The sequence below is a fragment of the Rhodococcus sp. T2V genome (assembly GCF_029269925.1).
In the GTDB taxonomy this organism is placed as follows: Bacteria; Actinomycetota; Actinomycetes; order Mycobacteriales; family Mycobacteriaceae; genus Rhodococcus_F; species Rhodococcus_F koreensis.
In genome coordinates, this window is record NZ_JARJBD010000002.1 from 1 (window position 1) to 111,285 (window position 111,285).

Annotated in this window: 122 protein-coding genes, 3 pseudogenes and 1 riboswitch (1 of these 126 only partly in view); of the genes and pseudogenes, 31 read left to right on the forward strand and 94 right to left on the reverse strand. The window is 68.3% G+C overall.

What is annotated here, in order from left to right:
• Positions 1-43 precede the first annotated feature (43 nt).
• On the reverse strand, positions 44-649 hold the full coding sequence (locus tag P3H15_RS02205; protein WP_276135768.1) for a pentapeptide repeat-containing protein: 606 nt from the start codon (positions 647-649) through the stop codon (positions 44-46).
• Positions 650-692: 43 nt separating this feature from the next.
• Between P3H15_RS02205 and P3H15_RS02210 the strand changes: the two genes are divergently transcribed.
• A complete protein-coding gene (locus P3H15_RS02210; protein WP_095861070.1) occupies positions 693-1,160 on the forward strand; it encodes a tRNA (cytidine(34)-2'-O)-methyltransferase in 468 nt (155 codons plus the stop codon).
• Here the strand turns inward: P3H15_RS02210 and P3H15_RS02215 are convergent.
• Positions 1,141-2,085 carry a LysR family transcriptional regulator gene (locus tag P3H15_RS02215; protein ID WP_276135769.1) on the reverse strand — a complete coding sequence of 315 codons (945 nt, stop codon included), beginning with the start codon at positions 2,083-2,085 and terminating at the stop codon, positions 1,141-1,143. The genes P3H15_RS02210 and P3H15_RS02215 overlap by 20 nt on opposite strands.
• Before the next feature lie 89 nt (positions 2,086-2,174).
• Here P3H15_RS02215 and P3H15_RS02220 point away from each other — a divergent pair, with 89 nt between their 5' ends.
• The gene (locus tag P3H15_RS02220) at positions 2,175-3,224 is read left to right on the forward strand and encodes a TDT family transporter (protein WP_276135770.1); all 1,050 of its coding nucleotides are present in this window, start codon (positions 2,175-2,177) and stop codon (positions 3,222-3,224) included.
• 21 nt (positions 3,225-3,245) lie between these two features.
• On the opposite strand, the gene P3H15_RS02225 is transcribed toward P3H15_RS02220, so the two are convergent.
• The 7 genes from P3H15_RS02225 to P3H15_RS02255 all read right to left on the reverse strand — a co-directional run bounded on the left by P3H15_RS02225 (position 3,246) and on the right by P3H15_RS02255 (position 11,446).
• Positions 3,246-3,554, reverse strand: coding sequence for a rhodanese-like domain-containing protein (locus P3H15_RS02225; protein ID WP_276135771.1), 309 nt, complete (start codon positions 3,552-3,554; stop codon positions 3,246-3,248).
• Complete coding sequence (locus tag P3H15_RS02230) at positions 3,551-4,444, reverse strand: DUF4349 domain-containing protein (RefSeq protein ID WP_276135772.1); 894 nt, start codon at positions 4,442-4,444, stop codon at positions 3,551-3,553. Before P3H15_RS02230 ends, P3H15_RS02225 begins: the two co-directional genes overlap by 4 nt.
• Positions 4,445-4,468: 24 nt before the next feature.
• The gene (locus P3H15_RS02235) at positions 4,469-7,723 is read right to left on the reverse strand and encodes an error-prone DNA polymerase (protein WP_276135773.1); all 3,255 of its coding nucleotides are present in this window, start codon (positions 7,721-7,723) and stop codon (positions 4,469-4,471) included.
• Positions 7,724-7,856: 133 nt separating this feature from the next.
• Positions 7,857-8,600, reverse strand: a complete 744-nt coding sequence (locus tag P3H15_RS02240) for a (2Fe-2S)-binding protein (RefSeq protein ID WP_276135774.1) — start codon at positions 8,598-8,600, stop codon at positions 7,857-7,859.
• Positions 8,593-9,369, reverse strand: a complete 777-nt coding sequence (locus tag P3H15_RS02245; protein ID WP_276135775.1) for an ABC transporter ATP-binding protein — start codon at positions 9,367-9,369, stop codon at positions 8,593-8,595. Before P3H15_RS02245 ends, P3H15_RS02240 begins: the two co-directional genes overlap by 8 nt.
• Positions 9,366-10,454, reverse strand: a complete 1,089-nt coding sequence (locus P3H15_RS02250) for an iron ABC transporter permease (RefSeq protein ID WP_276135776.1) — start codon at positions 10,452-10,454, stop codon at positions 9,366-9,368. Before P3H15_RS02250 ends, P3H15_RS02245 begins: the two co-directional genes overlap by 4 nt.
• A complete protein-coding gene (locus P3H15_RS02255; RefSeq protein WP_276135958.1) occupies positions 10,451-11,446 on the reverse strand; it encodes an ABC transporter substrate-binding protein in 996 nt (331 codons plus the stop codon). The genes P3H15_RS02250 and P3H15_RS02255 overlap by 4 nt, the downstream gene beginning before the upstream one ends.
• A gap of 98 nt (positions 11,447-11,544) precedes the next feature.
• Positions 11,545-11,687: riboswitch (cobalamin riboswitch) on the reverse strand.
• A 92-nt stretch (positions 11,688-11,779) separates the two neighbouring features.
• On the opposite strand from P3H15_RS02255, the gene P3H15_RS02260 reads away from it, so the two are divergent.
• Positions 11,780-13,900 (forward strand): MMPL family transporter, encoded by a 2,121-nt coding sequence (locus P3H15_RS02260; protein ID WP_276135777.1) that lies wholly within the window; start codon positions 11,780-11,782, stop codon positions 13,898-13,900.
• A 32-nt stretch (positions 13,901-13,932) separates the two neighbouring features.
• On the forward strand, positions 13,933-15,927 hold the full coding sequence (locus P3H15_RS02265; RefSeq protein ID WP_276135778.1) for an SDR family oxidoreductase: 1,995 nt from the start codon (positions 13,933-13,935) through the stop codon (positions 15,925-15,927).
• Between the two features lie 5 nt (positions 15,928-15,932).
• Here P3H15_RS02265 and P3H15_RS02270 read toward each other — a convergent pair whose 3' ends face one another.
• From P3H15_RS02270 to P3H15_RS02305, 8 genes are all read right to left on the reverse strand, one after another.
• On the reverse strand, positions 15,933-16,811 hold the full coding sequence (locus P3H15_RS02270) for a sucrase ferredoxin (protein ID WP_276135779.1): 879 nt from the start codon (positions 16,809-16,811) through the stop codon (positions 15,933-15,935).
• 29 nt (positions 16,812-16,840) lie between these two features.
• Positions 16,841-17,419: a YdeI family protein gene (locus P3H15_RS02275; protein WP_276135780.1), complete on the reverse strand. Its 579-nt coding sequence runs from the start codon at positions 17,417-17,419 to the stop codon at positions 16,841-16,843.
• Between the two features lie 10 nt (positions 17,420-17,429).
• Positions 17,430-17,942, reverse strand: coding sequence for a hypothetical protein (locus P3H15_RS02280; protein WP_276135781.1), 513 nt, complete (start codon positions 17,940-17,942; stop codon positions 17,430-17,432).
• 35 nt (positions 17,943-17,977) lie between these two features.
• Entirely contained in the window at positions 17,978-18,952 is a 975-nt protein-coding gene (locus tag P3H15_RS02285) for a R2-like ligand-binding oxidase (protein WP_276135782.1), read from the reverse strand.
• A gap of 92 nt (positions 18,953-19,044) precedes the next feature.
• Positions 19,045-19,830: an alpha/beta fold hydrolase gene (locus P3H15_RS02290; RefSeq protein ID WP_276135783.1), complete on the reverse strand. Its 786-nt coding sequence runs from the start codon at positions 19,828-19,830 to the stop codon at positions 19,045-19,047.
• A gap of 40 nt (positions 19,831-19,870) precedes the next feature.
• Positions 19,871-20,254, reverse strand: coding sequence for a VOC family protein (locus P3H15_RS02295; protein WP_015889979.1), 384 nt, complete (start codon positions 20,252-20,254; stop codon positions 19,871-19,873).
• 164 nt (positions 20,255-20,418) lie between these two features.
• Positions 20,419-21,972, reverse strand: coding sequence for a DNA polymerase Y family protein (locus P3H15_RS02300; RefSeq protein ID WP_276135784.1), 1,554 nt, complete (start codon positions 21,970-21,972; stop codon positions 20,419-20,421).
• Positions 21,969-22,808 (reverse strand): hypothetical protein, encoded by an 840-nt coding sequence (locus P3H15_RS02305; protein WP_276135959.1) that lies wholly within the window; start codon positions 22,806-22,808, stop codon positions 21,969-21,971. Before P3H15_RS02305 ends, P3H15_RS02300 begins: the two co-directional genes overlap by 4 nt.
• Before the next feature lie 211 nt (positions 22,809-23,019).
• Between P3H15_RS02305 and P3H15_RS02310 the strand changes: the two genes are divergently transcribed.
• Positions 23,020-24,231, forward strand: a complete 1,212-nt coding sequence (locus P3H15_RS02310; RefSeq protein WP_276135960.1) for a serine/threonine-protein kinase — start codon at positions 23,020-23,022, stop codon at positions 24,229-24,231.
• A gap of 12 nt (positions 24,232-24,243) precedes the next feature.
• Here P3H15_RS02310 and P3H15_RS02315 read toward each other — a convergent pair whose 3' ends face one another.
• Positions 24,244-24,903, reverse strand: a complete 660-nt coding sequence (locus P3H15_RS02315) for a response regulator transcription factor (protein WP_009479420.1) — start codon at positions 24,901-24,903, stop codon at positions 24,244-24,246.
• A 298-nt stretch (positions 24,904-25,201) separates the two neighbouring features.
• Positions 25,202-26,578 carry an ATP-binding protein gene (locus P3H15_RS02320; RefSeq protein ID WP_276135785.1) on the reverse strand — a complete coding sequence of 459 codons (1,377 nt, stop codon included), beginning with the start codon at positions 26,576-26,578 and terminating at the stop codon, positions 25,202-25,204.
• A gap of 68 nt (positions 26,579-26,646) precedes the next feature.
• Between P3H15_RS02320 and P3H15_RS02325 the strand changes: the two genes are divergently transcribed.
• Entirely contained in the window at positions 26,647-28,113 is a 1,467-nt protein-coding gene (locus P3H15_RS02325) for a PspC domain-containing protein (protein WP_276135786.1), read from the forward strand.
• A complete protein-coding gene (locus P3H15_RS02330) occupies positions 28,106-28,333 on the forward strand; it encodes a hypothetical protein (protein WP_276135787.1) in 228 nt (75 codons plus the stop codon). Before P3H15_RS02325 ends, P3H15_RS02330 begins: the two co-directional genes overlap by 8 nt.
• Before the next feature lie 60 nt (positions 28,334-28,393).
• Here the strand turns inward: P3H15_RS02330 and guaA are convergent, their stop codons facing one another.
• From guaA to guaB, 4 genes are all read right to left on the reverse strand, one after another.
• Positions 28,394-29,965 carry a glutamine-hydrolyzing GMP synthase gene (guaA, locus tag P3H15_RS02335; RefSeq protein ID WP_276135788.1) on the reverse strand — a complete coding sequence of 524 codons (1,572 nt, stop codon included), beginning with the start codon at positions 29,963-29,965 and terminating at the stop codon, positions 28,394-28,396.
• Positions 29,966-30,029: 64 nt separating this feature from the next.
• Entirely contained in the window at positions 30,030-31,772 is a 1,743-nt protein-coding gene (locus tag P3H15_RS02340; RefSeq protein WP_276135790.1) for a GMC oxidoreductase, read from the reverse strand.
• A gap of 210 nt (positions 31,773-31,982) precedes the next feature.
• Entirely contained in the window at positions 31,983-33,122 is a 1,140-nt protein-coding gene (locus P3H15_RS02345; protein WP_072945780.1) for a GuaB3 family IMP dehydrogenase-related protein, read from the reverse strand.
• 33 nt (positions 33,123-33,155) lie between these two features.
• Positions 33,156-34,679, reverse strand: coding sequence for an IMP dehydrogenase (guaB, locus tag P3H15_RS02350; protein WP_005239781.1), 1,524 nt, complete (start codon positions 34,677-34,679; stop codon positions 33,156-33,158).
• Between the two features lie 242 nt (positions 34,680-34,921).
• On the opposite strand from guaB, the gene P3H15_RS02355 reads away from it, so the two are divergent.
• Positions 34,922-35,326 carry a DUF5319 domain-containing protein gene (locus tag P3H15_RS02355; protein ID WP_005239778.1) on the forward strand — a complete coding sequence of 135 codons (405 nt, stop codon included), beginning with the start codon at positions 34,922-34,924 and terminating at the stop codon, positions 35,324-35,326.
• Between the two features lie 100 nt (positions 35,327-35,426).
• Here P3H15_RS02355 and P3H15_RS02360 read toward each other — a convergent pair whose 3' ends face one another.
• The 5 genes and pseudogenes from P3H15_RS02360 to P3H15_RS02380 form a co-directional block, all read right to left on the reverse strand.
• On the reverse strand, positions 35,427-36,467 hold the full coding sequence (locus tag P3H15_RS02360; protein ID WP_276135791.1) for an anti-sigma-D factor RsdA: 1,041 nt from the start codon (positions 36,465-36,467) through the stop codon (positions 35,427-35,429).
• Positions 36,451-37,029: a sigma-70 family RNA polymerase sigma factor gene (locus P3H15_RS02365; protein ID WP_276135792.1), complete on the reverse strand. Its 579-nt coding sequence runs from the start codon at positions 37,027-37,029 to the stop codon at positions 36,451-36,453. Before P3H15_RS02365 ends, P3H15_RS02360 begins: the two co-directional genes overlap by 17 nt.
• 159 nt (positions 37,030-37,188) lie before the next feature.
• Positions 37,189-38,022, reverse strand: a complete 834-nt coding sequence (locus P3H15_RS02370) for a hypothetical protein (protein WP_276135793.1) — start codon at positions 38,020-38,022, stop codon at positions 37,189-37,191.
• Between the two features lie 34 nt (positions 38,023-38,056).
• A complete protein-coding gene (locus P3H15_RS02375) occupies positions 38,057-38,704 on the reverse strand; it encodes a transcriptional regulator (protein ID WP_276135961.1) in 648 nt (215 codons plus the stop codon).
• Positions 38,705-38,824: 120 nt separating this feature from the next.
• Positions 38,825-39,010, reverse strand: a pseudogene (locus tag P3H15_RS02380) (MerR family transcriptional regulator); the annotation flags it as partial.
• Between the two features lie 306 nt (positions 39,011-39,316).
• Between P3H15_RS02380 and P3H15_RS02385 the strand changes: the two are divergent.
• From P3H15_RS02385 to P3H15_RS02395, 3 genes are all read left to right on the forward strand, one after another.
• A complete protein-coding gene (locus P3H15_RS02385) occupies positions 39,317-39,610 on the forward strand; it encodes a WhiB family transcriptional regulator (RefSeq protein WP_005239766.1) in 294 nt (97 codons plus the stop codon).
• Positions 39,611-39,740: 130 nt separating this feature from the next.
• Positions 39,741-40,409, forward strand: a complete 669-nt coding sequence (locus tag P3H15_RS02390; protein ID WP_276135794.1) for a sigma-70 family RNA polymerase sigma factor — start codon at positions 39,741-39,743, stop codon at positions 40,407-40,409.
• A 1-nt stretch (position 40,410) separates the two neighbouring features.
• The gene (locus P3H15_RS02395; protein WP_276135795.1) at positions 40,411-41,130 is read left to right on the forward strand and encodes an anti-sigma factor; all 720 of its coding nucleotides are present in this window, start codon (positions 40,411-40,413) and stop codon (positions 41,128-41,130) included.
• Positions 41,131-41,228: 98 nt separating this feature from the next.
• Here the strand turns inward: P3H15_RS02395 and groL are convergent, their stop codons facing one another.
• The gene (groL, locus tag P3H15_RS02400) at positions 41,229-42,842 is read right to left on the reverse strand and encodes a chaperonin GroEL (protein ID WP_276135796.1); all 1,614 of its coding nucleotides are present in this window, start codon (positions 42,840-42,842) and stop codon (positions 41,229-41,231) included.
• A 92-nt stretch (positions 42,843-42,934) separates the two neighbouring features.
• A complete protein-coding gene (gene groES / locus P3H15_RS02405; RefSeq protein WP_003940763.1) occupies positions 42,935-43,234 on the reverse strand; it encodes a co-chaperone GroES in 300 nt (99 codons plus the stop codon).
• 230 nt (positions 43,235-43,464) lie between these two features.
• Between groES and P3H15_RS02410 the strand changes: the two genes are divergently transcribed.
• Complete coding sequence (locus tag P3H15_RS02410; RefSeq protein ID WP_276135797.1) at positions 43,465-45,183, forward strand: TIGR03767 family metallophosphoesterase; 1,719 nt, start codon at positions 43,465-43,467, stop codon at positions 45,181-45,183.
• On the opposite strand, the gene P3H15_RS02415 is transcribed toward P3H15_RS02410, so the two are convergent.
• Positions 45,180-45,716 carry a potassium channel family protein gene (locus P3H15_RS02415; protein ID WP_276135798.1) on the reverse strand — a complete coding sequence of 179 codons (537 nt, stop codon included), beginning with the start codon at positions 45,714-45,716 and terminating at the stop codon, positions 45,180-45,182. The genes P3H15_RS02410 and P3H15_RS02415 overlap by 4 nt on opposite strands.
• Before the next feature lie 205 nt (positions 45,717-45,921).
• Between P3H15_RS02415 and P3H15_RS02420 the strand changes: the two genes are divergently transcribed.
• The gene (locus P3H15_RS02420) at positions 45,922-47,571 is read left to right on the forward strand and encodes an Hsp70 family protein (protein WP_276135799.1); all 1,650 of its coding nucleotides are present in this window, start codon (positions 45,922-45,924) and stop codon (positions 47,569-47,571) included.
• On the opposite strand, the gene tsaD is transcribed toward P3H15_RS02420, so the two are convergent.
• From tsaD to P3H15_RS02455, 7 genes are read right to left on the reverse strand one after another with little or no spacing between them, the layout of a single operon-like run.
• The gene (gene tsaD / locus P3H15_RS02425; protein WP_276135800.1) at positions 47,564-48,601 is read right to left on the reverse strand and encodes a tRNA (adenosine(37)-N6)-threonylcarbamoyltransferase complex transferase subunit TsaD; all 1,038 of its coding nucleotides are present in this window, start codon (positions 48,599-48,601) and stop codon (positions 47,564-47,566) included. The two genes, P3H15_RS02420 and tsaD, sit on opposite strands and share 8 nt — an antisense overlap.
• Positions 48,598-49,077, reverse strand: a complete 480-nt coding sequence (gene rimI / locus P3H15_RS02430) for a ribosomal protein S18-alanine N-acetyltransferase (protein WP_276135801.1) — start codon at positions 49,075-49,077, stop codon at positions 48,598-48,600. Before rimI ends, tsaD begins: the two co-directional genes overlap by 4 nt.
• On the reverse strand, positions 49,074-49,733 hold the full coding sequence (tsaB, locus tag P3H15_RS02435; protein WP_072945761.1) for a tRNA (adenosine(37)-N6)-threonylcarbamoyltransferase complex dimerization subunit type 1 TsaB: 660 nt from the start codon (positions 49,731-49,733) through the stop codon (positions 49,074-49,076). The genes rimI and tsaB overlap by 4 nt, the downstream gene beginning before the upstream one ends.
• 49 nt (positions 49,734-49,782) lie before the next feature.
• Entirely contained in the window at positions 49,783-50,271 is a 489-nt protein-coding gene (gene tsaE / locus P3H15_RS02440) for a tRNA (adenosine(37)-N6)-threonylcarbamoyltransferase complex ATPase subunit type 1 TsaE (protein WP_072945759.1), read from the reverse strand.
• Positions 50,261-51,325 (reverse strand): alpha/beta fold hydrolase, encoded by a 1,065-nt coding sequence (locus tag P3H15_RS02445; protein ID WP_276135802.1) that lies wholly within the window; start codon positions 51,323-51,325, stop codon positions 50,261-50,263. Before P3H15_RS02445 ends, tsaE begins: the two co-directional genes overlap by 11 nt.
• Positions 51,326-51,327: 2 nt before the next feature.
• Positions 51,328-52,551: an alanine racemase gene (gene alr, locus P3H15_RS02450; RefSeq protein ID WP_276135803.1), complete on the reverse strand. Its 1,224-nt coding sequence runs from the start codon at positions 52,549-52,551 to the stop codon at positions 51,328-51,330.
• Between the two features lie 17 nt (positions 52,552-52,568).
• Positions 52,569-54,050 (reverse strand): NAD(P)H-hydrate dehydratase, encoded by a 1,482-nt coding sequence (locus tag P3H15_RS02455; protein ID WP_276135804.1) that lies wholly within the window; start codon positions 54,048-54,050, stop codon positions 52,569-52,571.
• A gap of 81 nt (positions 54,051-54,131) precedes the next feature.
• On the opposite strand from P3H15_RS02455, the gene P3H15_RS02460 reads away from it, so the two are divergent.
• Positions 54,132-54,506 carry a cupredoxin domain-containing protein gene (locus tag P3H15_RS02460; RefSeq protein WP_276135805.1) on the forward strand — a complete coding sequence of 125 codons (375 nt, stop codon included), beginning with the start codon at positions 54,132-54,134 and terminating at the stop codon, positions 54,504-54,506.
• A gap of 33 nt (positions 54,507-54,539) precedes the next feature.
• Here the strand turns inward: P3H15_RS02460 and glmS are convergent, their stop codons facing one another.
• Complete coding sequence (glmS, locus tag P3H15_RS02465) at positions 54,540-56,402, reverse strand: glutamine--fructose-6-phosphate transaminase (isomerizing) (protein WP_072945749.1); 1,863 nt, start codon at positions 56,400-56,402, stop codon at positions 54,540-54,542.
• 97 nt (positions 56,403-56,499) lie between these two features.
• Between glmS and P3H15_RS02470 the strand changes: the two genes are divergently transcribed.
• A complete protein-coding gene (locus P3H15_RS02470; protein ID WP_276135806.1) occupies positions 56,500-57,336 on the forward strand; it encodes a dienelactone hydrolase family protein in 837 nt (278 codons plus the stop codon).
• A 9-nt stretch (positions 57,337-57,345) separates the two neighbouring features.
• On the opposite strand, the gene P3H15_RS02475 is transcribed toward P3H15_RS02470, so the two are convergent.
• The 8 genes from P3H15_RS02475 to ddaH form a co-directional block, all read right to left on the reverse strand.
• Positions 57,346-57,570 (reverse strand): hypothetical protein, encoded by a 225-nt coding sequence (locus tag P3H15_RS02475; RefSeq protein ID WP_276135807.1) that lies wholly within the window; start codon positions 57,568-57,570, stop codon positions 57,346-57,348.
• Positions 57,567-59,732: a hypothetical protein gene (locus P3H15_RS02480; RefSeq protein ID WP_276135808.1), complete on the reverse strand. Its 2,166-nt coding sequence runs from the start codon at positions 59,730-59,732 to the stop codon at positions 57,567-57,569. The genes P3H15_RS02475 and P3H15_RS02480 overlap by 4 nt, the downstream gene beginning before the upstream one ends.
• Positions 59,729-60,037, reverse strand: coding sequence for a hypothetical protein (locus P3H15_RS02485; RefSeq protein WP_276135809.1), 309 nt, complete (start codon positions 60,035-60,037; stop codon positions 59,729-59,731). Before P3H15_RS02485 ends, P3H15_RS02480 begins: the two co-directional genes overlap by 4 nt.
• Before the next feature lie 91 nt (positions 60,038-60,128).
• On the reverse strand, positions 60,129-61,466 hold the full coding sequence (gene glmM, locus P3H15_RS02490) for a phosphoglucosamine mutase (protein ID WP_072945738.1): 1,338 nt from the start codon (positions 61,464-61,466) through the stop codon (positions 60,129-60,131).
• Between the two features lie 137 nt (positions 61,467-61,603).
• Complete coding sequence (rpsI, locus tag P3H15_RS02495; protein ID WP_043825651.1) at positions 61,604-62,140, reverse strand: 30S ribosomal protein S9; 537 nt, start codon at positions 62,138-62,140, stop codon at positions 61,604-61,606.
• Positions 62,137-62,580, reverse strand: coding sequence for a 50S ribosomal protein L13 (gene rplM / locus P3H15_RS02500; protein ID WP_005239728.1), 444 nt, complete (start codon positions 62,578-62,580; stop codon positions 62,137-62,139). The genes rpsI and rplM overlap by 4 nt, the downstream gene beginning before the upstream one ends.
• 168 nt (positions 62,581-62,748) lie before the next feature.
• Complete coding sequence (gene rocD / locus P3H15_RS02505) at positions 62,749-63,975, reverse strand: ornithine--oxo-acid transaminase (protein ID WP_276135810.1); 1,227 nt, start codon at positions 63,973-63,975, stop codon at positions 62,749-62,751.
• Between the two features lie 6 nt (positions 63,976-63,981).
• Positions 63,982-64,887, reverse strand: a complete 906-nt coding sequence (ddaH, locus tag P3H15_RS02510) for a dimethylargininase (RefSeq protein WP_276135811.1) — start codon at positions 64,885-64,887, stop codon at positions 63,982-63,984.
• An 81-nt stretch (positions 64,888-64,968) separates the two neighbouring features.
• Here ddaH and P3H15_RS02515 point away from each other — a divergent pair, with 81 nt between their 5' ends.
• Positions 64,969-65,421 (forward strand): Lrp/AsnC family transcriptional regulator, encoded by a 453-nt coding sequence (locus P3H15_RS02515; RefSeq protein ID WP_276135812.1) that lies wholly within the window; start codon positions 64,969-64,971, stop codon positions 65,419-65,421.
• Between the two features lie 131 nt (positions 65,422-65,552).
• On the opposite strand, the gene P3H15_RS02520 is transcribed toward P3H15_RS02515, so the two are convergent.
• Positions 65,553-67,361 (reverse strand): zinc ribbon domain-containing protein, encoded by a 1,809-nt coding sequence (locus P3H15_RS02520; protein ID WP_276135813.1) that lies wholly within the window; start codon positions 67,359-67,361, stop codon positions 65,553-65,555.
• 965 nt (positions 67,362-68,326) lie between these two features.
• On the opposite strand from P3H15_RS02520, the pseudogene P3H15_RS02525 reads away from it, so the two are divergent.
• The 5 genes and pseudogenes from P3H15_RS02525 to P3H15_RS02540 form a co-directional block, all read left to right on the forward strand.
• A pseudogene (locus P3H15_RS02525) lies at positions 68,327-68,764 on the forward strand (transposase); the annotation flags it as partial.
• A gap of 166 nt (positions 68,765-68,930) precedes the next feature.
• Positions 68,931-69,593 (forward strand): transposase, encoded by a 663-nt coding sequence (locus P3H15_RS02530; RefSeq protein ID WP_276135814.1) that lies wholly within the window; start codon positions 68,931-68,933, stop codon positions 69,591-69,593.
• Positions 69,594-69,939: 346 nt separating this feature from the next.
• The gene (locus P3H15_RS55465) at positions 69,940-70,182 is read left to right on the forward strand and encodes a type VII secretion protein EccE (protein ID WP_346348741.1); all 243 of its coding nucleotides are present in this window, start codon (positions 69,940-69,942) and stop codon (positions 70,180-70,182) included.
• Positions 70,143-70,415 carry a hypothetical protein gene (locus P3H15_RS02535; RefSeq protein WP_276135815.1) on the forward strand — a complete coding sequence of 91 codons (273 nt, stop codon included), beginning with the start codon at positions 70,143-70,145 and terminating at the stop codon, positions 70,413-70,415. The genes P3H15_RS55465 and P3H15_RS02535 overlap by 40 nt, the downstream gene beginning before the upstream one ends.
• A gap of 149 nt (positions 70,416-70,564) precedes the next feature.
• Entirely contained in the window at positions 70,565-70,816 is a 252-nt protein-coding gene (locus tag P3H15_RS02540; protein ID WP_276135816.1) for a hypothetical protein, read from the forward strand.
• Here the strand turns inward: P3H15_RS02540 and P3H15_RS02545 are convergent.
• The 9 genes from P3H15_RS02545 to infA form a co-directional block, all read right to left on the reverse strand.
• Positions 70,813-71,379, reverse strand: a complete 567-nt coding sequence (locus P3H15_RS02545; RefSeq protein WP_276135817.1) for an NADPH-dependent FMN reductase — start codon at positions 71,377-71,379, stop codon at positions 70,813-70,815. The genes P3H15_RS02540 and P3H15_RS02545 overlap by 4 nt on opposite strands.
• 49 nt (positions 71,380-71,428) lie before the next feature.
• Positions 71,429-72,241, reverse strand: a complete 813-nt coding sequence (gene truA / locus P3H15_RS02550; RefSeq protein WP_276135818.1) for a tRNA pseudouridine(38-40) synthase TruA — start codon at positions 72,239-72,241, stop codon at positions 71,429-71,431.
• An 86-nt stretch (positions 72,242-72,327) separates the two neighbouring features.
• Positions 72,328-72,924 carry a 50S ribosomal protein L17 gene (gene rplQ / locus P3H15_RS02555; RefSeq protein ID WP_276135819.1) on the reverse strand — a complete coding sequence of 199 codons (597 nt, stop codon included), beginning with the start codon at positions 72,922-72,924 and terminating at the stop codon, positions 72,328-72,330.
• Positions 72,925-72,951: 27 nt separating this feature from the next.
• The gene (locus P3H15_RS02560) at positions 72,952-74,013 is read right to left on the reverse strand and encodes a DNA-directed RNA polymerase subunit alpha (RefSeq protein WP_005239684.1); all 1,062 of its coding nucleotides are present in this window, start codon (positions 74,011-74,013) and stop codon (positions 72,952-72,954) included.
• 116 nt (positions 74,014-74,129) lie between these two features.
• The gene (gene rpsD / locus P3H15_RS02565) at positions 74,130-74,735 is read right to left on the reverse strand and encodes a 30S ribosomal protein S4 (RefSeq protein WP_005253863.1); all 606 of its coding nucleotides are present in this window, start codon (positions 74,733-74,735) and stop codon (positions 74,130-74,132) included.
• 22 nt (positions 74,736-74,757) lie between these two features.
• Positions 74,758-75,171: a 30S ribosomal protein S11 gene (gene rpsK / locus P3H15_RS02570; protein ID WP_005239680.1), complete on the reverse strand. Its 414-nt coding sequence runs from the start codon at positions 75,169-75,171 to the stop codon at positions 74,758-74,760.
• The gene (gene rpsM / locus P3H15_RS02575; RefSeq protein WP_005239677.1) at positions 75,171-75,545 is read right to left on the reverse strand and encodes a 30S ribosomal protein S13; all 375 of its coding nucleotides are present in this window, start codon (positions 75,543-75,545) and stop codon (positions 75,171-75,173) included. The genes rpsK and rpsM overlap by 1 nt, the downstream gene beginning before the upstream one ends.
• 221 nt (positions 75,546-75,766) lie before the next feature.
• Positions 75,767-75,880 carry a 50S ribosomal protein L36 gene (rpmJ, locus tag P3H15_RS02580; protein WP_003938068.1) on the reverse strand — a complete coding sequence of 38 codons (114 nt, stop codon included), beginning with the start codon at positions 75,878-75,880 and terminating at the stop codon, positions 75,767-75,769.
• A gap of 87 nt (positions 75,881-75,967) precedes the next feature.
• A complete protein-coding gene (gene infA, locus P3H15_RS02585; protein WP_003418601.1) occupies positions 75,968-76,189 on the reverse strand; it encodes a translation initiation factor IF-1 in 222 nt (73 codons plus the stop codon).
• A gap of 265 nt (positions 76,190-76,454) precedes the next feature.
• Between infA and dtd the strand changes: the two genes are divergently transcribed.
• Positions 76,455-76,892 (forward strand): D-aminoacyl-tRNA deacylase, encoded by a 438-nt coding sequence (gene dtd / locus P3H15_RS02590; protein ID WP_276135820.1) that lies wholly within the window; start codon positions 76,455-76,457, stop codon positions 76,890-76,892.
• 19 nt (positions 76,893-76,911) lie between these two features.
• On the opposite strand, the gene map is transcribed toward dtd, so the two are convergent.
• From map to rpsJ, 24 genes are all read right to left on the reverse strand, one after another.
• On the reverse strand, positions 76,912-77,709 hold the full coding sequence (map, locus tag P3H15_RS02595) for a type I methionyl aminopeptidase (RefSeq protein ID WP_072945709.1): 798 nt from the start codon (positions 77,707-77,709) through the stop codon (positions 76,912-76,914).
• Positions 77,709-78,254 carry an adenylate kinase gene (locus P3H15_RS02600; RefSeq protein ID WP_072945707.1) on the reverse strand — a complete coding sequence of 182 codons (546 nt, stop codon included), beginning with the start codon at positions 78,252-78,254 and terminating at the stop codon, positions 77,709-77,711. Before P3H15_RS02600 ends, map begins: the two co-directional genes overlap by 1 nt.
• Positions 78,251-79,564, reverse strand: a complete 1,314-nt coding sequence (gene secY, locus P3H15_RS02605) for a preprotein translocase subunit SecY (RefSeq protein ID WP_072945705.1) — start codon at positions 79,562-79,564, stop codon at positions 78,251-78,253. The genes P3H15_RS02600 and secY overlap by 4 nt, the downstream gene beginning before the upstream one ends.
• A 190-nt stretch (positions 79,565-79,754) precedes the next feature.
• The gene (rplO, locus tag P3H15_RS02610; protein ID WP_015889922.1) at positions 79,755-80,195 is read right to left on the reverse strand and encodes a 50S ribosomal protein L15; all 441 of its coding nucleotides are present in this window, start codon (positions 80,193-80,195) and stop codon (positions 79,755-79,757) included.
• Between the two features lie 2 nt (positions 80,196-80,197).
• Complete coding sequence (gene rpmD, locus P3H15_RS02615) at positions 80,198-80,377, reverse strand: 50S ribosomal protein L30 (protein ID WP_005253859.1); 180 nt, start codon at positions 80,375-80,377, stop codon at positions 80,198-80,200.
• Entirely contained in the window at positions 80,377-81,033 is a 657-nt protein-coding gene (gene rpsE, locus P3H15_RS02620) for a 30S ribosomal protein S5 (RefSeq protein ID WP_276135821.1), read from the reverse strand. The genes rpmD and rpsE overlap by 1 nt, the downstream gene beginning before the upstream one ends.
• A 37-nt stretch (positions 81,034-81,070) precedes the next feature.
• Positions 81,071-81,478, reverse strand: coding sequence for a 50S ribosomal protein L18 (rplR, locus tag P3H15_RS02625; protein ID WP_015889921.1), 408 nt, complete (start codon positions 81,476-81,478; stop codon positions 81,071-81,073).
• A 1-nt stretch (position 81,479) separates the two neighbouring features.
• Positions 81,480-82,019 carry a 50S ribosomal protein L6 gene (gene rplF, locus P3H15_RS02630; protein ID WP_276135822.1) on the reverse strand — a complete coding sequence of 180 codons (540 nt, stop codon included), beginning with the start codon at positions 82,017-82,019 and terminating at the stop codon, positions 81,480-81,482.
• A 14-nt stretch (positions 82,020-82,033) separates the two neighbouring features.
• Positions 82,034-82,432: a 30S ribosomal protein S8 gene (gene rpsH / locus P3H15_RS02635; RefSeq protein ID WP_005239657.1), complete on the reverse strand. Its 399-nt coding sequence runs from the start codon at positions 82,430-82,432 to the stop codon at positions 82,034-82,036.
• 152 nt (positions 82,433-82,584) lie between these two features.
• Positions 82,585-82,770: a type Z 30S ribosomal protein S14 gene (locus P3H15_RS02640; protein ID WP_005239644.1), complete on the reverse strand. Its 186-nt coding sequence runs from the start codon at positions 82,768-82,770 to the stop codon at positions 82,585-82,587.
• Positions 82,771-82,774: 4 nt separating this feature from the next.
• On the reverse strand, positions 82,775-83,341 hold the full coding sequence (gene rplE / locus P3H15_RS02645; protein WP_005239642.1) for a 50S ribosomal protein L5: 567 nt from the start codon (positions 83,339-83,341) through the stop codon (positions 82,775-82,777).
• A 1-nt stretch (position 83,342) separates the two neighbouring features.
• Positions 83,343-83,660, reverse strand: coding sequence for a 50S ribosomal protein L24 (rplX, locus tag P3H15_RS02650; RefSeq protein ID WP_005239640.1), 318 nt, complete (start codon positions 83,658-83,660; stop codon positions 83,343-83,345).
• Positions 83,660-84,028: a 50S ribosomal protein L14 gene (gene rplN / locus P3H15_RS02655; protein WP_005239639.1), complete on the reverse strand. Its 369-nt coding sequence runs from the start codon at positions 84,026-84,028 to the stop codon at positions 83,660-83,662. Before rplN ends, rplX begins: the two co-directional genes overlap by 1 nt.
• A 170-nt stretch (positions 84,029-84,198) precedes the next feature.
• Complete coding sequence (rpsQ, locus tag P3H15_RS02660; RefSeq protein WP_005239638.1) at positions 84,199-84,480, reverse strand: 30S ribosomal protein S17; 282 nt, start codon at positions 84,478-84,480, stop codon at positions 84,199-84,201.
• Positions 84,477-84,713: a 50S ribosomal protein L29 gene (rpmC, locus tag P3H15_RS02665; protein WP_005239637.1), complete on the reverse strand. Its 237-nt coding sequence runs from the start codon at positions 84,711-84,713 to the stop codon at positions 84,477-84,479. Before rpmC ends, rpsQ begins: the two co-directional genes overlap by 4 nt.
• Entirely contained in the window at positions 84,713-85,129 is a 417-nt protein-coding gene (gene rplP, locus P3H15_RS02670; protein WP_005239636.1) for a 50S ribosomal protein L16, read from the reverse strand. Before rplP ends, rpmC begins: the two co-directional genes overlap by 1 nt.
• A 3-nt stretch (positions 85,130-85,132) precedes the next feature.
• Positions 85,133-85,939 carry a 30S ribosomal protein S3 gene (rpsC, locus tag P3H15_RS02675; RefSeq protein ID WP_005239635.1) on the reverse strand — a complete coding sequence of 269 codons (807 nt, stop codon included), beginning with the start codon at positions 85,937-85,939 and terminating at the stop codon, positions 85,133-85,135.
• Positions 85,939-86,343, reverse strand: a complete 405-nt coding sequence (gene rplV, locus P3H15_RS02680; protein ID WP_005239634.1) for a 50S ribosomal protein L22 — start codon at positions 86,341-86,343, stop codon at positions 85,939-85,941. The genes rpsC and rplV overlap by 1 nt, the downstream gene beginning before the upstream one ends.
• Entirely contained in the window at positions 86,340-86,621 is a 282-nt protein-coding gene (gene rpsS / locus P3H15_RS02685) for a 30S ribosomal protein S19 (RefSeq protein WP_003940820.1), read from the reverse strand. The genes rplV and rpsS overlap by 4 nt, the downstream gene beginning before the upstream one ends.
• Before the next feature lie 13 nt (positions 86,622-86,634).
• Positions 86,635-87,471 (reverse strand): 50S ribosomal protein L2, encoded by an 837-nt coding sequence (rplB, locus tag P3H15_RS02690; RefSeq protein ID WP_015889918.1) that lies wholly within the window; start codon positions 87,469-87,471, stop codon positions 86,635-86,637.
• Positions 87,472-87,510: 39 nt separating this feature from the next.
• Positions 87,511-87,816, reverse strand: a complete 306-nt coding sequence (rplW, locus tag P3H15_RS02695; protein WP_005239632.1) for a 50S ribosomal protein L23 — start codon at positions 87,814-87,816, stop codon at positions 87,511-87,513.
• Positions 87,813-88,502 (reverse strand): 50S ribosomal protein L4, encoded by a 690-nt coding sequence (rplD, locus tag P3H15_RS02700; RefSeq protein WP_072945699.1) that lies wholly within the window; start codon positions 88,500-88,502, stop codon positions 87,813-87,815. The genes rplW and rplD overlap by 4 nt, the downstream gene beginning before the upstream one ends.
• Positions 88,499-89,155, reverse strand: a complete 657-nt coding sequence (gene rplC / locus P3H15_RS02705) for a 50S ribosomal protein L3 (RefSeq protein WP_009479366.1) — start codon at positions 89,153-89,155, stop codon at positions 88,499-88,501. The genes rplD and rplC overlap by 4 nt, the downstream gene beginning before the upstream one ends.
• Positions 89,156-89,175: 20 nt before the next feature.
• Entirely contained in the window at positions 89,176-89,481 is a 306-nt protein-coding gene (rpsJ, locus tag P3H15_RS02710; RefSeq protein WP_003938093.1) for a 30S ribosomal protein S10, read from the reverse strand.
• 464 nt (positions 89,482-89,945) lie between these two features.
• Between rpsJ and P3H15_RS02715 the strand changes: the two genes are divergently transcribed.
• From P3H15_RS02715 to P3H15_RS02730, 4 genes are all read left to right on the forward strand, one after another.
• Complete coding sequence (locus tag P3H15_RS02715) at positions 89,946-90,422, forward strand: hotdog fold domain-containing protein (protein WP_276135823.1); 477 nt, start codon at positions 89,946-89,948, stop codon at positions 90,420-90,422.
• A 288-nt stretch (positions 90,423-90,710) separates the two neighbouring features.
• On the forward strand, positions 90,711-91,679 hold the full coding sequence (locus tag P3H15_RS02720; protein WP_276135824.1) for an ATP-binding cassette domain-containing protein: 969 nt from the start codon (positions 90,711-90,713) through the stop codon (positions 91,677-91,679).
• Positions 91,676-92,491, forward strand: coding sequence for an ABC transporter permease (locus P3H15_RS02725; RefSeq protein WP_276135825.1), 816 nt, complete (start codon positions 91,676-91,678; stop codon positions 92,489-92,491). Before P3H15_RS02720 ends, P3H15_RS02725 begins: the two co-directional genes overlap by 4 nt.
• A complete protein-coding gene (locus P3H15_RS02730; RefSeq protein WP_276135826.1) occupies positions 92,488-93,336 on the forward strand; it encodes an ABC transporter permease in 849 nt (282 codons plus the stop codon). Before P3H15_RS02725 ends, P3H15_RS02730 begins: the two co-directional genes overlap by 4 nt.
• A 9-nt stretch (positions 93,337-93,345) precedes the next feature.
• Here the strand turns inward: P3H15_RS02730 and P3H15_RS02735 are convergent, their stop codons facing one another.
• The 10 genes from P3H15_RS02735 to P3H15_RS02780 all read right to left on the reverse strand — a co-directional run bounded on the left by P3H15_RS02735 (position 93,346) and on the right by P3H15_RS02780 (position 103,308).
• Positions 93,346-94,533, reverse strand: coding sequence for an MlaD family protein (locus P3H15_RS02735; protein ID WP_276135827.1), 1,188 nt, complete (start codon positions 94,531-94,533; stop codon positions 93,346-93,348).
• A complete protein-coding gene (locus P3H15_RS02740; RefSeq protein ID WP_276135828.1) occupies positions 94,530-95,579 on the reverse strand; it encodes an MCE family protein in 1,050 nt (349 codons plus the stop codon). The genes P3H15_RS02735 and P3H15_RS02740 overlap by 4 nt, the downstream gene beginning before the upstream one ends.
• The gene (locus P3H15_RS02745; RefSeq protein ID WP_276135829.1) at positions 95,576-96,667 is read right to left on the reverse strand and encodes an MCE family protein; all 1,092 of its coding nucleotides are present in this window, start codon (positions 96,665-96,667) and stop codon (positions 95,576-95,578) included. Before P3H15_RS02745 ends, P3H15_RS02740 begins: the two co-directional genes overlap by 4 nt.
• Positions 96,664-97,704, reverse strand: coding sequence for an MCE family protein (locus P3H15_RS02750; RefSeq protein WP_276135830.1), 1,041 nt, complete (start codon positions 97,702-97,704; stop codon positions 96,664-96,666). Before P3H15_RS02750 ends, P3H15_RS02745 begins: the two co-directional genes overlap by 4 nt.
• Positions 97,701-98,720, reverse strand: coding sequence for an MCE family protein (locus P3H15_RS02755; protein ID WP_276135831.1), 1,020 nt, complete (start codon positions 98,718-98,720; stop codon positions 97,701-97,703). The genes P3H15_RS02750 and P3H15_RS02755 overlap by 4 nt, the downstream gene beginning before the upstream one ends.
• Positions 98,717-99,772, reverse strand: a complete 1,056-nt coding sequence (locus tag P3H15_RS02760) for an MCE family protein (protein WP_276135832.1) — start codon at positions 99,770-99,772, stop codon at positions 98,717-98,719. Before P3H15_RS02760 ends, P3H15_RS02755 begins: the two co-directional genes overlap by 4 nt.
• Positions 99,769-100,629 carry an ABC transporter permease gene (locus P3H15_RS02765; protein WP_276135833.1) on the reverse strand — a complete coding sequence of 287 codons (861 nt, stop codon included), beginning with the start codon at positions 100,627-100,629 and terminating at the stop codon, positions 99,769-99,771. Before P3H15_RS02765 ends, P3H15_RS02760 begins: the two co-directional genes overlap by 4 nt.
• Positions 100,629-101,438 carry an ABC transporter permease gene (locus P3H15_RS02770; protein ID WP_276135834.1) on the reverse strand — a complete coding sequence of 270 codons (810 nt, stop codon included), beginning with the start codon at positions 101,436-101,438 and terminating at the stop codon, positions 100,629-100,631. Before P3H15_RS02770 ends, P3H15_RS02765 begins: the two co-directional genes overlap by 1 nt.
• Positions 101,439-101,467: 29 nt before the next feature.
• On the reverse strand, positions 101,468-103,060 hold the full coding sequence (gene fadD5 / locus P3H15_RS02775) for a fatty-acid--CoA ligase FadD5 (RefSeq protein ID WP_276135835.1): 1,593 nt from the start codon (positions 103,058-103,060) through the stop codon (positions 101,468-101,470).
• A gap of 116 nt (positions 103,061-103,176) precedes the next feature.
• Entirely contained in the window at positions 103,177-103,308 is a 132-nt protein-coding gene (locus tag P3H15_RS02780; protein WP_276135836.1) for a hypothetical protein, read from the reverse strand.
• A gap of 264 nt (positions 103,309-103,572) precedes the next feature.
• On the opposite strand from P3H15_RS02780, the gene P3H15_RS02785 reads away from it, so the two are divergent.
• Entirely contained in the window at positions 103,573-104,811 is a 1,239-nt protein-coding gene (locus tag P3H15_RS02785; RefSeq protein ID WP_346348742.1) for a TetR/AcrR family transcriptional regulator, read from the forward strand.
• A 38-nt stretch (positions 104,812-104,849) separates the two neighbouring features.
• Here the strand turns inward: P3H15_RS02785 and P3H15_RS02790 are convergent.
• Together P3H15_RS02790 and P3H15_RS02795 are read right to left on the reverse strand one after the other, a co-directional pair.
• Positions 104,850-105,436: pseudogene (locus P3H15_RS02790) on the reverse strand (hypothetical protein).
• Positions 105,437-105,453: 17 nt separating this feature from the next.
• The gene (locus P3H15_RS02795) at positions 105,454-106,995 is read right to left on the reverse strand and encodes an aldehyde dehydrogenase family protein (RefSeq protein WP_276135838.1); all 1,542 of its coding nucleotides are present in this window, start codon (positions 106,993-106,995) and stop codon (positions 105,454-105,456) included.
• A gap of 158 nt (positions 106,996-107,153) precedes the next feature.
• Here P3H15_RS02795 and P3H15_RS02800 point away from each other — a divergent pair, with 158 nt between their 5' ends.
• Both P3H15_RS02800 and P3H15_RS02805 read left to right on the forward strand, forming a co-directional pair.
• A complete protein-coding gene (locus tag P3H15_RS02800) occupies positions 107,154-108,296 on the forward strand; it encodes an acyl-CoA dehydrogenase family protein (RefSeq protein WP_276135839.1) in 1,143 nt (380 codons plus the stop codon).
• Between the two features lie 47 nt (positions 108,297-108,343).
• Positions 108,344-109,039, forward strand: a complete 696-nt coding sequence (locus P3H15_RS02805) for a GntR family transcriptional regulator (protein ID WP_276135840.1) — start codon at positions 108,344-108,346, stop codon at positions 109,037-109,039.
• A 27-nt stretch (positions 109,040-109,066) separates the two neighbouring features.
• Here P3H15_RS02805 and P3H15_RS02810 read toward each other — a convergent pair whose 3' ends face one another.
• Positions 109,067-110,002, reverse strand: coding sequence for a triacylglycerol lipase (locus P3H15_RS02810; protein WP_276135841.1), 936 nt, complete (start codon positions 110,000-110,002; stop codon positions 109,067-109,069).
• 232 nt (positions 110,003-110,234) lie between these two features.
• Between P3H15_RS02810 and P3H15_RS02815 the strand changes: the two genes are divergently transcribed.
• The gene (locus P3H15_RS02815) at positions 110,235-110,684 is read left to right on the forward strand and encodes a chorismate mutase family protein (RefSeq protein WP_346348744.1); all 450 of its coding nucleotides are present in this window, start codon (positions 110,235-110,237) and stop codon (positions 110,682-110,684) included.
• Positions 110,684-111,285, forward strand: partial view of an aminodeoxychorismate synthase component I gene (gene pabB / locus P3H15_RS02820; protein ID WP_276135962.1) — the 5' portion only. Its footprint extends 1,471 nt past the window's final position; 602 of the gene's 2,073 nt are visible here — the first part of the coding sequence; it begins with the start codon at positions 110,684-110,686; the stop codon falls past the right edge of the window. Before P3H15_RS02815 ends, pabB begins: the two co-directional genes overlap by 1 nt.

Below are 111,285 nucleotides of genomic sequence, written 5' to 3' on the forward strand. Positions count from 1 at the left end.
CAGGTTCGCCGAACCAGTGTCAGGCAGGTTCGCCGAACCAGTGTCAGGCAGGTTCCACCACGAGCCCGTTCGCCGTCGCGTACGCGATGGCCTGGGTGAGTTCGATCTGCGCCTTGTCCAGTGAGGCCGCCGTCCACAGATTCGCGTCGACGTGCGCCCCGCGCAGGTCCGCGCCGTCGAGTTTCGCGCCGCCGGTGCGGGCCCCGAACAGGTCCGCCGAGCGGAGCACGGCCCGGCGGAGGTCCGTGCGGACGAGGTTGGCTTCCCGGAACCGGCAGTCCGTGAAATCGAGTCCGCGCAGGTCGGCACCGCCCAGCGACACGAGCGTGAAGTCGCACTCGTCGAAGACCACCGGGCGCAGCCGGCAGTTGTCGAACTCCGAACCGAGGAAGCTGCAGTTGCGGAACTCGCTGTGCCACAGCATGGTTCGGGTGAACGTGCAGGAGCGGAACGCCGTCCCCACGTGGTGCGACTCGGCGAGGTCGGCGCCCGTGAAATCGCAGTCGGTGAAGATCACCGACTCGGTGCGGAGTTCACTCAGGTCGGCGTCACGGAAGTTGCATTTCGTGTAGTGCCGCCGCTGCCAGTTCTGCGCGGGGAGTCGTGCGTCGCCGTAGTCCTCACCCACCACCTCTTCGACCGGATCCATGCGTCCATCATGCCGCCTCACGGTGTGGCCCTAAGCTGTGCGGGTGTTCCGAGTGATGTTCCACGAACCCCGAATCCCACCCAACACCGGCAACGCCATCCGCATGGTGGCGGGCACCGGTTGCGAACTGCACCTCGTGGGACCGCTCGGGTTCGACCTGTCCGAGCCCAAACTGAAACGGGCCGGGCTCGACTACCACGACCTGGCGTCGGTGACCGTGCACGAGAACCTGGAGGCGGCCTGGGCGGCGGTGGAACCGGCGCGGGTGTTCGCGTTCACCGCGCACGCCACCGTGTCGTACGCCGACATCGCCTACCGGCCCGGCGACGTCCTGCTGTTCGGTCCCGAACCCACCGGACTGTCGGCGGAGGTGCTGGCCGATCCGCACGTGACGGAGCGGCTCCGCATCCCGATGCTGCCCGGCCGGCGGTCGCTGAACCTGTCCAACGCCGCGGCCCTCGTGACGTACGAGGCGTGGCGCCAGCACGGTTTCAGCGGGGCTGCGCTGTAGCTGCGGCAGTCAGGGCCCCGACGCCCGCGGCAGCGCCGGCACCGAGGGCGATGTCGAGGAAGTCGCGGGCCGCACCCTGCACCCCGCGCACCGGGTCCCAGACGGCGGACAGCCGCCGCGGCAGCGTCAGCCCCTCCACCTGGACGGAGGCGAGCCTGCCGTCCGTCAGGTCGGCGGCGACCGCCAGCGAGGACAGCACCGCCGGGGCGTTGCCCGCCACGACGGCCGCCTTCACCGCCGTGCACGACGTCAGCTCCAGCAGCGGCGGGACGCACTGCGGGACCGCGTTCTCCAGGGTGGTGCGCGTTCCGGACCCGGATTCCCGCTGGATCATCGGTGTCGCGGCGAGTTCGGACACCGGAATCGGCGACCGGCGCACCCATTCGTGCTCCGGCGGCACCACGACCACCAGGTGGTCGCGGCCGATCTCCCGCACCTGCAGTCCCGCCGGAATGTCCGGGCCCTCGACGAACCCGAGATCGGCCTCGCCGGACAGCACCCGGGCGGTCACCTCGGACGAGTTGAGCAACCGGACGTTCGTGACCACGTTCGGGTACTTGCGCCGCATCGCGACGGTCCACCCGGGAACCAGGTACTCGGCGATCGTCATGCTGGCCGCGACCGTCAGCCCGGCCTGCCGTTCCCCTCGCAGCGCCGCGACCCCCGACGCCAGCTCCTCCGCCGTGGCGAGGATGTGACTCGCCCATTCGAGGATGAGTGCACCCTCCGACGTGGGCCGCACCCCGCTGGCGCCGCGGCTGAACACCTTGATGCCGAACTGGCGCTCGGCCGACCGCACCCGGGCACTGACGGCCTGCTGGCTGAGCCCGTGCTCGCGCCCCGCCGCACCCATGCTTCCGAGCCGCTCGACGGACAACAGGACGTCGAGGGCACTGAGTTCGGGTACTCGGGGAGACAGCGGCACAACCCAAGGCTAGTCCCACAAACGTGATTTGTGGGCATTCAACGACAAGCCTTCTACCGGCCACGACGACGCGGCGGCAAGCTCTGGGTATGACCCCGAATTGGTTCGCAGCAGTGATGGGCACCGGCATCCTCGCAGTCGTCGCCGCCGCATTTCCGGTCGGCGTTCCGGTGGTCCGGACGGCCTCCGAGGTCTTCTGGCTGATCGCCGTGACGCTGCTCGTGCTGCTGACGACCGCACTGGTTCGGCACTGGATCCGCCGCCGCGACGACGCCCTCGCCGACGCGCGCAGCCACACGATGTTCCCGTTCTACGGCGCCGTGTCGATGGCAGTGCTGACCGTCGGCGCCGGCACCGGATCCGCGGGTGGCGCACTTCTCGGCGACGTCGCCGTCCCCGTCTCGGCCACACTCTGGACGATCGGGACCGGCATCGGGCTCGTCACCTACGCCGTCATGGCCCGCAGGCTGACCCGGCCCCACCAGGTGACACCGGTGCCGTCCTGGCTCATGCCCGTCGTGCCGCCCATGGTGTCGGCCGCCTCCGGAGCCGCACTGGTCAAGCACCTCCCCGAGGGCATACCTCGGATCGCGATGCTGGTGGTCTGCTACTCGCTGTTCGCGCTGGCGCTGAGCGCCGCGGTGACCGTCGCCGTCGTCGTCGGCCGCCATCTGCTGAGCAACGGGCTCCCCGCCACCCCGCTCGTGCCGACCCTCTGGATTCCGCTCGGCGTGATCGGGCAGTCGGTGGCGGCGATCAATCTGCTCGGCGCGGCGTCCGGCCACGCCTGGCTCCACGCGGTGGGCGTCGTCTACGGGACCACCGTCGGCGCGCTCGGCGTCCTCGCCCTCGCGACCGTGGTCACCGTGACCGCCAGGGCCTTTCGCCGCGGGTTGACGTTCACCCCCAGCTGGTGGAGTTTCACGTTCCCCGTCGGCACCTGCGCGCTGGGAGCGAACTCGCTCGGCCTGGCGACGGATTCCGTCGTGATCGTCGGCGCAGGCGTGACCCTGTGGTGCGCGCTGGTCGTCATCTGGGGCACCGTCGCGGTCCGCACACTGCGGCACGCCGCCGGGCGACTGGGTGAGCGCGTCGTCCGGGACGATTCCGCAGCCCACGCCTTCAGCGCGGCGCGCTGACCACGAACCGTGACTCGGGTGTCAGGCGCCCGAGTCGACGGGGCGGCCGGACTGCATCCACGCGGACGTCCCGCCCGCAACCGACACGGCGTTGATCCCCCGCGCATTCAGATACTCCGCCGCCTGCAGGCTCCGGCCGCCGACCGCGCAGATCACGTAGACGACCTCGGCCTCCGGGATCTCGTCCACGCGCGCGACGAACTCGCTGAGCGGAATCAGTGTCACTCCCGGAACCCGGGCCTGGGCGTACTCGTCGGCCTCGCGCACGTCGATGACGGGGGCACCCGACGCCAATGCGCCGTCCAGGGCATTCAGGTCGACTTCGATCATTGCGTCTTCGCCTCTTCTCGTTCCGGCGCCGGGCCCGACGGGGGTCCGGGCGGCCTGTTGTACATCCGGCGCAGACGGTACGCGCCGTACACGACCAGTGCGATGACGGCCACGAAACCGAACCAGGGAATCAGCGCGCCCACGACCACGGCGCCGCCCGCGATCGCGGTCAGCAGGGCGTTCCAGCCCGCGACGACGCCTTCCCAGAAGTTGTCCGGACCGGTGCTCGGCCGTTCGGCATCGGTGGTGGTGACGTCGATCGTGATCGTGGCCAGTGCCACCTGGTCGCTCAGCGACCGCTTCTGGGCGGTGAGGCTGTCCAGTTCGCCCTGACGCTCCGACAACGCCTTCTCGGCCTCGATCAGATCCGCGGTGTTCGCGGCCGACGTGATGAGCCCCTGCAGGCGGGTGACGGACGCTGTCAATGCGTTGATCCGGGCGTCGAGATCCTGCGACTGCATCGTCACGTCGCTCTTCGTGACGCTGACGCTGGTGACCTTGCCCAACTCCCGCAGATCGTCCAACGTCCGGGTGAGCGAGTCGGCGGGCACCCGGATGGTCAGGGAACTGCTCGCGTCCTGGCCGTCGGAGCCCGGCTGTTCGGTGAGCTGGTCGATGCGCCCGCCCAGATCATCGACCTTGTCGACGATCTGCCTGCCGACCGCCACCGGGTCGTCCGCGGTGAGCGCGACCTGACCGGTGATGATCTCCTGACGCTCGGTGGGCGCCTGGTCTTTCGCGGGTTGCTGCACCGCGCCACCGATCTCCATCTGACTCGAGTCCCCCGGCGAGGGTGTGGGCGACGACTGGGAGGAGTCGCTGTTCGAACCCCCACACCCCGCGAGCGCCAGCGTAGCCACGACGATCGCCGACAACACGTATCTCCTCATGACCAGATGCTAGCGGTGCGGGGCTCATCGGAAGTCCCTGGATTTGGCGGACACCCGCAAATCCATCAGCTGCAACCGATCCGCCACCACCGTCACCGCGCCTTCGGCGTTCTGCACCTTGCCGCGGACCAGCAGTGCGGGTGCCGTGTTGGCGAGTGTGCGGTACTTCGCCCACAACCCCACCGAACAGACGACGTTGACCATGCCGGTCTCGTCCTCGAGGTTGATGAACGTGACCCCCGCCGCCGTCGCCGGGCGCTGCCGGTGCGTCACCGCCCCACCCACCAGAACCCGGTCGCCGTCGGGAACGTCGAGCAGGCGCGCCGCAGGGATCACTCCGAGCGCATCGAGTTGCGGGCGCAGGAACTCGGTGGGATACGTGTCCGGTGACACCCCGGTGGCCCACACGTCCGCCGCGGCCAGTTCGAGATCGCTCATCCCCGGCAGGGTCGGCGCGCGGGTGGACGCCCCGATCCCCGGCAGCCGGTCGCGACGCTCCCCCGCCGCGGCGCCCGCCGCCCACAGCGCCTCCCGCCGGGACAACCCGAAACTGTCGAGAGCACCTGCGGTGGCCAGCGATTCGGCCTGTGCCGTGCTCAGTTCCACCCGGCCGGTGAGGTCGAGGAAGGACGTGTACGGCCCGCCGTCGCCGCGGGATTCGACGATCCGCTCGGCCAGCGCGGTCCCGATGTGCCGCACCTCCCCGAGCCCGAGACGCACCTCCGTCCCGCCCGCCTCGACGGTGGCGTGCGCGAGGCTCGCATTGACGTCCGCGCCGTGCACCCGCACCCCGTGCCTGCGGGCGTCGGCCACCAGCGACTGCGGCGAGTAGAACCCCATCGGCTGCGCCCGCAGCAGACCTGCACAGAACGCCGCCGGGTGATGCAGCTTGAACCACGACGAATAGAACACCAGGGCCGCGAAACTCTGCGAATGACTTTCGGGGAAACCGAAATTCGCGAAAGCGTACAGCTTCTCGTAGATCCGGTCGGCGACGTCCTCGCCGATTCCGTGCAGATCCCGCATGCCCTGGTAGAGCCGCCCCCTCAGCCGTTCCATCTTCTCGGGCGACCGCTTGGACCCCATGGCCCGGCGGAGCTGGTCGGCCTCGGCCGGGCTGAAACCCGCCACGTCGACCGCCATCTGCATCAGCTGTTCCTGGAACAGCGGCACACCCAGCGTCCGCTTCAGCGCCTTCTCCAGGGACGGGTGGTCGTAGGTCACCGGTTCGAGCTTGTTGCGGCGACGGATGTACGGGTGCACCGATCCGCCCTGGATCGGGCCGGGGCGGATGAGCGCCACCTCCACCACCAGGTCGTAGAAGTTCCGCGGTTTCAGCCTCGGCAGGGTGGCCATCTGGGCCCGCGACTCCACCTGGAACACCCCCACCGAGTCCGCCCGCTGCAACATCTCGTAGACGGCCTCCTCGGAGAGGTCCAGCTGCGCCAGATCCACCTCGATCCCCTTGTGCTCGGCCACGAGGTCGATCATGTAGTGCAGCGCGGAGAGCATGCCGAGACCCAGCATGTCGAATTTCACCAGACCCACCGCAGCGCAATCGTCCTTGTCCCACTGCAGAACACTGCGGTTCGCCATGCGCGCCCACTCCACCGGGCACACGTCGGCGATCGGCCGGTCGCAGATCACCATGCCACCCGAGTGGATGCCGAGGTGCCGCGGAAACCCCTCGATCTGAGCGGCCAGTTCGAGGACAGCGGGCGGAATGTCGGTGCCGGCCTCCTTCCCGATCCCACCCCAGCGGCTGACCTGCTTGCTCCACGCGTCCTGCTGCCCCTGCGAGAAACCCAGTGCCCGGGCCATGTCCCGGACCGAGGACTTTCCGCGGTATGTGATGACGTTCGCCACCTGCGCCGCGTACTGGCGTCCGTACTTGGTGTAGACGTGCTGGATGGCCTCCTCCCGGCGGTCGGATTCGATGTCGACGTCGATGTCCGGGGGGCCGTCGCGTTCGGGTGAGAGGAAACGTTCGAACAGCAATTTGTTGCGGACGGGATCCACGTTGGTGATGCCGATGGCGTAGCAGACGGCGGAGTTGGCCGCCGAACCCCTTCCCTGGCAGAGGATGTCGTTGTTCTTGCAGAACGACACGATGTCGTGGACCACCAGGAAGTAGCCCGGGAAGTTCAGCCCGGTGATGATGTCCAGTTCGTGCTCGATCTGCCGGTAGGCCTCCGGCCGGTCCGCAGGCGCGCCGTAGCGGCGACGGGCCCCGTCCATCGTGAGCGTGCGCAGCCAGCTGGCCTCGGTGTGTCCGTCGGGAACGTCGAACGGGGGCAGTTGCGGCGCGATGAGCCGCAGGTCGAACGCGCACTCCAGGCCGAGTTCCGCGGCACCGCGGACGGCGTCCGGGTACGCGGCGAAGAGGTGCGCCATCTCCTCACCGGACCGCAGGTGCGCTCCCCCGGCGGGCGCCAGGTGCCCGGCCGCGTCGTCGAGACTCTGACGGGCCCGGACGGCGGCCATCGCCATGGCCAGTCTCCTCCGCGGCGGTCCCGCGAAGTGTGCCGCCGTGGACGCGATCACCCGAAGTCCGTGCTGCTGTGCGAGTTCGGCGAGGCAGGCGTTGCGCTCGGCGTCCTCCGCGACGCCGTGATGGGTGAGTTCCACCGTGACCCGGTCGGCCCCGAATCGGTCGATCAGTTCCCGGAGCCGGGCGGCCGCGGCGTCCTGGCCGCCTCCGGCCAGCGCCTGACGCACATGCCCCTTCCGGCAGCCGGTCAGGATCTGCCAGTGCCCACCGGCGGCATCGGCGAGGCCGTCGAGGTCGTAGCGCAGTCTGCCCTTCTCCCCTCCCGCGAGATGCGCCGCCGCGATCTCCCGGGAGAGCCGCCGGTACCCCTCCTGGCCTCGCGCCAGCACCAGCAGGTGCGCGTCGTCCAACGTCAGTTCGGACCCGAACACCGTGCGCATGTTCAGCTCCTTCGCCGCCTCGGCGAACCGGACCACACCGTAGAACCCGTCGTGGTCGGTGAGCGCGATGGCCTCGAGACCGAGCCGGACGGCCTCCTCCACCAGCTCTTCCGGCGGAGAGGCGCCGTCGAGGAAGCTGAACGCCGAGTGCGCGTGCAGTTCGGCGTACGGCACGGTGGAACCGGGACGCTCCTGACGGCCCGCCCGGTACTCCCCCCGTTTGCGCGACCATGCGGGACTGTCGCCGCCGTCGCCCGGATACATCGACTCCGGGTCGACCCGCCCCGGCCTGCCCGACAGGACGCGTTCCATCTCGGACCACGTCGGCGGACCGTTTCCCCAACCCATCTGATTACACCTCTTCTACCCGCGCACGTACGTGCCGAGATCACAGAAGATGCCGCTGGGGAAGGCGCATCATTCGAACGGGAGTTCGAACACTGTCAGTGTGCCATCGCCCTCGCGGACCGGTCAATGCGGGTCACCTCACCAGCGCGGCCAGACCTCTCAGACGGTCCTCGGCAGGCCTTCGCGGACAGCTCACGCACTTGCCCGAGCCGGGAGTCTCGTAGATCAGGCAGCACGACGCCCGTTGCGTGAACCGGCGCGACAGCGTCCCTGCCCGGACGTCGACGAACCGCGGGTCCGGCAGCACCACACCGGCGCGGCGGAGTGCGTCCACCAGACCCCGGGCGAAGATGCTGCCCCGGGCGCGGTCGCCGCACGCCGTTCCCGCGTCGAGGGCCCGGTTGGCGATCGAATCCGTGGTGATCGCCCACATCGCGGCGTGCCGCACCCCGGACACCGCGGCGAGCGCATCGACGATCGGCGTCAGTGCCGCGGCCATCTCGGCCGCGAGTTCGGACAGCCCCTCGGTGACCGGCAGCCCCGACGACGCGGTGATGCCCCCGAGGTACCCGTCGTCCCGGAGGAATGCCACGGCGTCGCCGAGCCCCGGGTGGGCGGCGACACCCGTGACGAGCGCGGTCGCGATCGGGATCCCGGTCAGCGTCGAACTGGCCGAGTACCACCACAGCGTGCCGTTGACCCGGGGGTCGTCGCTGCCCCACCGCGCCGCCGTGTCCGCGACCCGCTCCGCGAGCCAGCCGGGATCGGTCAGTCGCACGGCCGGGAACGCGGCGGCGCCGCGGTGCTCGATCTGGTCGGCGATCATCGGGACGCGGCGGGCGGTCAGCTCGTACGCGCGCCGCAGTTTCTCATCCATCGGCCAGCCCCCGGATCTCCATCGTCAGCCGCGGACTCGACCGCACGACGGCGCGGATGCCGAACACCCCGCCGAGCACGGTGTCGTCCAGGACGTCGGCGGGCGGACCGGTGCTGATCACCCGTCCATCGTGCAGCACGGCCAGTGTGTCGCAGTACTCCACGGCCAGCCGGAGGTCGTGCATGGTCACGACGATCGCGAGACCGTCGCGCGCGAGGTCGCGCAGCAGGTTCATCACCGTCAGCTGATGCCGCAGGTCGAGGTGGTTGGTGGGTTCGTCGAGCAGCAGGACCCGCGGCTGCTGCGCGAGAGCCCGGGCGATCGACACCCGCTGGCGTTCCCCACCGGACAGCGCGTGCACGTCGCGGCCGGCGAGTTCGGCCAGCCCCACCTGCCGTATGCACGTCTCCACGATCTCGCCGTCGACCCCGTTCGCCCGTTCGAACCAGCCCCGGTGCGGGACGCGTCCGAGCGACACGGATTCGCGCACGGTCAGTCCCGCGGACACCCGCGGTTCCTGGGTGCTCGCGCCGATCGTGCGGGCGAGTTCCCGCCTGCCCAGATCGGCGCTGTCCGTTCCGTCGACGACGACGGCGCCCGCGGTCGGGGTGAGCGCGCGGTAGCAGCAGCGCAGCGCCGTGGTCTTCCCGGAACCGTTGGGCCCGACCAGCGCCAGCACCTCACCGGGGCGCACGGCGAGGTCGACGCCGTGCAGCACTTCCCGCGATCCGAGTTCGGCGCGCACCCGGTGCAGGCGCAGCGCGGTCACCGCTCTGCCCTCCCGTACTGCCGGTACAGCATCCACACGAAGATCGGTGCTCCCACGAGGGCGGTGACGACGCCCACGGGGACCTCGATGCTCCGCGCGACCGACCGCGCGGCCGTGTCCGCCGCGACCATCGCGATCGCGCCGAGGAACGCGGCGACCGGCAGCAGCCTGACCGCTCGGGCGCCCACGACGTACCCGGCCAGGTGCGGCACGAGCAGGCCGATGAAGCCGATGCCGCCGGCGACGGACACGGCCGCCCCTGCCAGCATCGACACCCCGAGCAACTGCACGACGCGGAAGCGCCGCACGTTCATCCCCAGGGCGGCGGCGCCGTCGTCTCCCGCCTGCAGCAGGTCGACGCGGCTCGCGCTCAGCATCATCGCCGCCCCCACCGTTGCGAGTGCGAGAGCCGGGAAAATCACCGTCGACCAGCGTGAGTCGCCGAAACCGCCTGCCAGCCAGTGCATCACCGAACTCAGTTGGTGCTCGTCGGCGACGACCAGGATCGAGAAGGTGATGAGGGCGGAGAACACCTGCGCCGACGCGACACCGACGAGGATGACCGCGGTCGGCTGCGGATACCGGCCACCGATCGCCAGTGACAGGAACAGCGGCACCATGGCGCCCAGGAACGCCGCGGCGGGAATCGTGAACACGCCGAGCGCTCCCACTCCGAGCCCGAGCACCGTCACCACCACCACGCCGAAACCCGCACCCGAGGACACCCCGAGCAGATATGGATCGGCCAGTGGATTACGTGTCACCGCCTGCGCCACGGCTCCTGCCAGGGCGAGCGCCGCCCCGACGACCGCGGCGGTCAGCGCCCGCGGCAACCGGGAGTCCAGGACGATCGATTCCCGGGCCTGCGACCACCAGGGGTCGAACGCACCCGGGGCCACCCGGTGCGCGACGATCGCCCAGACGTCGCCGACGGGGATGCGCACGGAACCGAACGACACCGCGAGGCCGAGGACGAACAGGGTCGTCAGGGCGAGCAGCATCATCAGGCCCGCGAACCCGACGCGCGTCCGGGCCGGGTGCGTCGGCGACGCGGGTGGCGCCGCACGTTCGGCGGTCGTGGTCATCGCGCGCCGACGGCGTCCGGATGCAGCGCCCGCGCGATCGTCTCCACCGACCGCACCAGGCGCGGGCTCTCGAAGAAGTCGTCGAGCGGCACCACCACGAAACGACCCGCCTTCACAGCGGGCGTCGTAGACATGATCGGGTGCGACTTCAGAAAGTCGATCTTCGCCTGCGCGCTCGTCGTGCCGTAGTCGAGGACGACGATCGCCTCCGGGGCGCGTTCACCGATGATCTCCCACGTGGACGTCGAATACGGCTTCTGCCCCTCGGCGAAGAGGTTGGCCGCGCCCGCGTGGTCCGCGATGAGCTGGCCAACACCCACGCCGCCGATCGTCAGCGGGACGTCCTCGCCGGAATCGTAGAAGAACGTCGGAACCGGAGTGGTGCCTGCGATCTCGTCCCGCACGGCCTGCAATCCGGACGTCACCCGGTCGCTGACGGCGCGTGCCTCGTCCGGGACGCCGAGGATCTCACCGAGCTGCGTGTAATCGTTGCGCAGCAGTCCGATGTCGGGGAAGCCCTGCCCGCAGTACTCGGAGAACAGGAAGGTGGGGATGCCCTGTTCGCCGAGGGATTCGCGCGAGCGCCCTTCCTTCTCGTCGAACGCGCTGCGCATACCGCCGACCACCAGGTCGGGGTCGAGGTCGAGGATCTGTTCCCGGGTCGGGTATTCCTTCGCGAGTTTCGGGATCTTCGAGAAGGCGTCCGCGAACTCCGGCAGCGGGGTCGCGTCGCCGTACCCCGTGCCGACGATGCGATCACCGGCCCCCATCTCGATCAGCACCTCGGTGACGTGATCGTTCATGCTGACGATGCGCTGCGGCGGCGCGTCGAACGTCTCCGTTCGCGCGCAGTTGGTGACGGACACCGGTTCGGCGAAGGATTCGGTGGAAGCGGTCTGCCCCGCGGACTCCCCCCGCGAACACCCGGCGACCACCAGCGCGGCCACGGCGAGCGTGACCAGAGCGGAACTTCGGAACAACTGACCGTGCATGTAAACCTCATTGCGGCTCAGAGCCACGAATGAGAAGCCGGCAGACGCCCACGTGCAGGCGCGCCTGCGGGACTCCGCTTCGTAGACCACGACGAAAAGGATGTCGCACACCACACGCCGGGTAATCGGGCTCGCCACCGAAATGCTCTGGTGGCCTACCGTTGCGGGTCAGCGCCGGATTCGGACCGGCTTCCCCCGTGCGTGTGACTGCAAGTGCACCGCCGAGTATGCACGATTCGCCGGGACCCGCGTCACACCCCCACCGGCAATCCCTGGATCCGCACTACAGTCGGCAGTCGCAGCCGACCGCCCCCGACCACCCGGAGTTGACGCATGACACGTTGGGCCTCGACCGTTGTTTCACGCAAATGGTGGGTCCTGACCCTCGCCGTGCTCGTCGTCCTGGTCAGCGGCGTGTGGGGCACCGGGGTGTTCGCGAAGCTCAGCTCCGGCGGATTCATCGACCCCGGTAGCGAATCCGCCGAGGTGGCGCGAATCGTCGAGGACAATCTGGGTCCGCAGACGCCGGACATCATCGCCATCTACACCGCACCCGACGGGAAGACCCTGGGTGACATCGGCCCCCAGGTCACCGCGAGTCTCGACCGGTTCGCCGCCGAGGTGCCGACGTATTCGGTGACGTCGTACTGGACGGCGGACGCGACGAGGAAGCACCTGATGGTGTCGGAGGACGGTACCAAGGCTTCGGCCGCGATCACCGTCGACCCGGATGCCGGGATCACAGCGGCCACGTTCAACGATCTGTTGCCGAAGCTCGAGGTGGAGGGCGTCGACACCGAGTTCGCGGGCAACTCGGTGGTGGGTGTGGCGTTCAACAACCGGCTGCAACAGGACCTGGTGCTGGCCGAGGCGATCGCGCTGCCGATCACTCTCGTGTTGCTGGTCTTCATCTTCGGCGGTCTGGTCGCCGCCGCCGTTCCGGTGTTCGTCGGGCTGCTCTCGATCTTCAGCGCCCTCGCCACGCTGCGCCTGCTGACCCTGTTCACCGACGTCAGTTCGTTCGCGATCAACGTGGCGTCCCTGCTCGGCCTGGGGCTCGCGATCGACTACGGCCTGTTCATCGTCGGCCGTTTCCGCGAGGAACTCGAGTCCGGCGCCGACGTGGCCGAGGCGACCCGGCGCACCGTCCTGACCGCGGGGCGCACCGTATTGTTCTCCGGTCTGCTTCTCGTGTGCGCGTTCTCGGGGATGCTGGTGTTTCCCCAGGACGTGATCAAGTCGCTCGGGTTCGGTGCGATGGCCGCGGTCGCGAGTGCGGCGCTGCTGTCCCTCACCGCGGTGCCTGCGCTGCTCGCGATCCTCGGTCACCGCATCAACGCGCTGAGCTGGCGCAAGGATGCGGCGCAGCGCGGTGAGGTGCGCGCCCGCAAGTTCTGGGGCTCCGTCGTCACCTGGGTGATGCGTCGGCCGGTCGCCATCGCGGTCGGGATCGTCGCGGGTCTGATGGTCCTGGCCGCGCCGCTGCTCAGCGCGTCGCTCGGCGAGGTCACGTACACGGCGCTGCCCGAGAACGATCCCGCCCGTATCGCCACCGACACCCTCACCACCGAATTTCCCACCACCGGGAACGGCGCCACCCTGATCCTCCGGGGCGCCGACGGCACCGCACCCACTGCCGCCGACGGGGCCGCGGTGGCCCAGGCCGCCGGTCAGGTGCCGGGCATCGGCGCCGCCACCGTCGTCGCGGCGGGCGGCGAACTGGTGGCGGTGCAGGCCGTCTACTCCGAGGGAGTGACCACCGACGACCAGAGCGCGGCGGTGGACGGTCTCCGCGCCATCTCCGCCCCCGAGGGAACCGAACTGCTCGTCGGCGGCGGCCAGGCGACCGTCGACGACGGCAACGCCGCGATCGTGCACTGGCTGCCGGTCATGATCGCGATCATGGTGGGTTCGACGCTGGTCCTGCTGTTCCTGGCCTTCGGCTCGGTGGTGCTGCCGATCAAGGCGGTCGCGATGGCGGGGCTGAGTCTCGCCGCCACGTTCGGGGTGCTCACCTGGATCTTCGAGCTCGGACACGGCGCGGGCCTGCTGGGGGTCAGTCCGGCACCGCTCGAGGCGACGTTCGTGGTCCTCATTCTCGCCGTCGTCTTCGGCCTGTCGACCGACTACGAGGTGTTCCTGATGTCGCGCATGGTCGAGGCGCACGAGGCGGGCGCGACGACGGAGGAGGCCGTGCGTTTCGGCACCGAGCGCACCGGCCGGATCGTGACGGCCGCCGCGCTGCTGCTCGTGGTGGTGACCGGGGCGTTCACCATCTCCGGTCTGTCGATCATGCGGTTCCTCGGCGTGGGCATGATCGTCGCGCTGCTCGTCGACGCGACGGTGGTCCGGATGCTCCTCGTTCCGTCCCTGGTGAAGCTGATGGGCGAGGCCAACTGGTGGGCTCCGGCCTGGATGAAGAAGGTGCACGCCAAGGTGGGTCTCGGCCACTAGTGCATCATCTTACTTTGGAGTAAGTTCGGGGCATGGCCACCTACCTCGTCACCGGCGGTACCGGATTCCTGGGTCGGCACGTGCTGCCCCTGATCCTCGACCGCGATGCATCAGCCGAGATCCACGTCCTCGTCCGGCGCGCGTCCGTCGCGCGACTGGAAGCGCTCGTCGACGGCATGCCCGGCGGCGAACGGGTGCATCCGCTGATCGGTGACCTGACCGAGCCCGGCCTCGGACTCGGGTCCGCACCCGCGGCCGACCACGTCCTGCACCTCGGCGCGATCTACGACCTCACGGCCGGCGACGAGCAGGCCGCCACGAACGTCGACGGCACCCGTTCTGTCATCGCGCTGGCCCGGGAACTGGATGCGACTCTCCACCACGTCTCCTCCATCGCCGTCGCGGGAGATCACGAGGGGCCGTTCAGGGAAACCGATTTCGATCTCGGCCAGAGCTTCCCCACCCCGTATCACCGCACCAAGTTCGAGGCCGAGAAACTGGTCCGTGACGCCGAGGGCCTGCGCACACGCATCTACCGCCCCGCCGCGGTGGTCGGCAGTTCGGTCACCGGCGAGATGGACAAGATCGACGGCCCGTACTACCTCTTCCCCGCCATCGCGGCGCTCGCGAAACTCCCCGCCGCGCTGCCCGTGGCCGTCCCACGGATCGGCGCGACCAACGTCGTGCCCGTCGACTACGTCGCGGCGGCCGTCGTGGAACTGATGACGGCGCCGGGACGGGACGGCCAGACGTTCCACCTCGTCAATCCGCGCCCCCAGCCGGTCCGGGAAATCTACGCCGCGCTCGCCGAGGCGGCAGGCGCACCGCACCCCGCGATCGGACTGCCCGGCGAACTCGTCCGCCCGTTCCTCACCCCCGCCCCCGACTCCGCCCTCGACGCGGGCCGCAAGGCCGTGCTCGGCGCACTCGGCATCCCGCCGGTGCTCGTCGAGAACCTGACCCTGCCCACGGTGTTCGACGACCGCGACACCCGGGAGGCGCTGCGCGGCACCGGCATCGAGGTGCCCCCTTTCGCCTCGTACGCCGGCGTGCTGTGGTCGTACTGGCGCGAGAACCTCGACCCCGACCGGGCGCGCAGGCCCCACCCCGCCGGACCGCTCGTTGGCAGGCACGTGGTGATCACCGGGGCGTCGTCCGGGATCGGCCGGAGTTCCGCGATCGCGACGGCCCGCAAGGGCGCGAAGGTCATCCTGCTCGCCCGGCGCACCACGGAACTCGACGCCGTCGTCACGGAGATCCGCGCGGCGGGCGGCGAGGCCTACGGCTACCCCTGCGACATCACCGACGACGAGTCGGTCGAGCACACCGTCAAAGCCGTTCTCGCCGAACACGATCACGTCGACATGCTCGTCAACAACGCGGGTCGTTCGATTCGCCGGGGGCTGTACCACTCGACGGACCGGTTCCACGATTTCGAACGGACCATGGCCGTCAACTACTTCGGCGCGGTCCGACTCGTCCTCGCCTTCCTCCCGCAGATGCGCGAGCGGCGGTTCGGCCACATCGTCAACATCAGCAGCGCCGGGGTCCAGGGCGCGACCCCGCGGTTCGCCGCCTACGTCGCCAGCAAATCGGCCCTCGACGGATTCACCGACGTCGCGGCATCCGAAACACTCTCGGACGGAATCACGTTCACCACCATCCACATGCCGCTGGTCGAGACGCCGATGATCGCGCCCACCGGCCGGTACAACATCGGGCCGATCACGTCCCCGGAGAAGGCGGCCGCCATGGTCGTCCGTGCGCTGATCGAACGCCCCAAACGCATCGACGTCCCGACCGGCACGCTCGGTGAACTCGGCCACGTCTTCGCACCGGCGGTCAAGGACCGCGTGATGCACCAGATGTATCGCATGTTCCCCGATTCACCGGCCGCGAAGGGAACGAGCACGGACGACGCGACGCCGGCCCCTCGGCGCACGCCGGAACCCGGGCACCACACGTCGTCGATGCTGGGCCGCGCCGCCCGGAAGGTCGGAAGGCTGGTGCCCGGCACCCACTGGTGACCGTCTCAGGGGGTGCGGGCGCGAACTCCGGTGGCGACGACGGGCCGCACCGGCTTCGGCGCCGCCCCGCAACTCGCCGGCCGCGGCGGCAGTTCCCGCTCCTCGAGGTCGACGACCCAGCGACGCCCGTCGCGGTGGGTGACAACCGAATTCGCGTCCACCGTCAGCTCGTCGGCAGCGGCGTCCACCAGATCGCGGACGGCGAGTTCCGCCACCTGCCCCTGGGTGTCCCAGCAACTGCGGCCGCGCAGCCCGGTCCGGTACACCTCGCCCCGGGCGGCGGCGCGGACCGCGTCGACGCTCTGCTGCACCGACAGCCGGCCGTACGTGTAGCCCGTCGGCAGCAGGATCAGCGACGGCGCGAAACGATGCCCGCCCGTGTGCGAGCACTCCCACACCGCGTCGCCGAACTCCGCGGTCAGGCCGGCCGCGACCGGCCGCCCGAGCACGGCGCAGCACTGGTCCCTCTTCCCGTGCGCGCACACCAGGGCGACGGGGTCCGTCACCGGCGTGCCCAGACCCGGCGCGGGTCCCGCGACCAGACCGAGGTCCAGCTCGAGCAGGTCCTCCGGGTAGCCGATCTCGAGCCGCTCGCACCACGACCGCGCAGGGTGCGACTGTGCCAGCAGCACCGTGCGCCGATCCGGTGACGCGGTGCCGCGGCCGGGCCGGCGGATGAACATGATCCGCACCCCGGCGGCGTCGGCGCGGGCGTCGAGTTCGCGGGCCAAGTCCGTGCCGAGCGCCGCGCCGTCGAGCACGTCCCGGCCCCACGCTCCGGGGAATTCCAGGCACACCCAGCCCCTGACGTGCGCAGCGGTGCCCGCGAGGGGCTCGTCGGCCGCGGACAGCGCGGAGCAGGTGGCGGTGATCGTGTCAGGCACGCTGCCATTGTGTCAGTAGCGAAAATCGGTCAGTCGTGGAACTTCCTGCGCTCCGCCAGCTGCTGGACGAACTTCTCGATGCGGCGGGCACGCGTCTCCGGGCGTTTGGCGTCCTGCAGGCGGTAGTAGACGGCGTACCGGTTGTGGCTGTCGAGTGTCGCGTAGAAGGCCTCGGCCTCGGGATTCCGCGCGAGGGCGTCCAGGAAGTCCTGCGGCATCTCCGCCGCCTTCTGTCCCGCGTACGCGCGGTCCCAGCGGCCGTCCGCCCTGGCCCGCTCGACTTCGGCCACGCCCGCGGGCTCGAGGAGACCGGCCTCGGCGAGTTTCTCCGCGAACTCGCGGTTCCGCTTGGACCACGGACTCCGCGACGAGCGCGGGGTGAACCGCTGCACGAAGAAGTCGTCGTCGACGCGGCGGACCTGGCTGTCGATCCAGCCGTAGCACAGCGCGACCTCCAGCGCCCGGTCGTAGTCGATCGACGACTGCGCCGACCCCTTCTTGGCCATCTTCAGCCAGATGCCGGGCGAGCAGGCGTGATGGGCGGCGAGCCACTCCCGGAACTCGGCCTGGCCGGTGAAGTACTCGACGCTCAACTCGGCAGCACTCATGCGCCTGAATCTAGCGGGAGAACAGCTTTCCCGCCCAGACCCTCACGAATCCCTGGGACAGGTACCCGAGCGCCCCGAGCGCCAGCACCCATTTGGTGACGCTGACCGCACTGGTGGCCCGCACGGTCGCGTCGGTGATGTGCTCACGGTGGGACAGCAGGTACAGCCCGACGACGTTCTCGGCGTAGTCGCCCGCCGCCGAGATCACCGGCGCCACCGCCAGCACCTTCCGCGTTCTCGGCGACAGCGGGGTCAGTTCCGCCAACCGCCGGGCACCCGTGCGCAGCGCGACGGCGTAGATCAGCGGGTGGACGAAGTCCGGGTAGTAGTGGCTGCGGTAGCGCGCCGTGTCGGAATCGGTCATCCCGTCGAGGATCGCCGTGTAGTCCCGGGCGGAGCGGGCCGTCTGGATCTCGGCGAGCCGGGGTGCCACGGGACCGAGCAGGCGGATGATGTTCGCCTGCGAGATCACGAATGCTGCGGACCAGCCGAGGAGTCTGCGGTCGAGTGCGGTGAGCGCCATGAGCAGATCCTGCCATTGCCACCGCGCAGTGTGTCTCAGCCGGCAGCCTCGGACATCGCCTTGGCGTCCTCCTCGCCGAACTTCTCCTCGAGCGCCTCGGGCGAGTAGTCCAGGTCGATTTCCTCGACCGGGCGTCCGCGCGCGGATTCGATCGCCCCCAGCCTGCGCTGCGCCCGGTCCGCGGCGTACGCGATGAACTCCTGTTCGTCGAGCCCGTACGGCTGGACCTCGAATTGCTTGTTGACCCAGTCGATCATGCCCAGTGCCAACGGCATCAACTCCGCCATCCGCTCCTGGACCACGCCCCAGTTGCCGTCGTCGGCGGCGACGTGCCTGCGGCAGGTGAACGTCCCCCACGCCATGTGGCGTCGTTCGTCGTCGCCGATCCTGCGGACGAGTTCCTGCATTCCCGGCAGGATTCCGCGCGTCGTGCACACCTTCTGCCACGCGTAGTACCCGGTGAGCGCGAGGCTGCCCTCGATGACGTGGTTGTAGGTGACGCTGGCCCGCACCTGATTGGCCGGGCTGGGATCGGTCTCGAGGACCTTCAGCGATCCCGGCAACTCTTCGTAGAACAACTGCCGGTAATACGGGTTCTCGGCGACGAAGGGGTGCAGGTCCCGGGTCAGGCCCACCGCGTCCATCCACAACCGGAACACCTGGGTGTGCTTGGCCTCCTCGAAACAGAACTGCGTCAGATACATCTCGTCGCCGAAACGCCCCTCGGCGGCCATCGCCTTCATGAACGGCTGGATGTCCTCGGTGACCGCTTCCTCACCGGCGATGAACTGCGCGACCAGATACGTGGAGTTGCGCTGCTGCTCCGAGTTCAGCCCCTCCCAGTCCTCCGCGTCCCGGCTGAAGTCGAGGTCCGTGGGGTTCCAGAACTTGGCGTTGCCCTTCGTGAACAGCCGCAACGGGAACGCGTCCCAGTTGAGTCCCCCGTCGCGGAGCGAGCTGAACCCTTGCCTGCCGGGCGCGTAGGGACGTCCGGGCGTGAGTGTCGACATCGTGGGTCCTTCTTCCTCGTTCCGAGCCCCCTCTTTCCGTTTCCACGCTAGTCCTGTCGAGGCCGCCGCGGTTTACATTTTCGGACTTTTTGTCAGCTCGTCTGAAGCTTCATCAGAAACGGCAGGACGTGGGCGGCGAACTCGTCGTACCGGTCTCGGTGAATGCTGTGCCCGCCCGGAAACACCACCACCCGGCACTTCGGTATCGCCGCGACCGCGGACTCGAGCTTGCCCGGGTCGACCATCCCGCCCGGACCACCGCGCAGGATGAGCGTGTCGGCCTCGATGCCCGGCAATCGGTCCCACCACAACGGATCCGGGCGGCGGAACTGCTCGATCGCGGAGCCCGTCATCGACCGGTCGAAGGCGAACACGGCCCGCGGATGCCGGATGACGCTCGTCGTCGCGTGCCAGAGTTCCGGCAGCGACGGCAGCCGGTTCGCGAACACCTGTTCCGGGTCACCGGGTCGCAACGGGAGCGGGGCCTCCTCGATCACCAGCCGGCGGACCAGCCCCGGTCGGGCCTGCGCCGCGAGCGACGCGGCATGGCCGCCGAGCGAGTGCCCCACGAGATCCACCCTCGTCAGGCCCAGGTTGTCGCACACCTCGACCACGTCGGCGCCGAACTCCTCGAACAGGTACGACGCGGCGCGGGCACTGCGACCGTGCCCCCGCAGATCCGGGACGAGGACGCGCCGCCCGCGGGCGACGAGTGCGCGGGCGAAACGGTGCCAGGTGCCGCCGTCACCGCCCATCCCGTGCACCAGCACCACCGGCACGGACGGGACGTCCGCCGACCCCGGCACCGAGGGCTCACCGCTGTCCCGGTAGGCGATCTCGATGCCGGTGCGCGTCGGGGTAGTCCTGGTCGTGTCCACGACAATCCAGACTAGCGAGCACCGGCATCCCGGCCGCGGACTACCGGCCCGACCCGTACGGGCGGGTGATGATCTCCAGGTAGTGTCCGGACGGGTCGAGGAAGTAGACGCCCCGGCCGCCGTCGTTGGTGTTGATGGTGCCCGGCAGCGTCTGCCGCGGATCCGCCCAGTGGTCGAGACCCCACTCGACGATCAGGCCGTAGATCCGGTCGAAGTCGTCCTCCCCGACGAGGAACGCGTAGTGCTGCGGCTGGAATTCGATCGGCGGTTCCGCGAAGTCGAGGGACACCCCGTTGTCGAGCGCGACCGCCAGGAAATGTCCGGCGGGCACGGCGTCCGGCAGCCCGAACAGCGTGGTGAAGAAGGTCGCCGACTCCTGCTTGTCCTTGGCGGCGACGATCGTGTGATTGAAGGAAATGGTCACAGTCGACCCTTTCGAGGTATGCCACGAGCCGACGACGCGACTGTGGCCGGCCTCCATGCCTGACGCTGTCCGCCACCGGCACGCGACCCTCTGCACAGCAAAGCATTTCGGACGGCCGGTCCGCAAGCGATGCCGGCGCGCGAGCTGTGTCACTCATGGATGCCTCACTCGTAGATTCCCTCCACCGACCAGCGGCCTGCCGTGCAGATCACCAGCAGCGCCCGCGACTCCTCCAGCAGCACCTGCGCCCTGGCCGCCGTCCGCGCCGCCGGAGGGTCCCACCACCGCTCGTCCACCGGCCACGGTCCGGCCCATCCGCACACCGCCCACTCCCTGCTCCCCCACCGCAGCCGCGCGGGAGCCGCGCTGAACACACCACGTTCCGTGACCGTCACAGCGATGCCCCGCTCGTCCGACATCCACACCTCCGGATACGCGGTCAGCACCGCGGCGGGCGCCGGTTCCGGCAACGTGCCCGGCCACGGCTCCGACGGATCGTTGCGAGGAATCAACTCGTCGCCCAACGGCAGCAACGTGATGCGCTCCGCCGGTCCCCGCCCACCGCTGAGGACCCCCACCTGCACGGCTTCCCCGCCGAGCAGGCCCTGCACCCGCACCAGGGCCCGCCGGGCCCGTTCGTCCTGGTCCCCGACCCCACCCCACAGTCCCAACTGCAGGGCGCCTGCCGCCACCACCTCCACCGGTTCGAGCCGCAGGACGGCGATACCGGCGGTGGGCCGCTTCTCGCTGCGCCCGGTGAGCCACCCGTCCAGCTGCCACCGCACCCGGTCCGCCGTCGCCTCGGGAGTCAGCGGTTCCGCGCACCTCCAGATCCGGGACAGTTGTTCACCGTTGCCGGTGCTCGCCGAGATCGACAGCCGGGTGCAGGCCACCGCGGCGTCCGACAGCGTGCGATGAAGCTTCTCCGCCAACGCCCGTCCCGCGAAGGCGGCGGCGTCGACCCGTTCGATGACGGGATCGCACCGTTCCTCGACCTCCAGGTCCGGAGGCAGCGACCGCCCCGAGGGGGGACGCTCCGGCTCACCGCGCGCGGCCCGATGCGCCAGCACCGCATCGGTTCCGAACCGCGACGCCACGTCGCCCGCCGACAGCGCGGCGAAACTGCCGATCGTGCGCAACCCGAGCCGGTGCAGCAGATCGACCAGCTCCCCGCGATGCGGCGCCGCGAGGCTCGGCTCCGCCGCCAGTTCCCGCATCGGGAGCGGCGCCAGGAAGGCCGCCCCCTCGCCGGGTGGCACGAGAGTTGCTCTGCGCGCGGCGATCACGGCCGTGGACAGCTGATCGGCGATACCGACCTGGCATTCCACCCCCACCGCCGACACCTGGTCCACCAGCCGTTCCGCGGCGGCTTCCTCCGAACCGAAATACCGGGCGACGCCGCGAGCGGACAGCACCACGAGACCGGGCCGCAGCACCTCGACTCCGGGTGCCACCGCGTCGACGGCCGAGGCGACCGGCTCGAACAGTCGCGCGTCGCGGTCGGGATCGGCTGCCACCACATGCAACCGGGGGCACCGGGCCTGGGACTCGCGGCGGCGCAGACCTCGCCGCACCCCGTCCGCGCGGGCCGGCGCCGAGCAGGCGATCACCCGGTTGCCCGACGTCACCGCCACCGGATGGGTGGGCGGGAGATCCGCGGCGGCGGCCGCCGCGACCGCGGGCCAGTCGGGGCACCACAACGCCAGCACCCGGCTCACAGGCCCACCACCTCCACCGGATCCGGGAAGGGGACGGCCTCGAGGGACACCACCGGTTCCGGGGTGCTCACCCATTCCACCCGGCCCTGCGCCGACCGCACGTCCAGCCGGGTGGTGCGCGGCTGGAACGACCGCCCCCGGGCGCACACCGCCAGGCTGAGGGACCGCAACCGCCCGCAGCCCCGGTCCTGAGATCCGTTGCCCAGCCCGGCATAACCGTGCACCCGCGCCTCCAGACGCATCTCCGCGCCGTCCCAGTGCCCGTCCGTGACGACCAGGGTCGCCCCCTTGCTCCGGGCGCGGGCCACCACCGCACGCGCCCGGGACGGCGCCACCGACGCCCCTCCCAGCCCGAGCACCACCAGATCCATTCCGTCCAGCAGCACCGCGGCGATCTCCACCGGATCGGCGCCCGGGTCCGGGATCAGGGCCAGCCGTTCCAGTTGCGCGCCCATCTCGACCGCGGCCAGCACCCCGAGCCGGGGATGCCCGATCACCGCGACGTGACCGCCGCCCGCGGTGACGGACGCGACCAACCCCAGCAGGAGCGAGGTGGCACCCGACACCGACACCACCGAACCGCGCACCAGTCCGCCCCGGGGAAGGAGGCCTGCCAGCGCGGCCGGAACCGGAAGCACCCCGGCGGCGTGGGAATCGGGAGCCGCGGACGTGCCCGTCGCAGGAAATCCGCCCTCCACCGGGGCCCGGCTCGCCACCGATTCCCCGCGTGCGGGAACGGCGGCCATCCGTCGCCGGAGGTAGTCCAGACGCTCCTGCCGGGACAGCCCGGACAACTCGGGAGCCCCCGGCACCGGCAACCCCGGCTCGCCGGCCACTTCAACCAACTCGACACCCCTGACACTCGGCACCAACAGCGGTCGGCAACCACGGGGAAGACGCGGCTCGAACAGACGCTTTGTTCGAACGTATTTTCGAACCCGTTCTCAGTAAAGCGGGTCCGTGCAGGCCCGTCAAGTGGACCCCGAACGACCAGGTCAGGACGGCCGCGCGTCCCGTGTCCGCACAATCCTCTAACCTGAACGCGTGATGGAGCAGGAGCAGAGCGAAAGGGGCATCGGACCCGAATACCTGGTGGCCGGAAGGTACCGCCTGCGGTCCAAACTGGGCGGCGGCGGAATGGGCGCGGTCTGGCTCGCACGGGACACCCTGCTGCACCGCGACGTCGCCATCAAACAGGTCACCACGACAGCCGGACTCGACCCCGAGGAGGCCCGCCGGGTCCGCGACCGCACCATGCGGGAAGGCCGCAACGCCGCCAAACTCGCGCACCGGCATTCCATCGCGATGTACGACGTGGCGCTCGAAGCCGGGGAGCCCTGGCTCGTCATGGAGTACCTGCCGTCCCGCAGCCTCGCCCAGGCGATGAACATCGCCGACACCCTGCCCCCGCTCGAGGTCGCCCAGATCGGCGCGCAGGTGGCCGACGCGCTCACCGCCGCCCACGCCGCGGGGATCGTGCACCGGGACATCAAGCCGGGCAACATCCTCGTCGCCGACCGCGGCCGGGAACTCGGCACCGTCAAGATCAGCGACTTCGGTATCGCCCGGGCCAAGGGTGACTCCGCGGACACCGCGAACGGGGTCATCACCGGCACGCCCGCGTACTTCTCCCCCGAGGTCGCCCGCGGCCAGGACCCCACCGAGGCCAGCGACGTCTTCTCCCTCGGATCCACGCTGTACACCGTCGTCGAAGGGCAGCCGCCGTTCGGGATCGACTCCGATTCCATCGCACTCCTGCACCGGGTCGCGAAGGCCGAGATCTACCGACCGAGCAAGGCCGGACCCCTCACCGACACGCTGCTGCATCTTCTCGAACCCGACCCGGCGCGTCGTCCGACGATGGCCGAGGCCCGCGACGCCCTGGCCCGGGTGGCCATGGCCGGGGACGGCAACGTCGCGCACCTCGTCGGCTCGCCCGTCTATTCCGCGGACGGCACCATCCCGGCGTGGGCTCACCGGTCGACACCGTTGCCCGACTCACGGCGCCGCGGCAAACTGGTCGGTTCCACGCAGGCCGGGCTGCCCGCCGTGCATCAGAGCACCCCGCTCAAGAACGTGCCGCGTCCGCTCGGCCGGTTGCAGTGGCCTCCGCGCCCGGCGAAACCCGCTCCGGGTTCGCCGGCCCCCACCGTCCGCGACCAGGTGGTCGCGTGGGCGCCGATCGCCATGGGTGTCATGGTCGCGATCCTGATCCTGGCCGTGCTCGTGGCCGTGATCGTCCTGCTCGCGCAGCCCTGACCCCCGGGGACGTCAGTCGATCCGCCTGCGGTGCGCCCACCTGGTGAGCGCATTCCGGTTGGACTGCTGCGTCTTCCGCAGCACGTTCGACGCATGCGTTTCGACCGTCTTCACCGAGATCACCAGTTCCTCGGCGATCTCGCGGTACGTGTAACCGCGGGCGAGGAGCCGCAGCACTTCCAGCTCCCGCGGCGTCAGCGAATCCAGCTCCGGATCCAGCTGCGGCTCAGGAGCATTGGAACGTCCGGTGAAGGAGTCCAGCACGAAACCCGCGAGCCGCGGACTGAACACGGCGTCACCGCCGGCGACCCTGCGGACGCCGTCGGCCAACTCGGCTCCCGAGATCGTCTTGGTGACATACCCGCGGGCGCCCGCGCGAATCACGGCGATCACGTCCTCGGCGGCGTCGGACACACTCAGCGCCAGGCACACCGGACCCGACTCGATGCCCCGCAGCACCGCGACACCGCCGCCGTCGGGCATGTGGACGTCGAGCAGCACGACGTGCGGCGAGGTGGCGTTGATCCCAGCCACCGCCTCCGCGACACCGCCCGCCTCGCCCACCACCTCCATGTCCGCTTCCCTACCGAGCTCGGCACGGACACCGGAGCGGAACACGGCATGATCGTCGACGAGAAAGACACGGTACGGGGGTGTTTCAGGCAAAGTCACTGCGGCTGTTCCTCGCGTGGGCGGGTAGTGTCACCCCACTGTAGAGCGTGTCGCACGATTCACCAGATCGCCGCACCACTGCCGGCATCCCGTCGTCGCCGTCCGTGGCGATATCCGATTCGACGATGGCAAAGATACTTCGGAATGAATCCCCCTTGACGTCTCGCGTCGCACCCCGCGCAGCACGGTGTGACCGCACGACCCCCACAGTCGCGTGGCGGGCGAACACTACCCCCTCACGAGGACAGCAGCGAGCAGGCGCCGCGCACGAGGGGAACCGACACGACGAAAGCGGTGCTCACGCGCCCTGACTGAACGGCACGTCCTCGACGCCGGTGTCCGTGCTCTCGGCGGCCCCCGCTCCCGCGCGCGTCCGGCCGTTCCGCGGCATGTGGATTCGCACCTCGGTGCCCTTGCCGGGCGTGGACCGCACGTCGACGTGCCCGCCTCGCCGTTCGATCCGTCCGCGAATCGACTTCGCCAGCCCCTGACGGTCCGGCGACACCTCGTCGACGTCGAATCCGACGCCGCGGTCCCGGACGAACACACTGACCTGCTCGCGCTCGGACTCGGCGAACAGGTTGATGTCGGTCTCCCCGGAATGCTTGGCCGCGTTGACCAGAGCCTCCCGCGTCGCGCCGAGCACCGCCGTGAAACTCTCCTTCGACAGTCCCTCGCCGGTGCCATCGACGTCGAGGGCCACGTCGCCGACCGTCACCGGCCGCACGGTGACGCCGTGATGGTCCTCCACCTCACCCGCGATGATGCGCAACGCCTCCGCCAGGCTCGAATGGTCGGTGTCTCCTCCACCGAACAACCACTTGCGCAGTTCCCGTTCCTGCCCCCGCGCGAGCCGCGCGACCTCCTGGGGATGGTCGGCCTGTTTCTGGATCAGCGCCAGGGTCTGCAGGACGGAGTCGTGCAGGTGTGACGCAATCTCCTCACGCTCGTCGTTGCGGATCCTCGCGGCGCGCTCTGCTCCCAGTGCCCGCCACAGCCGCAACCACAGGGGCACGGTCAGCAGTCCGGCGCCGACCAAGGTGACCACGACGGCCAGCAACGACGAACGCAGCGCGGCGAAGTCGACCTGCGCGAGGATCACCACGCCGAGACCGGACACGATGAGCGTCACGCCACCGAGGACCCGCGCCCAGGTGAGGACGGTGGGGCGCTGCGGCAGCCCGATGACGGTGCGCGGCCCCTCCGAATCGAATTCGCGCCACACCAGGGCCGCGCCGACCGCCACCACGATGATCGGTGCGATCACCGAACCGACCCGGCCGCTGAACAACCACGACAACGCGGACGCACCGGCCAGACCGATCGCGATCAGCCCGTACGCTCTGCGCCGCTCGGACGCACTGGGCTTCTCCGTGTCCGAACCCGCGGCCGTGAAGATCCACAACAGCCCGTAGCCGACGATGCCCGCGCCGGCGAGCGCGGCGAGACAGGCGAACGCGACCCGCACCTTCATCACGTCGATATCGAGCTGATCGGCGATACCACCTGCGACGCCGCCGACGATGCGGCCACCGGTCCGGCGTTCGAGCCGCGGCATGGGGAGACCGCCGGGCGGTACCGGCGCGGTGACGGCGCCCGCGTACCGGTCGCCGCCCGCGGACGTGTTCACAGGTTGCACACCTTCGATACTGGCACGATCCCCGGGCCGCGGCATCAGGGTCCAACCCTGACCTGGGGCCGCGTTCCGGCCCACCCCGACCGGAAAGATCAGGGTACTTCCCGATGTACGCGCGCTGCGGCGACCGGAACGATGGTCGTATGAGCAATGGGAGCTTCCAAGAGCAGATACAGGATCTGTGGCGGACCCGACCGGTGCGGTTGCCCGGCCGTGGCCACGTCGCCGGTGTCTGTGCGGGAATCGGCTACCGCTACGGCGTCGATCCCGTACTGATACGAGTCGCGTTCGTCGTCTCCACCATTTTCGGCGGCGCCGGTGTGCTCCTCTACCTGGCGTGCTGGCTCACCCTCACGAAGTCGGGCGACCCGGCCTCCCCCGCGGAGTCGTTGATGGGACGCGGTCACAGCTCCGACTCGGGCACCAAGACCGTCGTCCTTCTCGTCGCACTGGCGATCGCGGTGAGCACCGTCGGCCCCTTCGGCGTCGGCCTCGGCGGCTCCGGGCTGATCAGCATGGCGCTGATGCTCGGCGGCCTGTGGCTGCTGTACCAGCGGCAGCCGATCCCCCCGCCGTCGCCCGTCGGAGCCGTCACCCCCGGTGTCGGCACCGGCTATCCCGGGACGAGTTTCTCGCCCGGACAGTTCGGCGCCAACCCGTTCGGCCCGGGCACGTACGGTTCGGGTGCGTACGGTCCGTACACGAAGCTTCCCGACTCCTACACGCCGAGCACGCCTCCCACCACCGGGCAGCCGGCGGACGCGACCGGCGAGGCCCCCACCGAGGCACTGAAGCCCGAAACCGCTGCCGCCCAGACCGATCCGGTGTCGTTCGAGAAATCCCCGACCGCCGGTCCGCGGGTCGACCAACCGTCGGCGCCGTTCGCGCCGCTCGAACCGCGACCACCGGCATGGGACCCGCTCGGTGTCGCCCCGTTCGCATGGGACCTGCCCGAGCCGGCCAGAACCACCACTCCCGCAGTACAACCGGAGCGCACGCATTCCCGCCTGACCACCATGGTGATCGGACTGGCCATCCTCGCAGCCGCCGCAGCGACGGCGCTGGCGGTCGCCACCGGATCCGACTGGCTGAACCCCGGTCGCATCGGCGCGGTCGCGCTCGCCGTCATCGGAGTGGGGCTGCTGATCGGCGGCTTCCTGCGCAAGGGCTACGGGCTTCTCGTCGTCGCAGGCCCGCTGATCGGTTTCGTGATCCTCGCCTCGCTCGTCGGGTCACTCGACCTGAACAGCGAGAACATGGGCGACCGGACCTGGGTGCCTCTGACGGCCGCCGACATCGAACCCGCCTACTCCGGTGGGTTCGGCAGCTTCACGCTCGACCTCCGGAACGTCACGCTCACCGACGACAAGACGGTCGACGTGAGCGGTCAGTTCGGTGAGTTCGTGGTGCTCCTGCCGCCCGGCATGAACGTCGAGAAGCACTGCACCGCACAGTTCGGCGACGCACAGTGTCTCCCCGACGGTCTCGACGGCGGTGCCGACGGAACGGACGGTCACGTCCTGACCCTCAATGCAGATGTCCGGTTCGGAAGTATGGAGGTGCGCCGTGGATGACGTCGACGACACTCAGGACGGCGAGCAGACCCGGACGCGCAAGCGCCCGTCACCGCTCCTGCTCCTCGCGGGGGTGGCAGCCCTGCTGGTGAGTGGATGGGCGCTCGCCGGGCCGTTCTCGCTGGAGCCGCTCGCGGACGTCGAATTCCGCTGGCTGTTCGTGGTGGTCGCGGTGCTGGTCGGCGTGGTTCTCGTGTTCGCACCCAACCGGCGACGATAGGCGCTGACGCGCACGTGCGCGGTGAGCGAGTCAGGCGACTCGCTCACCGCGCACAGTGCGTCACTCCCACTCGATGGTGCCCGGCGGCTTGCTCGTGATGTCCAGCACGACCCGGTTGACGTCGTGAACCTCGTTGGTGATCCGGGTGGAGATCCGCTCGAGAACGTCGTAGGGCAGTCGCGTCCAGTCCGCGGTCATCGCGTCCTCGCTGGACACGGGGCGGAGCACGATCGGGTGCCCGTAGGTGCGTCCGTCGCCCTGCACTCCGACGCTGCGGACGTCGGCGAGCAGCACCACCGGGCACTGCCAGATCTGGCCGTCGAGCCCGGCGGCCGTCAGCTCTTCGCGCGCAATGGAATCCGCGTGACGCAGCAGGTCGAGCCGCTCCTGGGTGACCTCGCCGATGATGCGGATGCCGAGCCCGGGGCCGGGGAACGGCTGGCGTCCCACGATCTCCTCGGGCAGACCCAGCTCGCGCCCCACCGCGCGGACCTCGTCCTTGAACAGCAGGCGCAGCGGTTCCACGAGAGTGAACTGCAGATCTTCGGGCAGGCCGCCGACGTTGTGGTGGCTCTTGATGTTGGCCGTGCCGGTGCCGCCACCGGATTCCACGACGTCGGGGTACAGCGTGCCCTGCACGAGAAATTCGACCGTGTCGCCGTGCGCGGCATTCTCTCCGAGCACGTCGCTGACGGCACCCTCGAAGCTGCGGATGAACTCGCGGCCGATGATCTTGCGCTTGGTCTCCGGGTCGGACACCCCGGCCAGTTCACCGATGAAGGTGTCGGCGGCGTCGACCGTGATGAGCCGGGCGCCGGTGGCGGCGACGAAATCCTGCTCGACCTGCGCACGCTCCCCGGCCCGCATCAGGCCGTGGTCGACGAACACGCACGTCAGGTTGTCGCCGATCGCGCGCTGCACGAGCGCCGCCGCGACAGCGGAGTCCACACCGCCCGAGAGTCCGCAGATCGCCTTGCCGTCGCCGACCTGCTCGCGGACCTGCTCGACGAGGGCGTCGGCGATGTTCGCGGCGGTCCAGGCGGGGGGAATGCCGGCGATCTCGTGGAGGAACCGGCTGAGTACCTGCTGGCCGTGCGGCGAGTGCAGAACCTCCGGGTGGTACTGCACACCGGCGAGCCTGCGGGCCCGGTCCTCGAATGCGGCGACGGGTGCGCCCTCGCTCGTGGCCGTCACCTCGAAGCCTTCGGGGGCCTCGGTGACCGCGTCGCCGTGGCTCATCCACACGGGCTGCTTCGACGGCAGTCCCTCGTGCAGCAGACCGCCCTGCACCTTCAGGTCGGTGCGGCCGTACTCACGGGTGCCGGTGTGGGCGACCGTCCCGCCCAGTGCACCGGCCATGGCCTGGAATCCGTAGCAGATGCCGAACACCGGGACGTCCAGATCGAACAGGGCCGGATCGAGCTGCGGCGCCCCGTCGGCGTAGACGCTCGACGGCCCGCCGGACAGCACCACGGCGAGCGGATTCTTGGCCGCGATCTCCTCGACGGTCGCGGTGTGCGGGACCACCTCGGAATAGACCTTGGCCTCACGCACCCGCCGGGCGATCAGCTGCGCGTACTGCGCGCCGAAGTCGACGACGAGGACCGGTCTCTGTTGCTCGATATCTGCCACCGGTTCAGTCTAATCGGCGCAGCTCTGTGGTCTGCGCGACCCCACGACCCGGCCCTCGCCGGCGCTATGCAACACCGTGCTTCCGGGTGTCGGGCAGCACCGAGCCGTTTCGGATCTCGACGATCGGCAGCACCAGCGCGGCGGGCGCGCCTTCCGGGACGACCGGCTTGATCGGCGCGACCGGGTTCAGGCGCCGGTATCCCTCCCCCTGCGCCGGACGCAGATCCACGTCACCCTTGTTCGGCCACAGGGACGCCGCACGCTCGGCCTGCGCCGAGATCGTCAGCGACGGGTTGACGCCCAGGTTCGCGGACACGGCCGAACCGTCGACCACGCTCAGCGTCGGGTAACCCCACACCCGGTGGTACGGGTCGATGACGCCGTTCGACGGTTCCGACGCGATCGTGCAGCCGCCGAGGAAGTGCGCGGTGAGCGGGATGTTGAACACATCGCCCCAGGTGCCGCCTGCGCGACCGTCGATCTTCTCCGCGATCCGCCGGGTCGCCTCGTTGCCCGCCGGGATCCAGCTGGGGTTCGGCTGACCGTGGCCCTGCTTGCTGGTGACCTTGCGCCGGCCGAACAGTCCCTTCTTCGTGTACGTGGTGATGGAGTTGTCGAGGTTCTGCATCACCAGCGCGATGATGGTGCGCTCACTCCACTTGTACGGGGTGAGGACCTTCAGCGCCGTCGGATCCTTCGCGAGTTCCCTGAGGAACGTCATCCACCGCCTGCCGCCGCCGTCGGTCAGCAGCGTCTGCAGCATCGCCATCGAGTTCGACCCCTTGCCGTACCGCACCGGCTCCACGTGAGTGTCGGGCGTCGGGTGGAACGACGACGTGATCGCGACACCCTTCGTGAGCTCGAGCGCGGGGTCCACCTTGTTCTTGGCGGCGCCGAGGATCGACTCCGAGTTGGTGCGCGTGAGCACACCCAGCCGGTCGGAGATCTTGGGCAGCGCGCCCGACTCCTTCTGGTCGAACAGCAGATGCTGAGTGCCCCACGTGCCGGCGGCGAGGACGACGTTCGCCGCGGTGTACGTCTTGCGGTTCCGGTTCTTCCGCGGCCCGCTGCGCCGGGTGAACACGTCCCAGGTGCCGTCGGACGCCTCACGCAGTCCGCTGACCGTCGTCATCGGGACGATCTCGGCGCCGGCCTTCTCCGCGAGGCCCAGGTAGTTCTTGAGCAGGGTGTTCTTGGCTCCGTGCCGGCATCCGGTCATGCACTCGCCGCATTCGATGCATCCGGTGCGGTCGGGGCCGACGCCGCCGAAGTACGGGTCGGGCACGGTCTTGCCCGCTTCGCCGAAGAACACGCCGACCGGGGTCTGGATGAACGTGTCGCCCACGCCCATGTCCTCGGCGACCGACTTGATGATCTCGTCCGCGGGGGTCATGTGCGGATTCTGGACGACGCCGAGCATCTTGCGGGCCTGCTCGTAGAACGGCGTGAGCTCGTCGTGCCAGTCGGTGATGTGCGACCACTGCCTGTCCTGGAAGAAGGAGGCAGGCGGCTTGTAGAGGGTGTTCGCGTAATTGAGCGACCCGCCGCCGACGCCGGCGCCGGCGAGGATGAGGCAGTCGCGGAGCAGGTGGACGCGCTGGATGCCGAAGAACCCGAGGGCGGGCGCCCAGAGGAATTTCTTGAGATCCCAGCTGGTCTTCGCGAAGTCCGCGTCGGCGTAGCGACGGCCCGCCTCGAGGATGCCGACCTTGTACCCCTTCTCGACCAACCGGAGCGCGGTGACACTGCCACCGAATCCGGAACCGACGATGAGGACGTCGTAATCCGTTGTGCGCTGCTTGCTCATCACTCGACCTCCAACGAACCTGAGTTTATTACTCGCCAGTATGCACCCGGCAGTTGTGACAGCTGCCACAAGGGTCACCTTAACTGTAACGAGAGGTATCAGGAACGGTCGCGATACCCGCACACGCACGTCGCCCGATGTCGCACCGGCGCAGTTGAACTGCACCGATGCGGCATCGGGCGACGAGAGAAGCAGTGACGGACGAACGCCTCAGGCGCGGACCGTCAGGCCTACTTTCTGGAATTCCTTCAGATCGGAGTACCCCGCCTTCGCCATCGAGCGGCGAAGTCCACCGACCAGGTTCAGGGAACCGAACGGGTCGTCCGACGGGCCGGTGAGGACCCGGTCCAGCGACGGCCGGTCACCGAACGAGACCGGCAGCATCGTGCCGCGGGGCACCGACGGGTGCGCGGCGGCCGACGGCCAGTACCAGCCGCCGCCGGGAGCCTCCGCGGCAACGGCCAGCGGTGCGCCCAGGACCGCGGCGTCCGCGCCACAGGCGATCGCCTTCGCGAGGTCGCCAGAAGACGTGATGTCGCCGTCCGCGATGACGTGGACGTAGCGTCCACCCGTCTCGTCGAGGTAGTCGCGGCGGGCGGCCGCGGCGTCCGCGATGGCCGTCGCCATCGGGAGACCGATGCCGAGCACCTCACCGGTGGTCGTGGCGCCCTCGGTGGAGCCGTACCCGACGATCACCCCGGCCGCGCCCGTGCGCATCAGGTGCAGAGCGGTGCGGTGATCGCTCACCCCACCGGCCACGACCGGAACGTCCAGTTCGGAGATGAACGTCTTCAGGTTCAGCGGTTCGCTGTCGCCGTGGGCGACGTGCTCGGCGGAGATGATCGTGCCGTGCACGACCAGCAGGTCGATACCCGCCTCCAGCAGTTGCGGGGTCAGCGCCCGCGCGTTCTGCGGACTCACCCGCACGGCGGTCGTGACACCCGCGTCGCGGACCTGCGCCACCGCAGCGGCCAGGAGCCCCGGCTGCAACGGTGCCGCGTGCAGTTCCTGCAGCTTCTTGATCGGCGCCTCGACGTCGACGTCCGACTCCGCCAGCGCGACGAGTTCGGCGAGCTTGGCCTCGACGTCCGCGTGCCGGCCCCACAGACCCTCACCGTTGATGACCCCGAGGCCACCGCGCTTGCCGAGTTCGATCGCGAACGACGGCGACACGAGCGCGTCGGTCGGATGCGCCAGCACCGGGATGTCGAACCGGTACGCGTCGAGCTGCCAGGACGTCGACACCTCCTTGGAGGAGCGGGTCCGGCGGGAGGGGACGATGTCGATGTCGTCCAGCTCATAGGTTCGTCGGGCTGTTCGGCCCATGCCGATCTCAACGAGGTCGCGCACGCGCGCCCCTTTCTCGTTAATCGTGACTGGTTGCTAGCGAGCGGTGTAGTTGGGAGCTTCGACCGTCATCGTGATGTCGTGCGGGTGGCTCTCCTTCAGACCCGCAGCGGTGATCTGTACGAACTGCGCGTTCTGCAGTTCCTCGATCGACGACGCCCCCGTGTAGCCCATGGCGGCCCGCAGACCACCGGTGAGCTGATGTGTGACCTGGGACAGCGGACCACGGAACGCGACCCGGCCCTCGATACCCTCCGGGACCAGCTTGTCCTCGGACAGCACGTCGTCCTGGAAGTAGCGGTCCTTCGAATACGACTTGGCGGCCCCACGGCTCTGCATCGCACCGAGCGACCCCATGCCGCGGTAGCTCTTGTACTGCTTGCCGTTCACCAGGATCAGCTCACCGGGCGACTCCGCGGTGCCTGCGAGCAGCGAACCGAGCATCGCCGTCGACGCGCCTGCCGCGAGGGCCTTCGCGATGTCGCCGGAGAACTGCAGCCCACCGTCGGCGATCACCGGCACACCGTGCGGCTTGGCCGCGGCGACCGCTTCGAGGATCGCGGTGATCTGCGGGGCGCCGACACCGGCGATGACGCGGGTGGTGCAGATGGAGCCGGGGCCGACACCGACCTTGACCGCGTCCACACCGGCCTCGATGAGGGCGGCCGCACCACTGCGGGTGGCCACGTTGCCGCCGATGATCTGCACGCGCTCGTCGACCTCGGCCTTGAGCTTGGAGATCATATCCAGCACACCGGCCGAATGACCGTGAGCGCTGTCGACGACGAGGACGTCTACCCCGGCGTCGGTGAGAGCCATTGCGCGGCTCCACGCCTCGTCGCCCACACCCACTGCGGCACCGACCAGGAGCCGGCCGTCGCGGTCCTTGGTGGCGTCCGGGTGCTGCTCGGTCTTCACGAAGTCCTTGACCGTGATGAGCCCGGTGAGCTTGCCCTGACCGTCCACGATCGGCAGCTTCTCGATCTTGTGGCGGCGCAGCAGTCCCAGCGCCACCTCGGCGGTGACACCCTCCTGGGCTGTGATCAGCGGCGCCTTCGTCATGACCTCGGACACGGCGCGGTTCTGGTCCACCTCGAAACGCATGTCGCGGTTGGTGATGATGCCGACGAGCTGTCCGGCCGCGTCGGTGACCGGGAGTCCGGAGATCCGGAACCGGGCGCACTTGGCGTCGACCTCGGCGAGGGTGTCGGACGGCTTGCAGGTGACGGGGTCGGTGACCATTCCGGCCTCGGACCGCTTGACCGTCTCCACCTGCCCGGCCTGCGCCTCGACGGACAGGTTGCGGTGCAGCACGCCCATGCCGCCTGCCCGGGCCATGGCGATGGCCATCCGCGCCTCGGTGACGGTGTCCATCGCGGAGCTGACGAGCGGCACCCGCAGCCGGATGTCCCTGGTCAGCTGGCTGGACGTGTCGACCTGGCCGGGGATGACATTCGACGCCGCCGGCAAGAGCAGGACGTCGTCGTACGTGAGACCCAGCATCGCGACCTTGTTCGGGTCGTCACCGCCGGTGTGTACATGCCCTGCTGAACTTGTCATGCGGTTCGGGCCCTCCATGGAACATAGGTGCAGCGCCGGTGGCGCCGTCTGCGGACATTCAGATCTTCGATCTGGTGAAACTTGCGCGAACACGGATACAGGGAAAAGGCCGGAGCGACGATCGATATTCCCAGCTCCGCACACCATGATATCGGCTCGACGTGATCGCCACGGAGCCCACCCACGCTGGGCGTACGCCGAACGGCTGGCGCAGACCGGGCTGACCTGCGTACCGTGGTGCTGTGCGCGATCAACTGCCTCCAGGTCTGCCCCCGGACCCCTTCGCCGGCGACCCCGCCGACCCGTCCGCAGCTCTCGATGCGATCGAACCGGGCCAGCCACTCGACCCCCACGAGCGTCTCGCCGTGGAGGAAGACCTGGCCGACCTCGCCGTGTACGAGGCGCTTCTGGCGCATCGTGGGATCCGCGGTCTCGTCGTCTGCTGCGAAGACTGCCAGCAAGATCACTACCACGATTGGGACATGCTGCGTGCCAACCTCCTCCAGCTCCTGGTCGACGGCACCGTGCGCCCGCACGAGCCCGCCTACGACCCGACACCCGAGGCATACGTCACATGGGACTATTGCCGCGGCTACGCGGACGCCTCGATGAACGACGCTCTGCACGGAGACGGCTTCGACGCCTGATCCGGCACAACCCGATCCACACCCTGCACCGACAGACGACTGTGGCCCGACACGCGAAGTGTCGGGCCACAGTCGTCTGTGCGGGTCGGCCGCCGAACCGCTAGCTGGTGGGCGGCAGCACCGGGACGGGGGTCGTCGTGGTGGGCAGCGGCACCGTCGAGGGCTGCTGAGACGGCTGCTGCTGAGTGGGCGGCTGCGTGGTCGGATTGTCCGGCGGCAGTATCGGCAACTGCATGATTGTCGGATCCGGGCTGGTGGACGGCATCGTCTCAGGCGGAAGCGGAAGCTGCGGCGGCGGCGGCAAGGTGGGCAGCTGCGGCAGCGGAATGGGCGGCAGTCCCGGAATCTGCAGATCCGTGGGCAGGGGTCCCGGCAACTGCCCGACTCCCGGCACCGTCGTGGAACCGGATGTCCCCGGCACGGTGGCCGGCAACTCGGTGGCCTGCGTCGGCGCGCCGGTGGTGGTGGTTCCCGGCACCGTCGTCGCCGGCGGCGTGGTCGGGGCGATCTTCTCGACCTCCGCGGCCAGCTTCGCCCGCCACGCGTCGAGTTCGTTGCGCATGTCGGCGTCGCGTACCCCGCCGGCACGGTCGGCGGCGCTCTCGAGCAGGTTCTTCGCCGACTCCGCGTCGCCCGTGGCGATCAGCCGTTCGGCCTCCTGCAGCTGGGACGTGGTGTCGATCTGCGCGACGGTCGAATCGGCCTGCTGGCTGAACACGACCGACTTGACGCTCCACAGCGGATCGCCGGGTTCGGCGTTGTACGAGAAGATGGTGGCGCCGCCCATGACGACCGCGATCGCGGCGGCAGCGCCTGCGATGGGTCGCAACAGCCGGAGCTTGCCGCGGGCGGCGCTGCGTGCGGAACGGGCGTTGTCCGAGGCGTCGATCGCCGCGATCACGTCGTCGAGCAGCGGCCCGGTCGGCATCGGCGTCGACACGATGTCGGCACGCCAATTGGTCAGCAGAAGCGCGAGCTCGTATTGCTCCGGCGAATCCGTTGCGACGGGACCGCCGCCGGCGATCGCGTCGATCAGTGCATCGTCGCGGCGCACAGCCGCGACATCCACCGGTGCGTCGTCTCCTGGGAGATCGGCATCGGGATTGCCGTTGCGCTTGATGCCCCTAGCCAAACCTCTCACCTGCCCTCGTCACTTCTTTCTTCAGTTTCGCGATGGCTCGGTGTTGAGCCACGCGGACAGCTCCCGCGGTACTACCCACGGCCGCGGCCGTCTCCTCGGCTGACATACCGACCACGAGCCGGAGGATCAAGATCTCCCGGTGCTTCTCCGGCAGCGTGCTCAGCAGTTCGTTCATCTGCCTGCTCGCTTCCGAGTCCAGCGCCCGCTGTTCGGGTCCGTCATCGTTGGCTACGACATCAGGTACTTCGGCGACGGGCTCCGACTTGTTACGTGCGGAGTTCCGATGCGCGTCGGCGACCTTGTGCGCGGCGATCCCGTAGACGAATGCCATGAACGGCCGGCCCTGATCCTCGTAGCGAGGTAGGGCCGTCATCACGGCGAGGCACACTTCTTGTGCCACGTCGTCCGCAGAGAGTTGTCCCCTCTCCGCAGCACCGACCCTGGCTCTGCAGTAACGCACAACCAAGGGCCGAATGTGTTCCAGGACCAGAGCTAAAGCGGCCCGGTCACCCTGCGTTGCAGCGGCGACGGCGGAGTCCAACTCCTCGCTCGTGTTAGTCATCGTTGCTGAATATCCTGGCGTTACAGTGGCACCTCCCCCGATGGGTGTGCTCCCGCTCTCAGCGGAACACTCCAAGAGTAACGGTGCGGACCGAACGGTATTCGCCCGGATTCGCACCGATTCGTGAACGACCCGGGCCCACGGGCCCGAACAGCGGAGTCAGATTCGGAAGCGCCCACCTCGCGCCCTGATGAGCGCTTCGCACTCCTCGGACACCGCCTCCGCACGTGAGTCGGACGTCACACCGCTCAGCAACATCGCAGCCGCCCACTTCAGGGGTATCAGGCCGTACCGATCGCAGCGGTCGAGCACATCCGCGGCGAGCCCCGCTGCCGGACCGGAATCGGACTCCCCCGTCATCGACGCACTCCGCAGCAGGTCCGATTTGACGTGGTGCCGCACCGATCCGGCGGCCTCCGAAATTTCTGCCGCGGCCTCGGCGTGGCGGCGCGCCGCGGTGAAGTCCCCGTCCGCGAGGAACAACTCCGCGCTCACCCAGTGCTTCCGGACGTGCTGCCGCCACAATTCGCCGTGGGCGTCCACGTCCAGGTGCTCGGCGCACCGATCGAGCAGCCGCCTGCCCAGTGCGAGCCGGCCGCACCCGAGCGCGTCGGCGGCGAGTCCAGTCAGTGCGTCGCACCGCGCCTCCACGGCGAGAACACCGTCCGACGCTCCGGGACCAGTCCCGACGACGGCCAGGGCCCGGCCGTCGAATCCGGACGCCACGGCGTGCCAGCCGAGCTGTCTCAGCAACGACGCCTGCGTGCTCCAGGCGAGCGAGACGACCGCGGGTTCGGCAACCCCGCCGCGCGTCAGGGCGTCCAGTTCGGCGCGGGATAGGCTGTAGTACCCGCGGGCACCCCAGGCCACCGCCCGCATCCAGCGTTCGACGGGAACGTCCGACTCCGGCAGGGGGCTCACGGCCGGATCGGCGCCGAACGCCGCGCGGATCAGCGGATTCGTGACTGCGGAACGGAGAGAGGAGTCGGGCACGCCGAGATCATCGCATCGCCCGCCCTCGCACCGGTCAGGTGACCGCAACGACGGCGCCCACGGCCGCATCCAGCGCTCCCAGCACCGTGATCGTCCGCGGTAGCGACTGCGTCCGGCAGCCGGGACCGCCCGCCAGCACCGTCAGCCCGGTGCGCCTGCGGCGGATCGCCCGCAGCAGGGAGGCTACGTCGCATCCGGCGGCGGGCAACCAGAGGACGATCACGTCCGGTTCGGCGTTGGTCACGGCGGCGAGCAACGCCGACCGGCACAGTGGCAGCGCGATCCGCGTGTCCACCGACGCGGTGGCCAGGGCGGCGCCCAGGGCCCGGAATTCGAGACCGCACGGGTCCGCGGGCACCGCGTCCGGCATGTCCGCGGGCACCTGCACGAGCAGGACCCGGCCACCGCCGCCGATCGGCGCATCCAGGGTCATCGTGGACAGAATCCCCGCGACACATTCGGCGAAGACACGGACGCTCACAGCGGCGGCGTCGGAGTTCCTGCCCTCGTCCGCCCACTCGAGCACCGGAGCGACCACCGTCGTCCACATGGAGCTGAATCCTCGCTCCGCGACCGCCCGCACGACGATCCGGCGGATGGTCACGACGTCTCGCGCCAGCAACGCACCCGACAAACTGCGGACGGCGGCCTCCGCGTCGGCGAGGCCGGAAAAGGACGACAAAAGGTTCGACGAGCCTGTTTTCGTCCCGTTCACCGAGTTGTCATCCAGATTTTCGCCGCCCGTCCGGCGGCCGCTTTCTGACGAATATGTAGCCATTGCGTTAATCGCATATCTCGCGGCCTCCGCGGAGTTTGCACCACCGTCCAGCGCCTGTTGCATGCATTCGAGCCGGGCGACGTCGTGCGACGTGTATCGCCGGTGACTTCCCTGCGGGTGGACGGAGGGGCCGATGCCGTAGCGGCGGTCCCACGTGCGAAGTGTCGACGGTGCCACCCCGAGCCTTCTGGCCAGCGCGGATACCGACATCGTGGGTCCGTCGTCCGGAGATCCGGAGGGGGTCTGCGTTTCAGGCTCCGCGGGCTGGGGCACCCGCACATCGTTACCCGTGCCCCAAGGTCTTTCAACCCGAAACGGAAACACGGAAACGCGGGAAAGTAAATATTTTCCAGGTTAACTTTCAGCTCGTGGGATATGTAAATCACCACTGTGAACAACTATTGACGCGATTTCCGAACCGACTCTACGGTTAGCAACGTGAATGATTCAGCGGCTTGAACGTCGAGCCCACGGTCCGCTCGCCGCCCGAGGCGAGCTTGCAGCTAAGGAGTCCACATGCCTGCACCCAACCACCTTCCCGGCCCGAACGCGGATATCTGGGATTGGCAGATGCACGGACTGTGCCGCGGAGTCGACTCCTCGATGTTCTTCCATCCCGACGGGGAGCGTGGCCGTGCCCGCGCACAGCGGGAGACCCGTGCGAAGGAAATGTGCAGACGCTGCCCGGTCCTCGCCCAGTGCCGCAATCACGCGCTGAGCGTGTCCGAGCCGTACGGGATCTGGGGTGGAATGTCCGAAACGGAACGCGAGATGCACGCCCGGCACAGACGCGGCCGGATCGCCGTTTGACCGCTCGCCCACACTCACCGAGGGACCCTCGCCGCCGTGCGAGGGTCCCTCGCGTCACTTCGATCCCCTCGCCACCCATCCACGGCGACTCGCTCTCCGAATGCCTACCGGCTGGAGGAGATGAGCGGACATGCACGCTACCGTGGTTCTCGATGAAGCGAGACGAGCGCCGGTGACGAACCACGAGGGCAAAACCCCGGCAGACGACGTGTGCTCGGCGGACGCGGCCGGGGCACACAGCGCCCGGGCCACCGAATCCGCGGAGCTCCACGACACCATGGCACGCGTGGCGAACGGGGACGCCGACGCATTCGCCGAACTCTACGACCGGACGAGCGCCCGAGTCCACGGCATGGTCCTGCGGGTGCTGCGCGACCCCGGGTACGCGGAGGAGACGACGCAGGAAGTCTTTCTCCAGGCGTGGCGCACCGCGTCGAACTTCGACCCGGCAAAGGGTTCCGTGCTGTCGTGGCTGATGACACTCGCGCACCGCCGGGCCGTCGACCGCGTGCGCTCGGAGCAGGCAGGCACCGACCGCGAGTCCCTCTACGAGACCACCAACATCGCGGGGCCGTTCGACCACGTCACCGAGGAAGTGACTCGTCGGCTCGAGCATCAATCGGTGCTCGCCTGCCTCGACTCGCTCACGGACATGCAGCGTGAGTCCGTAGCGATGGCGTATTACGACGGCCGCACCTACCGGGAGGTCGCCTCCCAGCTGGGGGTCGCGCTGTCGACGGTGAAGACGCGCATCCGTGACGGATTGACGCGTCTTCGCGGCTGCCTGGGAGGTCTGTGACATGAACGACGAACTCGTGGGCATGGCCTACCCGTACGCGCTCGACGCACTCGACGACACCGAGCGCCGCGAACTCGACACCGATCTCGCAGGCACCGACGAGGACACCCGCTCCACGTTCACCGACGAGGTCCGGCGGATCCGCGAAGCGTTCGCGGTGGTGAGCGCGGTGGGCGCCGTCGAACCGCCGCCACGAGTGCGGATCCGGGTCCTCGACGACATCAGGCGTCCCGCGCCAGCGCCGACGTCGCTCGCCGAGCGTCGCTCCCGCAGGCGGCGCTGGCAGATCGCCGTCGCCGCCGCCGCGGCCGTCGGGGTGCTCGCCGGCGGAACGGTGATCGTCCGGCAGCTCACGGAAGGCCCGGCGCCCACAGTCTCGGAACAGGTGCTCGACGCCCCCGACATGCACTCGTCGACGAGTGCGATCGCGGCAGGCGGGTCCGCGACCGCCAGCTACTCGAAGTCGCAGGACGCCGTGGTGTTCGTGATGGACGGTGTCGCCCCGCCCAGCGCGGACACCGTGTATCAGCTGTGGTTGATGCCCGAGTCCGGGGACGCCCCGGTGCCCGCCGGAACCATGTCCGCCGACGACATGCAGCCGACCACGACGATCGTCCTCGACGACGTGGGGTCGATGTCGAAGCTGGCCGTCACCGTCGAACCGTCCGGAGGGTCACCCCAGCCGACGTCGGAACCGTTCGCGGTGCTGCAACTGAGCTGATCCGGCCGCCGCCGGACACAGAGAAACCCCCGCACGGTGATCCGCACGGGGGTTTCTCGTTCGCACGATCGGAGCCCGATCGGCCGCGACGGCAGAGCCTAGTGGCTGTGCCCGTGACCGGCCGGCTGCTCTTCCTCTTCCGCCGGCTTCTCGACCACGGCGCTCTCCGTGGTGAGGATCATCCGCGCGACCGAGGCCGCGTTGACAACCGCGGAGCGGGTGACCTTGACGGGGTCGACGACACCGTCGGCGAGCAGGTCGCCGTAGGTGAGGGTCGCGGCGTTGAAACCGTGCCCCTTGGGCTGCTCGGCAACCTTGCTGGTGACGACGGACCCGTCGAGACCGGCATTGCTGGCGATCCAGAACAGCGGCGCCTGCAGGGCTTCGCGCACGACCTTGACGCCTGTGGCCTCGTCACCGGTCAGACCGAGGTTGTCGTTCAGTTCGGTGCTGGCCTGGACGAGGGCGGAACCGCCACCGGGGACGATGCCCTCGGCGACTGCGGCCTTCGCGGCGTTGACGGCGTCCTCGACACGGAACTTGCGCTCCTTGAGGTCCGTCTCCGTGGCCGCGCCGACCCGGATGACGGCGACGCCACCGGCCAGCTTCGCCAGACGCTCTTCGAGCTTCTCGCGGTCCCAGTCGGAGTCGGTGTTCTCGATCTCGCGGCGCAGCTGCGCGACGCGACCCTTGATGTCGTCGTCGGTTCCGGCGCCGTCGACGATCGTGGTCTCGTCCTTGCTGACCACGACGCGGCGGGCGCTGCCGAGCAGGTCCAGTCCGGCGTCCTTCAGCGTGAGGCCGACGTCGGAATTGATGACCGTGCCACCGGTGACGACGGCGAGGTCGTCGAGGAACGCCTTCCGGCGGTCACCGAAGAACGGCGCCTTGACGGCGACGGCCTTGATGGTCTTCCGGATGGAGTTGACCACGAGCGTCGAGAGAACCTCGCCCTCGACGTCTTCCGCGATGATGAGGAGGGGCTTGCCGCTCTCGGCAACCTTCTCCAGCAGCGGCAGGAAGTCGGGCAGGGACGTGATCTTCTCGCGGTACAGCAGCACGAGTGCGTCCTCGTACACGGCCTTCTGTGCGTCGAGGTCCGTGACGAAGTACGGCGACAGGTAGCCCTTGTCGAACTGGACGCCCTCGGTGATCACGAGTTCGGTCGCCAGGGTCGAGGATTCCTCCACCGTCACGACGCCGTCGGTGCCGACGCGGGTGAGCGCCTCGCCGACCATCTCGCCGATCTCCTCGTCACGCGAGGAGACGGTCGCGACCTGGGCGATGGACGTCTTGCCCTCGACCGGCTTCGCGACGGCGAGCAGTGCCTCGACGACCTTGTCGGCCGCGGCGTTGATGCCGATGCCGAGTGCCATCGGGTTCGCGCCCGCGGCGATGTTCTTCAGACCGCCCCGCACGATGGCCTGAGCCAGCACGGTCGCGGTGGTGGTGCCGTCGCCTGCGACGTCGTTGGTCTTGGTGGCGACACTCTTGACGAGCTGCGCACCGAGGTTCTCGAACGGGTCCTCGAGCTCGATTTCCCGGGCGATGCTGACGCCGTCGTTGGTGACGGTCGGGCCGCCGAAGGCCTTCGCCAGCACTACGTGGCGGCCACGCGGACCCAAGGTCACCTTGACCGCGTCGGCAAGCTTGTCGACTCCACGCTCGAGAGACCGGCGTGCGATCTCGTTGAACTCAATCTGCTTGGACATGTGTTCTGTCTTCTCCTGGATCTCAGGGTTACGCGCGTGAACGCACTCCGCCCCGGGATCCTGTGGGGACTCCGGGGCGGATCACGTATGGCTTACTTGGAGACGACAGCCAGCACGTCGCGTGCCGACAGGATCAGGTACTCCTGGCCGGCGTACTTGATCTCGGTTCCGCCGTACTTGGAGTAGATGACCGTGTCACCCTCCTTGACGTCGACCGGGATGCGGTTGCCCTGCTCGTTGACGCGGCCTTCGCCGACTGCGACGACGGTGCCCTCCTGGGGCTTCTCCTTGGCCGTGTCGGGAATGACCAGGCCGGAGGCAGTCGTCGTCTCAGCCTCGTTGGCCTGGACGAGGATCTTGTCCTCGAGCGGCTTGATGTTGACGCTCGCCACGATGAGCCCTCCACTTTGGGGTATGCGGATCCGGAGATTTCTCCGGACTCCTGTTCGAGTGTTCCGTTTACGGCACTTCACACAGCCCCGTCGTCGCGGGTGCCGGAGCTCGATCGGCGCCACTTGGCACTCTATACGTGAGAGTGCCAACCCTCAAGGAGAAGGGGGCGGTAGTTCGCGCCGCGCCGAATATCGTCCTGTCTCAGGGGTCGTCACCTAAGGTTCCTCTGGTGTCTGACATCAATAGGCGTAAATTCCTGACGTTTGCCGGGCTCGGGGCGATCGGGACGGTGGGGTTCGGAGCACGCCCGTGGGGGTTGCAGTACGCGGGCGCGGCCCCGCTCCCGACCTCCGGGGCCGGCACCACCCTCGAAGCGGTGGCCGTCCCCCTCGGAAGCTCCGGCTACCGCAGGCTCGGCGCGGGACCGGGGTGGCCGACGATCGTCCGCACCGAACTCGCCGAGGCCCGCAGCGGGCGCGAGGACCGGCGCACCGCACTCGCCGCCCTCGTCCAGCTCACCGACGTCCACCTGGTCGACGCCCAGTCCCCGATGCGCTTCGAATACGTCCACCCCTTCACCGGTTCCGCGTTCCGCCCGCACGAGACGCTCACCGCGCAGGGTCTCGTCGCACTGGTCGCCCGCGTCAACGCGCTCGCGTCCGGCCCGCACACCCAGCGCGCGTTCGATGCGGTCGTGAGTACCGGCGACAACACCGACAACAAGGAATTCGCCGAACTCGGGTGGTTCCTCACCGCGCTCAACGGCGGCACCATCGTCCCCAACACGGGCGCCCCCGACCGCTACGAAGGCGTGCAGAACTCCGGGGCCGACCTGTACTGGAACCCGGAATCCTCCGTCCAGGACATGTACAAGAAGGCCGGGTTCCCCGAGATCCCCGGCCTGCTCGGCGCGGCGATCGCCCCCGTCACCAGCCCCGGCCTGAACACCCCCTGGTACTGCGTCTTCGGCAACCACGACGACTCGGTGGAGGGCACCGTCCCGAGCGGCATCCCCCCGCTCGAAGCCATGTACACCGGTTCGCTGAAGTTCGAGGTCCCCGGGTCGCCGGAACAGGCGAAGGCCGTCGACATCGCCACCAAGTTCGACCCCGGCGCCATTCCCGCTGCGCTGTCCGCGTTCACCGCACCACCGCGGGTCGTCACCCCCGACCCCGCGCGGGCACCGTTCACTCCCCGCCAGTTCATCGCCGCCCACCTCGACCCGGCCAACACCGGCCCCGGACCGGCCGGTCACGGCTTCGCACCCGACGCCGGCGAGACCGGAATCGGCTACTACTCGTTCGACATCGCACCCGGTGTCGTCGGAATCAGCATGGATTCCACCAACCGGGCGGGGTTCGTCGACGGCTCGCTCGGCGCCGCGCAGTTCCGGTGGATCGAGGACACCCTGGCGGCAGGCAGCAGCCGGTACTACGACACCGCGGGCAACCCTGTGTCGCAGGCACGCAGCGACACCTGGTTCGTCCTGTTCAGCCACCACACCAGCGGCAGCATGGACAACGTCGTCCCCGACCCCGCCGCCCCGGCGGAACCCCGGATCCGTGGTTCGCGACTGGTGGACCTGCTGCACCGATTCCCGAACGTCCTCGCCTGGGTCAACGGACACACCCACGAGAACAGGATCACCCCGTGGCCCGGATCCACTCCGGAGCAGTCGTTCTGGGAGATCAACACGGCCTCGCACATCGACTTCCCCCAGCACGGCCGGATCATCGAGGTGGTCGACAACGTCGACGGAACGGTGTCGCTGCTCACCACGCTGTTCGAGGCCGACAGCCCGTACGCCGTGGACCACACCGACCTCTCACCGCTCGGGCTGGCGTCGCTGTACCGGGAGTTGTCGTTCAACGACATTCACGCCGACCCCGACCTGGGCGGCGGGACGGCCGACCGGAACGTCGAACTGGTGCTGGTGTCGGGTCGCTAGGTCCGGCGCTTGCGGGCCCAGTCGACGGCCGCGACGACCGCGCGGATGCCGACGCCGAGAAGGATCAGATTTCCGACGATCTGCACACTCACGACGGCACGCGACGCATCGGTCGTCGCGGCGATGTCGCCGAACCCGACGGTGGAGAACACGGTGAGCGAGAAGTACAGCGCACCCATCCGAGTGAGGGGTTCGGTGAAGTAACCCGGATCGCTTTCGGACATCAGGCAATATCCTGCCGCGAACCCGAGCAGGTAGAGCGGCAGGACCAGGGAGAGTGCCTCGATGGCCTGGAGCGCAGGCACGTCGGACCGGAAGATCCGGCGGATCTGCCAGACCGCCGCCGAGCCGACGACCAGCAGGCCCCCCGCCAGGAAGAGCAGAGCGGACATGTTCCCGATCGAGGTCCACGGCAGGGCGAAGTAGACCACCGCGCACAGGACGACGGTGCCCAGCGGGCGCACGAATGCGCGCACCAGAAGCCGTCGGCGCTCGCGTCTCGTGAGGTTGCGAAAATCGCTGGCGCGTCCCATGAGATTCCTTTGGACAACTGTGCAGGTGAGACCGGATATCGAGCGCCATCTTCGTCTTCGGGGGCCGGAAGTCGGGAGCGAAACCCGTTTGTTTTCTGTAACGTTCAGATAACAGTCGCCGATTCAACGGGCAGGGAATACCCGCTGAACAGGGCGTTCCGGCAGAGACAGCAGGTCACGCGTCGAAAACGTGAGGGGGTGTGTGATGGGGATGTCCCTGGGGATGTCGACCGGCGCGGCAGGTGTGAGTTCCGCGCTCGTCACCACCGCCTCCAACGGCGCGCAGAACGTCGAGTTCCGTTACCTGTCCGCCGATCAGGCCCACACCGACCTCGGCGATCTGGTCCGCTCGTCGATCTCGCTGATGACCACCCAGGTTCCCGCCGATCCCACCACCCCCGACGCGTTCGCCGTCGCGTACCGGACGCAGGAGCAGGCCCACTCGATCCGCAGCGCCGTCAGCAGGCAGCGCCATCGCGTGCACCTCGTGCCCGAGACCGCGGCCACCCTCACCTACCTGCGGCACACCGGCGAGGTCGCACAGCATGCCACCGTCGCGATCGTCGACTTCGGTGAGTCCGGGTTGTCCGTCGCCGTCGTCGATCAGGTGGACGGCACCGTCCTGCACGCCGACCGCACCAGCCACGTGAGCGGCACCGGTATCGACGACCTGATCTTCCACCACGTCGTCGGCAGCCTCACCACTCCGCATCCCCTGCGGCACCTGGACCGGGATCTGCTCTCGGCGCGGTGCCGCGTCGCCAAGGAGCAGTTGTCCTCTGAGCCGAAGTCGCACGTCGACATCGATCTGCAGGGTGTCCGCCCGATCGAGATCAGCCGCACCGGGTTCGACGAGATCGTCGCACCGACCGTCCGGGTCGCGGTGGAGTTCATCCGTGCCACGATCGCCGACTCTCCGCGCCGGCCCGAGGCCCTGGCCTTGGTCGGCGGCGGCGCGAACATTCCCGCGATCGCCGCCGCCGTCACCGACGCCGTCTCCGCCCGGGTCATCGCAGTGCCCGAACCCGACACGGCGACCGCGAAGGGTGCGGCGCTGCTCGCCGTGTCCTCGGCCATCCGCGACTACCCGGCCACCGAGTCGAACCGCCCCGGTTCGGCCGCGAAGGTGTCGGGGGCTCTCGTCGGCGCGCTGGTGGTCGGCGGCCTCGTTCTCGGTTACGGCGTGAAGGAACTCGCGCCCGCACCCGATCCCAACGTCTCCCCTGCGGGGACCGACATGTTCCAGACCACCGAGCAGGTCGCGACCACGACGACCGACGAGCCTCCCGCCACGCGGATTCCGTCGTACGATCCGACGCCGACCTCGGAGTACTACCCGAATCAGGTTGCCCCGCCCACGTCCGAACCGCGCACCGACCAGATTCCTGCACAGGCGCCCGATTCGACGACCGAGACGACGCCCCCGCGCACCACCACCCCCCTGCCGACCCCCACGACTCCTGCGCGTCCGACGCTGCCCGGAACGGAGCCGCCGCAGCCCTCGTGGCCGCACATCGAGTGGCCCGCGATTCCGCCGCTGTGGCCGCAGGTTCCCGGCGAGTCGACGCCGAACGAACCGCGCCCCGTCGCGCCCGCACCCGGCGGTCCCGAAGTGGCACCGCCGCCCACCGGGGCACCCGGTGCACCCGCCGAATCCACCGCGCCTGCGGCGCCCGCGGCACCGACCGCGCCCGCGGAATCGGTTCCCGCCGCACCCGAAGGGCTCTTCCCGATGGTCCCGGCGCCGGGCACGGTCGCTCCGAGCGCTCCCGCCGGGGCGCAGCCGAGCAGCTCTCAACCCGGTGAGGCGCTGACTCCCCCGGCCACGCAGACCGTCACCATTCCGGTCAGCTGAACACCTGACTGGTCGCCACCGACAGCCCGGGGTCGCTGGCCACGGTGAGCAGGGAGGGCGCGGCGCCGCCGGCGATCAGATGCGCGCCGAGCGAGGCGATCATCACTCCGTTGTCCGTGCACAGGCGAGGTTTCGGGACTCGCAGGGTCAGACCGGCTTCGGCGCAGCGTTCCTCGGCGAGCGCGCGGATACGCGAGTTGGCCGTCGCGCCGCCACCGAGCACCAGAGTGTCCACGCCGGCGTCACGAGCCGCGCGTACCGCTTTCATCGTCAGCACGTCTGCCACGGCCTCCTGGAAGCTCGCGGCGATGTCGGGCACCGAGTACGCCTCGCCCGCCCGCTCCTTCGATTCCACGTACCGCGCGACGGCCGTCTTCAGTCCGGAGAACGAGAAGTCGTGCCGTGCGTCCCGCGGTCCGGTCATGCCGCGCGGGAAGGCAATCGCGTTCCGGTCGCCGTCCTGCGCCGCGGCGTCGAGGGCGGGGCCACCGGGGAATCCGAGTCCGAGGAGGCGGGCCACCTTGTCGAACGCTTCGCCTGCGGCGTCGTCCACGGTCGTGCCCAGTTCGACGATGGGCTTCGCGAGGTCCTCGACGTGCAGGAGGTGGGTGTGCCCACCGGACACGAGCAGCGCCACGCAGGGCGGCATCGGTCCGTGCTCGAGGGTGTCCACCGACACGTGCCCGCCGAGGTGGTTCACCGCGTAGAACGGGACGTCCCACGCCGCCGCATAGGCTTTCGCGGCCGCGACGCCGACGAGCAGGGCTCCGGCCAGACCGGGGCCGATGGTGACGGCGAGTGCGTCCGGCTTGACGATCCCGGCGGCAGCGAGGGCCCGCCGCATCGTCGGGACGATCGCCTCGAGGTGCGCGCGGGACGCTACCTCCGGCACCACCCCGCCGTAGCGCGCGTGCTGGTCGACGCTGGATGCGACCTCGTCCGCGAGCAGCTCGCAGGTCCCGTCGCCGTTCCACCGGACGATGCCGACTCCGGTCTCGTCACAAGAGCTTTCGATCCCCATGACGATCATTGCACCGGCTCCTCACCCGTTGCGGGGCGACGCATCGTGAACGCGTCCGCACCGCTCGGTTGGTAGTACTTCTTACGGGTTCCCACGATCTCGAATCCTTCACGTCGGTACAGGGCGATCGCCGCGTCGTTGTCGGTGCGCACCTCGAGAAACACGGGGCCGCCCCTCGTGTCGGCCACGCGCAGCAGCTCGTCGAGGAGGGCCCCGCCGATCCCCCGCCGCTGGCACGCCGGGTCTGTTCCGATCGTGTGTATTTCGGATTCGGGGTGCGAACCGTTGCCCAGCAGGGCGATTCCGGCGTACCCGACGACGTGGCCGGTGTCGTCCCGCGCCACGGCGTAGTGCACGTGCGGAGCAGCGAGTTCCGCCCTGAACGCGTGTGCGCTCCACGGCCCGTCACCGGCGAAGAGGAGGGTCTCGAGCTCCGCGCACCGTTCGGCGTCGGCGACCGCCATCGGTTCGATGCGGAAAGTCATTTCTTCCGGTCCGCCAGTTCCACCGCGTCCGGGCGTCGCAGGTAGAGCGGAACGAGCGCGGCTGGGGCCGCACTACCGAACAGCGCATCCGCGGCCACCGCGACCAGCCCTGCGGGTGAGGGGGTTTCCACCGGTTCGACCGGCAGATCGAAGAAGTCGACGTGTGACGGCGATCCCGCCACCACCTCGGACGGCATGGGCTCGAGCTCGCGCGGCTTCACCACCGCGGGACCCTCCACCCGAACTCCCGCCGAGTAACGCGCCCAGTACACCTCGCGCCGGCGTGCGTCCGTCACGACGAGCAGATTCCGGTCACCGTCCACCTGCGCCGCGATGGCGTCGAGGCTGCACACCCCGTGAACCGGGATTCCGAGGGCGTCGGCGAACGCGGCGGCGGTGGCCATCCCCACGCGCAGTCCCGTGAACGGACCCGGCCCGGCCCCGACGACCACCGCGTCGAGGTCCGCGGGGACGTGCCGCGCCTCGGCGAGGCACTCCAGGATGTGCGGGGTGAGCACTTCCGCGTGCGCGCGCGGGTTGACCGTCACCCGCACCGCGAGCGTGTGGACCGCCTCCACCGATGCGGAGCCGGCCGAAACCCGGACGACTCCGGCGGTCACGGCAGGCGTGGACGTGTCGATGGCGAGAACAAGCACGGTAACTGAGGGTACTCGCACGTCAGAACCGCTCCCGACACCCGACCCGTCAGGAAATCCACTCCCAGTGGGCCGTGCGGACATCCGACTCCGGTTCGCGGCGCAGGCGTACCCGCAGGTGACGATCGGCCAGCTGCTCGACGATGCCCTCGCCCCATTCGACGACGACAACGGCTGCGGCCAGGTCGGTGTCGAGGTCGAGCGCGTCGAGTTCGTCCAGCGCGTGCGGACCGCTGCCGCCCAGTCGGTACGCGTCCACGTGCACCATTCCGACCGGCGCACCCCCACCCGGCCGGGTGCCCGCCCGGTGCTCCCGCGCGATGACGAATGTGGGCGAAGTCACTCTCCCCTGGACGCCGAGCCCGGCCCCGATTCCCTTCGTCAGTGCGGTCTTCCCCGCACCGAGAGGGCCGTCGAGCACCACGAGATCACCGGCGACGAGTCCCCGGGCAAGGTTCCGCCCGAACTCCTCCGTGTCCTCCGCCGTCGCCAGCACCACGGTCCCGCTCACGGGCAGTACTCCTTCCTCAGCCGACATCGGACTGCTCACCCGATCGGAATGTTGCCAGGCCACGATGCAACAACCGGTCGACCGCGTCCGACACCACGGACGGGAACTCGAGCTGCACCAGGTGACCGGCGCCGCGCACCCGCACCAGTTCGGACTCCGGTAGATCCGCCGCCAGTTTCCGGGAGCTGCCGAACGGGATGGTCATGTCGCTGTCGCCGCACACCACGACGGACGGGGTGTGTCCGAGCGCCTCGAGCGACGCGGACTCGTCGTGCAGTTCGAGCGTGCGCAGGAAGTTCACGATGGTGACCACCGACGTCCGGTCCAGCATGGAATCGGAGAACTTGTGCAGCCGCGGACTCACGTCCGTGCCGTACGACGCCGCCCGCAGGATGGGGGTGATCAGGACGCGGGCCGCGCCGCGCGCGTGCTGGACGAGTTCGGGCGAGGTCCGGACCGCGAGCCGGAAGCCGTCGATGACCGGGTTCTGCAGGTTCCGCGTCAATCCGGTCTCGCTGAGCCCGGCCGCGGCCGTGGCCAGCAGGCCCGCACCGATCACCCGCTCCGAAACCAGCTCGGGCCGCTGCCCGGCGAAGGCGAGCACCGTCATCCCACCCATCGAATGCCCCACCAGCACAATCGGTCCGGTGGGGGCCTTCGCCTCGACGACGGTCGCGAGATCGGCGCCCAGCTGAGCGATGGTGCAGCTCGCCGCGGACGGCACACCCGAATCGCCGTGCCCGCGTTGGTCGTAGAACACCATCCGCACGTCGTCGCCCCACCGCTCGGCGAGCTGACGGCGCTGGAAGTGCCACGACGTCATGTCCAGGCAGTACCCGTGCACGAACACCGCCGTCACCGGGGCGTTCTCCGGGCCCACCTCGCGGACGGCGAGCGCCACGCCGTCCTCGGCGACCACCACGCTGCGCCGGTCCCGCGTCATCAGGGTGAAGTCCTCGTCGCCGTAGATCTCGCGGCCGGGCCGGGTCGCGCTGCGCACTGCGTTGACTCCGGCCACCGAGCCGAGCGCCAGCGCGCTGAGCACACCGCCGACGAGTCCCAACCGCTTCGACACACCCATGCCTACGTGCCCGTCCCGCCGACATAGCTGCGCACCGTGCGTCCGCGCACCCCCGTCACGACCTCGTAGTGGATGGTGTCGAGTTTGTCGGCCCACTCCTGTGCGATCGGCTCGCCGAGGTCCCCGTTGCCGAAGAACACCGCGGTGTCCCCCTCCCGGACTCCCCCGCCGTCCGGTCCGAGATCGACGACCACCTGGTCCATGCAGACACGTCCGATCCCCGGACGTCGCTCCGCACCCAACTGGACCTCGAATCGGCCGCTCAGCGAACGCGGGAGCCCGTCGGCGTACCCGAACGGCAGCAACGCCACCGTCGTGTCACGGGGGGCCACCCACTGGTGCCCGTAGGACACGCCTTCACCTGCCGCCACCTTCTTCACCAGAGCCACCCTCGATCGCAGTGTCATCGCCGGGCGCAACCCGAACTGACCGAGTTCGGGAACGGGCGACAACCCGTATATCGCGATTCCCGGGCGAACCATGTCAAACCGCAGGTCGGGTCGGGTCAGGGTGGCCGCGGAATTGGACAGGTGCACCACTTCGGGGACCAGTCCGTGGCGCTTGGCGTCCGCGATCGCAGCGACCAGTCGATCCCGCTGGGAATCGATCCAGGCGTGGTGCGGCTCGTCGGCATGGGCCAGATGCGAGAAGACGCCGCGCAGCCGCACCGAACCCTCGGCCTGCGCGCGGGCCAGGTCGACGAGGGTCTGCTCCAGTTCGTCGGGCGCCACCCCGTTGCGGTTCAAGCCGGTGTCGACCTTCAGAGTGACGATCGCCGTGGTGCCGACGGTCCGCGCCGCAGCCACCACCGAGGCGAGGTGGCGGGGCGAGGAGACGCCGAGTTCGACACCGGCCGCGATCGCGGGGGCGAAATCGGCGTCGACGGTGTGCAGCCACGCGAGGACGGGTGCGTCGATCCCGGCACGACGCAGCGTCAGGGCCTCCGACACGGTCGTCACACCCAGTTCCGACGCTCCCGCCGCCAGCGCCGCGCGGGCCACGGCTACCGCACCGTGGTTGTAACCGTCCGCCTTCACGACGGCCATCATCGCCGCATCCCGAGCGCTGTCGCGCAAAATCCGGACGTTGTGCGCGATCGCGTCCAGATCCACCACTGCCTCGGCCTGCGGTGCCGGCGCCGCCTGCGGTGCCGGCGCCGCCTGCGCGGGCGCTGCGGGTTCGCTGTGTCCGTGGTCGTCGGCCGGTACTGCTTCAGCAAGCGTCATATGTTCGATCCTGCCATTCATGCGGTGGCCGGCATTTCCTCGGGTGACACCCCCGCACGGAGGACTCTGATCGACTCCCCGAGGTGGGCGAGCAGCGTCCCCGCGGAGATCGGTGCTGTTCCGCGCCCCGCGGAGAGGTCGGCGCCGCCGCCGCGGGCCGCCAGGTTCGCGGCCAGGGAGTGAGCGCGCGCACCCACCGCGGCGGCCCGGTCCGGGGCGAGACCGGCGGCCATGAGTGCGCCGATGATCCCGGCGAGCACGTCGCCCGCCCCCGCCGTGGCGGACCACGAACCGCCCGCCTCGTTGACGAACACAAGGCCGCCGGGCTCGGCGATCACCGTGGCCCGCCCCTTGAGCAGCACGTGCGTGTTCCAGTCGGCGGCGAGCGCGCGCACCGACGCCACCCGGTCCGGACCCGGATCCTTTCCCGTCAGCCGGGCGAACTCCCCGGCGTGCGGTGTCAGCAGCGTCGCTGCCGTCCGCGAGCGCACCAGGTCCGGGTCCTCGGCGAGCAGGGTCAGTCCGTCCGCGTCGACCAGTACGGGCACATCCGCGTCGAGCACCGTCCGCAACGTCCGGCGGGCGGCGTCGTCGGTGCCCATGCCCGGCCCGACCACCCACGACTGGACGCGTCCGGCCTTCGCGAGATCGGCGGTCGCGATCACCTCCGGCGCATGCGCGAGCACCTCGCCCGTGCACGGTCCGGCGTAGCGGACGAGCCCCGACGTGGCCGTGACCGCGGCGCCCGTGCACAGGACCCCGGCTCCGGGGTAACCATCGCTGCCCGCGACGACCCCCACCACACCCTGCGAGTACTTGTCGTCCTCGGCTCCCGGCACCGGCCACGCCGCGCCCACGTCGGCGGCGTCCAGAGCGGTGATGCCGGCATCGCCGAGCGACAGTCCGATGTCCACGAGTTCGACTCGGCCACACCGCGCCGCGCCCAGTGCGTGAACCGGTTTGAGGGCACCGAACGCCACGGTGACGGCCGCGCGCACGGCGGGCCCGTCGACAGCGCCCGTGTCCGGGTCCACCCCACTCGGCAGGTCCGCCGACACGATCGGCGCGTCGATCCGGTCGACCAGCGCAGCAGCATCGGGTCGTAGCGGCCCGCGGCCGGAGATTCCGACGATCCCGTCGATCACCAGATCGGGCAGGCCCAGGTCGTCGGACGGGGCGGCCACCCGGCCGCCGGCCGCGGTGAACGCCGCCAGCCCGGCCGCGTGCGCCTTCTCCGGTTTCAGCAGGACCGCGGTGGCGGCGACACCGCGCCTGCGCAGCATCGACCCCGCCCACAGCGCGTCCCCGCCGTTGTCGCCGGACCCCACCAGCACCGTGATCGTGCGGCCGGCGACACCGCCGGTCCGCGCCCGCAGTTCCGCCGCCACCACCGTGGCCAGTCCGTGTGCGGCGCGTCGCATCAGTGCGCCGTCGGGAAGCGACGCCAGCAACGGCGCCTCCGCGGCTCGAACCTCGTCAGCGGTGTAGTAGCCCCGCATGGGAACTCCTCGTCGAGCCGGCCCCACGGCCGGCCGCTGTGCAGTGAAGGGTCGGTACCGGGTCAGACTACGCTCGACGCCATGCGTGGACGTGGAAGCTCGTGGATCGCCGGAGTGGCTCTCGCCGCGAGCATTTCGATGACAGCCGTCGTATCCGGGTGCAGTTCGCCCGCCGAGGAGGCACCCGAGGCGCCGACGGGACCCGTCGTGCAGGTCGCGAACATGGCGTATGCGCCCTCGACGATCACCGTCCGGGCCGGAGACACCGTCACCTGGAATTTCGACGACCGGGGCGTCACCCACGACGTGGTGGGTGTCGGGGCCGCGAAGAGCGTGCTGCGGAGCCGGCTGATGCAGACCGGCACGTTCACGTACACGTTCACCGAACCGGGCACCTACGAGTACACGTGTTCGCTGCACCCGGACATGACGGGCACCGTCGTCGTCACTCCGTAGGGGCGCGGCCCGGCCGCGCCCCCGACGTCGCGGCTATTCGACGGTGACGGACTTGGCGAGGTTACGCGGCTTGTCGACGTCGTAGCCCCGTGTCTGCGCGACCTCCGCCGCGAAGACCTGCAACGGCACCGTCGACAGCAGCGGCTGCAGCAGCGTCGGCGCCGACGGGATCTCGATCAGGTGGTCGGCGAACGGCCGCACGGCCTCGTCGCCTTCCTCCGCGATCACGACGGTCCGCGCACCGCGGGCCTGGATCTCCCGGATGTTGCTGAGCAGCTTCGAGTGCAGCACCGCGCGCCCCTTCGGCGACGGCATCACCACGATCACCGGCAACCCGTCCTCGATCAACGCGATCGGCCCGTGCTTCAGTTCGCCGGCCGCGAAGCCCTCGGCATGCATGTACGCCAGCTCCTTGAGCTTGAGCGCACCCTCGAGCGCCACGGGGTAGCCCACGTGGCGGCCCAGGAACAGCACCGTCGACGACGACGCCAGTTCCCGTGCCAGCGCCCGCACCGGTTCCACCGTCTCGAGCACCCGGCTCACCAGATCGGGCATCGCCTCGAGATCGGCGTATTCGCGTGCCACCTCGTCCGGGTACTTGGTGCCGCGGGCCTGCGCGAGAGCCAGGCCGACCAGGTAGTTCGCCGTGACCTGCGCGAGGAACGCCTTGGTCGACGCGACACCGATCTCCGGACCGGCCCGGGTGTAGAGGACGGCGTCGGCCTCGCGGGGAATCTGGGCACCGTTCGTGTTGCAGACCGCGAGCACCCGCGCCTTCTGATCCTTGGCGTGGCGCACCGCCTCGAGGGTGTCGGCCGTCTCACCGGACTGCGAGATGGCGACCACCAGCGTCGACCGGTCCAGGACCGGGTCGCGGTAGCGGAACTCGCTGGCCAGCTCGACCTCGACGGGCAGCCGGGTCCAGTGCTCGATGGCGTACTTCGCGAGGAGCCCCGAGTGGTAGGCGCTGCCGCAGGCGACGACGAAGACCTTGTCGACGTCGCGCAGCTCCTGATCCGACAGTCGCTGCTCGTCGAGAACGATCTTCCCGTCCGCGAAGTGACCGAGCAGGGTGTCCGCGACCGCGGCCGGCTGCTCCTCGATCTCCTTGAGCATGAAGTAGTCGTGGCCGCCCTTCTCGGCGGCGGCGAGGTCCCAGTCGATGCGGAACGGGCGGCCCTGCGCCTCGGACCCGTCGAAGTTCAGAATCGAGTACCCGTCCGCGGTGATCACCACGACCTGGTCCTGCCCCAGCTCGACCGCGTCGCGGGTGTGCTCGATGAACGCCGCGACATCGGACCCGAGGAACGTCTCGCCCTCGCCGACACCGATGACGAGGGGCGTCGATCGACGTGCCGCGACGATGGTGTCCGGGTGGTCGGAGTGCGTGAAGACGAGGGTGAACGCACCCTCCAGCCGGCGCAGCACGCTCAGCGCGCTCGCGACGAAGTCGCCTGCCGTCTCACCGGATGCGTAGGCCCGCGCGACGAGGTGCACCGCGACCTCGGTGTCGGTGTCGCTGGCGAAGTCGATTCCGTCGTGCTCGAGTTCGGCCCGCAACGGGGCGAAGTTCTCGATGATGCCGTTGTGGACGACGGCGACCGTGTTGCCCGCGTCGCGGTGCGGGTGCGCGTTGCGGTCGGTGGGCCTGCCGTGTGTGGCCCACCGGGTGTGACCGATCCCCGTGCTCCCGGTGAAGTGCTCGGCCCCGACCTCGTCGAGTTCGGCCTCCAGATTCGCGAGGCGCCCCGCCTTCCGCTCGACCGCCATCCCGCCCTGCCCGTCGAGCACGGCGATGCCGGCAGAGTCGTATCCGCGGTATTCCATTCGCCGCAAAGCCTCCACCACAACAGTCAGAGCCTGCCGGTGGCCGACGTATCCCACGATTCCGCACATGGTTCATCAGGGTACTTGGACCGGGCGACGCCGCGAAGTCGGAGTGTGGGCCGCATCGGCTCTCTCGCCGGCCCGCGAATCGGATAACGTTCTCCCCGTGGCGCCGAAACCGAAGACCCTGGCCCGTGAACTGTCCAAGCGGGGACCGCACCGCGTGCTGCGCGGCGACCTCGCCCTCGCCGGACAGCCGGGTGTCGTATACACGCCCGAATCAGGCTTCAACCTGCCCGCCGTCGCGTTCGCGCACAGCTGGATGGCAGGTGCCGACCACTACCGGAAGACACTCGAACATCTGGCGTCGTGGGGAATCGTCGTGGCCGCCCCCAACAGCGAACGCGGTCCCGTGCCCTCTCATCTGGGCCTCGCCACCGACCTGCGGGCCACCCTCGACATCTGTGTGGGTGTGCGTCTCGGTCCGGGGCAGATCAGCGTGCGGCCCGACCGCGTCGCGTTCGCAGGTCACGGGATGGGTGCAGGGGCGGCCGTGCTCGCCGCCGCTCAGCGGGACGTGGCGGCGGTCGCCGCGTTGTTCCCGGCGCCGACCGCGCCGAAGGCCGAGAGGTATGCGTCCAAGATCACAGCGCCGGGGCTCGTCGTGGCCGGTGCCGACATCGACACCATGAACAGCAACGCCAAGGCGCTGGCCGCGGCGTGGGGCGGGGAGCACGTCCTGCGCGCCGTCAACGGCGCCTCGGAGTCCGGGCTCACCGAAGGTCGCCGCCTGCTGGGCGCACTCGGGATCGGCGGTTCGGAACGCAAGACCCAGCAGATCACCCGCGCGCTGCTGACCGGCTTCCTGCTCTACCACCTCACCGAGGACAAGAAGTACGACGTGTTCGCGAAGGCGGACGCCGAACTTCCCCACACCACCCTCGTCGATCCGCACGAGGAGCGCACCAAAGCCGGGTTCCAGGGCGCGCTCCCGCACATCTGAGGTCGTCGGTCACACCAGCCAGCTGCGGGGGCGGTAGAACTCGTCGTCATCGTCGAGTGTTCCCTGTCGCGGCGGCAACACCGGCGACACTGCGGCCGCCGGCTCGGCACGGCCGCGGTTCGCTGCGGCTGCCTCGTCTCGGGCTCTGGCTTCGCCGATCCGCTCCCGGAACAGTTCCAGGTCGGCGCGCATCTGTGCCCGTTGTGCCCGCAACTCGGCGGCTCGGTGGCTCACAGCGGACCGGCCTCGGCCAGCTCGGCGCCGCTGTCGAGTCCGGCGACCGGACCGGTCGCGAGTTCGGGTGCAGACCGCGGTTCCTGCGGCGGGGCCGGTGCGTCGGGCGCCGCGGGGACGGGCTCCTCCTGCATCGTCACCGCCTGCGGCGGCGGGACGGTTGCGGCGTCCCCGGCGGGCACGGGTGCCGGTGCGTCCTCCTGGTCCGGCACGTCGTCTCCGGCATCTCCGTCCGGCGGCGGCCCGTCTTCAGCCGTCGTCGCCGGCACGTCTGCCCCAGCGTCGACCCGCGATTCCGGGTCGGGCTCGGCGGGTGCGCAGTCGGCACCGTCGGGGTCTCCGTCGGCGGCAGCGGTTTCGGCGAGGATCTGCGGCAGACCGTCCGGGCCGATCTCGACTCCGAATCTCGCCGTCCCGCCCTGTCCGTCGCTCATCTCGAGATGAATCCCCTGACCGTCCGCGGCGACGGCGAGCGTCCACGACTGTCCGTCGAGGTCCAGTTCGAGACTCTGGCCGTGAGCCGGCTCGCCTTCGGCCGCAGGCGGATCGTCGAGTTCTTCACGGAGGTCGTCCGGGTTCCCGTCCTCGTCGGCCCTGTCGGTGAGGCCCGAGAGGGTGTCCGCGATCAACGGGCGCAGGATGGAACCGAGATCGGCCAGACCGCCCGACAGGCCCTGACGCACGAGATCGCCCAGGCCGGGGACGTTTCCCGTGCCCGGGACGGCGCCCGGTGCCGGCACGAGTGACCCGGGAATCCCCGGAAGCCCGGGCATTGCGGGCGGGACCGGTGCGACCGGTGCAGTCGCCATGGGCGCCGTGGCCGTCGGAGGGGCCAGGGGCGCCGGCTGTGCAGTCCCGATCGGAGAAGCCGCAGCGATCGGGGGCGCGGCGGTCGCCGGACCGGTGGTCGCGTCGCCGCCACCGGATCGAGGCGGGACGTACGCGGGGCCGTCGGTCGCGGGTGCCGCGGCCGGTCCGGCCGGCGCAGCAGGTGCGGGAACAGGTCCCGGTGCCGCAGCTGGGACGGTGCCGGCGTTCTGGACCTGGGGTGCAGTCGGCGCGGGTGCCGGTTCGGGGGTGTCCTCGGGACGGAAACCGGGCTGCACCTCGATCGACCGCGCTTCGGCGACGACGGCGTCGTAGGCGGCGTGCACCGCATCGGCGCAGTCCGCGCAGGCAGCGGTGAACTCCTGCTGCTTCTCCTCGTACACGCGCCGGAAGTTCGCGTCGAGCCAGTCCTTGGCGATTCCGGCGGCCCGCCGCACCACGTCGTCGCGGTCGAGGCGGCGGAGCGCACCAGCGCCCCCGTCCTTGTACAGGCCGTTCACGTGCCGGTAGTCGTCGTCGGCGAGTTCGGGGAACCAGTAGGACGCGTCTTCCATGCAATCCAGCGCGACGGAATTGTCGCCGTCCTTGCCCTCGGCGTAGATCTGCGCGAGGACGTCGATCTGCGCGGCGCTGTATCCCCCGACCGTCGGCTGATGCAGCGACACCACCTTGTACGCCTTGTTCGTCACGGCGGCGCTGAGGGTGAGGTTCGCTTCGAACAGCACCTCGGCGAGGTCGCCGAGCCGATCGACGGTGGCGGCGACCTGAGCGTTCCGGCGGTCGGCGGCGTCGATCGCTGCCGCGGCCGCGATTCCGCTCCACCCGGTTCGCACCGCGGTGACGCATTTCTCGTTGTCGTCGAGTTCCGTGCGGGCCGTGTCGATACTGCGTCCGAGGGTGTCGACGTCGCGGGCGAGCGCGTGCAGGCGCATCCCCCGCTCGGCGTCGAACCGAGCGTAGTAGTCGGTGAGTTCGAGGGATTCGTATCCCAGTTTTTTCGCGGCGGGGAGGAACAACTCGAAGAATTCGAGCCCGCGAGCGCCGAGATCGAGCATGTCCTCGGGATCGTTGAGGGCATCCGGGCGCAGGTGCTCTCCCAGCGCGACGCGGGATGTGTTGGCGGTCTGGGCGTCGCTGCCGTGCTCGAGCAGTGCCGCGTACCGCTGGTCGGCGGACGGCGTCCGGTCACGCTTGCCGAGTCCGTACTCGTCGAAGTACGGCTGCCACGACGACTCGTCCTCCTCGCGGGAGGCGGCCCACGCCTGGAGGAGTTGCTCCTTGAACTCGCGGCTCAGGTTCGGGTCTTCGATCAGCGTTCTGGGATCCGTGGTCACCACTGCACCCCGTCCGCGTCGGCGGCCACGCTCGCGTCCGTTCCGGAGTAGCGCGCCGCGGCGGCCCGGAACGCGTGACCGAACGATTCCGCGTCCGCGGCCCACTGCTCGAGCGTGCCTCCGACGACGCCGAGGGCGTCCCGCACCGCGTCGCCCTTCGCGGTGTAGTCGCGGCCCGCCGGCGCCCCGGCGAATTCCAGCCGGGCGGTCTCCGCGGCCTGCTGTCTCAGGACCTCCGCCGACCGCAGCAGCCTGGTGCCCGCGTCCGTCACCACCGCGACGTCCACCTCGAGTCCCTCGCCCATTGCCCCACCCTCTCTTCGCGACCTACTGCATTAGACGCGACAGCGCACCGATCGGTTCCCCCGGCCGATCGGTGCGCTGTGTCTGCTCACATCACACGGAGGCGACGGTGCCTGCCAGTTCGTCGGCGAGCTTACGAGCCACTTCGAGATCGGAAGCCTCGACCATCACCCGCACGAGTTGCTCGGTGCCGGACGGCCGCAGGAGCACCCGGCCGTTCTCGCCGAGGCTGCGCTCCGCGGCCAGCACCGCGTCGAGCACGACCGGGGACGCGGCGACGGCACGCTTGTCGGCGACCTTCACGTTGATCAGGACCTGCGGGAGCGTCGTCATCGCCGACGCCAGTTCCGCGATCGGCTGCCCGGTTTCCGCCATCCGGCCCATCAGCCGCAGTCCCGTCAGCACTCCGTCGCCGGTGGTGCCGAAGGCGGGGAACACGACATGACCGGACTGTTCGCCGCCCAGGCTGAACCCGCCGGATCGGAGTCCCTCGAGGACGTAGCGATCACCGACCGCCGTGGTGACCAGCGAGATTCCGGCCTCGCGCATGGCGATGTGCAGACCGAGATTGCTCATGACGGTCGCGACGAGGGTGTCGTCCACCAGTTCGCCCGCATCGCGCATGCCGAGGGCGAGCACGGTCATGATGGCGTCGCCGTCGATGAGGGAACCGGCTGCGTCGACGGCGAGGCATCGATCCGCATCCCCGTCGTGCGCGAGCCCCAGGTCGGCGCCGTGCCGGACGACGGCCTTCTGCAGGCCCTCGAGGTGCGTCGATCCGCAGTTCTCGTTGATGTTGAGTCCGTCGGGTTCGGCGTTGATCGCGACGACCGTGGCGCCGGCGGCCCGGTAGGCGGCGGGGGCGACGTCCGAGGCCGCGCCGTGCGCGCAGTCGACCACCACGGTCAGTCCGTCGAGGCTGTTCGGGAGCGCGGTGGTCAGGTGCTGCAGGTACCGGTCCGCGGCGTCCGGCACCGTGCGGACACGTCCGATCCCGGCCCCGGTCGGCGCCCGCCGTGTCGCGGTGCCGGTGGCGACGGACTCGATCCGGTCTTCCACCTCGTCGTCGAGTTTGTGTCCGCCTGCCGCGAAGATCTTGATGCCGTTGTCCGGCATCGGATTGTGCGAGGCGGAGATCATGACACCGAGCGCCGCGTCCAGTTCCGCGGTCAGGAACGCCACCGCGGGCGTCGGCAGCACCCCGACGTTCAGAACGTCGACGCCGGCAGACGTCAGGCCCGCGACGACCGCCGCCTCGAGCATTTCGCCGCTGGCTCGCGGGTCACGGCCGACCACGGCCGTCTTGCGTCCGCCCGAACCCGGCGACGCCAGCACCGTCGCGGCGGCGGAGGCCACCTGCAACGCCAACTCGGCGGTCAGCTCGGTATTCGCGAGACCACGAACCCCATCCGTCCCGAACAATCGACCCATAGACCAGACCCCTCGCACCTAGAAAACCCATTACATCTCGGATAAAGCACGAGAGCAGGCGTCCGGTAACGATGGACGCCTGCTCTCGGGAAGAACAGGTGCCGAAGCCGACCCCGGAGGGCGGCTTCGGCGACACATCAGCGCTTCGAGTACTGAGATGCCTTGCGGGCCTTCTTCAGGCCGTACTTCTTGCGCTCGACGGCGCGGGCGTCACGCGTGAGGAAGCCGGCGCTCTTGAGAGCCGGACGGTCCTCGGGGGTGACCTCGATGAGCGCGCGGGCGATGGCGAGACGCAGGGCGCCGGCCTGTCCGGACGGTCCGCCACCGTGCAGCAGCGCCACGATGTCGAAGGACTCGGCACGCTCGACCGTGACCAGCGGAGCCTTGATCAGCTGCTGGTGCACCTTGTTCGGGAAGTAGTCCTCGATGGTGCGGCCGTTGAGCTTGAAGTCGCCCGAACCGGGGGTCAGACGGACGCGGACAACCGCTTCCTTACGACGACCGACGGTCTGGATGGGGCGATCGATCACGATCGGGGCCTGCGGCGCAGCAGCGGCCTCGATGTCCTCGGCGACCTCGGGCTCCTCGACGGACACGTACTCGTCCGCCGCGACCTCGACAACCTCGGTGATCTCTTCGGGGTTGGACACGTTCTGCTCCTCCGGCGCCGTCACTGGGCCACCTGCTTGATCTCGAATGGCACCGGCTGCTGCGCGGCGTGGGGGTGGTTCGGGCCCGCGTAGACCTTCAGCTTGCTGCTGATGGCGCGACCCAGCTTGTTCTTGGGGAGCATGCCGACGATGGCCTTCTCCACGAGGCGGTCGGGGTTCTTGTCGAGAACCTCACCGACGGAGCGGGACTTCAGACCACCGGGGTGTCCGGAGTGGTGGTAGAGGAACTTGCCCTCGCGCTTGTTGCCGCTGATCGCGACCTTCTCGGCGTTGATGATGACGACGAAGTCGCCGCCGTCAACGTGCGGTGCAAAGGTGGGCTTGTGCTTGCCGCGCAGCAAGTTGGCTGCCTGGACGGCAAGGCGGCCGAGCACCACGTCAGTGGCGTCGATGACGTGCCACGTGCGGGTCACATCTCCGGCCTTCGGGGTGTACGTAGACACAGAACTTCCTCGTCTTGTTCAATCCGCTGCTGGCCATTGCGTATCGTCGAGCGATTCCCGGCGGCCAGTTGAGACCCGAGAACCGCCAGCCACTGCGACACGGAGACGCAGCGGCGCACGGCACGCCAACGGAGAACAATACCGGTCAGGGCGCCCCAGGGTCAAAACTCACTCGGCGAGCGCATCGGCGAGCTGTTCGACCGCCCACGTCAGCTCGTCGCGTTCGATCACCAGCGGCGGGGCGATGCGGATCGTGCCCTCGTGCGCGTCCTTCGCGAGGACCCGGCGCGCCAGGAGTCTTTCACAGATCGTCCGGGCGGCCGGCATACCGTCGGCGAGCTGCACACCGGCCCACAGTCCGCGCCCGCGCACCTCCGACACCTGTTCGGGAGGCAACTGCGACAGCAAGTCGTGCAGGTAGGCGCCCAGTTCACGGCTTCGCTCCTGATATTCGCCGGTCTCGAGCAGGTCCACCACCGCACTGCCCACCGCGCAGGCGAGCGGGTTACCCCCGAACGTGCTGCCGTGCTGTCCGGGGCCGATCACCGCCATCACCGGCCAGTCGGCGACGACGGCGGAGACCGGCATCAGACCGCCGCCGAGCGCCTTGCCCAGCACGTACACGTCGGGGGTCACGTTCTCGTGGTCGCACGCGAACGTGTCGCCGGTCCGCCCGAGCCCGCTCTGGATCTCGTCGGCGATCATCAGGATTCCGCGCCGGGTACAGATGTCCCGGACCGCCGCGAGGTAGCCCGGGGGTGGCACCAGGACTCCGGCCTCACCCTGGATCGGCTCGAGGAGCACGGCCACCGTGTTCTCGGTGATCGCGCCCTCGACCGCCGCCGCGTTCCCGTATTCGACGGACGAGAACCCTGCCGGGTACGGGCCGAACCCGGTGTACGCGTCCGGATCGGACGAGAACCCGACGATCGTGATGGTGCGGCCGTGGAAGTTCCCGGCGCACGTGATCACCTCGGCGCGCCCGGGCGGCACACCCTTGACGTCGTACCCCCACCTGCGGGCCAGTTTCAGCGCGGTCTCGACGGCCTCGGCGCCCGTGTTCATGGGCAGCACCGCGTCCTTCCGGCACAGCCGGCTCAGGTCCTCGCAGAAGGTAGCGAAACGGTCGTGCTGGAACGCGCGGCTGGTCAGGGTGAGCCGGCCGAGTTGATCGCGCGCCACCCGGACGAGCGCGGGGTGCGCGTGGCCGAAGTTGAGTGCCGAGTATCCGGCGAGAACATCCAGGTAGTCGACGCCGTCGATTCCCTTCACCCATGCGCCGGCACCCGATTCGATCACGACGGGCAGCGGCGAGTAGTTGTGGGCGCTGTGCTCCTCGGCCCTCTTCAGCTGCTCACGCGTGGCATCCGACACCGAAACGACACCGTCCGACATTGCTGGTCACCCCTGACTTTCGTCTCGGATCCCGCGGAAGCCGCGGAGCTCCAAAGTGCTGCACTTGATTCCGCCACCGGATTTGAGGAATTCCGAATAGTCGACCGGAACGGGTTCGTACCCGCGGTCCGACAGCTGGTCGGCGAGATGTGATGCCTGCACGGGCAACACCACATTGGCGCCGTCGCTGACCAGGTTGAGTCCGAGCCAGTCGGTGTCCGTCTCGGCGGCGATCACCGCCTCGGGGAACATCCGCCCCAGCACCTCGCGACTGCCGGGCGAGAACGCGGAGGGCAGGTACGCGATGGTGCTGTCGTCGAGCACGCCCAGCGCGGTGTTGAGGTGGTAGTAGCGCGGATTCACCAGGTTCAGGGTGATCACCGGACGACCGAGGTGCGCCGACGCCTCGGCGTGCGACCGCGGGTCGGACCGGAACCCGGTTCCGGCGAGGATCACGTCGCCGACGACGAGGAAGTCGCCCTCCCCCTCGTTGACGTACCGCGGCAGAGTGGGCCTGATCAGCCCGTTGTCCCGAAACCACCGGAACACGTGCTCGGCCTCGGCGCGGCGCTCGGCGGTCCGGTACCTCGCGCCGAGAGCGACGCCGTCGACGACGAGTCCGCTGTCGGTGACGAACACCATGTCCGGGAGCCCCTCGACGGGGTCGATCGTCAGCACCTCGTGGCCGAGCCGCCGGTAGGTGTCCACGAGTGCGGACCACTGCGACATCGCACGGTCCCGGTCCACAGGTTCACCGGGACGCATCCAGTCGTTGATGGCGTAGACGACGTCGAAATACGTGGGCGGGCACATCAGGTAGGTCCGCGGGTGGGCGTGGCGGACGGCGTCGCCCGGCGCGACTGCCGGCTCCTCGTACGGACTCTCGGACTCGATACCAGCGGTGGGCGCCATCTCCACTCCCCCTCGATCGGTGTCGGTGACATCAGTATCCACCCACCAAAAGGCCTGATCAATGCGCTAGCGTTCCATCACATGGATGATTCGTTGCGTCTGGACGGGCTCGATCGGCGGATCGTTGCGCGCCTGGAGCGCAATGCACGGTCCAGCTTCGCCACCATCGGCGCCGAAGTCGGGCTGTCCGCACCGGCCGTGAAGCGCCGGGTCGATCGACTGGTCGAGTCCGGAGTGATCACCGGATTCCATGCGGCGCTCGATCCCCGCGCCCTCGGCCCGGGCGTCGAGGTATTCGTCGAGTTGTACTGCAGCGGTCGCACGTCGGCCGTGGAGATCGCGCGGATCGTGTCCCGCCACACCGAGGTTCAGGAGGCGTACACCGTCACCGGCGATGCCAATGCACTCCTCCGCGTCCGCACAACCGACACCGCACACCTCGAGCGCACGCTGGAGAACCTGCGGTCGGAGCCAGCTGTCCTTCAGACCAAGAGCAGCGTCGTCCTCAGCCGGCTGATACCGCCCGCCGAATGATCACTCGATCCAACGTCCGAGACCACAGTGTCACGTGAGGATCAGAGCAGGCCGCGACGTTCCGGTCTTCCGCGGTCTGCATGTCGACGGCGCCCCTCCTGGACGACCCGGCGAGACCGTTGACGTAGCGTCTACGTAGATCTCATACTATCTGCCACTTGCGTGGCGGATGTTGGAGATGGACGTGTGTCACGGCTACCCGTATCACCGTGCGGTGGTGTGGGTTTGACCGTGTCCCACACCGACGCTCGAGGTGCAGGAACATGCTGTTTCGGAGTCACCCCCAACCGCGGTGTCACGGTGGGCAGGCTGCGGCGGACTCGGCGGTGCCGCGGCCGAGGTGGTGTCGGACTGGTCTTGTCCCGGGACTTACGCACCGGCGCGTGCTCGGTCACCCGGACCGCGGGCATCTGCCCACGCCGGCGGGTCACCTTGCTTCTGCCGAGCAGTGCTCGTTTGGCCAGGTTCACCCCGGCAACGTGGTCCCGGTTTCCGCCGACCCGGCAGCCCGGACACCACGCCGTGTGATACCCACCGGGACGGGCAAGCGGTTCATCGCACCCCGGACACAATGCCGAGGAGTCTCGGGCCGGCACCGAGACCACCGTGATACCGACACCGGCGGCGGTGTGTGCGAGGGCGGCGGCGGCTTGGCGGCGGGCGGACTGCGCGGCCCGATTGTTGTTGACCTTTCCGTGCCCGCGGGTCTCGAGGGTCGTCAGATCCTCCACCGCGATCATCTCCGCGCCCGCCGCGGCGGTGTAGTCGGTGACCTGGCGGCCGAAGTGGAACGCCAGTTCACGGTTGATCTTCCCCCGCTTGGCACCCACCGCCTCGCGGTGGGTGTCGAGGACGGCGATCTTCGCCTCCAATCCCGCGCGGATCTCGGGTAGGGCGGTGGCGGCCAGTCGCGTCAGCCGGGCGGCCTTGCGGTGCAGCATCTGCCCCTCGGCCTGCAGGCGCGCCAGTTTGATCCCGAGCCCGCGGTCGTCGTACGTCCAGCCCCGGTAATCCGACACCAGACCCTCCGGGTGGTCGGCGGCGATGGCGGCGGCACCCAGCGTGGACGGGGACCAATCCACCCCCACCGCCACGGTCGCCGATTTCGGGTCGGCTGCCGGGACGAGTTCGGTCGCCGCGCACCGCCACAACAGGCCTTTTCTGTCGAGGACGAGGGTCGGCAGATGCCAATCGGTGACAGCCCTGCCGTGCAAATGCGCGGGGATGGCCGCCGTCAGGCGCACCCGCCGCCACTGCGCCCGCCCAACCGGGGCCGGGCTGGTGGGCAACTTCACCGTCAACACCAACTCACGCCCTGCCACGGTGATCTCCGCGAGCTGCCGGTCGGCGGCGGAGAGCTGGGCCATCGCGCTCATCTCCGGCGGTTCCTGCAGGTCGGTGATCCGCAACCGGTCGGCCGAGGCCCCGTCGTCGGTGTGGCGGGCGTGGGCGACGAGTTGGCGCCGTACGCCCCGAGCGAAACCCGCAGACACGTGGTCCGCCGACCCGGTCGGCGGCGCCACAATCCCGGTGGCCGGGTCGAACCGCGCCGACAGCGCCGTGATCGCGGTGTCCCGGTAGGCCAGGGTCCGCAGGGTCGCCACTACCTGCGCCGTCACCACCCGCGTGACCCGCGACGGCAAATAGACCCCCTCCGGATAGATCGGATTCCAGCCGAGACGGGCCGCGGCAACATGCCCCTGCGCCGGCAGCCTGCGATCGTGGCGGTCACGCCCGGCGGCGAGCACATCGAACGTCGCCGGCTGCCACAGTCGTGACACCAACTGGCCGCTGGCACCTGCAATCAGGTCGAGCAGCCACCTCACCCGGGTGTCGACGTCGTCGAGGCCGATCGGTTCACCGGTCGCGTCGTCGACCGCCATAAATGCGCGGGTGGTGAACGCGAACTGCCGTGACGCAGTCGATCCCGGCCCGGTCATGCCGGCCAACCAGGAACCAGGCACAGCCGAACGAATCGGGCCTCGTCGGTTTCCCGGGGAGCCCGGCGATCGCCCCAGATGCTCACCGGTCACCCCTTTCCCAACCGTGCGGCGGTTTCGCCCCGAAGCCGGTGATGATTCCGTGTAGACCGCAGCCGAGAGAACCAGCCGGATAGCGATGCCAACCGTGCCATGACGTCATCCATCAACCCCCTCCGCCAGCGATGCGTCACCCTTTTCACGCAGGACCTCGACTGTAACGCCGACCTCGGACATTGAGCCTCTGTGGGAGTCCGCAGGCGGGCAGGGGCAATCGATCTCGCCACATGCCCGCACCACCGCGACCCGCCCAGGGCCGCGTCGTCGATCATCCGGCCGCGCCCCGCCTCTCCTGCAAACCTGGACGCGATCGTTGTAGACCCGATACACCGCACCAGCAGGCGCTCTCCCGCAACATCTTTTCCTGATCAGGCAGCGATGCCTCTTGCGATCGCGCCCGACAATGCAATGCGTCCGCTCTCTCCGGCGTCTGCTCCCGCACACTCTGATGCGGGCCTGTCCAGATAGGCGTCGTGGTCTGCGAGGTCAATGATTCGGTGACCCGAACCGATACGCCGGGAATGTGACCGGCCCTCCGATGCCTCCTTGCGCACCCCAACTACCGAAGCGCCCACGTATTACCGAAAGCGCCCACGTATTAGCTAAATTGACCCTGGCGAGGTCGCCCGTTCCGGGCTGAAAATGGGGCTCTGATCCGAAAATGGCGTGGTGGTCGCCTGTCGACGCCGTAGACCTATGGTTCCCCGAGGCCGTGTATTAGCCGGGCGTTGGGAGTCGCGTCGTGGGCCCTTCACTGTTGCCGCCGTCATTCGTCGAGCACGAGGATCAGATTCTGCTTTCCCCCGCGACCCCACGGGCGACCACCTCGACAGCGTTCTCGTGAGTGCAGTGAGGAGATGACGGAGATGTTGACGGAATCGCACGACGAGGAACAGATCATCGCCCGGGTCGCCGCCCTCGATATCGGCAAGGCCGAGGTGGTGTGCTGTGTCCGGATCCCGGCAGACGCTGGACGGAAGAAACGGCTGCAGGAGGTGTCCACCCATTTGACGATGACCCGGTCGTTGACCGAACTCGCCAACCACCTGGTCGATCTCGGTGTCACACGGGTGGTGATGGAGGCGACGTCGGATTATTGGAAACCGGTGTTCTACCTGCTTGAGGCGCACGTGCTCGACCCATGGCTGGTCAACGCCCGCGACGTCAAACACCTACCCGGACGGCCCAAAACCGATGCCCTCGACGCGGTCTGGTTGTGCAAGGTCGCCGAGCGGCAGATGCTGAGACCCAGCTTTGTGCCGCCCTGGCCGATCCGCCGGCTGCGGGACCTGACCCGCTACCGCACCGACCTGGTCGCCCGCACGGCGGAGAAGAACCGGGTCGAAAAACTCTTCGAGAGCGCCTGCATCAAACTCTCCGTCGTCGCCTCGGACATCTTCGGCGTCTCCGGACGTGCGATGATGGACGCGTTGATCGGCGGCGAGCGGGACCCGAAAGGCGCTCGCCCAGATGGCCCGCGCCCGGATGCGGGCGAAGCTCGGTCGGCTCGAGGAGGCCTTCAACGGGCACTTCGACGACCACCACGGGTTCCTGTTGACCCGGATGCTGGGCCGGATCGATGCCATCGACGCCGACATCGCCGCGGTCGACGAGCAGATCGAGGCGCAGCTGGCCCCTTTCGTGTCGGCGGTGGCACGCCTGGATGAGATACCGGGCGTCGGACCGGTGGCTGTCGCCGCCATTCTCGCCGAGGTGGGGACGGACATGTCGCGGTTCCCGACCGCCGGGCACCTGTGTTCGTGGGCGAAATTCTCGCCCGGCATCGATTCCTCGGCGGGCAAGTCCAAGGGCAACTCCTCGACCGGGCACGGCAACCGCTACCTCGCCCGGGCGCTCGGCGAGGCCGCCGTCACCGCCGGCAGGACCGACACCTTCCTCGGCGCGCGGTACCGGCGGATCGCGAGACGGCGGGGTAAGAAACGGGCCATCGTCGCCGTCGGCCGCTCCGTCCTCATCATCGTCTGGCACCTCCTGCGTGACGTGAATGCCACCTTCCACGACCTCGGCCCCGACCACTACATCCGCTATATCAACCCGGACACGAAGAAACGCAACCACATCCGTCAACTCGAAGCCCTCGGCTACACCGTCACCCTCACCCCGGCCGCCTGACCCGCACAACACCACCACGACCTTCCCGGCTCCGCTGCGCTCCGCCGGGAGAACACGCGTGCCGGCACCGCGGACAAGGTCACCTCGTTTTCGGATCAGATGTAGCGGCAACAGTCGGAACCTCACGCAGGTCACTCGGGACGGCTTGCAGACGACGCCCGAAGCCGCCACCGACGCGCTCACATCTCGCTGGCCGGAATCGACATCGTGGGCCACGGGTGATCGCGCCGCGGGGGCTTCCCCGCCACCGATGCGTACGACCGGCTGAGTAGGTCCGCTTCCCGCGACGGCGACCCGGATGGTCTAGCTCGCCCTGCGATTCGACGCCACCGAGGGTGTCGCTGCCGTGGCGCGGCGTGGCGGCGGCGAGGGCGGCGCGTCGCGCGCGATCACGATCGCGGCGAGCCGCGTGGTACGCGCACTGGCGGATTCCGGCTGCCGCGCACGCATTCTCACGGCCCCGAGATCCAATCCGCCGCGCTGCAGATCAGTTGCGGCGTCGATCCGAAGACCTTCACGGAGACGCGGAAGCACGCACCGCTGCCCGGAGTGTGCAACACCGGCTACGAAGTCGAGCCGCGCTACCTGACGCGAGATCTGCTCGCGAAGCTCTTGGTCCCGTCGAGCCTCAGCACGACCGTGACGATCCGGCTGCGCCCCAGCGGGCACGACGGGCAGGCGAAGGTCGGCGCGGCCTGCCGGGTGACCACCCGCACGATGCCCGAGCCGCTCGCAATTCCTGGGCTCGTCCCGATGCAGGGCCGGCACCGGAACGGACTGCTGTCAATCTCCCGCCTGCGATGTCGGACCTCGACGACGTGACGCCGTTGACTGACGTGTCCGTGGAGCACCTGCGTGCAGTTGCCGCCGGCAGGGTGCGACCAGCGCATCGGCTCGACGACTAAGGCCACGGAATCACGGCGCGCATCGCCGGCCACAATCCGCAGTCCGACAACAGGTTCAACACCGTCGTGTTCGACGGCGTCCACGCGCTGCCGCCCCGCGCCGGAGTCACCGCCATCTACCACTACGACGAACCGAGCCAATGGCCCGGTGCCGAACCGGACCTGTCCATCGTCCAGCCGAATGCTCTCGGCGACCGGATTCTTCTGTCGACGGGAGGGACGAGCATCGAACTGATGCTGGTCACGATCTCTTCCGAGACTGCGTTCATCGGCCGCCCGCGCGCGGTGGAAGAGTACCCGCCCGCCTACCAGTACTAGCCGGGGTACGGCACGGTCTCGCGCTGCAGGCGGACCGCGTCGGCCCACCACACCAGCTGGGCCAGCATTCGGTCCGCGGAGTCGATGGCGGCGCCGTCGGTGGTCTGCCCCTGGTCGTCGAATCTCTTGCGCACCCGGTGGAAGCTCACGCTCTGCCGGACCGACACCATGTGCAGTTCCGCCACCACCTGGCGCAGCTGTTCGGTGGCCCGGAGCCCGCCGGCCAGCCCACCGTACGACACGAAACCGATGGGCTTCGAACGCCATTCGTGTTTGAGACTGTCGAACGCGGTCTTCAGCGCCGCGGGGTAGCCGTGGTTGTATTCGGAGGTGACGGCCACGAATCCGTCGGCTCGCCCCACCCGCTCGCGGAATTCGTCCGTCGCCGGGGAATCGCCGAGATCCTGCGGCAACGGCGTGTCTGCGAGGTCGATGACCCCCACGTCCAGTCCCGGGTAGGCGCGCGCACGTTCGGCGAACCAGCCGGCGACGACGGGAGCGATCCGGCCCACTCTGACGGACCCGATGATGATCTCGAGTCGGACGGGCTCGACTGCGGTCATGAACGCGCTCCTTCTTTCCGGGGCAATCCTGGAGGTCGACGATCAGGTTTCAGTCGCCGCAGCAGCCGCCGGGCGCGGTCCGAACGTCCCGGGTGATCTGGTTGCGTGCCGCCAGGTCCGCGTCTTCGGGGTAGTCGACCCGCACCAGGGACAGTCCGTGCGCGGGGGCCACCAGAATCGAACTCGACCGCGACTTCTCACGGAGGAGACCCTCGATCCAGCCGAGATCGCGTCTGCCCTCCCCCACGGCGAGAACCGCACCGACGAGACTGCGCACCATCGACCAGCAGAACGCGTCGGCGCTGACGAAGGCGGTGAACACGTCGCCGTCGCGTTCCCAATCGAAACGCTGGAGATCGCGGACCGTGGTGGCGCCTTCGCGGCGTTTGCAGAACGCCGCGAAGTCGTGCAGTCCCAGCAGCATCGCGGACGCCGAGCGCATGAGTTCGAGGTCGAGGACCTTTGGATACGACACGGTGTCCCTCGCTCGGAGCGGGTCGGCACCGTAGACCGCCGATGTCAGGCGGTACTCGTAGTGCCTCCGCATCGCGGAGAACCGTGCATCGAAGTGTTCGGGTGCGAAGGAGATCCGCGTGATCCGCACGTCCTTCGGCAGAAACCGCGCGAGCCTGCGGACCAGCCGGGACGGGTCTTCCGGCAGGGCGTCGACCGGAACGTCGACGTGCGCGACCTGCCCGGTGGCGTGGACGCCGGCGTCGGTCCGCCCCGCCACCGTCAGCTGCAACGGCGTGCGCAGGACGGCGCCGAGCTTCTCTTCGATCTCCCCGCAGACCGTGCGCAGCGCGTTCTGGCGGGCCCACCCGGAGAATTCGGTTCCGTCGTACGCGATGTCCAGGCGCAAGCGACGGGTCGCATACGAAACGGGCCCGCCGTCCCCCGGGGGGACGACGGGCGCGTTCGATTCAGCGTGTGCCGAAACCAAGTGGACTAGTCCTTCTTGGCCTCTTCGGCCGCCGAGGCATCCTTCGCCTCTTCGGCTTCAGCCGCGTCGGCCGCGGTGGCGGTCTCGTCCTCGATGGCCTCGACGACGGCGTCAGCGTTCTCGACCTCGGCGTCGGTTGCCTCGGCCTCGACGGCCTCGACGACGTTCTCCTCGGCGGGAGCAGCAGCCGGCGCATCCTTCGATGCCTTGACGCGACGAGCGCGGTCGGCCTCGGAGGTGACGGTCTTCTCCTTGACGAGCTCGATGATCGCCATCGGCGCGTTGTCGCCCTTGCGGGGGACCGTCTTGATGATGCGGGTGTAGCCGCCGTCACGATCGGCGTAGAACGGGCCGATCTCCGCGAACAGGGTGTGCACGACATCCTTGTTGCGGATGACCTTCAGAACCTCGCGACGGTGAGCCAGGGTTCCGGCCTTGGCGTGCGTGACGAGCTTCTCGGCGTACGGGCGCAGGGCCTTGGCCTTGGACTCCGTGGTGGTGATGCGGCCGTGCTCGAAGAGCGCGGTAGCCAGATTGGCGAAGATCGCCTTCTGGTGCGAAGCCGACCCGCCGAAGCGGGCACCCTTCTTGGGCTTGGGCATGATGATCTCCTAGTAAAGGACCGTGAGCTACAGCTGTTCGGTCTCGGCGTAGTCCTCGGTGCCCTCGGCATCACCGAAGGAACCGGCGTCCGTGTCGCTCCACGTTCCGGTGGCGGCGTCGTAGCCGGCAACGGTGGTGGGATCGAAGGACGCGGGGCTGTCCTTGAGGGCCAGGCCGAGCGAATGCAGCTTGACCTTCACCTCGTCGATGGACTTCTGTCCGAAGTTGCGGATGTCGAGCAGATCGGACTCGGTACGGCCGACAAGCTCACCGACGGTGTGAACACCCTCGCGCTTGAGGCAGTTGTAGGAACGGACCGTCAGGTCCAGGTCCTCGATGGGCAGTCCGAACGAAGCGATGTGATCGGCCTCGGCGGGCGAGGGTCCGATCTCGATGCCTTCTGCTTCGACGTTCAGCTCACGGGCCAGGCCGAAGAGCTCAACCAGGGTCTTGCCCGCAGAAGCGAGCGCGTCCCGAGCGGTGATGGAGTTCTTGGTTTCCACATCGAGCACGAGCCGATCGAAGTCGGTGCGCTGCTCGACACGGGTGGCCTCCACCTTGTAGGTGACCTTGAGCACCGGCGAGTAGATCGAGTCGACCGGGATACGGCCGATCTCGGCGCCGGACGCCTTGTTCTGGACGGCGGGGACGTAGCCGCGACCGCGCTCGACGACGAGCTCGATCTCCAGCTTTCCCTTGTCGTTCAGGGTGGCGATGTGCAGATCCGGGTTGTTCACGGTGACGCCGGCCGGGGGCACGATGTCGCCTGCGGTCACAGCGCCGGGGCCCTGCTTGCGGACGTACATGGTGACCGGCTCGTCCTCTTCGGAGCTCACGACGAGACCCTTGAGGTTCAGGATGATGTCGGTGACATCTTCCTTCACACCGGGAACTGTGGTGAACTCGTGCAGAACGCCGTCGATGCGGATGCTGGTGACAGCAGCGCCGGGAATCGACGAGAGCAGCGTACGGCGGAGCGAATTGCCGAGGGTGTACCCGAAGCCTGGCTCGAGGGGCTCGATGACGAACTTCGAGCGGTTGTCAGCGATGACCTCTTCGGTCAGCGTGGGTCGCTGAGAAATGAGCATTGGATTTCCTCCTGTACGGGCGTCCGCTATTTGACGCCCACGATGGGAAAGGCACTTCGTGCCCGTGCGCCTTTCCGGTAGTCGGAACTACCGGAAAGGCGCACGAGCCGTCAGGCCTACTTCGAGTAGTACTCGACGATGAGCTGTTCCTGCAGAGGAACGTCGATCTGCGCACGCTCGGGAAGCTGGTGAACCAGAACCCGGAGACGTCCACCGACAACCTGCAGCCAACCCGGGATCGGGCGATCGCCCTGGGTCTCGCGCGCAACCTGGAAGGGAAGCGTGGACAGCGACTTCTCCTTGACATCGATGATGTCGTACTGGGAGACGCGGTAGCTGGGGATGTCGACCTTCTTGTTGTTCACGAGAAGGTGACCGTGCGTGACCAGCTGACGGGCCTGGCGGCGGGTGCGAGCCAGTCCGGCGCGGTACACGACGTTGTCGAGACGCGACTCCAGGATGCGGAGCAGGTTCTCACCGGTCTTACCGGGGCGGTTGTTCGCCTCCTTGTAGTACAGGCGGAACTGCTTCTCCATGACGCCGTAGGTGAAGCGAGCCTTCTGCTTCTCCTGCAGCTGGAGCAGGTACTCGCTCTCCTTGATCCGCGCGCGGCCGTGCTGGCCCGGCGGGTAGGGACGACGCTCGAACGCCTGGTCGCCTCCAACGAGGTCGACGCGCAGACGACGCGACTTGCGGGTGATGGGTCCGGTATAACGTGCCATTTTTTTCTACCTATCCTTCCCGCTAGACCCGACGCCGCTTGGGCGGACGGCAGCCGTTGTGCGGCTGGGGGGTGACATCGGAGATGGTGCCGACCTCGAGGCCTGCGGCCTGAAGCGAGCGGATCGCGGTCTCACGGCCGGAGCCGGGGCCCTTGACGAAGACGTCGACCTTCTTGACACCGTGCTCCTGCGCCTTGCGGGCTGCGTTCTCTGCGGCCAGCTGAGCGGCGAACGGGGTCGACTTACGCGAACCCTTGAAGCCGACGTGTCCCGAGGACGCCCAGGAAATCACGTTTCCGGCGGGGTCCGTGATGGACACGATGGTGTTGTTGAACGTGCTCTTGATGTGAGCGGCGCCGTGCGGGACGTTCTTCTTGTCCCTGCGACGCGCCTTCTGGGTCTTCTTCGGACCGGTGCTACGTGACTTGGGGGGCATTACTTCGCCTTCTTCTTGCCTGCAATGGTGCGCTTCGGACCCTTACGGGTACGGGCGTTGGTCTTGGTGCGCTGACCACGCACGGGCAGACCACGACGGTGGCGCAGGCCCTGGTAGCAGCCGATCTCGATCTTGCGTCGGATGTCGGCCTGGACCTCGCGGCGAAGGTCACCCTCGACCTTCAGCGACTCCTCGATGTACTCGCGGAGCTTGGCCAGATCCTCGTCCGAGAGATCCTTGCTCCGCAGATCCGGGCTGACGCCGGTGGCGTCCAGGATCTCCTTGGAGCGGGTACGGCCGATGCCGTAGATGTAAGTAAGTGCGATCTCCATCCGCTTTTCACGGGGAAGATCGACACCTGCGAGACGTGCCATGTCGGCATTTCCTATCGGTGTGCGGAGGTCTGCTCCCAGTCCATCCCCTGTGCCTCTTCAAACGTCGGCGGTCTCGCGACCGGCGAAGCTTCAACTAACTCAGTGGGGCCCCGGCCTCCGTGCCGGGGGTGAACCAGTACCTGCTCGAGAGCCGTGAGTACTGGCTGGTGCTGGGAGGTCATCTTTGCTTGTTGCCAAGCAGATCCTCGAAAAGCGGAGATCTAGCCCTGACGCTGCTTGTGGCGCAGGTTCTCGCAGATCACCATGACCCGGCCGTTACGACGGATCACCTTGCACTTTTCGCAGATCTTCTTGACGCTCGGCTGAACCTTCACGTCTTCTGATCTCCTGTTTTGTGGCAGCCCACTACGCAGATCCGCAGCGGACGTACTTCTCCCCGACCTGGTCGGGCGGGGAAGCTTTTACTTGTACCGGTAAACGATGCGTCCGCGCGACAAGTCGTAGGGCGACAGCTCCACGACAACGCGATCTTCCGGGAGGATGCGAATGTAGTGCTGACGCATCTTTCCGCTGATGTGGGCGAGAACCTTGTGGCCGTTCTCGAGCTCAATGCGGAACATCGCATTGGGCAGCGGCTCGACTACTCGTCCCTCGACCTCGATGGCCCCGTCTTTCTTAGCCATATCCTCCGCGATCCATGTGGTTTGGCGTGCTTATTGCATCTGTTTCCGTTACCGTGGCGCCCAATGGGATCTTCACCGGCCGAAACATGAACAATCCGGATCGAGTCCGGCACTGGGCACGCAGACAACCGGCACGCATAGCGCACCGTTGATCCATGTTACGGGAAATTGCTCACCAGGCCAAATGCGGTCCCCGGCGGACCCGCCCGCCCGGCGCGAATTCCGCTTCCGAACCCCACCGGTCACGACTCGAAGGATGGTGTGCGTGCGCGCCCTGGTACAGCGAGTGACGTCCGCGTCGGTCCGGGTCGACGGCGACGAGGTGGGACGGATCACTCCCCCGGCCGGCGGCCACGGGCTGCTCGTCCTGGTCGGCGTCACCCACACGGACGACGCAGCGAAGGCGGCTCTGCTCGCGAAGAAGGTGTGGACCATGCGCATCCTGGAGAACGAGCAGTCCGCCGCCGACCTCGGCGCCCCGGTGCTCGTCGCCAGTCAGTTCACCCTGATGGCGGACACCCGCCGGGGCAGGCGCCCGTCCTGGTCCGCCGCGGCGCCGAGGCCCGTGGCGGAACCACTGGTGGACGAGTTCACCGGCGCCCTGCGCGAGCTGGGCGCCACCGTCGAGACGGGTGTGTTCGGCGAACACATGGAGATCAGCCTCGTCAACGACGGTCCGGTGACGCTACTGATCGACGTGTAGGCCCGCGCGCGGGCGCTCGCTACTCCGGACGCAGGGTGAGGATGCGCGGCCCGTCCTCGGTGACGGCGACCGTGTGCTCCCAATGCGCGGCACGAGTGCCGTCCGTGGTGACGACAGTCCAATCATCCTCGAGGACAACGGTATCCGTGGTCCCGAGGGTCAGCATCGGTTCGATCGCGAGAACGGATCCGACCACCAGTTGGGGTCCCTTGCCCGGGGCTCCCTCGTTGGCGAGGAACGGCTCCATGTGCATTTCGCGGCCGATGCCGTGACCGCCGTAGCCGTCGACGATGCCGTACTTGCGGTCGTGCGCGACCTCGGCGGCGCGGGTGCCGAGTTCGATGGCGTGCGAGATGTCGGTGAGCCGGTTGCCGGCCAGCATGGCCGCGATGCCCGCCTCCATCGACAGCCGGGTGGCCTCGCTGAGTTGCTGGTCCGCTTCGATGATGTCGCCGACACCGAAGGTCCACGCGGAGTCGCCGTGCCAGCCGTCGAGAATGGCGCCGCAGTCGATGGAGACGAGGTCTCCCTCGGCGAGAATGTCTTCTGCCGAGGGAATCCCGTGCACCACGCGATCGTTCACGGACGAACAGATCGACCCGCTGAACCCGTGGTAGCCCTTGAACGACGGCACGGCGCCTGCGCCGCGGATGACCGACTCGGCCACCTCGTCGAGTTCGAGCGTGCTCACACCCGGCTTCGCCGCTTCGCGGACCGCGACGAGAGCCGCACCGACGATGGCACCGGCGGCCGCCATCGCGTCCAGCTCGCCCGCGGTCCGGAACGGAACGACCTTGCGTTTACGCCCGAAGCCCATTACTTGCCCAGCGCTGCCAGTGCGCGAGCGTTGACCTCGTCGACCTCACCGAGGGCGTCGACGGTCACCAGCTGCTCCTTGTAGTAGTCCAGCAGCGGCGCGGTCTCCTCGCGGTACACCCGGAGCCGGTTGCGAATGACGTCTTCCTTGTCGTCGGCGCGGCCGCGGGCCAGCATCCGCTCGACCACGACGTCTTCGTCGACGATGAACGACAGCACTGCGTCGAGCTTGGTGTTCAGCTCGGCCAGGATCGCCTCGAGCGCCTGGGCCTGGTCGACGGTCCGGGGGAAGCCGTCCAGCAGGAAACCGTTGGCCGCGTCGGGCTCGCCGACGCGGGCCTTCACCATGTTGTTGGTGATCTCGCTGGGAACCAGGTCCCCGGCATCCAGGTACTTCTTCGCCTCGAGGCCGAGAGGGGTGGCCTGGCCGATGTTCGCGCGGAACAGGTCGCCCGTGGAGATGTGCGGGACGCCGAGCTTCTCGGACAGGATCGCGGCCTGGGTGCCCTTGCCAGCACCGGGAGGACCAAGGAGGACAAGTCTCACTTGAGGAACCCTTCGTAGTTACGTTGCATCAATTGACTTTCGATCTGCTTGACCGTGTCCAGGGCGACGCTGACGAGAATCAGCACGGCCGCACCACCGAAGATGCTGCTGGAGGTCTGGCTTCCGGACAGGAAGAAGTGGGGCAGCACCGCGATCAGGCCGAGGTAGATCGAGCCGGGAACGGTGATGCGGTTGAGCACGTAATTCAGGTAGTCCGCGGTGGGGCGACCCGGGCGGATACCGGGGATGAAGCCGCCGAACTTCTTCATCTCGTCCGCGCGCTCTTCCGGATTGAACGTGATCGCGACGTAGAAGAACACGAAGAACACGATCAGCGCGAAGTAGATCACGATGTACACCGGGTTGTTCGGATTCACCAGGTACTCGTTGATGATCCGCTGCCACCAGCTGGGGTCGGCGGACGACGTGGCACCGGTGAGCTGCGCGATGAGGTTGGGCAGGTACAGCAGCGAGGACGCGAAGATGACCGGGATGATGCCGGCCTGGTTGACCTTGAGCGGCAGGTACGTCGACGAACCGCCGTACATCTTGCGGCCGACCATGCGCTTGGCGTACTGCACCGGGATGCGCCGCTGGCCCTGCTCGACGAAGACCACGCCGGCGATGATGGCGAGCGCCGCGACGCAGATGATCGCGAAGATCAGTCCCCCGCGGCTGTCCAGGATGGCCTTGCCCTCGGACGGCAGGCGGGACGCGATACCCGAGAAGATCAGCAGCGACATGCCGTTGCCGACGCCGCGCTCGGTGATGACCTCGCCGAACCACATGACGAGGGCGGCGCCCGCGGTCATGACCAGCACGATGATCACGAGGCCGAAGATGCTCTTGTCGGCGATGATCTCTTCCTGGCATCCCTGCAGCAGCTGGCCGCGCGACGCGAGCGCCACGATGCCGGTGGCCTGCAGGATCGCCAGGGCGATCGACAGGTAGCGCGTGTACTGCGTCATCTTCGCCTGGCCGGACTGGCCTTCCTTCCGGAGTTCCTCGAACTTCGGAATGACGACCGTCAACAGCTGGACGATGATGCTGGCCGTGATGTACGGCATGATGCCGATCGCGAAGATGGACAGCTGCAGCAGTGCACCGCCGGAGAACAGGTTGATCAGCGAGTAGATGCCCGCGGAGTCGCCGCCCGACAGCTGATCGACGCACGATCGGACGTTGCCGTAGTCGACGCCCGGCGACGGGATCACCGCGCCGATGCGATACAGCGCAACGAGACCGAGCGCGATGAGGATCTTCCGCCTCAGGTCCGGGGTCCTGAGGGCCGAGACGAAGGCGGAAAGCAAAGATCCTCCTGGCACGACGGTGGGGAGACGAAGTCGTAGGCGACTTGTCCGTGAATGAACTCTAGAACTCTAACAGTGGCAACTGAACGCACAGTTGGGAGACCTGCGGCAGTGCCGCCCGTACAGCCGCAAATGGCCGCAGTACAGCGCGAGGCTGTACTGCGGCCATCTACTGGCTAGCGGTGATAGCTCACAGCTCGGTGGCGGTACCACCGGCAGCAGCGATCTTCTCCTTGGCGGAGCCGGTGAACTTGTCGACCGTCACCTGGACGGCGACAGTCAGGTCGCCGTCGCCGAGAACCTTGACGAGCTGGTTCTTGCGAACGGCACCCTTGGCAACGAGGTCCTCGACCGTGACCTGTCCACCTTCGGGGAACAGACGGGCGATGTCGCCGACGTTGACGACCTGGTACTCGGTGCGGAACGGGTTGGTGAAACCCTTGAGCTTGGGCAGACGCATGTGCAGCGGCATCTGTCCACCCTCGAAGGCGGCGGGCACGTTCTTGCGGGCCTTGGTGCCCTTCGTGCCGCGGCCTGCGGTCTTACCCTTGGAACCTTCACCACGACCGACGCGAGTCTTCTCGGTCTTGGCTCCCGGCGCGGGGCGCAGGTGATGCAGTTTGATGGTCATGGTTAGACCTCCTCAACTGTGACGAGGTGGCGCACCACGTTGATCAGACCGCGGTTCTGGGCATTGTCCTCGCGGACAACCGTCTGACGGATGCCCTTCAAACCGAGGGTGCGCAGCGAGTTCCGCTGGTTCTGCTTGGTACCGATGGTGCTCTTGATCTGAGTGACCTTGAGTTCGGCCATTACTTCACGCTCCCAGCCTGTGCGCGCGCACGCAGCATGCCGGCGGGGGCAACGTCCTCGAGGGTGAGACCGCGGCGAGCGGCAACTTCCTCGGGGCGCTGCAGGCCCTTGAGCGCAGCAACGGTCGCATGCACAACATTGATGGCGTTGTCGCTACCGAGCGACTTCGACAGAATGTCGTGGATGCCGGCGCATTCCAGCACGGCACGCACCGCGCCACCGGCGATGACACCGGTACCGGGGCTTGCCGGACGCAGCATGACGACGCCCGCTGCGGCCTCACCCTGAACCGGGTGCGTGATGGTGCTGCCGATCATCGGCACGCGGAAGAAGCTCTTGCGAGCCTCCTCGACGCCCTTCTGGATGGCCGCAGGAACTTCCTTGGCCTTGCCGTAGCCGACGCCGACCAGTCCGTTGCCGTCGCCCACGATCACCAGAGCGGTGAAGCTGAAGCGACGACCACCCTTGACGACCTTCGACACGCGGTTGATCGTGACGACGCGCTCGATGTGGTTCGACTTCTCGGCCGACTGTCCGCCGCGACGATCGTCGCGACCGCCACCACGACGATCGCCGCCGCCGCGGTTGTCCCCGGTGTTGGGGCCATTCTGTCCGGCGGGTCCGCTTCCGCCGTCACGCCTCTGACGTCCCGGCATCAGGCTGTCCTTCCGTTCATGTACTCGGTCTTGGTCATCAGAACTTCAACCCGCCTTCGCGAGCTGCGTCCGCAAGGGCCGCGATGCGACCGTGGTAGCCGTGTCCGCCGTGGTCGAACACGACGGTCTCGACACCGGCTGCCTTCGCGCGCTCGGCGATCAGCTGACCGACCTTCGCACTGAGGGCCTTCTTGTCGCCGTCCGCTGCACGCACGTCGGCCTCGGTGGTCGACGCCGCAGCCAGGGTGTGGCCTGCGAGGTCGTCCACGAGCTGGACGTGGATGTGGCGCGAGGACCGGTTGACGACCAAGCGGGGACGCTCGGGCGTGCCGGAGACCTTCTTGCGGAGACGGAAGTGACGACGCACCTTCGACAGGCGACGCTTCGTGGACGCATCCTTGCCGAGCGGAATCCGCTTGGCTTTCTGGTTTGCAGTCTGGCTCATATCACTTACCCGTCTTTCCGACCTTGCGGCGGATCTGCTCACCCTCGTAACGCACGCCCTTGCCCTTGTACGGGTCCGGACGACGGAGACGACGGATGTTGGCCGAGATCTGCCCGACCTTCTGCTTGTCGATGCCCGACACCGAGAACTTGGTGGGCGACTCGACCGCGAAGGTGATGCCTTCCGGAGCCTCGATCGGGACCGGGTGGCTGTAGCCGAGTGCGAACTCGAGGTCCTTGCCCTTGAGCGCGACGCGGTAACCGACGCCGTGAATCTCCATCTTGGTGGTGTAACCGTCGGTGACACCGGTGATGAGGTTCTGAACCAGGGTGCGAGACAGACCGTGCAGCGCGCGGCTGCGACGCTCGTCGTCCGGACGGGTCACGCTGAGCGTGCCGTCGTCGTTCTTCGCAATGGCAATCGGCTCGGAGATCGTCAGGGCCAGCGAGCCCTTGGGACCCTTGACCGTGATGTCCTGGCCGTCGATCGAGACGTCGACGCCGCCGGGGACGGTGACGGGAATCTTTCCAATACGCGACATTGTGGTGGCCTCCCTTACCAGACGTAGGCGAGGACTTCCCCGCCCACTCCTTGATTGGCCGCCTGGCGATCGGTGAGCAGGCCGGTGGACGTGGAAATGATCGCCACGCCGAGGCCGCCCAGAACCTTGGGCAGGTTGGTGGACTTCGCGTACACACGCAGACCGGGCTTGGAGACGCGGCGCACGCCGGCAAGGCTGCGCTCACGGCTCGGGCCGTACTTCAGGTCGACGATGAGGGTCTTGCCCACCTCGGCGTCTTCGGTGCGGTAGTCGGCGATGTAACCCTCGCGCTTGAGGATCTCGGCGATGTTCGCCTTGATCTTCGAGTGGGGCAACTTCACCTCATCGTGGTACGCCGTGTTGGCGTTGCGCAGACGCGTCAAGAAGTCTGCGATGGGGTCGGTCATGGTCATGAGGTTGACCTCTACCTTTCTCACAACGGTTCCCTCTGCCGTGTCCGGCGCAGGCCTATCGCGAAGTAGGTCTTACGTTTCCCGGTCCGAGGTTACGAACCGGAAGTCTGTGGGGGTGACGCCGTCGCCGTTGCGGCGACGGCGTCACCGGCTCACCAGGAGCTCTTGTGAACGCCGGGCAGCTCGCCGGCGTGCGCCATCTCACGGACGCAGATTCGGCACAGGCCGAACTTGCGGAACACCGAGTGCGGACGGCCGCAGCGCTGGCAGCGGGTGTAGGCGCGCACCGCGAACTTGGGCTTCTTGTTGGCCTTGTTGACCAATGCCTTCTTAGCCATTAGCTCAGTTCTCCTTGAACGGGAAGCCGAGGTGCTTCAGCAGGGCACGGCCTTCTTCGTTGTTGGTCGCGGTGGTCACCACGGTGATGTCCATGCCGCGCGGGCGGTCGATCTTGTCCACGTCGATCTCGTGGAACATCGACTGCTCGTTCAGGCCGAACGTGTAGTTGCCGTTGCCGTCGAACTGGTTGCCCGACAGGCCGCGGAAGTCCCTGATGCGGGGAAGCGCGACGGACACGAGACGGTCCAGGAACTCCCACATGCGGTCGCCACGCAGCGTGACGCGGGCACCGATCGGCATTCCCTCGCGGAGCTTGAACTGCGCGATGGACTTGCGCGCCTTGCGGATCTCGGGCTTCTGACCGGTGATCAGGGCGAGATCGTTGACGGCACCGTTGATCAGCTTCGCGTCGCGCGCGGCGTCACCGACACCCATGTTGACGACGACCTTGACGACGCCTGGGATCTGCATCACGTTGGCGTAGTCGAACTCGGTGTTCAGCGCAGCCTTGATCTCCTCGCGGTAGCGAGTCTTCAGGCGCGGCTGGATCTTGTTCTCAGTGGAGGTCATGTCAGATGTCCTTCCCGTTCTTCCGGGAAATCCGAACGCGCTTGCCGGACTCTTCGTCGGTCCGGTAGCCCACGCGAGTGGGGTTGCCGTCCGAGTCGACGACCGCGACGTTGGAAACGTGGATCGGGGCTTCCTGCGTGACGATGCCGCCGGAGGAAGCTCCGCGCTCGTTCGCGGAAACCGCGGTGTGCTTCTTGATGCGGTTCACGCCTTCGACGAGGACCTTGTTGGTCGCGGGGTAGGCCTGGATGACCTTGCCCTTCGCGCCCTTGTCCTTGCCGGCGATGACCAGCACGGTGTCACCCTTGTGCACCTTCATCACAGCACCTCCGGGGCGAGCGAGACGATCTTCATGAACTTCTTCTCACGCAGCTCACGGCCGACGGGGCCGAAGATGCGGGTGCCACGGGGATCGTTGTCCGGCTTGATGAGGACGGCGGCGTTCTCGTCGAACTTGATGTACGACCCGTCCGGACGGCGGCGTTCCTTGGTGGTGCGGACGATGACGGCCTTGACGACCTCGCCCTTCTTGATGTTTCCACCCGGGATGGCGTCCTTGACGGTGGCGACGATGATGTCACCGATCCCGGCGTAGCGGCGAGACGAACCACCGAGAACGCGGATGCAGAGAATCTCCTTGGCACCCGTGTTGTCGGCGACGCGCAGCCGCGACTCCTGCTGAATCACTTACTTCTCCTTGACCTGGACTGTTGCACGGCAGATTTCCGACCCGACGTGCGCGGTCTGCACCCGTGCCCTGCGAGAGGGGCCGCCCGGGTGGGCGGCACAACGGTGGGGTTGCCGTGCGTCGGCCGCAAGGCAACCCCACCATCGTACTGGATGCATTATTCGGTTTCTTACTTGGCCTTCTCGAGGACCTCGACGAGACGCCAGTGCTTGGTCGCGGACAGCGGACGGGTCTCCATCAGCTGCACGCGGTCACCGATGCCTGCGACGCCGTTCTCGTCGTGCGCCTTCACCTTGCTGGTGCGCCGGATGATCTTGCCGTAGAGCGGGTGCTTGACCCGGTCCTCGAGCTCGACCACGATCGTCTTCTCCATCTTGTCGGAGACGACGTATCCGGTGCGGACCTTACGGCTGCCGCGCTCTTCAGTGCTCACTGCTTTTTCCTCACTCATGCCGCGTCACCTGCGTCCGGACCGACGGCCAGCCCGAGCTCACGCTCACGCAGAACGGTGTAGATGCGCGCGATCTCGTGACGGACGGTACGCAGTCGACGGTTGTTGTCCATCTGACCCGTGGCCATCTGGAAACGAAGGTTGAACAGCTCTTCCTTCGACTCACGAAGCCGGGTGACCAGCTCTTCTTCGGTGAGCTCGCGGAGCTCTGCGGCTGGGGTTCCAGTAGCCATCAGAACTGCTCCTCCCTTGTCACGATCCGGCACTTGCACGGGAGCTTGTGCATCGCGCGACGCAGGGCCTCACGAGCGATCTCCTCATTGGGGTAGCTCATTTCGAACATCACGCGACCGGGCTTGACGTTCGCGATCCACCACTCGGGCGAACCCTTACCGGAACCCATGCGGGTTTCGGCCGGCTTCTTGGTGAGGGGGCGATCCGGGAAGATGTTGATCCAGATCTTGCCGCCACGCTTGATGTGCCGGGTCATGGCGATACGAGCGGACTCGATCTGCCGGTTGGTGATGTAGGCGGGCTCGAGAGCCTGGATGCCGTAGTCACCGAAGGTCACCTGGGTTCCACCCTTGGCGGCACCCGAACGGCTCGGATGGTGCTGCTTGCGGTGCTTGACCCGCCGTGGGATCAACATGCGTCAGCCCTCCTTCTGTTCAGTCGTAGCGGGTGCATCGGCGGTGGCGGTCGCTGCGCGGCCGGCCTCGGTGCTGGTCGCGGTGGTGCCGGTGGCACCGGAGCGACGGGGACGGCTCGGACGCTCACGCCGCGGGCGGTCGCCTGCGGGAGCAGCCACGTTGGCGGCGAGCTCACGCTTGCCACCTACGATGTCGCCCTTGTAGATCCAGACCTTCACGCCGATGCGGCCGAAGGTGGTCTTGGCCTCGTAGAGGCCGTAGTCGATGTCCGCACGAAGCGTGTGCAGCGGCACACGGCCTTCGCGGTAGAACTCCGACCGGGACATCTCGGCGCCGCCGAGACGACCGGAGCACTGAACGCGGATTCCCTTGACGTTGGGCTGACGCATGGCCGACTGGATGGCCTTGCGCATCGCGCGACGGAAGGCGACACGGTTCGAGAGCTGCTCGGCCACACCCTGTGCGACGAGCTGAGCCTCGGCCTCGGCGTTCTTGACCTCGAGGATGTTCAGCTGGACCTGCTTGCCGGTCAGCTTCTCGAGCTCGGAACGGATGCGATCGGCTTCGGCGCCGCGGCGGCCGATGACGATGCCCGGGCGGGCGGTGTGGATGTCGACACGAACACGGTCACGCGTGCGCTCGATCTCGACCTTCGCGATGCCCGCGCGCTCCATGCCGGTGGCGAGGAGCTTACGGATCGCGACGTCTTCCTTGACGTACTCCGCGTACTGCTTGTCTGCGTACCAGCGAGACTTCCAGTCGGTGGTGATGCCGAGGCGGAAGCCGTGCGGGTTGATTTTCTGGCCCACTACTGAGCACTTCCCTTCCGGCGATTACGGGTCGATGTTCCGGTCTTCGGCAGGCTCTCCACGATCACGGTGATGTGACTGGTGCGCTTGCGGATACGGAACGCACGTCCCTGTGCACGCGGCTGGAACCGCTTGAGGGTCGCGCCCTCGTCCACGAACGCCGTGGCGACGACAAGCGTGCTCGGGTCGAGGTCGAGGTTGTTCTCGGCGTTGGCCGCTGCGGAGGCGATCACCTTGGCGACCGGCTCGCTCGCTGCCTGCGGCGCGAACTTCAGGATGTTCAGGGCGTCTTCAACCGAACGCCCGCGGACCAGGTCCACAACGCGACGCGCCTTCATCGGCGTGACGCGCACGTGGCGCGCTACTGCCTTGGCGGTCGGGTTGGCGGTTTCGGTGTTGCTCATCGCCTCTTCGCCTTCCGATCATCCTTGATGTGACCCTTGAACGTGCGGGTCGGTGCAAACTCTCCGAGCTTGTGTCCGACCATCGAGTCGGAAACGAACACGGGGACGTGCTTGCGGCCGTCGTGAACCGCAAACGTGTGGCCGATGAAGTCCGGGATGATCGTGGAACGACGGGACCAGGTCTTGATGACCTGCTTGGTTCCCTTTTCGTTCTGCACGTCCACCTTCGCGAGGAGGTGGTCATCGACGAACGGGCCCTTCTTGAGGCTGCGTGGCATCCTTCACTCCCTCCTAGCGCTTGTTCTTGCCGGTACGGCGACGACGGACAATGAGCTTGTCGCTCGCCTTGTTCTTGCGGGTGCGGCCCTCGGGCTTGCCCCACGGGCTGACCGGGTGGCGACCACCGGAGGTCTTACCCTCACCACCACCGTGCGGGTGGTCGACCGGGTTCATCACGACACCACGGACGGTCGGGCGCTTGCCCTTCCAGCGCATACGGCCGGCCTTGCCCCAGTTGATGTTCGACTGTTCGGCGTTGCCGACCTCACCGATCGAGGCGCGGCAGCGAACGTCGACGCGACGGATTTCGCCGGACGGCATACGCAGCGTGGCGTAGGTGCCTTCCTTACCCAGCAGCTGGATGCTGGATCCGGCCGAGCGGGCCATCTTGGCGCCGCCACCCGGGCGGAGTTCCACCGCGTGGATGGTGGTACCCGTCGGGATGTTGCGCAGGGGCAGGTTGTTGCCGGGCTTGATGTCGGCGCCGGCACCGGACTCGACCGGTGCACCCTGGAACAGGCCCTTGGGGGCGATGATGTAGCGCTTCTCGCCGTCCGCGTAGTGCAGCAGGGCGATACGCGCGGTGCGGTTGGGGTCGTACTCGATGTGAGCGACCTTGGCCGGCACGCCGTCCTTGTCGTTGCGACGGAAATCGATCAGCCGGTAGGCGCGCTTGTGTCCGCCACCCTTGTGCCGGGTGGTGATACGACCGTGTGCGTTACGTCCACCGCGTCCGTGGAGCGGGCGAACCAGCGACTTCTCGGGGGTCGACCGAGTGATCTCGGCGAAGTCCGAGACGCTCGAGCCACGACGGCCCGGGGTAGTCGGCTTGTACTTACGGATTGCCATGAGTCTTCTCGTCCTCTATGTCTCGTCAAGTCCCGGCGCTTACGCGACCGGTCCTCCGAAGATCTCGATGGGCTTGCTGTCGGCCGAGAGGGTCACGAGCGCGCGCTTGGTGTCCTTGCGCTTGCCGTAACCGAACCGGGTCCGCTTGCGCTTGCCCTGACGGTTGGCGGTGTTGACGCTGGTCACGGTGACGCCGAAGATCTTCTCGACGGCAATCTTGATCTGCGTCTTGTTCGAGTCCGGGTGCACCAGGAAGGTGTAGGTGCCTTCCTCGATCAGTCCGTAGGACTTCTCGGAGATGACCGGGGCGAGCAGGATGTCGCGGGGATCGGCGATGGTGCTCACTTGCCCTCCTCCTTGTTCTCTTCCTGGGCGGTCTCGGCGGGCCCGTGGATGAACGCGTTGAGCGCCTCGACGCTGAACACGACGTCATCGCTGTTGAGCACGTCGTAGGTGTTGAGCTGGTCGGGTGCGATGGGGTGCACGCCGTCCAGATTCTGGACGCTCTTCCAGGCCGCGATGTCCGCGCGTCCGACGACGAGCAGGACCTTCTTGCGATCCGAGATCTCGCCGAGGAAGGTGCGGGCGGACTTCGTGGACGGAGTCTGACCGGCGACCAGTTCGGTGATCACGTGGATGCGCTCGTTGCGGGCCCGGTCGGAGAGGGCTCCGCGCAGAGCGGCGGCCTTCATCTTCTTGGGGGTCCGCTGGCTGTAGTCGCGCGGCTGCGGGCCGTGGACGGTGCCACCACCGGCGAACTGCGGTGCACGGGTCGAGCCCTGACGAGCGCGGCCGGTGCCCTTCTGGCGGTACGGCTTCTTGCCACCGCCGCGAACCTCGCCGCGGGTCTTGGTGGAGTGGGTGCCCTGACGTGCAGCGGCGAGCTGCGCGACGACAACCTGGTGAAGAAGCGCGATGTTGGCAGGCGCGTCGAAGATCTCCGCGGGGAGATCGACGGTGCCGTTGGTCTTGCCGCCGGCGACCTTGACGTCCAGCGTCAGCTTGGTCGTCGATGTCTCGGTGCTGGTCATGCTCGTGCACCACCCTTCACTGCACTCTTGACGATCACGAGGCCACCCTTGCGGCCGGGGATCGCACCCTTGATCAGCAGCAGGCCGTTCTCGGCGTCCACCTTGTGAACGGAGAGGTTCTGCGTCGTGATGCGGTCGCTACCCATGCGGCCGGACATGCGCATGCCCTTGAACACGCGGCCCGGAGTGGCGCAACCACCGATGGAACCGGGGCGACGGTGAACGGCCTGTGCACCGTGCGATGCACCCTGACCGGCGAAGCCGTGGCGCTTCATGGTTCCGGCGAAGCCCTTACCCTTGCTGGTTCCGGTGACGTCGACGTAGGCGCCGTCCTCGAAGACCTCGGCGGTAAGTTCCTGGCCGACCTCGTACTCCGAGGTGTCGGCAACGCGGAGCTCCACAACGTGGCGGCGCGGGGTGACGCCGGCCTTGGCGAACTGGCCGGAAGTCGGCTTGTTCACCTTGCGCGGGTCGATGGCGCCGAACGCGAGCTGCACGGCGCTGTAGCCGTCACGCTCTTCGGTACGAATCTGGGTCACGACGTTCGGTCCGGCCTTCACGACGGTGACCGGAACGACCCGGTTGTTCTCGTCGAAGACCTGGGTCATGCCGAGCTTGGTGCCCAGGATTCCCTTGATCTTGGTATCAGTCATTGTTTTTGTCTCCGCCGCGCTCACTGAATGTTGACGTCGACGCTGGCCGGAAGGTCGATGCGCATGAGCGCGTCAACCGTCTTGGGCGTCGGGTCGAGGATGTCGATAAGCCGCTTGTGAGTACGCATCTCGAAGTGCTCGCGCGAGTCCTTGTACTTGTGCGGCGAGCGGATGACGCAGTACACGTTCTTTTCGGTCGGCAACGGCACGGGTCCAACGACGCGGGCCCCGGTACGGGTCACCGTCTCGACGATCTTGCGCGCTGACGCGTCGATCGCCTCATGGTCGTAGGCCTTGAGCCTGATGCGGATCTTCTGTCCCGCCACGCTTAGTGTCCTTTTCTTGCCGCGTTTCGTAGTCCCACCCGAGTCGGGCCGAACTACCTCGTCTGCACAGTCCCTTACCTGGGCCGCAACTGTCCGAACGCTAGGCGACCGGGACACACCCGATCCGCTGCCGCTGTTCATCTGTCATGGTTCTCCGGTACACGCGGTCGGGCGTGTCGCCCTCCCACTCATTCTCCGACCCGCAACTTTTCAGCTCTTCGGGCCGGGAACGCGTACCGGATGCACTCGTTTCGAGTGCCAGTAGGTACTGCTTCCGTCTTGCATGTGGCCGCGAGCAGGTCATTCGATCTACACCGCGACGTTTCACCCCACCTGTTTCGGGCCGCAAACGATCGCGTCCCAGACAAGGCAACCCGACCAGTATGCCGTACCGGGCAGAAGAGATCAAACCGGGCTCGATCACTCCCGCCGGGCTCAAACTTACTTTCAAGTAAGATCTGGGCATGACACCCTCGAGCCCCACTTACGCCGCCTGGCAGAAGCTCCCCGACAACGCGCTCGGACACGCGTTGTTCTCCGTCGGCATGTGCCTCCGCGTCCCCTACTTCGGTTCGGTGCTCCCCCGCGTCGTCGAGATGCGGCCGGGCCGTTGCGAGGTGCGGGCGCCGAAGTGGTGGGGCGTCCGCAACCACCTGGGCACGTTCCATGCGATCGCCGCGTGCAACCTCGCCGAAGCCGCCATGGGCATGCTGTCCGAGGCGACCGTGCCGTCCACCCACCGGTGGATCCCCAAGTCGATGACCGTCGACTACCTCGCCAAGGCGAACGGCCCGCTGCGCGCCATTGCGGAACTGACGGAACTGCCGGACTTCGGCGCGATCACCGCGGGCACCGACGTGGTCGTGCCCGTGCGCATCCTCGACCGCCGGGGAGCCGAGGTGGTCCACGCCGACATCACGACGTGGGTCACGCCGCGATAGAGCGCGAAAGGCGCATGTCGAAGCTCACATTCGGTCCGGCGGTCGTGGCGGCGACCCGAATTACCCTGTGGCACTTGCTCGGATCCGGAACGTCGCGGCACAGCACGATCTTCCGGCCGGACGGGATCGATTCCACCACGGCCGCCGGGGCCGAAGTGGTACAGACGTCCGGCATTTATCGCGGACCTGTCTCTCCCCGTTACACACGATTTCAGTCCGTGTTCCGCGGGCGGGGAGGTCTTCGCCGGTCTGCTTTGATCGCCCTCTTCGCGTGACATACTCGAGGACATGCCAGCACCTGACACCGCCGTTCTTGTCGAGGGAATCGAGAAATCCTTCGGAGACGTAGCAGCGTTGCGGGGTGTCAGCTTCGAGGTGCCCCGCGGCACGGTGCTGGGCATCCTGGGCCCCAACGGCGCCGGGAAGACCACCACCGTCAACGTGCTGTCGACGTTGCTGCGCCCCGATGCCGGCCGCGCATTCGTCGCCGGGCACGACGTGGTCGAGGAGGCGGCCGACGTCCGTCGCAGCATCATGATGACGGGTCAGTACGCCGCACTGGACGAGTCGCTGACCGGGCGCGAGAATCTCGTGCTGTTCGGCCGGCTGATGGGCCTGCCCAAGGCGTCCGCGAAATCGCGCGCGCAAGATCTGCTGACGCAGTTCGATCTGCTCGACGCGGGTGACCGGAAGGTGTCCGGGTATTCCGGCGGTATGCGCCGGCGTGTCGACATCGCCTGCGGCCTCGTGATCCGTCCCGAGGTCGTGTTCCTCGACGAGCCGACCACCGGCCTCGATCCCCGCAGCCGCCAGGGCGTGTGGTCCCTGGTGTCCGCGCTCAAGGAGCAGGGCATCACGATCCTGCTGACGACGCAGTACCTCGAGGAGGCCGACCTCCTCAGCGACAACATCGTCGTGATCGACAAGGGCACCGTGATCGCCGAGGGCACGGCGGACGAGTTGAAGGCCCGGACCGGCGGAAGCTACTGCGAGGTCGTCCCGGTCAGCCTCGACGACCTGCCCCGCGTCCGGGAGATCCTCACGAGCCTGTGCCCACCCGGCAGGGTCATCGAGGAAGGCACCGACCGGTTGTCGATTCCGGCCGAGCACGGCGCCCAGACCCTCGCCGAAGTTCTGCGCCGACTCGACCTCGCCGGCGTCACCCTCGCCGACATCGCCCTGCGGCGCCCGTCCCTCGACGACGTGTTCCTCTCCCTCACCGGCCACGTCCGCGTCGACGAGAGCCTGCCGTCGTGACGGCGCCCGCCCAGCTCGGATTCGAGAGCACCCTCGGCAGCAGGCACCGGCGACCGCATCCGTCGAGCGTCCAGCAGTGGATTGCGTTGTCCGCACGCAACCTGCACACGATGTGGGTCTTCGGCCAGTTCTTCATCGCAGTGCTGGCGCCGTTGATCTTCACCATCGGCTTCTACCTTCCGCTACGCCTGGTCATGAAGTTCCAGGGCATCGACTACGCACAGTTCGTCATGCCGATCATCGTCCTGCAGGCGATGGCGTTCACCGCGATCTCGGCAGCGCACCGCGCGGCCACCGAGGCGTCGAACGGGATGAATTCCCGGTTCCAGACGATGCCGGTCAAGGCGGCGGTCCCGCTGACGGCGCGTATGACCGCGTGCCTCGTGCACTCGACGATCTCACTCGTCGCCGCGATCGGTTACGGATACGCGATCGGCTTCCGGTTCTCCGGCGGACTGGGGATGACCGCGGCGTTCTGCGGGCTGGCGATGCTGATCGGGTTCACCCTCACGACGGGCGCCGATGCCCTCGGCACCCTCACCCGCAGTCCCGAGGTCACCAGTCAGGCGCTGACGCTCCCCCAGCTGATCCTCGGCATGTTCTCCTCCGGTTTCGTTCCGGTGACGCAGTTCCCCGAGTGGGCACAGGGCTTCGTGCGAAATCAGCCCATCTCGCAGTTCTCCTCGTCCATGCGTGCAATGACGGATGGCACCATCACGTTCCACCAGCTGACACCCACTCTGTTGTGGTGCGGCGGGCTGGCGCTGGTCTTCATTCCGTTGTCGATCTGGTCGAATGTGAGGCGCGGATGACCACCGAGTACCGATCCGACACACCGGCGACGGTGACGTTTCCCGAGGTGACCGAACCCCACCCGGAGAACTCCCTCACCGCGCTGTTCTCGCACAGCCTGCTGCAGACCAAGCGCCTTCTGCTTCGCTGGGCCCGGGACCCGTACACGATGCTGCAGGCGATCGTGTACCCGGCGTTGATGTTGCTGATGTTCTGGGCGGTGCTCGGGATTTCGATCACCAAGGCCACCGGCGTGAACAGTGTCTTCGGGACCGTTCCGATGATCACGCTCGTCGGCGCGATGTTCGGTTCCATTGCCGGCGGTCTGTCGTTGAAGAAGGAATGGGCGGACGGGCTCCTGAGCCGTTTCTGGGTGCTGCCCGTGCACCGCGCGTCGGGCCTGCTCAGCCGCCTCATGGCCGAATCCGTGCGGATCGTGCTCACCACCGTACTGATCATCGCGGTCGGTTTCGCCATCGGGTTCCGGTTCAACCAGGGCATTCTCGCCGGCATCGCCCTGATGTTGCTGCCGCTGCTGTTCGGGGTGAGTTTCGCGACGATGGTGACGGCCCTCGCGGTCAACGCGGCGAAGGCGCCCCTCGTCGAACTCCTGTCGCTGCTGTGCACTCTGCTGCTGTTCTTCAATTCGGGATTCGTCCCCACCGGCGCCTACCCCACGTGGCTCCAGCCGTTCGTGGAGAACCAGCCGATGTCCTGCGCGATCGATGCGATGAAGGGACTGTCGATGGGCGGTCCCGTCGCGGAACCTCTGCTGAAGACGATCGCGTGGTCGGTCGGCGGCCTGCTGATCTTCACCTACCCCGCGGTGCGCGGTTACCGCCGGGCCGCGGGCAACCCGGCGTGACAACCGCGCCTAGCGCGGGGTGTGCCCCGTCAGCAGGGGTTCGATGACCAGCGGATCGTCCGCGGCGGGTGGTCCGTAGACACCGCCGTTCCTGGTCGCGTTCTCCTGACCGAGGTCGTCGGGTCGAGGGACGTTCACGGCGCCGCGCTGCTCGAGGTACTGCTGCGACTGGCAGGTCCAGTCCAGCGCGGGCGTGCTCGGTTCCGCCTCGGTCACCAGACGGCGTGGGGCGTCGTACACGCACATCGGCCCCTGCGTTCCGACGAGGAGAAGGTCGGCGAGACCGCCCTTCTCGATCGACGCGATCTTCGGTAGTGCACCGGGCATGATGGTCAGGCCGTATTCGAGGGAGGGGGTCCGGTCGCCGACGATCTCGGTGGGGAGAACCAGATTCGCCATCAGGGCGCCCAGGGAGTCGCGGTTTCCCGACAGCAGTGCGTCCAGGCTCGCCATCGTCTGCGGCGAGCGCCCGAGCAGGTCGACGAGTGCGGAGTCGTGGGCCCGTAACTGCTCGAGCACGCTGCGGGCGGTGCTCGCCGATTCGGGGAGGGCCGCGGTGAGGCCGTCCACCGTGTCCAGGAGCGGCATCCCCTTGTTCACGATGGTCGACAGTGTGTCGGTGCGGGTTTCGAGGGTCCGGGCGATCTCGGCGGAACCGTCGAGCATGTTCTGCAGGTCGGGTCCGGTGCCTCCGAAGGCGGTCCCGAACGTGTCCGCGAGCGAGGACAGGGCGGTGACGTCCATCGAGTTCACGAGGTCCGTCGTCTGGACGAGGGTCGCGTCGAGCGATCGCGGAATCCCCTCCTGCGGGACGTCGATGAGGTCCCCGTCGGCGAGGTACGGCGGATCCGCGCTGTCGGGCAGGATGTCGAGCGCCTGGATGCCGATCGCGTTCTCGGTGGTGATCTTCGCGGTCGAACCGGCGGACACCTGTGTGCCGGGGTGCAGTTCGATGCCGAGGACGATGCCCGTCCCCTCCTCGTTGACGTCGACGGAGCTGATCCTTCCCACGCCGACTCCGCGGTAGTTGACAGATGCCCCCTGCGCGAGACCGGCGGCGTGGTCGAGCCGGGCGGTCAGGTGAATGGGGTCTCCGAACGTGTCCGGGCCGGTGACGTACCGCAGCCCGAACAGGATTGCGGCGACCGAGATGACGAGGAACAGCACCAGTTGCGCCACGACGTGGCGTGTCATCATCGGACGCCTCCGCCGAGTACCTCGGGCAGCGTGCGGGCTTCGGGCACCTCGAGCGGAGCCGAGCCGGTGAGCAGCTTCGCGATGACGGCCGTGACGTCGAATGTTCCGTCGAATGTCGTGTAGTCACCGGGTGTGGCCGCGGCGAATCCGCCGAGGAACGTCGCCACCGAGTTCAGGGTGGGGGCGAGTGCCGACTCGAAGCCGTCGAGGGCGGCGAGCACGGTCCCGGCGTCGCTGATCTCGGTCGCCAGTGTGGTTCCGGCACTGCCGAGGACACGTTCCGCCTCGCGGCTGAGCCGGGACGCCTCCCCCATCAGCGCCGTGATCTGATCTCGTTGCGACATCAGGAGATCCACCACCGGTGCCAGATCGGTCATCGCGCGGTCGAGGGCCGGTTGCCCGGCGGCGAGTTCCGCCGCGAACGCATGGGACGCCACCATCGCCCGGTCGAGTTCGTCCCGGTGGTCGTCGACGACGCCCAGTGTGTCGTTCAGCATGTCCACCAGTTCGCGGATCTTGTCGGAGCGGCCGGTGAAGGCGACGGTCAATTCGTTCATGATGGCGTGTATCTGGTCGATGCCGCTGCCGTTGAGCACCGTGGCCAGGACCGCGAGCCCGCTCTCGATGTCAGGGCCGCGCGAAGTCTGCGCCGGCGGGAGCACGTCGCCCTCGCTCATCGGTGCGCCGGCCGCATCCGCGAAATCGAGTCGGATGAAGGGATTGCCGAGGGCCGTGGGCAATTCGATACGTGCCGTCGCGTCCCGCGGAATCGGGACGTCGTCGCGGATCCGCATCTCGACCTCTGCGGTGAAATCCCGGGTCGACACGTCCGAGACACGGCCCACCACTTCCTGTCCCACCCGGACCTCGGCGCCGGGCACGACGCGATCGACGCCGTCGAACTGCGCGGTGATTTCGTAGGACGGACCGTCCGGTGAGCGGCCCACCGACAGTTCCTGCAGGCTCAGCGAACAACCGGCGGCGGGCAATGTCGCGCCGACGATCAGCGCCGCCGTCAGTGACGTCGTTCTCGTGCGGATCGTCATCGTCCTCCGACCATGAGTTCGCGCAGCCCGAACGGGTCGGACATGCTGGGCGGAAACTGAATCGGGTTGGTGATTCCGGCTCCCCGGCAGAGGGTCGGATCCACCACCGCGCAGAGCGGGGACGTCGGCTCGGCCTGCGCCAGGTTGGTGGAGATGTTCAACCGGATGCGGGCACGCTGGTCGGGAGTGACCGCGCGCTGGATGTTGTCGATCAGCAACGGCACCAGGTCCATGATCTCGGCGAGGTCGGTGTCGTGTCGCTGCAGCATCTCGCTCACCCCCGCCAGATCGTCGATGCCTGCGGCGATGTCGCCGCCCCGGGCGGACACGAGGTGGTCGATCTGATTCAGCAAGGCGGACAGCTGATTCACCGTGTCGCCGATCGCGAACTGCTGCCCGGCGAATTCGTCTCCGATGGCGGTGAGCGACCCGGCGAGGGAGTCGACCTGCGCCTGACGGGCCGAGATCGCGTCGACGAGTATCTCGAGGTTGTCGACGAGTGCTCCGACGTCCGCGCTGTTGCCCGCGATCACCGAACTCGCCTGCGACAGTGTGCGGATGGCGTCGTTCATCGCGGGACCGAGCCCGTCCGTGGACGCCGCGGCTGCCGAGATCGCGGCGCCGGCGTCGCCGCCGTCGGGGCCGAGGGTCTTGACGACGGTGTCGACGCTGTCCATCAGCTGGTCCCAGGTGATGGGCGAATGACTGCGGTCGGGGGGAATGGTCTGCCCGCTCTCCAGCACCGGACCGCCGGTGTACGCGGGACCGAGTTCGACGAACCGCTCCCCGATCGCGGAGGACACCAGCACGTACGCGTGCGCGTCGGCGGGCACCACGACGTCGGACGCGATCGACATCGTGACCGTCACCACCCCGCCCCGCGGTTCGACGGACTCGACGGTGCCGACGGGCACGCCGAGCACGGTCACCCCGGTGCCGGGGAACACGCCGTTGACGTAGGCGAATTCGGAATGAATCACGGTGGAGGAGGTGCGGAAGATCAGTAGCCACCCGGCCACGACGATCGCCACCACGAGGACGAGCACGCCGCCGATCCCGACGACCCGGCGTGCGGTGCCCGCGTTCACGAGCACCCCGTGATCAGTCCGACGACGCAGAGCAGGTTGTCGGCGATCACGGCCGACGGCGCCGACACGTCGGCCCAGTCACCGTTCCCGGTCGCGTTGACGAGCGCCCTCGCCGCCGGTGCACCCGTGGTGAGCAGTGCGTCGAGGTTGGCGAGGTTCGCGTCGAGTCGTTCCGTCACCTGCCGCGCGTTCGCGAGCAGTGAGTCGAGTTCGGCGGTGTTCTCCCCCAGGAACTGGGACGCCTGCCCGATCAGGGCCTGGAGATCGTCGACCATCCGGCGGATCGCCTCGCGCCGGGTGGCGAGCGTGTTCATCACGACGTCGGCGTTGCCGAGCAGGGTGGTCAGCTGATCCTGCTGACCGACCAGCACGTCGGTGAGGGTTCGCGAGCTGTCGAGCAGTTGCGTGACCTGATCCGCGTTCTTCGCCAGGATCGCGGACGCCGCACTCACCCCGGACAGCGCCTCCCGGTTGAGGGTCGCGACCTGCGGCACCGTGTCCGTCACGACGGTGAGCATCTTCTGCAGACCGCCGAGGTCGAGGTCGTCCGCCGTCTGGAGCGCGGACGAGCCGATGTCGTCGAGCGAGTACGGAACGCTGGTGCGGCTCAGCGGGATCACGCCGTCGTCGCCCAGGTCGCCGGGTCCCGACGGTGACACGTCCAGATACCGCTTGCCGAGGATGGTCGACAGCTTGACGCCCGCGGACGTCGTCGACCCGAGGTGACGCGCGCCGTCGAGCCGGAAGTGGACGACCACGTGATCGCCCGCCAGGTCCACCGCGGTCACCCGGCCGGCGGGCACCCCGGCCACGTACACGTAGTCGGAATCGGTCAGGCCTGCGGCGTTCGCGAGTTCGGCGGTGTAACCGTCGGTTCGCACACTGAAGCTCACCCGCGGGATCACGAGAACCAGGGCCAGCGCCAGCGTCGCGGCGAGGATTCCCACGATTCCGACGATCAACGGGTTGACGGGCCGCACCCGCTGGTTTCCGGCCAGCGCGTCCCAGACGTCGCGCACCGTGTCGGTGACACTCATTGGCAGTACCTCGAATGCAGGTCGGGACCGAGGGCGCCTTCGCGACCGTCGACGTTGACGATGAAGGTGCACAGGTAGATGTTGAGCCAGGAACCGTAGGAGCCCGAGCGGTCGACGGCAGCAAAGAATTGCGGCATGGCCACCATCAGGTGATCGAATTCCGGGTCGGCACCGACCATCGCCCCCGTCAGCGATTCGAGTCGGTTCACCGTGCGGCCGAGTTCCGGAACCCGCCCGTCGACGATCTGCAGCGCCGAGCGGCTCACCGCCGCACTCTGATCGAGGGTGTCCATGAGAACCTCGTTGTTCTCGGCGAGCATCCCGGTGAACTGGGTGAGGCTGTCGACGAGGTGGGACAGTTCCGGACCGCGGGCCGCCGCCGTTCCCACCACCACCTCGAGGTTCGCGATGAGATCACCGATCAGCTGATCGTGATTCGCGAGGGTGCCGGTGACGTCCGCGACCCTGCGCAGCAGCGTTTCCATGCTCGTCTTCCGGCCGTCGAACACGGCGACGACTTCGGTGGCGAGTTCGTTGACCTGCTTCGGGTCGATCGCGTCGAACAGCGGCTTGAATCCGTTGAAGAGACTGGTGAGATCGAGCGCGGGCGACGTCCGTTCGAGCGGAATCGTGTCGCCCTCCGCGAGGGTGCCCTCCTCGCCCGACGAACCGGCCGCGAGATCGAGATACCGGATCCCGAGCAGGTCACCGTATCGGATCGCGACTGTCGTGTCGGCGGGCAGAGTCTGATCGCGCTGCACCTCGAAATTCACCAGGGCGGTGGCGCTTCCGGCGTCGCCGTCGACGATGTCGACCGAAGCCACCCGTCCCACCCGGACACCGGCGATGGTGACGTCGCTGCCGGGAGTCACCCCCTGCGCGTCGGTGAACAACGCCTTGTACGCGACGGTCGGTCCCTCCACCGGCACCCGCAGTGTGTTCACCACGAGGACCGCGGAGAGAATTCCGAAGACGGCGAAGACCGCCAGTTTGATTGCCGAGTTCCGGACGCTCATCCTCCGGCACCGCCCCCGCAGTTCGGTCCGTTCAGGCCGGGGTACCGCGGGCAGTCGGACGAGCTGTAGGGCCGCGGGTTCGACAGGTCGGCGGCGACCCGCACCGCGAACGTGCCGGTGGAGAAGACGGCGGCGCCGGCGTCACCGAACGGACCCGCCTCGTCCAGCGTCGCCCGCAGCAGGTCGGACTTGCCGGCCATGGTGCCCAGGGTCGGTGAGATGTTCAGCGCCACCGCGATCATGTCGTCCGCGTTCTGCTCCAGGACGTCGCCGGAGTTCCTCGTCACGACAAGGGAGGCGGCGAGGAAACCGGTGAAGCTGTCGGTGTTCTCGACGAGGGTGTTCGACAGCGACACCGCCGCGTCCATGGTCGCGAGGACGTCGGGTGCGGCCGTCGCCAGCTGTTCGCTGATCCGTGCGATCTGCGGCGCGCGCTCCGCGAGGGAGTCGACGAGTGGCGCGGTCGACTGCGCCACCGTGTGGAGGCTGTCGATGGTGTGCCCCAATTGTTCGCCGCGCCCGCGCAATGCGTCGGCGACGGCGCTGAGCGCGGCCTGCATCTGCTCGGGCTTCACCCGGGACACCAGGTCGTAGACCTTCGAGTACAGGTCGTACATCTGGACGGTCTCGGTCGACGTGTCGGGTTGCAGCCGGGCACCTGCCTCGAGCCGCGCACCGCCGGTTCCCGCGGTGGACACCAGCTCGACGGTCTGGTCGCCGAACAACGTGCGGGGCACCACCCGCACCTGGACGGACGCCGGGATGTGCTGCATCTGTTCGGGGCGGAGACTGATGTCCATGCCCGTCTCGTCCTGTCCGGGGTCGACGCTCGACACGGTGCCGACGGTCGCGCCTTTGTAGGACACCGTGGTGTGCGCCTTCACCGCACCGGCGTCCGCCGGAAGTGTCGCCGTCACCACGGGGTCGGTGACGATCGCACCGGTGCCGAAACCGACCAGCAGCGCCGATCCGACGGACAGGACCGCCACTCCGATCACACCCCGCACCGCGAGGGCACCGTTGCCCGGACCTCCCGGGCGGCCGCGCGTCACGGCAACCCCAGAGCGGGAGCGGAGGGGACGAGACCCCACAGGGTGAGCGTCAGCAGCAGGTCGACGATGCCGATGGCGAGGATGCTGGTGCGCAGCGCGCGCCCGGCCGCCCGGCCGACGCCCTCGGGCCCGCCGTAGGCGTGGTACCCGTACGAGCAGTGCACGAGCGCGATGATCGTCGCGAACACGATCGCCTTCACGAACGAGTACGCGACGTCGGTGGGCGTGAGCATGAGGTGGAAGTAGTAGTCGTAGGTTCCGGCCGACTGCCCGCTGAACGTGACGATCACCAGCCGCGAAGCCAGATAGGACGACAGCAGCCCGACGACGTACAGCGGCACCACACAGACCAGGCACGAGACCAGCCTCGTGCTCGCGAGGAACGGCAGCGACGGGATCGCCATCGCGTCCAGCGCGCTGATCTCCTCCGAGATGCGCATGGCGCCGAGCTGTGCGGTGAACCCCGTCCCGACCTTCGCGGCGAGCGCGATGCTGGCGATGACGGGCGCGAGTTCGCGGGTGTTGAGGATCGCGGACAGAAGCCCGGACAGCGACCCCATTCCGAGCAGGTCCAGTCCGCGCAACCCCTCGATGCCCACCTGCGTCGCCGCGACCGCGGACATCGCGAAGACGACTCCGATCGCTCCGCCGCCGGCGAGCAGGGTCGCACCACCGAAACTGATGTCGCCGATCTGCCGCATGATGTGCCGCCAGTACTTCACGACCGCGAGGGGGACGCCGGCGATCACGCTGCCGTAGAACGTGAATTCCCGGCCCAGTCCCGTCATCAGTTCGAGGGGCTGCCGGACCCTGGCCCGCACCCAGTGCGCTGCGGGCCATCGGGTACTCACGACCATCAGTAACCACCTACGGGGACGACGAGAACGGAATAGAGCTGACTGAGCACGGTGTTGACAATGAACACGAGGATGAAGGCGAGCACGACGGCCTCGTTGACGGCGTCGGCGACACCGCTGGGTCCGCCTTTGGCGTGCAGCCCTTTGAAGCTGGCGACGAGCGCCGACGTCACCGCGAACGCCATCGACTTGACGAGGGCGACCACGAAATCCGACAGCCGCGTGTACTGCGACAGTGCCGCGAGAAAGCTTCCCGCCGAGCTGTTCTGGACGACCACCTGGAAAAGGAAGCACGCCGACACTCCGACGGCGGTGACCATGGCGCAGAGTGCGACGCCGACCAGCACGGCGGCGAGCACCCGCGGAACCACGAGCCGCTCGATCACGTCGAGTCCGAGGACCTCCATGGCCTCGACCTCCTCGCGGATCGTGCGCGAGCCGAGGTCCGCGCAGATCGCGGACCCGCCGACCCCGGCCAGCATCAGCGCACAGACCAGCGCGGACGCCTGCCCGACGATCACGAACCCGACGACCGCCCCCGTGTACCCCTCGGCGCCGAGCTGACCGGCGAGGCTGCCGATCGTGACGGCGATGAGGACTCCGATGGGGATCATCAGCAGCAGGGCCGGCGCCGACGTGACCGAGGCGATCCGCCAGGCCTGGTCCAGCAGTTCCCGCCAGGCCAGTGTGCGCCGCACCAGAACTCGTACGGCGGCCACCGTGGTCGCGATCGAGAACCCGATGAGCGCACCGACTTCGTTGGCGAAATGGCTGACGGGCCCCTTGGCGGGTGGCAGCTGGAATGTCACGCGGTCCTCCCCCGGTATGGGAATCGGGGTCAGACGACCGCGACGTCGTGTGCGCCGTGGGCTTGTCGAAGCTCGCCCTTGACGACCTTGCCGCTGGCGTTGCGCGGGAGGGCGTCGACGATGACGACGTCTTTCGGATGCTTGTAACGGGCCAGTTTGCCTTCGAGCCACGCGGCGAGTTCCCCGACCGTCAGATCGTCGCCGTCGTCGTCGAGCGCCACGATCGCGACGGGCACCTCGGTCCACTTGGGGTGGGGTCTGCCGACCACGGCGGCCTCCCGGATCCTCGGATGCCCGAACAGGACGTTCTCCACCTCGGCGCAATAGATGTTCTCGCCGCCGGAGATGATCATGTCCTTCTTGCGATCCACCACGTAGACGAAGCCTTCCTCGTCCTGCCGCACCAGGTCGCCCGAGTGGAACCACCCACCGGCGAACGCGTCCGCCGTCGCGGCCGGGTTCTGCCAGTAGCCCTGCATCATGGTCGGGCCGCGGTACACGATCTCGCCTACGGTGCCGGGGGCGACGTCGTTCATCTCGTCGTCGACGATCCGCGTCTGGATGGTCGGGACGGGCTTGCCCACCGAGCCCAGCTTGCGGATCGCGTCGTCGCCGTCGAGCACGCACGTGATCGGGGACATCTCGGTCTGCCCGAACACCGCCACGACGAGCGCCTTCGGGAAAGTCTCCGCCATGGCGCGCAGGACGGTGTCCGATGCGGGTGCGGCGCCCCAGCTGATGACGCGGAGGGCGAGGTCGCGGCCCGCGGCGGTGGGGTCGGCGCAGACGGCCTGCCACTGCACCGGAACGAGGAATACCGTGGTGATGCGCTCGCGCTCCCACACGTCGAGCATCTCGGCAGGGTCGAACGCCTTGAGGGGGTGGATCACGGTCGTGGCTCCGAGCATCAGCATCGGGGCCACCGAACCGAGGGCGGCGACGTGGAACACCGGGGACGCGAGGAACCCGACGTCGTCGCCCCTGTCGTAGCGCATCGCCCGGATGCAGGTGATGGACTGCCCGACCATGTTCGAGTGCGACAGCACCGCACCCTTGGGTGTTCCGGTGGTGCCGGAGGTGTAGAGGATGAGCGACGGCGTGTCCTCCGGCAGGTCGACGGGGGCGAAGGCGGGACCGTCTTCCACGACGAGATCCTCGTAACCGAGAACGTCGCCCTCGGTCTCCGCGCCCATGACGATCGCGAGGCCGAGATCGGGAACATCGTGCCGCACAGCGGAAACGAGAGGCGCGAGCGCGAGCTCGGTGAAAACGGCTCGTGCGCCCGAGTCCCGTGCGATGAAGGCGACCTCGGGCGGTGTCAGCCGGAAGTTGACCGGGACCGCGATCGCGCCCAGCGCGTTGATCGCGAGCACCGCCTCGAAGAATTCGGTGCGGTTGAGCGTGAGCAGCAGGACGCGGTCGCCGAAGTTCACCCCGCGCCGGGACAGCGCCGCCGCGAGGGCCTGCGAACGCCCGTGCAGTTCGCGCCACGACGTGCTCTGCCCGAGATGGCGGAACGCGGGATGGTCGGGCTTCGTCCGGGCATGGGTGGCAACCCAGTTGTTCCAGTGGTTGCGGCGGGATTGCATTGGCTGCGAAAGCGTCTCGCTACGTGATGACATGTGGTGGTGGTCCCTTCGCTGTACTCGAGTTCGCCCCTCGGGCCCCACACGGAGGCTGTGACGAGTATTACAGATGTCGACGTCGATCGGAACAGTCTTGTTAACCGCAATTCGCATCAGCTACCGAAGTTCGGAGCACGTTTCGTGAGCATCGCCACGACGGCGTCGACGTGGGCCGCGAGCGCACCGCCGATCAGGCCCTCGCCCGCCGCCCGATCGGCGGGCAGCCGTTCGCCGAGCAGTGCCATCCGGGTGGGAATCGACCTTCGAGGCCGAGGGAAGGCGGGGCGACGGAAGAAGTCATCTTCGCACGCGAATTTCTGTTAACTTATTTGTGCCGTTCGGTACGTGTCAATACCTCTCGGAACACATTTCGCACCGCCTTGCTGGTGATTTATCGATACGCCGGGCGAACACTCGAGCGTAGGGTGACCATCCGAGGCTCGTCGGCGCGGGAGTCTCGGTTAAGATGACCGGCAGAGGAATTGGCAGACGACTGCCCACTACTGGAGGTGACCGTGGCCCGGACCAGCACGGCGGCCGGTGCCGCGACCGACCGGCCGATCCGCCGCCGCCCCAAGAATCGCAAGGCCCAGATCGCGAACGTCGCAGCCGAAGCCTTCAGCGAGCGCGGCTACCATGCGGTCGGTGTCGACGAGATCGCTGCCACCATCGGCATTTCCGGTCCCGCCCTGTACCGGCACTATCCCAACAAGTACGCCCTGTTCGTCCACGCGGCGACGACGACGGCCGACGCGCTCCAGGCAACCGCGGACGGCGCACTCGACGGCCTCGCCGAACGCGAAGCCGGCGACCGCCTCGAACACCTGATCGCCGCCCTCGTCGCCAACAGCATCGAGAACCGCAAGGTCGCCGGGCTCTACCGCTGGGAGGGCCGGTACCTCGAGGCCGAGGACCGTAAGCGGATTCGTGCCGTGTTCGTGCACGTCACGCAGTGCGTGGCCGCGCCGCTGCGCGAGATCCGCCCCGAACTCACCGCCGTGGACGCGACGACGCTGGGAGCGTCGACGCTGAGCGTGATGGGCAGCATCAGCGCACACCGGACCACCCTCGCCACCCGCAGACTCGACACACTCCTGAAGTCGGCATGCGGGTCGATCCTGAACGCGACACTCCCGCCCGCCGTCCCGAACGCGGGCAGGGACGCCGCCGGCGGCGCGGTGCGGGGACTGGCCGTGACGTCCAAGCGTGAATTGCTCATCAACGAGGCCGTCAAGATCTTCGACCGGCACGGCTACCACGACTCGAGCATCGAGGAGATCGGCGCCGCGGCCGGCATCAACGCGTCGAGCGTGTACCGTCATTTCCCCAGCAAGGCAGACCTTCTGGCGGCTGTGTTCTATCGCGCGTCCGACCGGCTGGCCGTGGCCACGTCGGCGGCGCTGTCCACGGCCGCCGACCCCGAGGACGCCCTCCGCAAGCTCGCCGAGTCGTACCTGGAACTGTCGTTCGGGAACCCGGAAGTGCTGTCGGTCTACTTCGCGGAGATCGGGAACCTCCCGAAGAACGAGCGCACCAATCTCCGTAACGTGCAGCGTCTGCACGTCGAGGAATGGGTCCACCTGGTGACCGCCGTGCGGTCCGAACTCTCGGCGCCGGAGGCACGGTTCCTGGTGCATGCGGCGCTGGGGCTGGTTCTCGACATCGGCCGACTGGTCCACTTCGACACCCGCGAGGAGTCGCGTGCCCGGCTCCACACCCTGATGACGGCCGTGCTGCTGGGTCACTGAGCCCGTGCCCCTGGGTGAATCGCCCAGGGGCACAGTTCTCATGCGGCCCGCCGGCGGGCTCCCCGTTGCCTGTCGTTGTCCGCGCCGAGGTCACGGGGGCGGTAGCCCACCGGGTATCCGGGATAGCTCCGGTTGCGCGGATCGCGAGCGGCCTTCGATTCGCGGCGCGGTGGCAGGAGGCGCACGAACCGGGCCCGGATCCGCAGCGCACGGCGGGACGCATTCCGCAGCCGGCGCGGGGCTGCGGGAAATCCGAACGTCGCCCGCATCATCGGGTCGAGGAGGGCGTAGACCCCCTGCGCGACGAGCGGCCGGAGTGACGCCGGAAACCAGGAGCAGAACAGCGTCAGCGTGTAGGTGCCGACCCGATGGTTGTCGTCGGTGTGATCCCCATGCGAACCCCCACCTGACGGTAGAAGTGGAAGCGCAGCGATTCGATGCCGCGTTCGGAGTCGTAGCCGTGTTCGACGAGTTCGGCCATCAGCAACGCGGTGTCGGTGATGCGGTGGATCTCCTCGTGGTCTCGGACCGGGTCGAGTTCCTCGATCCGGCGCTGCCAGCCGTGCCTGCCCCGGGGAACCCCGCCCGGCGTCCCGGTTCCGGCGCGCGTGGTCTTCGTCAGCATGTGGAGGCCCTCCGTGATCAGCGTCCGTGTCGGTTCTTCAACATCCAGGCGGAAATCTTCATGTCCCGCGACTTGCGCTGCATGGTCAGCAGATTCAGCGGCGCCGCGAACTTCTGCCGGGCGATGGACTTGACCCGGCTGAATTCCCGCAGTCCGTCCGCTCCGTGAATGCGGCCGAAGCCCGAGTCTCCGACACCGCCGAACGGCAACGCCGCGACACCGGCGAATCCGAGCACCGAGCCGATCGTCACGACGCCGGCCCTGAGCTTCCCGGCAGCCTGCATCGCCTTCGTCGCATCCTTGGTGAAGATGGACGCGCCGAGACCGAACGTGGTGCCGTTGGCCAACGCGACCGCCTCGTCGAGGCTCGCGACCTTGTTGACGACCACCGTGGGGCCGAACGTCTCCTCGCGGATCGCGGTGCTGTCCTCGGGAACGCCGGTCAGCACGATGGGCCCGACGTACCCGTCCGCGATGGAGTCGAGTCCGCCGACCACCGCGGATCCGCCCTTGTCGAGTGCATCCCGGACGTGGCTGCGAATCACGTCGGACTGGCCGGCCATCGTCATGGGGCCGTACGCCGCGTCCCGCGGTCCCGGGCGCAGGACCTTCGATTTCTCGGCGACCAGCCGGACGAACTCGTCGTAGACGGAGTCGACGACGTAGATGCGCTCGACACCCGCGCACGTCTGTCCGGCGTTGCCCATCGCCCCGAAGACCGCGAAACCGGCCGCCTCGTCCAGGTTCGCGTCGGCGTCGACGAGCATGGCGTCCTTGCCTCCCGCCTCGACGACCAGCGGCGTGAGCGTTTCGGCGCAGGCGGCCATGACCCGCTTGCCGGTGGCGGCGGATCCGGTGAAGGCGATCTTGTCGACACCGGCGGAGACGAGGGCGGAACCCGTCGACCCGTCACCGGTGACCACCTGCAGGACAGGCTGATTGGGAATGAGCGCCTTCCACTTGTCGGCGAGCCACACCGCGACCCCGGGGGTCAGCTCACTGGGTTTGAAGACGACGGTGTTGCCCGCTGCCAGCGCGTAGGAGATGGAGCCCATCGGCGTGTAGACGGGGTAGTTCCACGGCCCGATCACACCGACCACACCCATCGGCTCGTACCCGACGCTGCTGGCCTGGTTCGCGCTGACCAGACCGGAGGGCACCTTGCGCCGCTTCAGGACCTTGCCCGCGTTCTTCGCCGCCCAGTCGAGATGCTCGATGGCGAGCATTACCTCGAGGAGCGCGTCGTCGTAGGGCTTGCCGGTCTCGGCGGCGACGAGCGCGGCGAGTTGCTCGCCGTCCCGCGCCATCGACTTCTTCCAGTCCAGGAGCCATTGTTTGCGGCCGTCGAAGCCGAGGGCGTTCCACCATTGCGCGGCCGATCGGGCCGCGTCGACGGCGGCGCGTACCTCCCGCTCCCCCTCGATCGGGTACTCGGCCAGGACGGTGCCGTCGCGCGGATCCAGGGACGCGAACGTCTTCGGCGACGACTCCGCGGACCCCGTCGGAGCCGTGGGCTGAGCGCCTGCCGCCGTCTCGGTCGTCTCCGCCTGCTGTGGCATGGTCGATATCCTCCCTCGAGATCACATCAAATATATGTGATGTGATGTAATGTAGTGGACATCACAGTATGCGGCCGACCCCATCGCGGCAAGCCCCGCACAGTCACCCCCGGCCGGCCTGTTCGCCGACCGCATCACCCACGAGGAGTTCCCCGGACATGAGCGTCGAATTCACCAGTGAACAGAAGGACTTCGCGGCGGCGATCGCCGATTTCTGCAAGCGCGAGAGCGGCACCCGCGAGCAACGCGACAGGCTGACGAATCACGGCGAGCACAACCACAATCAGGACCTCTACGAGAAGATGGCGAAGCTGGGCTGGCTGGGCATCACCATCCCCGAGGAGTACGACGGCTCGGCCGCGAGCCACGTCGACATGTGCATCCTGCTCGAGGAAGCCGCCAAGGGCATGGCACCCATCGGCGGGATCGGGCCCACCCTGATCACGGGCGGCGCCTACGCGAAGTTCGGAACCGACGCACAGAAGGACGTCGTGCTGCGCGGCATCGTGGCGGGCCGGTCGCAGTCCATCTCGATGTCCGAGCCGGAGGCCGGTTCCGATGTCGGCAACCTCAGCACCCGCGCGGAGAAGACCGCCGACGGCTGGGTGATCAACGGCCAGAAGACGTGGTGCTCCAATGCGCACTTCGCCGACAACATCCTGCTCGTGGCCCGCACCGGGCGCGGCGACGGCAAGCACGAAGGCCTCACGATGTTCCACGTCCCCGCCGATACGGCGGGACTGAAGATCAGCGGCATCGACACGATGGGCGGCAAGGAGGTCAACGACCTCTACTTCACCGACTGCGTCCTGCCCGAGGACGCGGTGGTGGGCGACGTCGGCAACGGCTGGCGCCAGCTGATGACCGGACTGAACTTCGAACGCCTGATCCTCGCGGCCATGATGCTCGGCACCGCGCAGCGCGCGTTCGCCGACACCCTCGATTTCGTCACCCAGCGCAAGCAGTTCGGGCGTCCCGTCGGATCGTTCCAGGCGCTACGCCACCGCATCGCCGATCTCGCGACGGAGATCGAGTGCTGCAAACTGCTCGTGTACAGCGTCGCCAGGGACGTCGACGCGAACCCCGACAAGATGCTGGCCCGTGAAGCGTCGATGGCCAAGCTGAAGGTCACGGAGACCGCGAAGAAGGTCGCGCTCGAGGGCATGCAGATGATGGGCGGGTACGGCTACGCCACCGAGTTCGACATGGAGAAGCACGTCCGCTCCACCATCGTCTCGAGCATCTACGGCGGTACCAACGAGATTCAGCGCGACATCATCGGCAAGACCTACGGCTTGTAAACATCCACTGCGGTTTATGCTGGTTTGCCGCATCGAAGGAGTTCTCCATGGCATCGCCCTCCGTGTCACGATCCGCAGCGGGCCGCACCCTGCGCCGCCGACCCCAGTTGTCGGACGACGTCGCCGTGCACGTCCGCAACCTGATCATGTCCGGGGGCGTTCGCCCGGGTGACTTCATCCGCCTCGACGAGACTGCGGCAGACCTGGGGGTCAGCGTCACACCCGTCCGCGAGGCGCTCCTGACCCTGCGCGGCGAGGGACTCGTCGAACTGGTTCCCCACCGCGGCTACGTGGTCGCCCCGCTCAGCCGGGACGACATTCACGACCTCTTCTGGCTACAGGGCCAGATCGCCGAGGAACTCGCGGTCCGCGCGACGCGGTCCGTCACCCCGGAGGTCGTCGAGGAACTGACCGCGATCAACGAAAAGCTGCGGCGGGCCGTCGAGGACGGCGAGGCCGAGCGCATCGAGGATCTCGAGTTCTCGTTCCACCGGGTCATCAACCGTCTCGCCGACGCGAGCAAGCTGTCGTGGTTCCTGCTCAGCGCCACCCGGTACACACCGGTGCAGTTCTATTCGTCCGATCCGGCCTGGGGCGAGGCGGCGGTCGAGAGCCACCGGCGCCTCATCGCCGCGCTCGCCGACGGGAAGGCCGACGTGGTCGGCGCCGAGAACAAGGCCCACTTCATCGACGGCGCCCAGCGACTGGTCGCACATCTCGACGACGTCGGTATCTGGGACTGACCGGCGCCGCCGATCACCCGCGCCGGGTCAGCACGGTGCGGGGTTGCGGTCTCCGTACGCGGGGTCCAGCGCCCGCTGGATGATGTACACGGCCCGCGGATCGGTGGTCAGCTGGCCGTGGTCCGCGGTGTTCGTGTCGCAGCCGTCCTGGAGCCAGATGTTGTGCACGGCGGCCCCGGGACCGGCTGTCAGGAACGTGTTCTCGGGAGGGGTCGACACGGTGTCGCTGCGACTGGCGACCACCGTGTAGTCGATGCCCGGATCGGTGTCGCCCGCCGCGTTGAGGAGCTGCAGGAAGGGCGAGCCCACCATCTGCTGAATGTAGGACGGCCCGACCGCGACACCGGCGAGCGTCGTGACCGGCACACCCAGTGCCTGCGCGATCGCACCGAGCGACTGGACGTCCCCGAAGCTGGTGCCGTGGTTGGTGGCGCCGAGCGTGACGAGCGAGTGCACCTTGTTCAGCGCGGGGTTCGCCCGGTCGGCACCGCCTTCGAACCGCAGGTACTGGCGGGACACCGTGCCGCCGAGCGAATGCCCGATCATGTCGACCTGCGGAGCACCGGTGGCTGTGCGGACCAGCTCGACGAACCCGGCGAGCTGCCGAGCGGACTCCTCGATGTCGGCGCCGCCGAACATGCGCATCATGTTGCCCTTGGTCAGACCGGCGGCCTGTCCGTAGTTGAGGGCGAAGACGCAGTAGCCGTCCGCGCTGAGCTCCGGAGCGAGGTCCTTCCACGTCCCCACCATGCCGGTCCAGGTGCCGTGCACCAGAACGATGGGACGGGGGTGCGCCGCGGACGGCTTACAGCTCCAGTCGTTGGCCCCGGGAAGCGCGGACGGATCGACCACGGGCGCGGGTTCCGCTTCCACGGGATCCGCTGCCGCCGGTGCCGCACTGCCGAGCATCACGATGCCTGCCAGCACGCACAACAGAGCCCTAGTGGCCCACGATATACGCATATTCCTCGTATCCTGAGTGTGCGGAAATAGACTTCAGGTTACGTTAGCCAACCGTCCATCAAAGTCTCAACCTGAGATCGAGACTCCCCGGGGGTGATAACCCACCAGGTTCGTTTTCGGCCGATCGACCACGGCACTCCCGGCCATCCGGAAGGCTCATGGAAACGAACCACCAACGACACACGATAGTCGGGATGAGAGAGCTACTGCCGATCGAGTGAGTGGGGCGATTATGTACTTCTCCGTAGAACAGCGGAACGGCGACGATTCCGGAGAGCATTCTGACGCCTCGGCGCAGCACGCACTCGAGAGTCTGCGCGCGGAACTCGACGCCGTCGACGCGACCCTGCTCGAGGCGGTCCGGCAGCGTTTGGAAGTGTGCCTGCGGATCGGCGAACTGAAGCGCCGCGAGCACATCGCCATGATGCAGCCGGGACGGATCCACATCGTCCACGAACGGGCGCGCCAGTACGCCGACCGCCACTCCCTGTCCCCGGAGTTCTTCGATTCGCTCTACGACCTCCTCATCGCCGAGACGTGCCGGCTCGAGGACCTCGTGATCAACGCGGAGCCCGTCGACGAGACCCCCCGCCACAATGGCAACCACAACGGCAACCACAGCCACGCCGGCAACCACCAGGTTCGCCACAGTTCCGTGCCGTCTGCGAATCTCGAGTCGTGATGAGTACCCGGACGCTGCTGGTCGACAACTACGACTCCTTCACCTACAACCTGTTCACCCTGCTGGCCGAGGTGAACGGGGAACCGCCCACGGTCGTGCACAACGACGTGGAGTGGGGTTCGATCCCCTGGTCCGACTTCGACAACATCGTCATCTCCCCCGGCCCCGGCCGGCCGGACCGGAAACGCGACTTCGGGATCAGCGCCCGCATCATCAGGGAGACCGAACTCCCCGTGCTCGGCGTCTGCCTCGGTCACCAGGGGCTGTGCCAGCTGTTCGGGGGCAAGGTGGTACTCGCGCCCGAACCGATGCACGGCCGCGTGTCCCTCGTCGACCACGACGGTTCCGAACTCTTCGCCGGCATTCCGTCGCCGTTCCCGACGGTTCGTTACCACTCGCTGATCGTCGAGGACCTCCCCGACGACCTCGAGGCCACCGCCTGGACGGCCGACGGACTCCTGATGGGCGTGCGGCACCGCACCCGCCCGCTGTGGGGAGTCCAGTTCCACCCCGAATCGATCAGCACCGCCTTCGGCCACGAACTGCTCGCGAACTTCCGCGACCTCACGCAGACGCATTCCGGGACACCCACGCACGGTTC

Coding starts and splice junctions, on each gene's coding strand:
- P3H15_RS02205 (WP_276135768.1), bottom strand. CDS start 649: ATGGATCCGGTCGAAGAGGTGGTGGGTGAGGACTACGGCGACGCACGA.
- P3H15_RS02220 (WP_276135770.1), top strand. CDS start 2,175: ATGACCCCGAATTGGTTCGCAGCAGTGATGGGCACCGGCATCCTCGCA.
- P3H15_RS02225 (WP_276135771.1), bottom strand. CDS start 3,554: ATGATCGAAGTCGACCTGAATGCCCTGGACGGCGCATTGGCGTCGGGT.
- P3H15_RS02230 (WP_276135772.1), bottom strand. CDS start 4,444: ATGAGGAGATACGTGTTGTCGGCGATCGTCGTGGCTACGCTGGCGCTC.
- P3H15_RS02235 (WP_276135773.1), bottom strand. CDS start 7,723: ATGGGTTGGGGAAACGGTCCGCCGACGTGGTCCGAGATGGAACGCGTC.
- P3H15_RS02240 (WP_276135774.1), bottom strand. CDS start 8,600: ATGGATGAGAAACTGCGGCGCGCGTACGAGCTGACCGCCCGCCGCGTC.
- P3H15_RS02250 (WP_276135776.1), bottom strand. CDS start 10,454: ATGACCACGACCGCCGAACGTGCGGCGCCACCCGCGTCGCCGACGCAC.
- P3H15_RS02255 (WP_276135958.1), bottom strand. CDS start 11,446: ATGCACGGTCAGTTGTTCCGAAGTTCCGCTCTGGTCACGCTCGCCGTG.
- P3H15_RS02260 (WP_276135777.1), top strand. CDS start 11,780: ATGACACGTTGGGCCTCGACCGTTGTTTCACGCAAATGGTGGGTCCTG.
- P3H15_RS02265 (WP_276135778.1), top strand. CDS start 13,933: ATGGCCACCTACCTCGTCACCGGCGGTACCGGATTCCTGGGTCGGCAC.
- P3H15_RS02275 (WP_276135780.1), bottom strand. CDS start 17,419: ATGAGTGCTGCCGAGTTGAGCGTCGAGTACTTCACCGGCCAGGCCGAG.
- P3H15_RS02280 (WP_276135781.1), bottom strand. CDS start 17,942: ATGGCGCTCACCGCACTCGACCGCAGACTCCTCGGCTGGTCCGCAGCA.
- P3H15_RS02285 (WP_276135782.1), bottom strand. CDS start 18,952: ATGTCGACACTCACGCCCGGACGTCCCTACGCGCCCGGCAGGCAAGGG.
- P3H15_RS02310 (WP_276135960.1), top strand. CDS start 23,020: ATGGAGCAGGAGCAGAGCGAAAGGGGCATCGGACCCGAATACCTGGTG.
- P3H15_RS02320 (WP_276135785.1), bottom strand. CDS start 26,578: ATGCCGCGGCCCGGGGATCGTGCCAGTATCGAAGGTGTGCAACCTGTG.
- P3H15_RS02325 (WP_276135786.1), top strand. CDS start 26,647: ATGTACGCGCGCTGCGGCGACCGGAACGATGGTCGTATGAGCAATGGG.
- P3H15_RS02340 (WP_276135790.1), bottom strand. CDS start 31,772: ATGAGCAAGCAGCGCACAACGGATTACGACGTCCTCATCGTCGGTTCC.
- guaB (WP_005239781.1), bottom strand. CDS start 34,679: ATGACAAGTTCAGCAGGGCATGTACACACCGGCGGTGACGACCCGAAC.
- P3H15_RS02365 (WP_276135792.1), bottom strand. CDS start 37,029: ATGACTAACACGAGCGAGGAGTTGGACTCCGCCGTCGCCGCTGCAACG.
- P3H15_RS02385 (WP_005239766.1), top strand. CDS start 39,317: ATGCCTGCACCCAACCACCTTCCCGGCCCGAACGCGGATATCTGGGAT.
- P3H15_RS02390 (WP_276135794.1), top strand. CDS start 39,741: ATGCACGCTACCGTGGTTCTCGATGAAGCGAGACGAGCGCCGGTGACG.
- P3H15_RS02395 (WP_276135795.1), top strand. CDS start 40,411: ATGAACGACGAACTCGTGGGCATGGCCTACCCGTACGCGCTCGACGCA.
- groL (WP_276135796.1), bottom strand. CDS start 42,842: ATGTCCAAGCAGATTGAGTTCAACGAGATCGCACGCCGGTCTCTCGAG.
- P3H15_RS02415 (WP_276135798.1), bottom strand. CDS start 45,716: ATGGGACGCGCCAGCGATTTTCGCAACCTCACGAGACGCGAGCGCCGA.
- P3H15_RS02420 (WP_276135799.1), top strand. CDS start 45,922: ATGGGGATGTCCCTGGGGATGTCGACCGGCGCGGCAGGTGTGAGTTCC.
- tsaD (WP_276135800.1), bottom strand. CDS start 48,601: ATGATCGTCATGGGGATCGAAAGCTCTTGTGACGAGACCGGAGTCGGC.
- rimI (WP_276135801.1), bottom strand. CDS start 49,077: ATGACTTTCCGCATCGAACCGATGGCGGTCGCCGACGCCGAACGGTGC.
- tsaE (WP_072945759.1), bottom strand. CDS start 50,271: ATGTCGGCTGAGGAAGGAGTACTGCCCGTGAGCGGGACCGTGGTGCTG.
- P3H15_RS02445 (WP_276135802.1), bottom strand. CDS start 51,325: ATGGGTGTGTCGAAGCGGTTGGGACTCGTCGGCGGTGTGCTCAGCGCG.
- alr (WP_276135803.1), bottom strand. CDS start 52,551: ATGACGCTTGCTGAAGCAGTACCGGCCGACGACCACGGACACAGCGAA.
- P3H15_RS02455 (WP_276135804.1), bottom strand. CDS start 54,050: ATGCGGGGCTACTACACCGCTGACGAGGTTCGAGCCGCGGAGGCGCCG.
- P3H15_RS02460 (WP_276135805.1), top strand. CDS start 54,132: ATGCGTGGACGTGGAAGCTCGTGGATCGCCGGAGTGGCTCTCGCCGCG.
- glmS (WP_072945749.1), bottom strand. CDS start 56,402: ATGTGCGGAATCGTGGGATACGTCGGCCACCGGCAGGCTCTGACTGTT.
- P3H15_RS02485 (WP_276135809.1), bottom strand. CDS start 60,037: ATGGGCGAGGGACTCGAGGTGGACGTCGCGGTGGTGACGGACGCGGGC.
- glmM (WP_072945738.1), bottom strand. CDS start 61,466: ATGGGTCGATTGTTCGGGACGGATGGGGTTCGTGGTCTCGCGAATACC.
- rocD (WP_276135810.1), bottom strand. CDS start 63,975: ATGTCGGACGGTGTCGTTTCGGTGTCGGATGCCACGCGTGAGCAGCTG.
- ddaH (WP_276135811.1), bottom strand. CDS start 64,887: ATGGCGCCCACCGCTGGTATCGAGTCCGAGAGTCCGTACGAGGAGCCG.
- P3H15_RS02515 (WP_276135812.1), top strand. CDS start 64,969: ATGGATGATTCGTTGCGTCTGGACGGGCTCGATCGGCGGATCGTTGCG.
- P3H15_RS02520 (WP_276135813.1), bottom strand. CDS start 67,361: ATGACCGGGCCGGGATCGACTGCGTCACGGCAGTTCGCGTTCACCACC.
- P3H15_RS02530 (WP_276135814.1), top strand. CDS start 68,931: ATGGCCCGCGCCCGGATGCGGGCGAAGCTCGGTCGGCTCGAGGAGGCC.
- P3H15_RS02545 (WP_276135817.1), bottom strand. CDS start 71,379: ATGACCGCAGTCGAGCCCGTCCGACTCGAGATCATCATCGGGTCCGTC.
- rplQ (WP_276135819.1), bottom strand. CDS start 72,924: ATGCCCAAGCCCAAGAAGGGTGCCCGCTTCGGCGGGTCGGCTTCGCAC.
- P3H15_RS02560 (WP_005239684.1), bottom strand. CDS start 74,013: ATGCTCATTTCTCAGCGACCCACGCTGACCGAAGAGGTCATCGCTGAC.
- rpsD (WP_005253863.1), bottom strand. CDS start 74,735: ATGGCACGTTATACCGGACCCATCACCCGCAAGTCGCGTCGTCTGCGC.
- rpsK (WP_005239680.1), bottom strand. CDS start 75,171: ATGCCCCCCAAGTCACGTAGCACCGGTCCGAAGAAGACCCAGAAGGCG.
- rpsM (WP_005239677.1), bottom strand. CDS start 75,545: ATGGCACGTCTCGCAGGTGTCGATCTTCCCCGTGAAAAGCGGATGGAG.
- infA (WP_003418601.1), bottom strand. CDS start 76,189: ATGGCTAAGAAAGACGGGGCCATCGAGGTCGAGGGACGAGTAGTCGAG.
- map (WP_072945709.1), bottom strand. CDS start 77,709: ATGGGCTTCGGGCGTAAACGCAAGGTCGTTCCGTTCCGGACCGCGGGC.
- rplO (WP_015889922.1), bottom strand. CDS start 80,195: ATGACCATCAAACTGCATCACCTGCGCCCCGCGCCGGGAGCCAAGACC.
- rpmD (WP_005253859.1), bottom strand. CDS start 80,377: ATGGCCGAACTCAAGGTCACTCAGATCAAGAGCACCATCGGTACCAAG.
- rpsE (WP_276135821.1), bottom strand. CDS start 81,033: ATGCCGGGACGTCAGAGGCGTGACGGCGGAAGCGGACCCGCCGGACAG.
- rplR (WP_015889921.1), bottom strand. CDS start 81,478: ATGAGCCAGACTGCAAACCAGAAAGCCAAGCGGATTCCGCTCGGCAAG.
- rplF (WP_276135822.1), bottom strand. CDS start 82,019: ATGTCGCGTATTGGAAAGATTCCCGTCACCGTCCCCGGCGGCGTCGAC.
- rpsH (WP_005239657.1), bottom strand. CDS start 82,432: ATGACCATGACCGACCCCATCGCAGACTTCTTGACGCGTCTGCGCAAC.
- P3H15_RS02640 (WP_005239644.1), bottom strand. CDS start 82,770: ATGGCTAAGAAGGCATTGGTCAACAAGGCCAACAAGAAGCCCAAGTTC.
- rplE (WP_005239642.1), bottom strand. CDS start 83,341: ATGACCTCCACTGAGAACAAGATCCAGCCGCGCCTGAAGACTCGCTAC.
- rplX (WP_005239640.1), bottom strand. CDS start 83,660: ATGAAGGTGCACAAGGGTGACACCGTGCTGGTCATCGCCGGCAAGGAC.
- rpsQ (WP_005239638.1), bottom strand. CDS start 84,480: ATGAGTGAGGAAAAAGCAGTGAGCACTGAAGAGCGCGGCAGCCGTAAG.
- rpmC (WP_005239637.1), bottom strand. CDS start 84,713: ATGGCTACTGGAACCCCAGCCGCAGAGCTCCGCGAGCTCACCGAAGAA.
- rplP (WP_005239636.1), bottom strand. CDS start 85,129: ATGTTGATCCCACGGCGGGTCAAGCACCGCAAGCAGCACCATCCGAGC.
- rplV (WP_005239634.1), bottom strand. CDS start 86,343: ATGAGCAACACCGAAACCGCCAACCCGACCGCCAAGGCAGTAGCGCGC.
- rpsS (WP_003940820.1), bottom strand. CDS start 86,621: ATGCCACGCAGCCTCAAGAAGGGCCCGTTCGTCGATGACCACCTCCTC.
- rplB (WP_015889918.1), bottom strand. CDS start 87,471: ATGGCAATCCGTAAGTACAAGCCGACTACCCCGGGCCGTCGTGGCTCG.
- rplD (WP_072945699.1), bottom strand. CDS start 88,502: ATGACCAGCACCGAGACATCGACGACCAAGCTGACGCTGGACGTCAAG.
- rplC (WP_009479366.1), bottom strand. CDS start 89,155: ATGACTGATACCAAGATCAAGGGAATCCTGGGCACCAAGCTCGGCATG.
- P3H15_RS02715 (WP_276135823.1), top strand. CDS start 89,946: ATGACACCCTCGAGCCCCACTTACGCCGCCTGGCAGAAGCTCCCCGAC.
- P3H15_RS02720 (WP_276135824.1), top strand. CDS start 90,711: ATGCCAGCACCTGACACCGCCGTTCTTGTCGAGGGAATCGAGAAATCC.
- P3H15_RS02730 (WP_276135826.1), top strand. CDS start 92,488: ATGACCACCGAGTACCGATCCGACACACCGGCGACGGTGACGTTTCCC.
- P3H15_RS02735 (WP_276135827.1), bottom strand. CDS start 94,533: ATGATGACACGCCACGTCGTGGCGCAACTGGTGCTGTTCCTCGTCATC.
- P3H15_RS02740 (WP_276135828.1), bottom strand. CDS start 95,579: ATGACGATCCGCACGAGAACGACGTCACTGACGGCGGCGCTGATCGTC.
- P3H15_RS02750 (WP_276135830.1), bottom strand. CDS start 97,704: ATGAGTGTCACCGACACGGTGCGCGACGTCTGGGACGCGCTGGCCGGA.
- P3H15_RS02755 (WP_276135831.1), bottom strand. CDS start 98,720: ATGAGCGTCCGGAACTCGGCAATCAAACTGGCGGTCTTCGCCGTCTTC.
- P3H15_RS02765 (WP_276135833.1), bottom strand. CDS start 100,629: ATGGTCGTGAGTACCCGATGGCCCGCAGCGCACTGGGTGCGGGCCAGG.
- fadD5 (WP_276135835.1), bottom strand. CDS start 103,060: ATGTCATCACGTAGCGAGACGCTTTCGCAGCCAATGCAATCCCGCCGC.
- P3H15_RS02780 (WP_276135836.1), bottom strand. CDS start 103,308: ATGGCACTGCTCGGCGAACGGCTGCCCGCCGATCGGGCGGCGGGCGAG.
- P3H15_RS02795 (WP_276135838.1), bottom strand. CDS start 106,995: ATGCCACAGCAGGCGGAGACGACCGAGACGGCGGCAGGCGCTCAGCCC.
- P3H15_RS02800 (WP_276135839.1), top strand. CDS start 107,154: ATGAGCGTCGAATTCACCAGTGAACAGAAGGACTTCGCGGCGGCGATC.
- P3H15_RS02805 (WP_276135840.1), top strand. CDS start 108,344: ATGGCATCGCCCTCCGTGTCACGATCCGCAGCGGGCCGCACCCTGCGC.
- P3H15_RS02810 (WP_276135841.1), bottom strand. CDS start 110,002: ATGCGTATATCGTGGGCCACTAGGGCTCTGTTGTGCGTGCTGGCAGGC.
- P3H15_RS02815 (WP_346348744.1), top strand. CDS start 110,235: ATGTACTTCTCCGTAGAACAGCGGAACGGCGACGATTCCGGAGAGCAT.